Source organism: Pseudomonas sp. LB1P83 (genome assembly GCF_054897885.1).
In genome coordinates this window covers 3751489-3866831 of record NZ_CM142709.1, presented here as the reverse complement: position 1 = coordinate 3866831, position 115343 = coordinate 3751489, and the positions used below count along the sequence as shown (strand labels likewise).

93 protein-coding genes and 3 pseudogenes (2 of these 96 only partly in view) are annotated in these 115343 nt (G+C 59.3%); 36 read left to right on the top strand and 60 right to left on the bottom strand.

Translation table 11 applies throughout. The features are described 5' to 3' along the window. From ACYZTY_RS17830 to ACYZTY_RS17820, 3 genes are all read right to left on the bottom strand, one after another. Window positions 1-673, bottom strand: partial view of a gamma-carboxygeranoyl-CoA hydratase gene (locus tag ACYZTY_RS17830; protein WP_461954816.1) — the 5' portion only. 143 nt of this gene lie to the left of the window's left edge; the window shows 673 of its 816 coding nt (coding positions 1-673); it begins with the start codon at window positions 671-673; its stop codon lies off the left edge, out of view. A 13-nt stretch (window positions 674-686) separates the two neighbouring features. Further along, window positions 687-2291, bottom strand: coding sequence for a carboxyl transferase domain-containing protein (locus tag ACYZTY_RS17825; RefSeq protein WP_010458780.1), 1605 nt, complete (start codon window positions 2289-2291; stop codon window positions 687-689). Window positions 2292-2402: 111 nt separating this feature from the next. Next, on the bottom strand, window positions 2403-3566 hold the full coding sequence (locus tag ACYZTY_RS17820) for an isovaleryl-CoA dehydrogenase (protein WP_461954815.1): 1164 nt from the start codon (window positions 3564-3566) through the stop codon (window positions 2403-2405). 293 nt (window positions 3567-3859) lie between these two features. On the opposite strand from ACYZTY_RS17820, the gene ACYZTY_RS17815 reads away from it, so the two are divergent. After that, window positions 3860-5557, top strand: a complete 1698-nt coding sequence (locus ACYZTY_RS17815; RefSeq protein ID WP_461954814.1) for an AMP-binding protein — start codon at window positions 3860-3862, stop codon at window positions 5555-5557. Window positions 5558-6218: 661 nt separating this feature from the next. Here ACYZTY_RS17815 and ACYZTY_RS17810 read toward each other — a convergent pair. From ACYZTY_RS17810 to ACYZTY_RS17800, 3 genes are all read right to left on the bottom strand, one after another. Then, complete coding sequence (locus ACYZTY_RS17810) at window positions 6219-7118, bottom strand: hydroxymethylglutaryl-CoA lyase (RefSeq protein ID WP_461954813.1); 900 nt, start codon at window positions 7116-7118, stop codon at window positions 6219-6221. 214 nt (window positions 7119-7332) lie between these two features. Further along, on the bottom strand, window positions 7333-7734 hold the full coding sequence (locus ACYZTY_RS17805) for a MerR family transcriptional regulator (protein WP_461954812.1): 402 nt from the start codon (window positions 7732-7734) through the stop codon (window positions 7333-7335). A gap of 226 nt (window positions 7735-7960) precedes the next feature. After that, window positions 7961-8890 (bottom strand): LysR family transcriptional regulator, encoded by a 930-nt coding sequence (locus tag ACYZTY_RS17800; RefSeq protein ID WP_008148497.1) that lies wholly within the window; start codon window positions 8888-8890, stop codon window positions 7961-7963. 188 nt (window positions 8891-9078) lie between these two features. Here ACYZTY_RS17800 and ACYZTY_RS17795 point away from each other — a divergent pair, with 188 nt between their 5' ends. Beyond that, entirely contained in the window at window positions 9079-10308 is a 1230-nt protein-coding gene (locus ACYZTY_RS17795) for an acyl-CoA dehydrogenase (RefSeq protein ID WP_461954811.1), read from the top strand. A 128-nt stretch (window positions 10309-10436) separates the two neighbouring features. Here ACYZTY_RS17795 and ACYZTY_RS17790 read toward each other — a convergent pair whose 3' ends face one another. Together ACYZTY_RS17790 and xthA are read right to left on the bottom strand one after the other, a co-directional pair. Continuing rightward, on the bottom strand, window positions 10437-11777 hold the full coding sequence (locus tag ACYZTY_RS17790; protein WP_461954810.1) for a substrate-binding domain-containing protein: 1341 nt from the start codon (window positions 11775-11777) through the stop codon (window positions 10437-10439). 260 nt (window positions 11778-12037) lie between these two features. Continuing rightward, complete coding sequence (gene xthA, locus ACYZTY_RS17785; protein WP_461954809.1) at window positions 12038-12850, bottom strand: exodeoxyribonuclease III; 813 nt, start codon at window positions 12848-12850, stop codon at window positions 12038-12040. Between the two features lie 347 nt (window positions 12851-13197). Here xthA and ACYZTY_RS17780 point away from each other — a divergent pair, with 347 nt between their 5' ends. The 7 genes from ACYZTY_RS17780 to ACYZTY_RS17750 all read left to right on the top strand — a co-directional run bounded on the left by ACYZTY_RS17780 (window position 13198) and on the right by ACYZTY_RS17750 (window position 24475). After that, window positions 13198-13848: a GNAT family N-acetyltransferase gene (locus ACYZTY_RS17780; RefSeq protein ID WP_461954808.1), complete on the top strand. Its 651-nt coding sequence runs from the start codon at window positions 13198-13200 to the stop codon at window positions 13846-13848. A gap of 65 nt (window positions 13849-13913) precedes the next feature. Then, window positions 13914-15641 carry an autotransporter assembly complex protein TamA gene (locus ACYZTY_RS17775; RefSeq protein WP_461954807.1) on the top strand — a complete coding sequence of 576 codons (1728 nt, stop codon included), beginning with the start codon at window positions 13914-13916 and terminating at the stop codon, window positions 15639-15641. Then, the gene (locus tag ACYZTY_RS17770) at window positions 15638-19306 is read left to right on the top strand and encodes a translocation/assembly module TamB domain-containing protein (RefSeq protein WP_461954806.1); all 3669 of its coding nucleotides are present in this window, start codon (window positions 15638-15640) and stop codon (window positions 19304-19306) included. The genes ACYZTY_RS17775 and ACYZTY_RS17770 overlap by 4 nt, the downstream gene beginning before the upstream one ends. Window positions 19307-19558: 252 nt before the next feature. Continuing rightward, window positions 19559-20032: a MarR family winged helix-turn-helix transcriptional regulator gene (locus ACYZTY_RS17765; RefSeq protein WP_461954805.1), complete on the top strand. Its 474-nt coding sequence runs from the start codon at window positions 19559-19561 to the stop codon at window positions 20030-20032. Further along, entirely contained in the window at window positions 20029-21498 is a 1470-nt protein-coding gene (locus tag ACYZTY_RS17760; protein ID WP_461954804.1) for an efflux transporter outer membrane subunit, read from the top strand. Before ACYZTY_RS17765 ends, ACYZTY_RS17760 begins: the two co-directional genes overlap by 4 nt. Before the next feature lie 15 nt (window positions 21499-21513). Beyond that, window positions 21514-22719 carry an HlyD family secretion protein gene (locus tag ACYZTY_RS17755; protein ID WP_461954803.1) on the top strand — a complete coding sequence of 402 codons (1206 nt, stop codon included), beginning with the start codon at window positions 21514-21516 and terminating at the stop codon, window positions 22717-22719. A gap of 226 nt (window positions 22720-22945) precedes the next feature. Continuing rightward, entirely contained in the window at window positions 22946-24475 is a 1530-nt protein-coding gene (locus ACYZTY_RS17750) for a DHA2 family efflux MFS transporter permease subunit (RefSeq protein WP_461954802.1), read from the top strand. A gap of 122 nt (window positions 24476-24597) precedes the next feature. Here ACYZTY_RS17750 and lpxH read toward each other — a convergent pair whose 3' ends face one another. Further along, entirely contained in the window at window positions 24598-25350 is a 753-nt protein-coding gene (lpxH, locus tag ACYZTY_RS17745) for a UDP-2,3-diacylglucosamine diphosphatase (RefSeq protein ID WP_461954801.1), read from the bottom strand. Next, window positions 25347-25853: a peptidylprolyl isomerase gene (locus ACYZTY_RS17740; protein ID WP_461954800.1), complete on the bottom strand. Its 507-nt coding sequence runs from the start codon at window positions 25851-25853 to the stop codon at window positions 25347-25349. Before ACYZTY_RS17740 ends, lpxH begins: the two co-directional genes overlap by 4 nt. A gap of 276 nt (window positions 25854-26129) precedes the next feature. On the opposite strand from ACYZTY_RS17740, the gene ACYZTY_RS17735 reads away from it, so the two are divergent. Beyond that, window positions 26130-27830 carry a glutamine--tRNA ligase/YqeY domain fusion protein gene (locus ACYZTY_RS17735; protein WP_461954799.1) on the top strand — a complete coding sequence of 567 codons (1701 nt, stop codon included), beginning with the start codon at window positions 26130-26132 and terminating at the stop codon, window positions 27828-27830. 17 nt (window positions 27831-27847) lie between these two features. Further along, window positions 27848-29230, top strand: coding sequence for a cysteine--tRNA ligase (gene cysS, locus ACYZTY_RS17730; protein WP_461954798.1), 1383 nt, complete (start codon window positions 27848-27850; stop codon window positions 29228-29230). A 215-nt stretch (window positions 29231-29445) separates the two neighbouring features. Here the strand turns inward: cysS and ACYZTY_RS17725 are convergent, their stop codons facing one another. Continuing rightward, window positions 29446-31293, bottom strand: coding sequence for a sigma-54-dependent Fis family transcriptional regulator (locus ACYZTY_RS17725; protein ID WP_461954797.1), 1848 nt, complete (start codon window positions 31291-31293; stop codon window positions 29446-29448). Window positions 31294-31682: 389 nt separating this feature from the next. On the opposite strand from ACYZTY_RS17725, the gene ACYZTY_RS17720 reads away from it, so the two are divergent. The 6 genes from ACYZTY_RS17720 to ACYZTY_RS17695 are packed head-to-tail and all read left to right on the top strand — an operon-like array spanning window position 31683 to window position 37619. Beyond that, on the top strand, window positions 31683-32777 hold the full coding sequence (locus ACYZTY_RS17720; protein ID WP_084321340.1) for an ABC transporter ATP-binding protein: 1095 nt from the start codon (window positions 31683-31685) through the stop codon (window positions 32775-32777). Next, window positions 32777-33874: an ABC transporter ATP-binding protein gene (locus ACYZTY_RS17715; RefSeq protein WP_461954796.1), complete on the top strand. Its 1098-nt coding sequence runs from the start codon at window positions 32777-32779 to the stop codon at window positions 33872-33874. The genes ACYZTY_RS17720 and ACYZTY_RS17715 overlap by 1 nt, the downstream gene beginning before the upstream one ends. Continuing rightward, window positions 33871-34737: a carbohydrate ABC transporter permease gene (locus ACYZTY_RS17710; RefSeq protein WP_131062346.1), complete on the top strand. Its 867-nt coding sequence runs from the start codon at window positions 33871-33873 to the stop codon at window positions 34735-34737. Before ACYZTY_RS17715 ends, ACYZTY_RS17710 begins: the two co-directional genes overlap by 4 nt. Window positions 34738-34745: 8 nt before the next feature. Further along, complete coding sequence (locus ACYZTY_RS17705; RefSeq protein ID WP_131062347.1) at window positions 34746-35546, top strand: carbohydrate ABC transporter permease; 801 nt, start codon at window positions 34746-34748, stop codon at window positions 35544-35546. 10 nt (window positions 35547-35556) lie between these two features. Continuing rightward, window positions 35557-35829, top strand: a complete 273-nt coding sequence (locus ACYZTY_RS17700) for a DUF2160 domain-containing protein (RefSeq protein WP_109629387.1) — start codon at window positions 35557-35559, stop codon at window positions 35827-35829. 47 nt (window positions 35830-35876) lie between these two features. Next, window positions 35877-37619 (top strand): ABC transporter substrate-binding protein, encoded by a 1743-nt coding sequence (locus ACYZTY_RS17695; RefSeq protein WP_461954795.1) that lies wholly within the window; start codon window positions 35877-35879, stop codon window positions 37617-37619. Between the two features lie 151 nt (window positions 37620-37770). Here ACYZTY_RS17695 and ACYZTY_RS17690 read toward each other — a convergent pair whose 3' ends face one another. From ACYZTY_RS17690 to ACYZTY_RS17560, 27 genes and pseudogenes are all read right to left on the bottom strand, one after another. Next, the gene (locus tag ACYZTY_RS17690) at window positions 37771-38085 is read right to left on the bottom strand and encodes a helix-turn-helix domain-containing protein (protein ID WP_461954794.1); all 315 of its coding nucleotides are present in this window, start codon (window positions 38083-38085) and stop codon (window positions 37771-37773) included. Next, window positions 38075-38425, bottom strand: a complete 351-nt coding sequence (locus ACYZTY_RS17685) for a toxin (protein ID WP_461954793.1) — start codon at window positions 38423-38425, stop codon at window positions 38075-38077. Before ACYZTY_RS17685 ends, ACYZTY_RS17690 begins: the two co-directional genes overlap by 11 nt. A 999-nt stretch (window positions 38426-39424) precedes the next feature. After that, entirely contained in the window at window positions 39425-40750 is a 1326-nt protein-coding gene (locus tag ACYZTY_RS17680; RefSeq protein ID WP_461954792.1) for a hypothetical protein, read from the bottom strand. A 433-nt stretch (window positions 40751-41183) separates the two neighbouring features. After that, window positions 41184-41508: pseudogene (locus ACYZTY_RS17675) on the bottom strand (type II toxin-antitoxin system VapC family toxin). Beyond that, window positions 41505-41888 carry a type II toxin-antitoxin system Phd/YefM family antitoxin gene (locus tag ACYZTY_RS17670; protein ID WP_461954791.1) on the bottom strand — a complete coding sequence of 128 codons (384 nt, stop codon included), beginning with the start codon at window positions 41886-41888 and terminating at the stop codon, window positions 41505-41507. Before ACYZTY_RS17670 ends, ACYZTY_RS17675 begins: the two are co-directional and overlap by 4 nt. Before the next feature lie 174 nt (window positions 41889-42062). Further along, a complete protein-coding gene (gene nuoN, locus ACYZTY_RS17665; RefSeq protein ID WP_461954790.1) occupies window positions 42063-43526 on the bottom strand; it encodes an NADH-quinone oxidoreductase subunit NuoN in 1464 nt (487 codons plus the stop codon). A gap of 7 nt (window positions 43527-43533) precedes the next feature. After that, complete coding sequence (gene nuoM, locus ACYZTY_RS17660; RefSeq protein ID WP_461954789.1) at window positions 43534-45066, bottom strand: NADH-quinone oxidoreductase subunit M; 1533 nt, start codon at window positions 45064-45066, stop codon at window positions 43534-43536. Between the two features lie 40 nt (window positions 45067-45106). Further along, window positions 45107-46960, bottom strand: a complete 1854-nt coding sequence (gene nuoL / locus ACYZTY_RS17655) for an NADH-quinone oxidoreductase subunit L (protein ID WP_461954788.1) — start codon at window positions 46958-46960, stop codon at window positions 45107-45109. After that, window positions 46957-47265, bottom strand: coding sequence for an NADH-quinone oxidoreductase subunit NuoK (nuoK, locus tag ACYZTY_RS17650; protein WP_010458852.1), 309 nt, complete (start codon window positions 47263-47265; stop codon window positions 46957-46959). The genes nuoL and nuoK overlap by 4 nt, the downstream gene beginning before the upstream one ends. Before the next feature lie 2 nt (window positions 47266-47267). Next, on the bottom strand, window positions 47268-47771 hold the full coding sequence (gene nuoJ / locus ACYZTY_RS17645) for an NADH-quinone oxidoreductase subunit J (protein WP_027925107.1): 504 nt from the start codon (window positions 47769-47771) through the stop codon (window positions 47268-47270). Window positions 47772-47780: 9 nt separating this feature from the next. Next, the gene (gene nuoI / locus ACYZTY_RS17640) at window positions 47781-48326 is read right to left on the bottom strand and encodes an NADH-quinone oxidoreductase subunit NuoI (RefSeq protein WP_007905075.1); all 546 of its coding nucleotides are present in this window, start codon (window positions 48324-48326) and stop codon (window positions 47781-47783) included. Between the two features lie 12 nt (window positions 48327-48338). Further along, window positions 48339-49346: an NADH-quinone oxidoreductase subunit NuoH gene (nuoH, locus tag ACYZTY_RS17635; RefSeq protein ID WP_436274337.1), complete on the bottom strand. Its 1008-nt coding sequence runs from the start codon at window positions 49344-49346 to the stop codon at window positions 48339-48341. Further along, window positions 49343-52057: an NADH-quinone oxidoreductase subunit NuoG gene (nuoG, locus tag ACYZTY_RS17630; RefSeq protein ID WP_461954787.1), complete on the bottom strand. Its 2715-nt coding sequence runs from the start codon at window positions 52055-52057 to the stop codon at window positions 49343-49345. The genes nuoH and nuoG overlap by 4 nt, the downstream gene beginning before the upstream one ends. Before the next feature lie 138 nt (window positions 52058-52195). Beyond that, on the bottom strand, window positions 52196-53551 hold the full coding sequence (nuoF, locus tag ACYZTY_RS17625; protein WP_461954786.1) for an NADH-quinone oxidoreductase subunit NuoF: 1356 nt from the start codon (window positions 53549-53551) through the stop codon (window positions 52196-52198). After that, on the bottom strand, window positions 53548-54045 hold the full coding sequence (gene nuoE / locus ACYZTY_RS17620) for an NADH-quinone oxidoreductase subunit NuoE (protein ID WP_461954785.1): 498 nt from the start codon (window positions 54043-54045) through the stop codon (window positions 53548-53550). The genes nuoF and nuoE overlap by 4 nt, the downstream gene beginning before the upstream one ends. Before the next feature lie 2 nt (window positions 54046-54047). Next, a complete protein-coding gene (gene nuoC / locus ACYZTY_RS17615) occupies window positions 54048-55832 on the bottom strand; it encodes an NADH-quinone oxidoreductase subunit C/D (RefSeq protein WP_461954784.1) in 1785 nt (594 codons plus the stop codon). A gap of 72 nt (window positions 55833-55904) precedes the next feature. Beyond that, on the bottom strand, window positions 55905-56579 hold the full coding sequence (locus ACYZTY_RS17610; RefSeq protein WP_010458867.1) for a NuoB/complex I 20 kDa subunit family protein: 675 nt from the start codon (window positions 56577-56579) through the stop codon (window positions 55905-55907). Between the two features lie 10 nt (window positions 56580-56589). Continuing rightward, entirely contained in the window at window positions 56590-57003 is a 414-nt protein-coding gene (locus ACYZTY_RS17605; protein WP_003223812.1) for an NADH-quinone oxidoreductase subunit A, read from the bottom strand. A 633-nt stretch (window positions 57004-57636) separates the two neighbouring features. Next, complete coding sequence (aceA, locus tag ACYZTY_RS17600; protein WP_461954783.1) at window positions 57637-58962, bottom strand: isocitrate lyase; 1326 nt, start codon at window positions 58960-58962, stop codon at window positions 57637-57639. A gap of 513 nt (window positions 58963-59475) precedes the next feature. Then, on the bottom strand, window positions 59476-60237 hold the full coding sequence (locus ACYZTY_RS17595) for a secretin N-terminal domain-containing protein (protein WP_461954782.1): 762 nt from the start codon (window positions 60235-60237) through the stop codon (window positions 59476-59478). A 216-nt stretch (window positions 60238-60453) separates the two neighbouring features. After that, window positions 60454-60879 (bottom strand): GNAT family N-acetyltransferase, encoded by a 426-nt coding sequence (locus ACYZTY_RS17590; protein ID WP_461954781.1) that lies wholly within the window; start codon window positions 60877-60879, stop codon window positions 60454-60456. Then, window positions 60872-62041 carry a ribosomal protein uL16 3-hydroxylase gene (locus tag ACYZTY_RS17585; protein ID WP_461954780.1) on the bottom strand — a complete coding sequence of 390 codons (1170 nt, stop codon included), beginning with the start codon at window positions 62039-62041 and terminating at the stop codon, window positions 60872-60874. Before ACYZTY_RS17585 ends, ACYZTY_RS17590 begins: the two co-directional genes overlap by 8 nt. Window positions 62042-62127: 86 nt before the next feature. Next, a complete protein-coding gene (gene purB, locus ACYZTY_RS17580) occupies window positions 62128-63498 on the bottom strand; it encodes an adenylosuccinate lyase (RefSeq protein WP_109629430.1) in 1371 nt (456 codons plus the stop codon). 127 nt (window positions 63499-63625) lie between these two features. Further along, a complete protein-coding gene (hflD, locus tag ACYZTY_RS17575) occupies window positions 63626-64249 on the bottom strand; it encodes a high frequency lysogenization protein HflD (protein WP_347805483.1) in 624 nt (207 codons plus the stop codon). After that, window positions 64246-65370, bottom strand: a complete 1125-nt coding sequence (gene mnmA, locus ACYZTY_RS17570) for a tRNA 2-thiouridine(34) synthase MnmA (protein ID WP_461954779.1) — start codon at window positions 65368-65370, stop codon at window positions 64246-64248. Before mnmA ends, hflD begins: the two co-directional genes overlap by 4 nt. Before the next feature lie 59 nt (window positions 65371-65429). Continuing rightward, window positions 65430-65876 (bottom strand): NUDIX hydrolase, encoded by a 447-nt coding sequence (locus ACYZTY_RS17565; RefSeq protein ID WP_461954778.1) that lies wholly within the window; start codon window positions 65874-65876, stop codon window positions 65430-65432. 226 nt (window positions 65877-66102) lie between these two features. Further along, on the bottom strand, window positions 66103-68328 hold the full coding sequence (locus tag ACYZTY_RS17560) for an NADP-dependent isocitrate dehydrogenase (protein WP_461954777.1): 2226 nt from the start codon (window positions 68326-68328) through the stop codon (window positions 66103-66105). 507 nt (window positions 68329-68835) lie between these two features. Between ACYZTY_RS17560 and icd the strand changes: the two genes are divergently transcribed. Beyond that, the gene (icd, locus tag ACYZTY_RS17555) at window positions 68836-70092 is read left to right on the top strand and encodes an NADP-dependent isocitrate dehydrogenase (RefSeq protein WP_461954776.1); all 1257 of its coding nucleotides are present in this window, start codon (window positions 68836-68838) and stop codon (window positions 70090-70092) included. A 92-nt stretch (window positions 70093-70184) separates the two neighbouring features. Here the strand turns inward: icd and ACYZTY_RS17550 are convergent, their stop codons facing one another. Next, a complete protein-coding gene (locus ACYZTY_RS17550) occupies window positions 70185-70466 on the bottom strand; it encodes a cold shock domain-containing protein (protein WP_461954775.1) in 282 nt (93 codons plus the stop codon). A 224-nt stretch (window positions 70467-70690) separates the two neighbouring features. On the opposite strand from ACYZTY_RS17550, the gene clpS reads away from it, so the two are divergent. Both clpS and clpA read left to right on the top strand, forming a co-directional pair. Continuing rightward, window positions 70691-71074 (top strand): ATP-dependent Clp protease adapter ClpS, encoded by a 384-nt coding sequence (gene clpS, locus ACYZTY_RS17545; protein WP_461954774.1) that lies wholly within the window; start codon window positions 70691-70693, stop codon window positions 71072-71074. Between the two features lie 30 nt (window positions 71075-71104). After that, window positions 71105-73375, top strand: coding sequence for an ATP-dependent Clp protease ATP-binding subunit ClpA (gene clpA / locus ACYZTY_RS17540; protein ID WP_007946437.1), 2271 nt, complete (start codon window positions 71105-71107; stop codon window positions 73373-73375). Between the two features lie 246 nt (window positions 73376-73621). Here clpA and infA read toward each other — a convergent pair whose 3' ends face one another. The 4 genes from infA to trxB all read right to left on the bottom strand — a co-directional run bounded on the left by infA (window position 73622) and on the right by trxB (window position 76409). Then, window positions 73622-73840 carry a translation initiation factor IF-1 gene (gene infA / locus ACYZTY_RS17535; RefSeq protein WP_002553999.1) on the bottom strand — a complete coding sequence of 73 codons (219 nt, stop codon included), beginning with the start codon at window positions 73838-73840 and terminating at the stop codon, window positions 73622-73624. A gap of 100 nt (window positions 73841-73940) precedes the next feature. Beyond that, the gene (locus tag ACYZTY_RS17530; RefSeq protein ID WP_461954773.1) at window positions 73941-74648 is read right to left on the bottom strand and encodes an arginyltransferase; all 708 of its coding nucleotides are present in this window, start codon (window positions 74646-74648) and stop codon (window positions 73941-73943) included. A 56-nt stretch (window positions 74649-74704) separates the two neighbouring features. Beyond that, on the bottom strand, window positions 74705-75385 hold the full coding sequence (aat, locus tag ACYZTY_RS17525; protein WP_461954772.1) for a leucyl/phenylalanyl-tRNA--protein transferase: 681 nt from the start codon (window positions 75383-75385) through the stop codon (window positions 74705-74707). Window positions 75386-75449: 64 nt separating this feature from the next. Continuing rightward, window positions 75450-76409, bottom strand: a complete 960-nt coding sequence (gene trxB, locus ACYZTY_RS17520; protein ID WP_461954771.1) for a thioredoxin-disulfide reductase — start codon at window positions 76407-76409, stop codon at window positions 75450-75452. A gap of 307 nt (window positions 76410-76716) precedes the next feature. Between trxB and ACYZTY_RS17515 the strand changes: the two genes are divergently transcribed. The 6 genes from ACYZTY_RS17515 to cysG all read left to right on the top strand — a co-directional run bounded on the left by ACYZTY_RS17515 (window position 76717) and on the right by cysG (window position 84343). Then, entirely contained in the window at window positions 76717-79125 is a 2409-nt protein-coding gene (locus ACYZTY_RS17515) for a DNA translocase FtsK (RefSeq protein ID WP_461954770.1), read from the top strand. Window positions 79126-79192: 67 nt separating this feature from the next. Further along, window positions 79193-79816: an outer membrane lipoprotein chaperone LolA gene (gene lolA / locus ACYZTY_RS17510; protein WP_461954769.1), complete on the top strand. Its 624-nt coding sequence runs from the start codon at window positions 79193-79195 to the stop codon at window positions 79814-79816. A 139-nt stretch (window positions 79817-79955) separates the two neighbouring features. Continuing rightward, window positions 79956-81278 carry a replication-associated recombination protein A gene (locus ACYZTY_RS17505; RefSeq protein ID WP_461959345.1) on the top strand — a complete coding sequence of 441 codons (1323 nt, stop codon included), beginning with the start codon at window positions 79956-79958 and terminating at the stop codon, window positions 81276-81278. After that, window positions 81278-81652, top strand: coding sequence for a fluoride efflux transporter CrcB (gene crcB / locus ACYZTY_RS17500; protein WP_461954768.1), 375 nt, complete (start codon window positions 81278-81280; stop codon window positions 81650-81652). The genes ACYZTY_RS17505 and crcB overlap by 1 nt, the downstream gene beginning before the upstream one ends. 15 nt (window positions 81653-81667) lie before the next feature. Beyond that, entirely contained in the window at window positions 81668-82948 is a 1281-nt protein-coding gene (gene serS / locus ACYZTY_RS17495) for a serine--tRNA ligase (RefSeq protein WP_010458913.1), read from the top strand. Beyond that, window positions 82949-84343: a siroheme synthase CysG gene (gene cysG, locus ACYZTY_RS17490; protein ID WP_461954767.1), complete on the top strand. Its 1395-nt coding sequence runs from the start codon at window positions 82949-82951 to the stop codon at window positions 84341-84343. It abuts the gene before it with no gap. 71 nt (window positions 84344-84414) lie between these two features. Here cysG and ACYZTY_RS17485 read toward each other — a convergent pair whose 3' ends face one another. From ACYZTY_RS17485 to ACYZTY_RS17440, 10 genes are all read right to left on the bottom strand, one after another. Then, complete coding sequence (locus tag ACYZTY_RS17485; RefSeq protein WP_461954766.1) at window positions 84415-85410, bottom strand: IS110 family RNA-guided transposase; 996 nt, start codon at window positions 85408-85410, stop codon at window positions 84415-84417. Between the two features lie 318 nt (window positions 85411-85728). Continuing rightward, window positions 85729-86736: a glutathione S-transferase family protein gene (locus ACYZTY_RS17480; protein WP_461954765.1), complete on the bottom strand. Its 1008-nt coding sequence runs from the start codon at window positions 86734-86736 to the stop codon at window positions 85729-85731. A 90-nt stretch (window positions 86737-86826) separates the two neighbouring features. Further along, window positions 86827-87828: a glycosyl transferase family protein gene (locus ACYZTY_RS17475; protein WP_461954764.1), complete on the bottom strand. Its 1002-nt coding sequence runs from the start codon at window positions 87826-87828 to the stop codon at window positions 86827-86829. Continuing rightward, the gene (locus ACYZTY_RS17470) at window positions 87825-88160 is read right to left on the bottom strand and encodes a TusE/DsrC/DsvC family sulfur relay protein (RefSeq protein WP_461954763.1); all 336 of its coding nucleotides are present in this window, start codon (window positions 88158-88160) and stop codon (window positions 87825-87827) included. Before ACYZTY_RS17470 ends, ACYZTY_RS17475 begins: the two co-directional genes overlap by 4 nt. Next, on the bottom strand, window positions 88157-88450 hold the full coding sequence (tusB, locus tag ACYZTY_RS17465; protein ID WP_461954762.1) for a sulfurtransferase complex subunit TusB: 294 nt from the start codon (window positions 88448-88450) through the stop codon (window positions 88157-88159). The genes ACYZTY_RS17470 and tusB overlap by 4 nt, the downstream gene beginning before the upstream one ends. Continuing rightward, window positions 88450-88812 carry a sulfurtransferase complex subunit TusC gene (gene tusC / locus ACYZTY_RS17460; protein ID WP_461954761.1) on the bottom strand — a complete coding sequence of 121 codons (363 nt, stop codon included), beginning with the start codon at window positions 88810-88812 and terminating at the stop codon, window positions 88450-88452. The genes tusB and tusC overlap by 1 nt, the downstream gene beginning before the upstream one ends. A gap of 1 nt (window position 88813) precedes the next feature. Beyond that, complete coding sequence (gene tusD / locus ACYZTY_RS17455) at window positions 88814-89206, bottom strand: sulfurtransferase complex subunit TusD (RefSeq protein ID WP_461959344.1); 393 nt, start codon at window positions 89204-89206, stop codon at window positions 88814-88816. 205 nt (window positions 89207-89411) lie between these two features. Continuing rightward, window positions 89412-90116, bottom strand: coding sequence for a YoaK family protein (locus tag ACYZTY_RS17450; protein WP_461954760.1), 705 nt, complete (start codon window positions 90114-90116; stop codon window positions 89412-89414). A 35-nt stretch (window positions 90117-90151) separates the two neighbouring features. Further along, a complete protein-coding gene (locus tag ACYZTY_RS17445; protein WP_461954759.1) occupies window positions 90152-90481 on the bottom strand; it encodes a DUF6388 family protein in 330 nt (109 codons plus the stop codon). A 21-nt stretch (window positions 90482-90502) separates the two neighbouring features. Beyond that, window positions 90503-90748: a hypothetical protein gene (locus ACYZTY_RS17440; protein WP_054053620.1), complete on the bottom strand. Its 246-nt coding sequence runs from the start codon at window positions 90746-90748 to the stop codon at window positions 90503-90505. 162 nt (window positions 90749-90910) lie between these two features. Here ACYZTY_RS17440 and ACYZTY_RS17435 point away from each other — a divergent pair, with 162 nt between their 5' ends. After that, entirely contained in the window at window positions 90911-91261 is a 351-nt protein-coding gene (locus tag ACYZTY_RS17435) for a hypothetical protein (RefSeq protein WP_461954758.1), read from the top strand. Window positions 91262-91407: 146 nt separating this feature from the next. Here the strand turns inward: ACYZTY_RS17435 and ACYZTY_RS17430 are convergent, their stop codons facing one another. Beyond that, window positions 91408-91839 (bottom strand): GNAT family N-acetyltransferase, encoded by a 432-nt coding sequence (locus tag ACYZTY_RS17430; RefSeq protein WP_461954757.1) that lies wholly within the window; start codon window positions 91837-91839, stop codon window positions 91408-91410. 152 nt (window positions 91840-91991) lie between these two features. Between ACYZTY_RS17430 and ACYZTY_RS17425 the strand changes: the two genes are divergently transcribed. The 4 genes and pseudogenes from ACYZTY_RS17425 (at window position 91992) to ACYZTY_RS17410 (ending at window position 95059) form a co-directional block, all read left to right on the top strand. Next, window positions 91992-92429, top strand: coding sequence for a hemerythrin domain-containing protein (locus tag ACYZTY_RS17425; protein ID WP_461954756.1), 438 nt, complete (start codon window positions 91992-91994; stop codon window positions 92427-92429). A 222-nt stretch (window positions 92430-92651) separates the two neighbouring features. Beyond that, complete coding sequence (locus ACYZTY_RS17420; RefSeq protein WP_461954755.1) at window positions 92652-93287, top strand: lytic polysaccharide monooxygenase auxiliary activity family 9 protein; 636 nt, start codon at window positions 92652-92654, stop codon at window positions 93285-93287. Window positions 93288-93326: 39 nt separating this feature from the next. Then, a pseudogene (locus ACYZTY_RS17415) lies at window positions 93327-94328 on the top strand (chitinase); the annotation flags it as partial. A 143-nt stretch (window positions 94329-94471) separates the two neighbouring features. Continuing rightward, the gene (locus ACYZTY_RS17410; RefSeq protein ID WP_461954754.1) at window positions 94472-95059 is read left to right on the top strand and encodes an NUDIX domain-containing protein; all 588 of its coding nucleotides are present in this window, start codon (window positions 94472-94474) and stop codon (window positions 95057-95059) included. Between the two features lie 178 nt (window positions 95060-95237). Here the strand turns inward: ACYZTY_RS17410 and ACYZTY_RS17405 are convergent, their stop codons facing one another. Beyond that, the gene (locus ACYZTY_RS17405) at window positions 95238-95753 is read right to left on the bottom strand and encodes a methylated-DNA--[protein]-cysteine S-methyltransferase (protein WP_461954753.1); all 516 of its coding nucleotides are present in this window, start codon (window positions 95751-95753) and stop codon (window positions 95238-95240) included. Between the two features lie 136 nt (window positions 95754-95889). On the opposite strand from ACYZTY_RS17405, the gene ggt reads away from it, so the two are divergent. Both ggt and ACYZTY_RS17395 read left to right on the top strand, forming a co-directional pair. Further along, entirely contained in the window at window positions 95890-97617 is a 1728-nt protein-coding gene (gene ggt / locus ACYZTY_RS17400) for a gamma-glutamyltransferase (RefSeq protein ID WP_461954752.1), read from the top strand. 68 nt (window positions 97618-97685) lie between these two features. Further along, on the top strand, window positions 97686-98216 hold the full coding sequence (locus tag ACYZTY_RS17395; RefSeq protein ID WP_461954751.1) for a cysteine hydrolase family protein: 531 nt from the start codon (window positions 97686-97688) through the stop codon (window positions 98214-98216). Here the strand turns inward: ACYZTY_RS17395 and ACYZTY_RS17390 are convergent. Beyond that, window positions 98213-99108, bottom strand: a pseudogene (locus ACYZTY_RS17390) (LysR family transcriptional regulator). The gene ACYZTY_RS17395 and the pseudogene ACYZTY_RS17390 sit on opposite strands and share 4 nt — an antisense overlap. A gap of 148 nt (window positions 99109-99256) precedes the next feature. Between ACYZTY_RS17390 and ACYZTY_RS17385 the strand changes: the two are divergent. Further along, the gene (locus tag ACYZTY_RS17385; RefSeq protein ID WP_461954750.1) at window positions 99257-100756 is read left to right on the top strand and encodes a purine-cytosine permease family protein; all 1500 of its coding nucleotides are present in this window, start codon (window positions 99257-99259) and stop codon (window positions 100754-100756) included. Next, a complete protein-coding gene (locus ACYZTY_RS17380) occupies window positions 100753-101592 on the top strand; it encodes a nitrilase family protein (protein WP_461954749.1) in 840 nt (279 codons plus the stop codon). The genes ACYZTY_RS17385 and ACYZTY_RS17380 overlap by 4 nt, the downstream gene beginning before the upstream one ends. 888 nt (window positions 101593-102480) lie before the next feature. On the opposite strand, the gene ACYZTY_RS17375 is transcribed toward ACYZTY_RS17380, so the two are convergent. From ACYZTY_RS17375 to ACYZTY_RS17360, 4 genes are all read right to left on the bottom strand, one after another. Continuing rightward, the gene (locus ACYZTY_RS17375; protein ID WP_461954748.1) at window positions 102481-105504 is read right to left on the bottom strand and encodes an Ig-like domain-containing protein; all 3024 of its coding nucleotides are present in this window, start codon (window positions 105502-105504) and stop codon (window positions 102481-102483) included. A 486-nt stretch (window positions 105505-105990) separates the two neighbouring features. Then, window positions 105991-107319, bottom strand: coding sequence for a TolC family outer membrane protein (locus tag ACYZTY_RS17370; RefSeq protein WP_461954747.1), 1329 nt, complete (start codon window positions 107317-107319; stop codon window positions 105991-105993). 1 nt (window position 107320) lies between these two features. Then, the gene (locus ACYZTY_RS17365) at window positions 107321-108661 is read right to left on the bottom strand and encodes an HlyD family type I secretion periplasmic adaptor subunit (RefSeq protein WP_461954746.1); all 1341 of its coding nucleotides are present in this window, start codon (window positions 108659-108661) and stop codon (window positions 107321-107323) included. A gap of 6 nt (window positions 108662-108667) precedes the next feature. After that, window positions 108668-110404 (bottom strand): type I secretion system permease/ATPase, encoded by a 1737-nt coding sequence (locus ACYZTY_RS17360; RefSeq protein WP_461954745.1) that lies wholly within the window; start codon window positions 110402-110404, stop codon window positions 108668-108670. 692 nt (window positions 110405-111096) lie between these two features. Here ACYZTY_RS17360 and ACYZTY_RS17355 point away from each other — a divergent pair. After that, a protein-coding gene (locus tag ACYZTY_RS17355; RefSeq protein ID WP_461954744.1) for a peroxidase family protein crosses the window boundary here: on the top strand, window positions 111097-115343 show its start. 7636 nt of this gene lie beyond the right edge of the window; 4247 of the gene's 11883 nt are visible here — the first part of the coding sequence; it begins with the start codon at window positions 111097-111099; its stop codon lies beyond the right edge, outside the window.

The window sequence follows — 115343 nt, the reverse complement described above, 5'->3', positions numbered from 1 at the left end:
ACGCGCCGTTGCCGACTTCGCGCAGCAATTCCTTGCTGGAGCGCATGGCGGCCGGGCTGTTGAGCAGCAGGTTGTCGATCCACTGTTCGACTTTTTGCTCCAGCTCATTAATCGGATAGCTCTCCGACAACAGGCCGATTTCCCGCGCCCGTTGCCCGCCGAAACGTTCGGCCGTCAGCGCATAACGGCGTGCCGCGCGTTCGCCGATGGCTTGCACCACGAACGGGCTGATCACCGCCGGCGCCAGGCCGATGCGCACTTCCGACAGGCAGAACTGCGCGTCATCGGCGCCAATCGCCATGTCGCAGCAACTGATCAGGCCCAGCGCGCCGCCATAGGCCGCGCCTTGCACCACGGCCAGCGTCGGGATTTTCAGTTTGGCGAGGTTGTACATCAACTCCGCCAGTTCCCGGGCGTCGTCGAGGTTGGTGTGGTAATCGAGCTCGGCTGATTGCTGCATCCAGGCCAGGTCGGCACCGGCGCTGAAATGCTTGCCGCGGCCGCGCACCAGCAGAAACCGCAGGCTGGCATCGGTCGACACCTTGTCCAGCGCGAGAATTAGCTCGCGGATCATTTCGGCGTTGAACGCGTTGTTCTTTTCTTCACGGCTGAGCCACAGGGTCGCGAAACCTCGTGGGTCGGTCAGCAGTTCGAGGGTGTTGAAGTCGCTCATGATTTTCTCCCGATCACATCCGGAACACGCCGAAGCGGCTCGGTTCGATAGGCGCGTTCAGCGACGCGGACAAGGCCAGGGCCAGCACATCGCGGGTCTGCGCCGGGTCGATGACGCCGTCGTCCCACAGCCGTGCGCTGGAGTAGTAAGGGTGGCCCTGTTCTTCGTATTGATCGAGTATCGGCTGCTTGATCTCGGCTTCCTGCTCGGCGCTGAAACCCTGGCCGCTGCGCTCCGCCTGCTCTCGCTTGACTTGCACCAGCACGCCCGCAGCCTGCTCTGCGCCCATCACACCGATGCGCGCGTTCGGCCACATCCACAGGAAACGCGGGTCGTAAGCCCGCCCGCACATGCCGTAGTTGCCGGCACCAAAACTGCCGCCAATGATCACGGTAAATTTCGGCACCTTGGCACACGCCACGGCGGTCACCAGTTTCGCGCCGTGCTTGGCGATGCCGCCGGCCTCGTATTTCTGGCCGACCATGAAACCGGTGATGTTTTGCAGGAACAGCAACGGAATGCCACGCTGACAGGCCAGCTCAATAAAGTGCGCACCTTTCTGCGCGGCTTCGGCGAACAGGATGCCGTTGTTGGCGAGGATCGCGATCGGGTAACCGTGCAAATGGGCGAAGCCGCACACCAGGGTGGTTCCGAACAGCGCTTTGAATTCGTCGAACACCGACCCGTCGACCAGCCGCGAGATCACTTCGCGCACATCAAACGGCTGCTTGGCATCAGCCGACACCACGCCGTACAACTCGTCGCTGGCGTAGAGCGGGGCGATGGGCGTGCGCTGTTGCAGTTCGCCAAGTTTGCGCCAGTTGAGATTGGCGACGCTGCGCCGGGCGATGGCCAGGGCGTGTTCATCGCTCTCGGCGTAGTGGTCGGCGACACCGGAAATCTTGCAGTGGACGTCGGCCCCACCAAGGTCCTCGGCGCTGACCACTTCACCCGTCGCGGCTTTTACCAGCGGCGGGCCGGCGAGGAAAATGGTGGCCTGCTGGCGCACCATGATCGCCTCGTCGGCCATCGCTGGCACGTAGGCGCCGCCGGCAGTGCACGAGCCCATGACCACCGCGATCTGCGGAATGCCCATGGCGCTCATGTTGGCCTGGTTGAAGAAGATCCGCCCGAAGTGCTCGCGGTCCGGAAACACTTCATCCTGACGCGGCAGGTTGGCGCCGCCGGAGTCCACCAGATAGATGCACGGCAAGCGATTTTGCTGGGCGATGGTCTGGGCGCGCAGGTGTTTTTTTACGGTCAGCGGGTAATACGAACCGCCTTTCACGGTGGCGTCGTTGGCGACGATCATGCATTCGACGCCTTCCACGCGGCCGATCCCGGCGATCACGCCAGCGGCTGGAACGTCTTCGCCGTAGACCGCATAAGCCGCCAGTTGGCTGATCTCGAGAAACGGTGAGCCCGGATCGAGCAAGCGATTGATCCGCTCACGAGGCAACAACTTGCCCCGCGAGGTATGGCGTTCTTGCGCCTTCGGGCCGCCACCTTGCTGCACTTGGGCGAGCAGGGTGTGCAGGGCGTCGACCTGTTTGAGCATCGCCGCGCTGTTGGCCGCGAACTCCGCCGAACGGGGGTTGAGCTGGGTATGCAGGATCATGGGCTACTCCGTAGCAGCTTCAAGTTTCAAGCTACAAGCTACAAGCTACAAGTTGAAGCAAGCGCACAGTTCTCTTGCCGCTTGAAGCTTGCTGCTTGCCGCTGACGAAATTTATTTCGTTTCGTTGAACAGTTCGCGACCGATCAGCATGCGACGGATCTCACTGGTGCCGGCACCGATTTCGTACAGCTTGGCGTCACGCAGCAGACGACCGGCCGGGAATTCGTTGATGTAGCCGTTGCCGCCGAGAATCTGGATCGCGTCGAGGGCCATTTGTGTGGCGCGTTCGGCGCTGTAGAGGATCACGCCAGCGGCGTCCTTGCGGGTGGTTTCGCCGCGCTCGCACGCTTGGGCGACCGCGTACAGGTAAGCGCGGCTGGCGTTGAGTTGGGTGTACATGTCAGCGACTTTGCCCTGGATCAGCTGGAATTCGCCGATGCTTTGGCCGAACTGCTTGCGGTCGTGGATGTACGGAACGATCAGGTCCATGCAGGCCTGCATGATCCCGGTCGGGCCGCCGGACAGCACAACGCGTTCGTAGTCGAGGCCGCTCATCAGCACTTTCACGCCGCCGTTGAGGATGCCGAGGATGTTTTCTTCCGGCACTTCGACGTCATCGAAGAACAGCTCGCAGGTGTTGGAGCCGCGCATGCCGAGCTTGTCGAATTTGTTGCTGCGGCTGAAGCCTTTTGAATCACGTTCGACGATGAAGGCGGTGATGCCGTGCGGACCTTTTTCCAGGTCGGTCTTGGCATAGATCACGTAGGTGTTGGCGTCGGGACCGTTGGTGATCCAGGTTTTGCTGCCGTTGAGCACGTAGTGATCGCCACGTTTGTCGGCACGCAGCTTCATCGATACCACGTCGGAACCGGCATTCGGTTCGCTCATCGCCAGGGCGCCAATGTGTTCGCCGCTGATCAGCTTCGGCAGGTACTTGGTTTTCTGTTCGTGATTGCCGTTGCGGTTGATCTGGTTGACGCAGAGGTTGGAGTGAGCGCCGTAAGACAGTGCGACCGACGCTGAACCGCGGCTGATTTCTTCCATGATCACCACGTGCGCCAGGTAACCCAGCCCAGCGCCGCCATACTCTTCCGGCACGGTAACGCCCAGCAGGCCCATTTCGCCGAATTTGCGCCACAGGTCGGCCGGGAACAGGTTGTCGATGTCGATCTGAGCGGCGCGCGGGGCGATCTCTTTGGCGACGAAGGACTGAACCTGATCGCGCAGCATGTCGATGGTTTCACCGAGGGCAAAGTTCAGGGATGGGTAGCTCATGGGTCACCTTTTGGCTTTTTTATCGGTTGGTGAGACCGTCAATTGGCTCTCACCTTTACGTTAACGTAAGCCTGTGACGAATGGCTGTCAATCACCCTTTACGTTAACGTCAACTTGAGCGACAGTAGGGCCAGTTCAAGATCGAACAGCGGCAAAACCTGTGGGAGCGAAGCTTGCTCGCGAAAGCGTCAGATCAGTCGACATCAACGTTGAATGTACTGGCCTCTTCGCGAGCAAGCTTCGCTCCCACAGGTTGGGTCAGCAGCCCATTAATAAAGACAATAGGGGTCGTCATGGATCAACCCAGTGCAAGCCCACAGCGCAGCTATACCCGCGGTTCCCAGGATAAAGCGTTACTGGCGATGACCATCGGTCAGGCGTTCGATAACACGGTCGCGCAGTACCCGACCGGAGAGGCGTTGGTCGTGCGCCATCAACAGTTGCGCTACACTTGGCAGCAACTGGCCGACGCCGTCGACCTGCACGCCAGGGCCCTGTTGGCGCTGGGCTTGCAGGCCGGCGACCGCCTCGGTATCTGGGCACCGAATTGCGCGCAGTGGTGCATCAGCCAGTTCGCCAGCGCGAAAATCGGGGTGATCCTGGTCAACATCAACCCGGCGTATCGCAGCTCCGAACTCGAATACGTGTTGAAGCAATCCGGCTGCCAGTGGCTGGTCTGCGCTGGTGCGTTCAAGACCTCCGACTACCACGGCATGCTGCAAGGCCTGATGCCTGAACTGGCGGAGCAATCCATCGGAAAGCTACAGAGCGAGCGCCTGCCGCAATTGCGCGGCGTGATCAGCCTGGACGCGCAACCACCCTCGGGTTTCCTGCCGTGGTCACAACTGGGCGATCTCGCCGCCAGCGTCTCCGCCGAACAGTTGCGCGAACGCCAGGACAGTCTGCATTTCGATCAGGCGGTGAACATCCAGTACACCTCCGGCACCACCGGTTTCCCGAAAGGCGCGACCCTCAGTCACTACAACATTCTCAACAACGGTTACATGGTGGGCGAAAGCCTCGGGCTGACGGCCAATGATCGCCTGGTGATCCCGGTGCCGCTGTATCACTGCTTCGGCATGGTCATGGGCAACCTCGGTTGCATCACCCACGGCAGCACCATGATCTACCCCAATGATGCATTCGATCCGCTGTTGACCCTGACCACGGTGGCTGAAGAAAAAGCCACGGCACTCTACGGCGTGCCGACCATGTTCATCGCCATGCTCGATCAGCCCAAACGCGCCGAATTCGATCTGTCGAGCCTGCGCACCGGGATCATGGCCGGGGCGACCTGTCCGATCGAAGTGATGCGCCGGGTCATCAGTGACATGCACATGAACGAGGTGCAGATTGCCTACGGCATGACGGAAACAAGTCCTGTTTCATTGCAGACCGGTCCGTCAGACGACCTGGAACTGCGCGTCACCACCGTTGGACGGACCCAGCCGCAACTGGAAAGCAAGATCATCGACGAGGCCGGCAACCTGGTGCCGCGCGGCACTATCGGCGAACTCTGCACTCGCGGTTACAGCGTGATGCTCAGCTACTGGAACAACCCGCAAGGCACTGCAGAAGCCATCGATCAGGCGGGCTGGATGCACACCGGCGACTTGGCGAGCATGAATGACGAGGGTTATGTGTGCATTGCCGGACGCAACAAGGACATGATCATCCGTGGCGGTGAGAACATTTACCCGCGTGAGCTGGAAGAGTTCTTCTTCACCCACCCGGCGGTGGCGGACGTGCAGGTGATCGGGATTCCGTGCTCGCGCTATGGCGAAGAAATTGTCGCCTGGATCAAATTCCACCCGGGCCACAGTGCTACCGAACAGGAACTGCAAACCTGGTGCAAGGAACGCATTGCGCACTTCAAGACACCGCGCTACTTCAAGTTCGTGGAAGAGTTCCCGATGACCGTGACCGGCAAGATCCAGAAATTCCGGATGCGTGAGATCAGCATTGAGGAGCTGCGTATCGGTAAAGATTAACCGTAGGAGCGAGGCTTGCCCGCGAAGAACGATTACATGGTGTCCCTGTGAGACCGCAGTGATCCATTCGCGGGCAAGCCTCGCTCCTACACAGACACCGTTTTTGCTGAATCGCAGAAAGCACAAAGGGGAGCCGAAGCTCCCCTTTAATTTTGTCGTTGCGCGTGCTCTTTTTTTATTATTGAGGGGCGGTCTGTTGTTGTTTTTAGTGACCGTGACCCTTTACCGCTGTTTTTGTCGATCCCCATCCGGGATCAAGAGCAAACGTATTTTTTTGAGCGCTGACCTGCTTTTTCGCTGAGCGATCCAACCAGTTCGGGAGCTACCTGAAGGTAGTTTTATTGTTCTCTGCCCGGTTGCGGGTTACTCCGAAAAGCACCCTGAAAAGCACATCCTCTCCAAAAAAATCTGTTAGCTGCGTCTCTGCCGTGTTGTTTTTGTTATGTCAGAGTCGTTACGTCTTATTTTTATTAGGTTTGCCGCTTTTTTTGTTCTTGTTATGCAGTAGAGATAGCAGAAGCCGTGCCAACTTTTAAAAACCTTTATAAATCAATACTTTATGTTTTTATCGGATTTTTCCTTCAGGCAAAACCAGACAATTTGTTTCCGTGTTACTCGCTTGTGCCCCACGTTTCAGACACAGCGGTAACACCCCCACGCCTCACTGTGCGCTGCGAGCCTTGGCCACGCGCGAACCGGTCGGTCGCCCCAGCACGGTGCAAATCTGTTGACCGGCCAAAATCAAAGCGTCCAGATCAATGCCGGTCTCGATACCCAGGCCGTTGAGCAGGTAAACCACATCTTCGGTGGCGACGTTACCGCTGGCGCCCTTGGCATAGGGGCAGCCGCCGAGGCCGGCGATGGAGCTATCGAACACCGAGATGCCTTCCAGCAGGCTGGCGTAGATGTTGGCCATGGCCTGGCCGTAGGTGTCGTGGAAGTGCCCGGCGAGTTTTTCACGCGGCACATCGGCCGACACCACGTCGAACATCTTGCGGGTCGCGCCGGCGGTACCGGTGCCGATGGTGTCGCCCAGGGAGACTTCGTAGCAGCCCATGGCGTAGAGCTCGCGTGCGACCCGGGCGACTTGTTCAGGCGCGACGTTCCCTTCGTAAGGGCAGCCCAGCACGCAGGACACGTACCCGCGCACGCTGACGCCATGCTGCTTGGCGGCGTCCATGATCGGCACGAAGCGCTCCAGGCTTTCGCTGATCGAGCAATTGATGTTGCGTTGGGAAAACGCTTCGGAGGCCGCCGCGAACACCGCGACTTCCTTGACCCCGGCCGCGATCGCGTCCTCAAACCCGCGCAGGTTGGGGGCGAGTGCGCCATAGGTCACGCCCGGTTTGCGCTGGATCTGCGCGAAGACTTCGGCGGAACCGGCCATTTGCGGCACCCACTTGGGCGAAACGAAACTGCCGACTTCTATATAGCCAAGGCCCGCGGCAGTCAGCGCGTCGACCAGTTGCACCTTGTCCGCAACGCTGATGGGTTGGGCTTCGTTTTGCAGGCCGTCGCGAGGACCGACTTCGACCAGGCGTACGTGAGTGGGTAGGGACATGGGAATCGACCTGTGCTGACTGTCTGAATGTTCAGAGAACCCTGTAGGAGCGAACTGTGGCGAGGGGATTTATCCCCGTTCGGCTGCGAAGCAGTCGCTAAACCGGTGAATTCGGTTTATCTGAGACGCGTGGTCTCAGGTTTTAGGGGCCGCTTCGCGACCCAACGGGGATAAATCCCCTCGCCACAGTCGCTCCTACAGGTATCCGGGGTGTTTATTGAACGGGTTGTTGGCTCTTGATCGTCTGCTCCAGCGCCTGGGTGCAGCGCTCCTGCGCCGTGTCCAGTTCCAGCTTCATCTGCTCGATGTCGAGCATCTGCTGCTCCAGCTGTTCGCGGCGCTCGGCGATCTTGCTCAGCATGGTTTGCAACTGTTTCTGATTGCCGCCGGTGGGGTCGTAGAGTTCGATCAGCTCGCGGCATTCGGCCAGGGAGAAGCCAATGCGCTTGCCCCGCAGAATCAGCTTCAGGCTGACCTTGTCGCGGGGCGTATAAACGCGCTCCTGGCCACGACGCTCAGGACTGAGCAGGCCTTGCTCTTCATAAAAGCGAATGGCCCGCGTGGTGATGTCGAGCTCGCGGGCGAGGTCGGAAATGCTATAGGTCTGGCTGCTCATGGGCGCGCTCGAAAAAGGTCATGGCGCTAAGCTAATGGCAGGTTGACGTTTACGTCAAGGGGCTTGGATCTATGGTGTTGCCACTGGCCTCTTCGCGGGCAAGCCTCGCTCCTACAGGGGGGATCTCTGCAATGTACAAATTTTGTGTTCACAGAAAATCTGATGTAGGAGCGAGCGGTGCGGCGGTCCGACTTGCCCGCGAAGAACGATGACGCGGTCCAAAGCCCTACACCTTATCGAGCTTCTTCTCATGCGCCGTCACTTGCTGGCACAACTCGATCATCTGTTCGCGCATCCAGCGGTTGGCCGGGTCCTGGTCGGTGCTTTCGTGCCAGTAGAGGTGAGTTTCCACCGGCGGCACGTCGTTGACCGGCAGGTTCACCGAGTACAAGTCATGACGACGGGCAAAGCGTTCCGGCACGGTCATGACCATGTCGGTCTGCTGCAAAACCTGGGACGCCATCAAGTAATGCTGTGAGCGCAGGGCGATCTTGCGCTGGATGCCCATTTTCCCGAGGGCCAGGTCGACATGACCCAGGCCGCTGCGGCGGCTGGAGATATGGATGTGCGTCAGCGACAGATAATCGTCGAGGGTGAATTTCTCTTTGCCCGCCAGCGGATGGCCCTTGCGCATCGCACACACGTAACGGTCTTCCATCAGCTTGACGTGGCGCACCTGCGGGTCGGTGTTGAGCGGCGCATCGACCGCGAAGTCGAGACGCCCAGCCGCCAACTCCTTGGTGGTCTCGCGGCGCTTGGACAGAAAACTTTCGATGATCACCGTCGGTGCCAGGCGGCGCAGGCGCTGGAACAGCGGCGGCAGAATCACTGCTTCGGTCAGGTCGGTCATGCTGATGCGATACGTCTTGACCGCCTGCAACGGGTTGAAAATCCGGCTTTCCTGCACCGACACCCGCAGCAGGGAGAGGGCGTTACGCACCGGCCCGATGATGTTCTGCGCCATGGGTGTCGGCACCATGCCCTGCGCGGTGCGCACGAACAACGGGTCGTTGAAGGTCTCGCGCAGGCGGGCCAGAGCGTTCGAGACCGCTGGCTGAGTAATGCCGACAATCTGCCCGGCGCGGGTCAGGTTGGCTTCGGTGTAGATCGCGTCGAAGACGATGAAAAGGTTGAGGTCGACCTTGCTCAGATTCATTGCGCTGCACTCTTATTGTTTGGGGCGTTTTGTTGCGGCCGGAGGCCTTGGCAATCACCCGATCATATATCGGTGATGAATGTTAATACACGCCGAGAATAGGCTAGGTAAATTTTCGTAGCTGTTCTAGCATCGATTGCATGACCTGAACAACTCCTCTGAACCCAGTCAAAAAGGTAGAGCTGCCCATGGATTTCGCTTATTCGCCCAAGGTGCAAGAACTGCGTGAGCGCGTGACCGCGTTCATGGACACCTACGTTTACCCCGCCGAAGCGGTGTTCGAGCGCCAGGTCGCCGAGGGCGATCGCTGGCAGCCGACCGCAATCATGGAAGAGCTCAAACTCAAGGCCAAGGCTGAAGGGTTGTGGAATTTGTTTCTGCCTGAGTCCGAACTCGGCGCCGGCCTGACCAACCTCGAATACGCACCACTGGCGGAAATCATGGGCCGCTCGCTGCTCGGCCCCGAGCCCTTCAACTGCTCCGCACCGGACACCGGCAACATGGAAGTGCTGGTGCGTTACGCCAACGAAGAACAGAAGCAACGCTGGCTCGAACCGCTGCTGCGTGGCGAGATCCGCTCGGCGTTCGCCATGACCGAGCCGGACGTGGCTTCGTCCGACGCCACCAACATGGCCGCCCGCGCTGTGCGTGATGGCGACGAGTGGGTGATCAACGGCAAAAAATGGTGGACCTCTGGCGCCTGCGACCCGCGCTGCAAAATCCTGATCTTCATGGGGTTGAGCAATCCGGACGCGCCGCGCCACGCTCAGCACTCGATGATTCTGGTGCCGGTGGATGCGCCGGGCGTGAAGATCGTTCGTCCGCTGCCGGTGTTCGGCTACGACGACGCGCCTCACGGCCACGCCGAAGTGCTGTTTGAAAACGTCCGCGTGCCGTACGAAAACGTCCTGCTGGGCGAAGGACGCGGCTTCGAAATCGCCCAGGGTCGCCTTGGCCCGGGCCGGATTCACCACTGCATGCGTTCGATCGGCATGGCCGAACGTGCGCTGGAGTTGATGTGCAAACGTGCGGTGAGCCGCACCGCGTTCGGTAAACCGCTGGCACGTCTGGGCGGCAACATCGACAAGATCGCCGACTCGCGGATGGAAATCGACATGGCACGCCTGCTGACCTTGAAAGCGGCGTACATGATGGACACCGCCGGTAACAAGGTGGCGAAGAGCGAGATCGCACAGATCAAGGTCGTTGCACCGAACGTGGCCTTGCGGGTTATCGATCGGGCGATTCAGATCCATGGCGGGGCAGGAGTTTCCAACGATTTTCCGCTGGCCTACATGTATGCGATGCAGCGCACCCTGCGCCTGGCCGACGGCCCGGACGAAGTGCACCGCGCGGCGATCGGCAAGTTCGAGATTGGCAAGTACGTGCCGAAAGAGATGATGCGTAGCGGGAACTAACAGTTATGTGGCGAGGGAGCTTGCTCCCGCTGGACTGCGCAGCAGTCCCCTGCTTTTCAGGAGTAAGGAGGGCCGCTTCGCAGCCCAGCGGGAGCAAGCTCCCTCGCCACATTTGTCCTCATTTCAACTCAATACACCCAAACCTCAACCCGCCGATTCTTGATCCGCCCCACATCCGCACTGTTCGCCGCCACCGGCATCTCGGCGCCAAAGCCGCGAATCTCGCGAAACACCACGCCGCTTTTCACCAATTCCCGCCGCACCGCCATCGCCCGCAGCTTTGACAATAGGTCGGCACGCGCCGGATCGCTCTTGGCATCGCCGAACCCTACCAGTGTCACCTGTCGATTGGTTTTGTCGCGCTGCTTTATATAGTCGAGCACCCGCGACAAGTCTTGTCGGGCCTTGTTGTCCAGCGTCGCGCTGCCTTCCTCAAAACGGAAATTCACCGACAGCCGCAGCGCATGGCGGCTTAGCGCCTGATAACCCTCGGGCATCAAGGCGTTGGGCGTGACGCTCATGGCCTGTACGGTCTGCGCGACAAAGCCGTTGGCCGCGACAATCGCCTGGCCTTTGCTGCTTTGCGCGAACGCCACCAGCGCTTGCGCCCAAGGATTTTTCCCATTGGGCGGCAGGTAGAAGAACAGCCGCCGGGACAGCGGATAGTCCTCCGTTGCAATCAGGCTATTGAGCGGCAGCATGGCCTGGGACTGGCCGTCGGCAATCGCCACGGCTTTGGCCTGGCGCACGTAAGGCAAACCGATAAAACCGATGCCTTGCGGGTCCTGGCTGACAGCGTCGGACAATTGCTCGCTGGATTCGAAGCGTTTCGCGGCGCTGTTCAGGGTTTTCCCACGCCGACTGAGGACCAACTCCTTGAACGTGTCGTACGTGCCCGATTGATCATCCCGCGCATACAGGTGAATCGTCCCACCACTGCCGCCGAGTTCTTCCCAGGTTTTTGCCTCACCGCTGAAAATTTGCGCCAGTTGTTCGGTGTTGAGTTGATTCAGTGGGTTCTGTGGATGAAGGATGATTGCCAGTCCATCGATGGCGATGACTTGCTCGGCACCGGGGCTTTTAAAGTCGCCCAGGGTTTTGAGGTCTGCCCGTTCGCTGTCCTTTATCGGGCGCGAGGAGGCGGCGAGGTCGGCGGAGGCGGTTTTCAGGGCGCCGAACCCGGTGCTGGAACCATGGGCCGCGACTTCCACCACCACACGGCGTCCCTGAACGGTTTCGCCGACGATGCGTTGTTCGTTGGCTTTGTCCGGGACTTCACTGTGGACCTTGAGCAAGCCCTGTTCGCGCAACAGTCCTTCGACCAGCGCCGGCCCCAGTGCGGCGCCGATGGTGTTGGAGCCCTGAATGCGCAGGACCGGGCCGTTTTCGGGTGTCGGCAAATCGCCCGCCGACGCCGTCAATGGCAAACAGGCGCACAGCATCAACAGGAACAACACGCGCAGCGTCATGCCGGCACCTTATTTGGCCAAAGGAAGTGCCGGGAGAATAAGTCAGTAAAGTTTCTAACAGATGACAGTCACAAAATGTGGGAGTGAGCCGTGGCGAGGGGATTTATCCCCGTTCGGCTGCGCAGCAGTCGTAAAACCGGTGGATGCGGTTTGCCTGAGGGACCGTAATCATAGGTTCAGGGCCGCTCCGCGACCCAACGGGGATAAATCCCCTCGCCACAGGTCGCTCCCACAGTTGATGTGTGTCGATGTCGAGGGAATCAGCTCAACTCAAGCCAGATCGGCGCATGATCCGATGGTTTTTCCATCCCGCGCAGTTCGTAATCCACACCCGCATCCTTGACCCGTGGCAACAACCCATGGGACGCCATGATCAGGTCAATCCGCAGCCCGCGCTTGGGTTCGTCTTCAAAGCCGCGGCTGCGGTAGTCGAACCAGCTGAAACGGTCGGCCACGTCCGGGTTCAAGTGGCGGAAACTGTCCACCAGACCCCAGTTCTTCAAGCGTGCCATCCACTCGCGCTCTTCCGGCAGGAAGCTGCATTTACCGGTTTTCAGCCAGCGTTTCATGTTGTCCGGGCCGATGCCGATGTCGCAGTCTTCCGGGGAAATGTTCACGTCGCCCATCACCACCACCGGCTGTTCATTGCTGAACTGGCCTTCCAGCAATTGCTGCAGGTCGCCGTAGAAACGTTCCTTGGCCGGGAACTTGGTCGGGTGATCGCGGCTTTCGCCCTGTGGGAAATAGCCGTTCATGATGGTCACCGGCACGCCATTGGCGTCGGCAAACGTGCCCCAGATAAAACGCCGTTGAGCGTCTTCTTCATCGGTGGCGAAACCTTTATGCAGCGCAATCGGTTCCTGACGCGAGAGCAGGGCGACGCCGTAATGGCCTTTCTGCCCGTGGAAATACACGTGATAACCCAGTGCCTGCACCTCGGCCAGCGGAAACTGGTCGTCGTGAACCTTGGTTTCCTGGAGGCCGATCACGTCCGGCTGGTGCTTTTCGATCAGCGCCGCCAGCTGATGCGGGCGAGCGCGCAGCCCGTTGATGTTGAAGGAGACGATCTTCATGGTCGGCAGTCCTGGCAAAAGGGCGATGCTAGCTGACCTGTAGGAATCGGGCCAGTGTTGAGGCAGGGGAGTTACCTTGTTCTGTCAGATCTGTATTGGCAGTCAGGGCCTCTTCGCGGGCAAGCCTCGCTCCTACAGGTTTCTCGATTGAGCACAGAATTTATGTAAGCCACAGAACCTGTGGGAGCGAGCGGTGCGGCGATCCGACTTGCCCGCGAAGAGGCCTGTCCAGTCGATGAAGATCCAGCCTTGGTCTATACCTGTGGGGGGAACTGTATTACCACCCAAAGGCTCGTACCAATAAGAACGCCGCCATTTTGAGCGGCGCCCCGGGGAGATCTACCGTTATGCCCGAAACCTCGACCGCCATTGCCGATATCCACATGCTCGACAGCGGCTACGCCCACGAAGCGCGCTCCCTGCTGTACCACGCTTACCGTCACGAACCGACCTTCGGCTACCTGTTCGAGGCCGAACGTCCCGGCTATGAACATCGTGTGCGGGCAACGGTGCGCGAGCTGGTCAAACAACACTTTCTTCAGGATTTGCCGGCCATCGGCCTGCTGGTCAACGACCGCCTGATCGGCATCGCCCTTATCGCTCCGCCGCAACGTCGACTGGGCATCACTGAAAGTTGGGCCTGGCGTCTGCGCATGGTGCTCAGCACCGGTTTTCGTTGCACCCGCCGCTACCTCGATTACCACGCCGCCGTTGCCGCCTGCGTGCCGTCCGACTCGGTGCATGTCCTGCCGTTGCTGGGGATTCATCCGCAGTTCCAGGGCAAACACTTCGGCGAGCAACTGCTGCAAGCGGTGCATAACTGGTGCGCAGTCGATGAAACCTCCGAGGGCGTGATCCTTGATACCGGGAATCCTCGTTATCTTGAGTTTTATAAGCGTCAGGGCTATGAGGAAATTGGCGAGGTTGCCGTAGGACCCATTCGCGAACACGTGTTTTTCCACGCCAATCCCCAGGTGTTACAAACAGCAACGGCCTAAAGGTAGAACTTTCACCGCACGCCAGGCTCTATCACGCTCCCAAGCTCGTGATAGCATCCGCGCCTATGAAGTTTCCAGGAAGAATTACCAGTGGCGTGCTGATGCTGTTCACCAGCTGCGCGGCACTGGCGCAAAGTGAATTGGATGTGCGGATCAAACCGTCCAACGATGAACTGAAAGCCAATATAGAGGGCTATATCGGCAGCCTCGGCGATCGTGACGAAGAAGCCTTGCTCCGCTTCAGTCGTGGCGCCGAAGAACAGGCGCGCAAGGCCGCCCAGGCCTTGGGCTATTACCAGCCGCAGATCGACAGCGACGTGAAGGGCGGCAAGACGCCGCGCCTGATCCTCAACATCGATCCCGGCGAGCCGGTGCATTTGCGCAATGTCACGATTCGCATCGACGGCCCGGCGGCCTCCCTCAAAGCCTTTCGTGTACCCAAAAGCGCCGCGCTGAAAACCGGCGCGGTGCTGAACCATGGCCGTTATGAAGACGCCAAGAAACTGATCCAGAATCAGGCTTCGCGCTATGGTTTCTTCAGTGGTCACTTCACGCATCAGACATTGTCGGTAGACCCGCGCGCCGGCGTCGCCGACATCGACCTCGTCTATGACAGCGGCCCGCGTTATGCCCTGGGCAAAGTCAGTTTCGAGGGCGACACGCCGTTCGATGAAGACCTGCTGCGACGCATGGTGCCGTTCAAGGAAGGCGCGCCTTACGACTCGGAACTGATCGCCGAACTCAATCAGGCCATGCAATCGAGCGGCTATTTCGAAAGTGTGCGGGTGGATGCGGCACCGACGGCGTCAAAGAACGATGTGATCCCGGTGGACGTCAAACTGGAAACCCGCAAACCACGGACCATGGGCCTGGGGCTTGGCTATTCCACCGACGTCGGCCCCCGGATCAAGGCCAACTGGACCCGGCACTGGGTCAACCCGCAGGGGCACAGCTACGGCTGGGAGACTGAAATCTCGGCGCCACGGCAGAACGTCGGGGTGTTCTACGACATCCCCCTGGACCCGCCGCTGACCGACAAACTGCGCTTCGCCGGCGGCTATCAAAACGAAGAAATCGCCGACAAGGACTCCCTCAGCAAACTCCTGACCCTCGGTCCCGAGTGGCACAGCAAGTTGCCCAGCGGCTGGCAGCGCGTGGTGTCGCTCAAGTGGCAGCGCGAGGAATACCGGCTCGGCGACGACTCGGGACTCAGCACATTGCTGATGCCCGGCGTCAGTTATTCCTACCTGAAAAGCGACAACCGCATCGACCCGCACAACGGCTATCGCCTGGAGTTCGAGACCAAAGTGGCCAAGGAAGGCTTGGGGTCGGACAACAACCTGGTCTACGGCACCGCACTCGTCAAAGGCTTGACCACGGTCTTCGATAAACACCGTTTCCTCGGCCGGGTGCAGGTCGGCGGCAGCGCCACCAACGGCTACAAGTCTGTGCCGCCGTCATTGCGGTTTTTCGCCGGTGGCGATCAGAGCGTGCGCGGCTACGACTATCAAAGCCTTTCCCCGGAAAACTCCGAGGGCGACCGCATCGGTGGTCGCTACATGATCGCCGGCAGCGTCGAGTACCAGTACTCCGTCGCCGAAAAATGGCGAGTCGCTACCTTCGTTGACCAGGGCAACTCCTTTAATACACTCGAACTGCCGAACCTCAAGACCGGCGTCGGCATCGGCGTGCGCTGGGTGTCACCGGTGGGGCCGATTCGCCTCGACCTGGCCCATGCGATGGACGACGACGGTGGTATTCGACTGCACTTTTCCATGGGGCCCGAGCTGTGAATCGTGGTTTGAAAATAACGCTGCTGGCGATTCTGGCGTTGCTGATGCTGGTCGTCCTGGCCGTGACCACGGTGCTGGGCACGGCGACCGGCAGCCGTTGGGCGCTCGGCTTTGTGCCGGGTCTGACGGTGGAGAATTTCCAGGGCCGGTTGGGCGGGCAGTGGAGTGCTGATCATCTGCTGTGGCAGCAGGACACCAGCCGGGTTGAGCTGAGCAAACCGATATTCGCCTGGTCACCGCTGTGCCTGACGCGCATGACCTTGTGCATCGAGCAATTGAAGGCCGATCAGGTCAGCCTGCAATTCCCGCCGGGCACCGAAGAAGAAAGCAGCGGGCCGATCACGCTCCCGGATTTGAACCTGCCCCTGGCGATCGAACTGGGCGATGTGCAGGTCGGCAGCCTGCTGTTCAACGGCAGCGAAGAACTCAAAGGCTTGCAACTGGCCGCGCACTGGACGGCGCAAGGGTTGCAGATCGACTCGGTGAAGTTGCAGCGTGACGAGCTCAGCCTGAATCTGTCCGGCCTTTTGCAACCCAGCGGTAACTGGTCGCTCAAGGCCGAAGGCACGTTGACCCTGCCAGCGCCCGAGCCTTGGGCGTTGGCCCTGAAGGTGGACGGCGACCTGCTGAAAACCCTGAACCTGAAAGCCGACAGCAGCGGTTACTTGAACGGCCAACTGACCGGCGAATTGCAACCGCTGGTGGACAACCTTCCGGCCAAAGTACGGATCACCGCCGACGGCTTCAAACCCAGCGCCGATCTGCCGGACACGCTGCAACTCAATCAACTGGAACTCACCGGCGACGGCGACCTGAAAAACGGTTACCAGTTGCTCGGCAAAGCTACATTGCCCGCTGAAAAAGGCCCGGTCGCGCTGTTGCTGCAAGGCAAGGTCGACGCCAACGGCGCGCAGATTGCCGGCCTCGACCTGACCGCCAACGACAAGCAAAGCCTTAAACTCACCGGCAACCTCGACTGGAGCAAAGGCCTGAGCGCCGACGCGAAAATCGACTGGCTGGATTTCCCCTGGCACCGCCTCTATCCGCTGATCGACGAGCCAGAAGTGGCGTTGCGCAGCTTCAACGGTGAAGTCTCCTACACCGACGGCAAATACATCGGTCACTTCAAATCGGCCCTCGACGGCCCGGCGGGTGCGTTCAGCCTCGACAGCCCGTTCAGCGGCGATCTGACGAAAATCTATCTGCAACAAATTCAACTCGAAGCCGGGCAGGGCAAGGCCGTCGGGCATCTGAACCTGCAATTTGCCGATGGCATTGCCTGGGACACCGCGCTCGACCTGTCGGCGATCAACCCCGCGTATTGGGTCGCGGAGTTGCCGGGTACGCTGGCCGGGCCGTTGCGCAGCCAAGGCGAGATGAAGAATGAAAAGCTCAGCCTGAGCGCCGACCTCGACCTGAAAGGCAAACTGCGCGGTCAGCCGGCGGTGATCCAGGCCAAGGCCGATGGCGCTGGTGAGCAATGGAACCTCAACGCACTGCAAATCCGCCTCGGTGACAACAGCATCACCGGCAAGGGCAGCCTGCAACAGAAGCTCGCCGGCCAGATCGACATCAAGCTGCCACGCCTGGCCCAACTCTGGCCGCAACTGCGCGGTCAGCTCAACGGTCGCGTCGATGTCGCCGGTACGCTGAAGGCGCCGCAAGGCAAGCTCGGCTTGCAAGGCACGAAACTGGCCTTCGAAGACAATCGCCTGCAAAGCCTGAACCTGGACGCGACCCTCGACGGCGCGCAACGGGCGAAAATCGACCTCAAGGGCAGCGGCATTCAGGCCGGCGACACCTCGCTGGGCACGCTGACCGCCAGCGGTCAGGGCGATATCAAGAACCAGAAACTTGCCCTCGACCTGCAAGGGCCGAAGCTGAAACTGGCGCTCGGCCTTGACGGTTCGCTGGACAAGGGCAACTGGCGCGGACGCCTGGCCAGTGGTGATATCCAGGCCGGTGGTCAGGACTGGAAGCTGCAAGGCCCGGCGAAACTCGAACGGCTGGCGGACGGTAAAATCAACTTTGGCGCCCATTGCTGGATGTCCGGCCCGGCCAGCCTGTGTGGCGAAGACCAGCGTTTGATGCCGGAACCGAAGCTGCGTTATCACCTCAAGCAATTCCCGATTGAAAGCCTCGCGCAATGGCTGCCTAAAGATTTCGCCTGGAAGGGCAAGCTCAACGCCGACCTGCAACTGGACCTGCCGGCCAGCGGCCCGAACGGCCAGGTCAGCGTCGATGCCAGCGGTGGCACGTTGCGCATGAAGGAAAAGGATCAGTGGCTGGACTTCCCGTACCAGACCCTGAAACTCACCAGCAAGCTCACGCCCAAACGCATCGATACCGACCTCAATTTCGTCGGCGGCAAGCTCGGCGAGCTGATGGTGCAGGCGCAAATCAATCCGCTGCCGAAAAACAAACCGCTTACCGGGTCGTTCCGTCTGAGTGGCCTGGATCTGTCGGTGGCGCGGCCATTTGTGCCGATGGTCGAGAAACTCACTGGGCGTTTGAACGGCAGTGGCACGCTCTCTGGCGATCTGCTGACACCGCAGGTCAATGGCAACCTGCTGCTCAGCGACGGCGAAGTGTCTGGACCTGAATTGCCGATGGAGTTGCAGGGTTTGCAGCTTCAAGCGCTGATCGCCGGCGAAACCGTGCAATTGAACGGTGGCTGGAAAAGCGGCAAGAACGGGCAGGGCAGTCTCAACGGCAACATCGCCTGGGGTCAGGCGCTGGTGGTGGATCTGACGCTCAAGGGCTCACAGTTGCCCGTCACCGTCGAACCGTATGCCAAGCTCGAAGTGGCGCCGGACCTGAAGATCTCGATGAAGGACGATAAACTGGCGATCACCGGCAAAGTATTGGTGCCCAAGGGCGCGATCACTGTGCGCGAGTTGCCGCCGTCGACGGTCAAGGTTTCCGATGACACGGTGATCGTCGGCCAGCAGACCGAAGAGGGCAAGCCGCCGCTGGCCATGAAGATGGACATCGACGTGGTGGTGGGTGAGGACAAACTCAGTTTTGCCGGGTTTGGCCTGACCGCCAACCTGCAAGGGCACGTGCACATCGGCGACAACATGGACACCCGGGGCGAGCTCTGGCTCAACGATGGGCGTTATCGGGCGTACGGTCAGCGACTGACGGTCCGCCGTGCGCGGCTGTTGTTCGCTGGTCCGATTGACCAGCCGTATCTGGACATCGAAGCCATTCGCCAGACCGACGACGTGATCGCCGGGATTCGCCTCAGCGGCAGCGCCGAACAGCCGACTACGCAGATTTTCTCCGAGCCGGCGATGAGTCAGGAGCAGGCTTTGTCGTATCTGGTGCTGGGGCGTCCGCTGAGCACCAATGGTGAAGACAACAACATGCTGGCCCAGGCAGCACTCGGGTTGGGCTTGATGGGCAGTTCCGGGGTGACCGGCAAACTGGCCAACGATCTGGGGATTCAGGATTTTCAGCTCGACACCCAGGGCAGCGGCAATACCACCAGCGTCGTGGCCAGCGGCAATATCTCCGAGAAGCTCAGCCTGCGTTATGGCGTTGGTGTGTTCGAGCCGGCCAACACCATTGCCTTGCGCTACAAGCTGAGCAAAAAGGTCTACCTCGAAGCCGCCGGCGGCGTGGCCAGTTCGCTGGACATCTTCTACAAGCGGGATTTCTAAACCCCCGTTCCTTCCTAAACCGAGTCGCTGCTTTCGCGGGCAAGCCTAGCTCCTACAGGGGTTACACCGAACCTGTAGGAGCGAGCGGTGCGGCGATCCGACTTGCCCGCGAAAGCGTCTGTGTGCCCGCCACAAAATCCGCGCCATTTATCACCTAAATAGCAAGCAACCTAACTATTACGTTGACATTCGCTGCCTAGGCAGTAACATCTCGTCATACATTCTCTGCCTAGGCAGCTAATTGGTGGTCAGATGAAACATTTCACCCCAGACGCATTCCACACTTGCCATCTCGGCCTCCTGCTTGGGCGCGCTGCGCTGCTCAAGGACCGGATCATCGACACGCACATGGAACCCCACGGCATCACCGCCGCGCAGTTCAAAGTGTTGATCATCATGGCCCAGTTCGGCGTCGATACTCCGGCCGAGCTGTGCCGTCACCTGTCGCTGGACAGCGGGTCGATGACCCGCATGCTCGATCGTCTGGAACAGAAAGGTTTCCTTGCCCGCCAACGTTCCGAGGCGGATCGCCGTCAGGTTCAACTGGTGCTGACGGAACTAGGCCAGCAACTGGCTGCCCGCCTCCCGGAGATCGGCGCCGACGCCATGAATGAACTGGCCGGCGCGATCACCCCTGAGGAGTTGCAAACCCTCGAACAGATCCTGAAGAAAATTCTGGTGGCAGCCGGTGACTCGATCACGCTGCTGCGGGTAGGTGACAAATGAACAGTAAAACCCTGCGTGCGGGCCTGAGCCTGGTGCTGGCGGCCATGACCCTGGCCGGTTGCGCCAGTTACAGCGGCCTGACCACCGAAGGCGTCAGCCTCGATGCGAAAAACCTCAAGGCCGGGCAATCCCTCAGCGGCGTGACCCTGTCGCCCGCGGCCTGGCCGAAAAGCGATTGGTGGAAAAGCCTCGGTGACCCGCAACTCGACGGCTTGATCCGCGAAGCCCTGCACGACAGCCCCGACATGCAGATCGCCGACGCCCGCGCCCACCAGGCCAGCGCCGCCGCGTATGCCGCCGATGCCGCGCGCATGCCGACTCTCGATGCCAGCGCCGGTGTCAGCCGTTCGCGCCTGGCCCGCGATCAGGACCCGAGCGGGCAGGGTGGCACGTATTCCACCCTGCGTAACATCGGTGCCAGTTTCAATTACAACTTCGACCTCTGGGGCGGTCAGCGTGACGCCTGGGAAGCCGCGTTGGGCGAGGCCCGTGCTGCCGAAGTCGATCAGCAGGCCGCGCAACTGACCTTGTCCGCCGACGTCGCCCGCGCCTACAGCGACTTGGGTCAGGCGCACATCGTCTATGACCTGGCCAATGAAGACCTCAAGCGCACCAGGCAGATGCTCGACCTGAGCCAGCGTCGCCTGAGTTCGGGGATCGACAGCCAGTACCAGTTCCAGCAAACCGAAAGCCTGGAAGCCAGCTCCGAAGCGAGCTTGATCGACGCCGAAAAACGCCTGCAAAGCGCGAAAATCGCGTTGGCCGTGCTGCTCGGCAAAGGCCCGGATCGCGGCAATGAAATCGCCCGGCCGAAGATCCTGCAAGCCAGCGCCGTGGCTTTGCCATCGGTACTGCCGGCCGAGTTGCTCGGTCGTCGTCCAGACCTGGTGGCTGCACGCTGGCGGGTCGAGGCCGCGAGCAAAAACATCGCCGCCGGCAAAACCCAGTTCTACCCCAACCTCAACCTGAGCGCCGCGGCCGGTGCCGAGTCGTTGCTGGGTGATGCGATGTTTGGTTCGGCCAGCCGTTTCTTCAACGTAGCGCCGACGATCTCTGTGCCGATTTTCGACGGTGGCCGCCTGCGCGCCGACCTCGATTCCCGCGATGCCGATTACGACCTCGCGGTGGCGCAGTACAACAAAAGTCTGGTGAAAGCCCTGGGTGATGTCAGCGACACCATCAACCAGTTGCGCGATATCGGCCGGCAGATCGGGGCGCAGCAACACGCCACCGACATTGCCCAGGATTCTTACAACACCGTGGTCCAGCGGTACGGTTCCGGCATCGGTAACTACCTGGACGTGCTCAGCATCGAGCAGCAATTGCTCCAGGCCCAGCGTCAGTTGGCCAACCTGAATGCCGAGCAGATCGACTTGTCGATCCAACTGATGCAGGCGCTGGGCGGCGGCTTTCAGGGCGAAACCCTGACCGCAGCCAACGCACTCCCAGCCACGCAGCACAACTAATTCAAGGTATTTGTCATGGCCACTGCCGAAACGACAACACAAACCCCTGACAGCACTCCGGACACCAGCAATCCGCGCAAACGCAAAATCATGCTGGTGGTGCTGGCGATCGTGGTGATCCTCGCCGGTGTCGGCGTCTGGGGGTATCACGAATTCTACGGGCGCTGGAATGAAAGCACCGACGATGCCTATGTGAACGGCAACGTGGTGGAAATCACCCCGCTGGTCACCGGCACCGTCGTGAGCATCGGCGCTGACGACGGCGACCTGGTGCATGAAGGCCAGGTGCTGATCAACTTCGACCCGAATGATGCCCAAGTCGGTCTGCAAAGTGCCCAGGCCAACCTGGCCCGCACCGTGCGTCAGGTTCGCGGCTTGTACAGCAACGTCGACGGCATGAAAGCCCAGGTCAACGCCCAGCAGGCCGAAGTACAGAAGGCCCAGGACAACTTCAATCGCCGGAAAAACCTCGCTGCTGGCGGGGCGATTTCCCAGGAAGAACTGTCCCACGCCCGCGACGACCTGACCTCGGCGCAAAACGCCCTGGCCAACGCCAAACAGCAACTGAAAACCACCAGCGCACTGGTGGATGACACCGTGGTTTCGTCGCATCCGGACGTGATGGCGGCTGCCGCGCAATTGCGTCAGGCCTACTTGAACAACTCCCGCAGCACCTTGATCGCGCCGGTCACCGGCTATGTCGCCAAACGTTCCGTGCAATTGGGCCAGCGTGTCCAGCCGGGCACGGCGCTGATGGCGGTGATTCCGCTGGATCAGCTGTGGATCGACGCCAACTTCAAGGAAACCCAGCTGCGTGACATGCGCATCGGTCAGCCGGTGGACATCGAGGCCGACCTTTACGGCAGCGACGTGAAATTCAGCGGCACCATCGACAGCCTCGGCGCCGGCACCGGCAGCGCGTTTGCCCTGCTGCCGGCGCAGAACGCCACCGGTAACTGGATCAAAATCGTACAGCGGGTGCCGGTACGGATTCACATCAACGCCGAAGAGCTCGCCAAGCACCCGTTGCGGGTGGGCCTGTCGACCCAGGTCGATGTGAACCTGCATGACCAGAGCGGCCCGGTGCTGGCGCAACAGCCGCCGCAAAGGGCTTCGTTCAGCACCAACGTCTACGACCGTCAATTGGCCGAGGCTGACGCGATGATCACTCAGTTGATCCATGACAACAGCGCTGCGATCAGCAAAACCGTGCAGCGCTGACACGCACCCTGTAGGAGCGAGCCTTTGTGGCGAGGGGATTTATCCCCGTTGGAGAGCGAAGCACTCCCAAAAATCTTGATAGCTGTCGAGATTTTGGGGCTGCTACGCAACCCAACGGGGATAAATCCCCTCGCCACAAAAGCGTCCTCACCACAAAGGCTCGCTCCTACAAGGTCAGCTGCGTCTGTAACAGGCGCAGCGCCCATCAGGTTTCAAAGGATTTGCGATGAGCAATAACGCGTCTTTCACGCCGCCCAGCCTGCTGCTCGCCACCATCGGCCTGTCGCTGGCGACCTTTATGCAAGTGCTCGACACCACCATCGCCAACGTGGCGCTGCCGACGATTTCCGGCAACCTGGGCGTGAGTTCGGAGCAGGGCACCTGGGTGATCACTTCGTTTGCGGTGAGCAATGCGATTGCGCTGCCGCTGACCGGTTGGCTCAGCCGGCGCTTTGGTGAAGTGAAGCTGTTCCTCTGGGCGACTGTTCTGTTTGTACTGGCCTCGTTTCTCTGCGGTATCTCGACCTCGATGCCCGAGCTGATTGGCTTCCGGGTGCTGCAAGGTCTGGTGGCGGGTCCGTTGTACCCGATGACCCAGACGCTGCTGATCGCGGTTTATCCCCCAGCGAGGCGCGGCATGGCCCTGGCGTTACTGGCGATGGTCACGGTGGTCGCGCCGATTGCCGGCCCGATCCTCGGCGGCTGGATTACCGACAGTTACAGCTGGCCGTGGATCTTCTTTATCAACGTGCCAATCGGTGTCTTCGCGGTGATGGTGGTGCGCCAGCAACTCAAGGCGCGTCCGGTGGAAACCAGCCGTCAGCCGATGGATTACGTGGGTCTGATCACGCTGATTATCGGCGTCGGCGCGTTGCAGGTGATCCTCGACAAGGGCAACGACCTCGATTGGTTCGAATCGAACTTCATCCTCATCGGCGCGGCCATTTCAGTGATCGCGCTGGCGGTGTTTGTGATCTGGGAAATGACTGACAAACATCCGGTGGTCAACCTGCGACTGTTTGCCTACCGTAACTTCCGTATCGGCACCATTGTGCTGGTGTTGGGTTACGCCGGGTTCTTCGGTATCAACCTGATCCTGCCGCAATGGCTGCAAACCCAGATGGGTTACACGGCGACGTGGGCGGGGCTGGCGGTGGCGCCGATCGGGATTTTGCCGGTGCTGATGTCGCCGTTTGTCGGCAAGTACGCGCACAAGTTCGACCTGCGACTGCTGGCCGGGCTGGCGTTCCTGGCGATTGGCCTGAGCTGCTTCATGCGCGCCGGGTTCACCAACGAAGTGGACTTCCAGCACATCGCCCTGGTGCAACTGTTCATGGGCATTGGCGTGGCGCTGTTCTTCATGCCGACCTTGAGCATCCTGATGTCGGACCTGCCACCGAGCCAGATCGCCGACGGCGCCGGCCTGGCGACGTTCCTGCGGACGTTGGGCGGTAGCTTTGCGGCGTCGTTGACCACGTGGATCTGGATCCGCCGGGCGGATCAGCATCACGCCTATATGAGCGAAAGCATCAGCACCTATGAGCCTGCGACTCGTGAGGCGCTGAATGCGCTGGGCGGTGCGAGCAACCCGGCGTATGCGCAGCTGGATCATGTGCTGACCAGCCAGGCGTACATGCTCTCCACCGTGGATTACTTCACGCTGCTGGGGTGGGCGTTCATGGGCTTGATCGTGATTGTGTGGCTGGCGAAACCACCGTTTGCCGCAAAAGCAGGCCCTGCGTCCTCCGGCCACTAAGCTCGCCGCAGCCCCCTGTAGGAGCGAGGCTTGCCCGCGAAGGCGGTGTGTCAGTCAAAATCAATGTTGACTGACACGCCGCCTTCGCGGGCTAGCCTCGCTCCTACAGGAGGAAGTGTCAGTTAGATCGTGGGGGCAGCCAGTTGTGGCGGCGGGGCGAAGTCGAAGGGAGCCAGCGCAAACCCTTGCTCATCCACCTGCAACGCCCACCCTTGACGATCCCAATCCCCCAACACAATGCGTTTGGCAGCCTGCTCGCCAATCTGCAACTTGTGAATGGCCGGGCGATGGGTGTGCCCATGGATCAAGGTCTTCACGCCATAGGCCTGCATGATCCGCGGCACTTCTTCCGGCGTGACATCGATAATGTCATTGGTCTTCATCCGCGTCTGCGCACGGCTTTCACTGCGCAGCTTGCGCGCCAGTTTATGGCGAGTCCGCAAAGGCAAGTGGCGCAGGATGAACAAGGTGATCGGATTACGCAGATAGCGACGCAGCTTCATATAAGCCTCGTCGCGGGTGCAGAGGCTGTCGCCGTGCATCAATAGCACCGGCTCGCCGTTGAACTGCACGACACTCGGGTCCTTCAACAACGTGCAGCCGGCCTGTTTGCAAAAGGCCTGGCCCAGCATGAAGTCGCGATTGCCGTGCATCAGAAAAATCGCCGTGCCGCTGTCGCTAAGAGTGCGCAGGGCCTGGCAGATGGAACGCTGGAACGGCGTCATGGCATCGTCGCCAATCCACGCCTCGAAAAAGTCGCCCAGAATGTACAGCGCACTCGCCGAGCGGGCACGTCCGGCGAGCAAATCCAGAAACGCCCGGGTAATGTCCGGGCGCTCCTCTTCCAGATGCAAGTCTGAAATCAGCAGTATCACGCTTCGATGATCTCGGCTTTCTCGATGATCACGTCTTCTGCTGGCACGTCCTGGTGGCCGGATTTCATGGTGGTGGAAACACCTTTGATCTTGTCGACAACGTCGGTGCCTTCAACGACTTTGGCGAACACGGCGTAGCCCCAGCCCTGAGTGGTCTTGGCGCTGTGGTTCAGGAAGCTGTTGTCAGCGACGTTGATGAAGAACTGGGCGGAAGCCGAATGCGGCTCCATGGTGCGCGCCATGGCCACGGTGTACTTCTCGTTCGGCAGGCCGTTGTCGGCTTCGTTCTGGATGCTTGGGCGCTTGTCTTTCTTTTCTTTCATGCCTGGCTCGAAACCGCCGCCCTGGATCATGAAGTTACCGATGACGCGGTGGAAAACAGTGTTTTCGTAGTGACCGGCGTTAACGTACTCGATGAAGTTGGCAACGGTCAGCGGTGCCTTTTCAGCGTTCAGTTCCAGGACGATGTCGCCATGGTTGGTGGTGAGTTTGACTTGGGTCATGATCGTGGACTCTTTTAGGAGATGCGTTTTATATGAATTCGTGGGTTTCGGGGCGTTACAGCCCCCAACCGGTCTGGCCAGCAACAGCCAAGGTGCGCAGTTTAGCGTGCCGGGCGCGAATTTCGAGGCTGTTTTTCATTTGCATCCGATTAAATGCAGCCGTTTTCGGGCCTGTACTGTCAGCGACTTGACGGCATCGGCTATGATAAGCCCCTTTGTTTTAACAGCCGCTTTGATTTGGCCAACTGGCCGCGCACTTGTACGTTCAAGGATCCTATGAGCAAGCCCACTGTCGACCCTACCTCGAATTCCAAGACCGGCCCTGCCGTGCCGGTCAATTTCCTGCGCCCGATCATCCAGGCGGACCTGGACTCGGGTAAGCACACGCAGATCGTCACCCGTTTCCCGCCTGAGCCCAACGGCTACCTGCACATCGGTCACGCCAAGTCGATCTGCGTGAACTTCGGCCTGGCCCAGGAATTTGGCGGCGTCACGCACCTGCGTTTCGACGACACCAACCCGGCCAAGGAAGACCAGGAATACATCGACGCGATCGAAAGCGACGTCAAATGGCTGGGCTTCGAATGGTCCGGTGAAGTGCGCTATGCCTCGCAGTATTTCGACCAGTTGCACGACTGGGCCGTCGAGCTGATCAAGGCCGGCAAGGCCTACGTCGACGACCTGAGCCCTGAACAGGCCAAGGAATACCGTGGCAGCCTGACCGAGCCGGGCAAGAACAGCCCGTTCCGCGACCGCTCCGTGGAAGAAAACCTCGATTGGTTCGCCCGTATGAAGGCCGGCGAGTTCAAGGACGGCGCACGCGTGTTGCGGGCCAAGATCGACATGGCCTCGCCGAACATGAACCTGCGCGACCCGATCATGTATCGCATCCGTCATGCTCACCACCACCAGACCGGCGACAAGTGGTGCATCTACCCGAACTATGACTTCACCCACGGTCAGTCGGACGCCATCGAAGGCATCACCCACTCGATCTGCACCCTGGAGTTCGAAAGCCACCGTCCGCTGTACGAGTGGTTTCTCGAGAACCTGCCGGTTCCGGCGAACCCGCGTCAGTACGAGTTCAGCCGCCTGAACCTGAACTACACGATCACCAGCAAGCGCAAGCTCAAGCAACTGGTCGATGAAAAGCACGTTTTCGGCTGGGACGATCCGCGCATGTCCACGCTGTCGGGCTTCCGCCGCCGTGGTTACACCCCGGCGTCAATCCGCAATTTCTGCGACATGGTCGGCACCAACCGTTCCGACGGCGTGGTTGACTTCGGCATGCTTGAGTTCAGCATCCGTCAGGACCTCGACGCGAACGCCCCGCGCGCCATGTGCGTGCTGCGTCCGTTGAAAGTCGTGATCACCAACTACCCGGAAGACAAGGTCGATCACCTCGAACTGCCTCGCCACCCGCAGAAAGAAGAACTCGGCGTGCGCAAGCTGCCGTTCGCCCGTGAAATCTACATCGACCGCGATGACTTCATGGAAGAGCCACCAAAAGGCTACAAGCGCCTGGAGCCGAACGGCGAAGTGCGTCTGCGCGGCAGCTACGTGATTCGTGCTGACGAAGCGATCAAGGACGCTGATGGCAACATCGTCGAACTGCGTTGCTCCTACGATCCGGAAACCCTGGGCAAGAACCCTGAAGGCCGCAAGGTCAAAGGCGTGGTGCACTGGGTGCCGGCTGCGGCCAGCATCGAGTGCGAAGTGCGACTGTACGATCGCCTGTTCCGCTCGCCGAACCCTGAGAAGGCCGAAGACAGCGCCAGTTTCCTGGACAACATCAACCCTGACTCGCTGCAAGTACTCACTGGTTGTCGTGCCGAGCCTTCGCTGGCCAATGCACAGCCGGAAGACCGTTTCCAGTTCGAGCGCGAGGGTTACTTCTGCGCGGATATCAAGGACTCGAAACCAGGTCATCCGGTATTCAACCGTACCGTGACCTTGCGTGATTCGTGGGGCCAGTGATTCAAGGAACCTCAAAAGTGCTTTCGATCTACAACACGCTCACCAAGAGCAAAGAAGTCTTCAAGCCGCTGGATGGCAACAAGGTGCGCATGTACGTCTGCGGAATGACCGTGTACGACTACTGCCACCTGGGCCACGGCCGCAGCATGGTCGCGTTCGACCTGGTGACCCGCTGGTTGCGGTTCAGCGGCTACGACCTGACTTATGTGCGCAACATCACCGACATTGACGACAAGATCATCAATCGGGCCAAGGAGAACGGCGAGTCGTTCGAAGCGTTGACCGAGCGCATGATCGCGGCGATGCACGAAGATGAAGCGCGCCTGAACATCCAGAAGCCGGACATGGAACCGCGCGCCACCGGGCATATTCCCGGTATGCACGCGATGATCCAGACCCTGATCGACAAGGGTTACGCCTACGCGCCGGGCAATGGCGACGTGTACTACCGCGTCGCCAAATTCATGGGCTACGGCAAGCTGTCGCGCAAGAAGATCGAAGACCTGCGTATCGGCGCGCGGATCGAAGTCGACGAGTCGAAACAGGACCCGCTGGACTTCGTGCTGTGGAAGGGTGCCAAGCCGGGCGAACCGAGCTGGCCATCGCCGTGGGGCGACGGTCGTCCGGGCTGGCACATCGAGTGCTCGGTGATGTCGACCTGCTGCCTGGGTGAGACCTTCGATATTCATGGCGGCGGCAGCGACCTCGAGTTCCCGCACCATGAAAACGAAATCGCCCAGAGCGAAGCGGCCACCGGCAAGACCTACGCCAACGCGTGGATGCATTGCGGCATGATTCGCATCAATGGCGAGAAGATGTCCAAGTCCTTGAACAACTTCTTCACCATTCGCGACGTGCTGGAAAAGTACCACCCGGAAGTCGTGCGCTACCTGCTGGTGTCGAGCCACTACCGCAGCGCGATCAACTACTCGGAAGACAACCTTAAGGACGCCAAGGGCGCACTCGAGCGTTTCTACCATGCGTTGAAAGGCCTGCCGAACGCGGCACCGGCTGGCGGCGAAGCCTTTGTCGAGCGTTTCACTCAGGTGATGAACGACGACTTCGGTACGCCGGAAGCCTGTGCGGTGCTGTTTGAGATGGTTCGCGAGATCAACCGTTTGCGTGAGAGCGATCTCGATGCGGCAGCGGGTCTGGCGGCGCGCTTGAAGGAACTGGCCAGCGTGCTGGGCGTGTTGCAGCTTGAGGCGGATGACTTCCTGCAGGCCGGTGCTGAAGGGCGGGTTGATGCGGCTGAAGTTGATGCGCTGATTGCTGCGCGACTGGCGGCTCGTGCCGGTAAAGACTGGGCTGAGTCCGACCGTATCCGCGACCAGTTGACTGCGATGGGCGTGGTGCTGGAAGACGGGAAGGGTGGTACGACCTGGCGTTTGGCTGACTGATTGCTGTGTTTGCTGCAAAACAAAACCCGCCTTGTGCGGGTTTTTGTTTGTGGGGAGGACTTAAATGCAGCGGTGCCTCGGCTGACGCTTTCGCGGGCAAGCCTCGCTCCTACAAGGTCGCATCTTACACAATTTAGGCGAACGACGCGCCCCTGTAGGAGCGAGGCTTGCCCGCGAATGGTCTACAGCCGACCCCAGCCACTACTGTTCACTCGTCACTCAGCCTGGCGCAACCGCTTGTAGAGGGTATTGCGGCTCACACCCAGCCTGCGGGCCAGGTGCGAGATATTCCCCCCAGCCGCCTGCAACTGCCGATTCAAATCCTCCACATCATTCAAATCCACCGTCAGCGGCTCCGGCGAATCCACCGGTTCCATTTCCAGATCGACAAAAAAATCATCCGGCAAGTGCTCCGGCCGCACCGGTTGTTCCTCGGCCATGGCCAGCGCCACCTGCATCACGCTGCTGACTTGCCGTAAATTCCCCGGCCACGGATGTCGGCTGAATAATTCCATCACTTCACGGCTTAACCCGGCCCACTGCGACGGTTCACGATGTTGCTCCCACAACCGTTTGAACAACGCCTGCTTATCGCTGCGTTCTCTCAATGGCGGCAATTCGAGGGTCAAACCGCCGATCCGGTAATAAAGATCTTCCCGAAACCGGCCCAACTGAACCTGCTCGCGCAGCGAGCGGTTGGTCGCCGAAATAATCCGGATATCCACCGGGAACAACTCGCTGCTGCCCACCGGTTGCACGCAACGTTCCTGCAACACCCTTAACAGTCGCGCCTGGGTCGGCAACGGCATGTCACCGATTTCATCAAGGAACAGCGTGCCTCTATCAGCCTTGCGGATCAGCCCGATGCTGCCTTTCTGATTGGCGCCGGTGAACGCGCCTTTCTCGTAGCCAAACAGCTCGGATTCCACCAGTTCGGCGGGGATCGCAGCACAGTTGACGGCGATGAATGACTGTTTGCTCCGGGAGCTGGCTTGGTGCAAGGCTTTGACGAAGACTTCCTTGCCGACCCCGGTTTCCCCGTGGATCAACAGCGGAATGTCTTTTTCCAGCAACCGTTCGGCCTGGCGCACGGCTTTTTCCACGCGACTGTCGCCGAAATGCAGGGTGTTGAGGCTGATCGCAGTTGGCGCGATAACCGCAGGTTCCGCGCTCTTTGGTTCAGAAAACAGTCGTGCTTGAATCGGCACCTGTTTCGGCCGTTTCAACAGGCACTGGAAGCGGTTGCGACCAGAGGCTTGCAGCGCAAAGGGCAAGCCTTCCGGCTGATTCAGCAGTTCCAGCAGCGACACCTTGAACAAGCTCTCGACACTGACCCGAGACAGGCTGATGCCCAACAAATTATCGGCCCGGCGGTTGGCGGACAGCACCTGACCGGTTTCATCGAAGATCAGCAAACCGGCCCATTGGCTGTCGAGGTTGTTCAGTCCGGTGTTGAAGGTCAGTTGGAAATGCTGTCCGTGAAAGAGGTTGAGGATCAGCCGGTTTTCCACCGTTTGACTCATCATCTTGACCATGCCGAGGGTGTGAGACGGCGGCAGGTAGCTGTCGCTGGACACGTCCAGCACCGCGATCACCTTGCGCTCGGCATCGAAAATCGGCGCGGCGGAACCGGTCATGAAGCGGTTGGCCTTGAGGAAGTGTTCATCGTGCTCAATGTGCACGGCCTGCTCGCAGGCCAGCGCAGTGCCGATCGCGTTGGTGCCGCTGCAACGCTCCATCCAGCTCGCGCCGGCGCTGAAACCGCGGGTCAGGCTCGGCTCGATAAAACGCTGGGTACCCCAGGACGTCAGCACCTGGCCCTGATTGTCGGCGAGCATGATCAGGCAGTTGGAATTGCTCAGGATGTTTTCGTAATACGGCAGGACTTCCTGATGCGTGGTCTGCACCAGGGAATGCTGGCTCTCCAGCAACTGGGCAATGCCCTCGGCCGGCAGCTGGTCGAACGCCGGTGCGCTTTGATGATTGAGGCCAAACGCACGGCAACGGGACCAGGAGTCCTGGATGATGGCGTCGTGGGACAAAACGGGGGCAGGTGCGGCCATGACAGTCAGCCTCTGAATAACGCTTTTATTGTTGTTATAGGTATTTCCCTGTGGGAGTGAGCCTGCTCGCGATGGCGGTGGGTCAGTCGACATCAATATTGACTGACTCACCGCCATCGCGAGCAGGCTCACTCCCACAGGTTCTGCAATTCTGGCCTTGCTTGTGGGAAGGCAAAAAGTATCCGTAGAGTGTTGTTCACTATTGTTCATTGTCAACGGCTGGATTGTTCAATTGTTCAGTCGCGGTTGTTCATTTCTGTTCAGCAACGAAAGTAGTTTTGACACCTTTTCAAAGATTTTCAAACCAGATCAACAGCTTGCAATTTCTGGCATGAAACTCGCTCTACTGCTCCGGTCGCTTGACTCCAAATAATAAAAAAGGCCGAGCCATGTCATTAACCCTGGAGCACGTCAGCCGCACCGTCGAAGGCCAGACCTGGATCGACGATGCGTGCCTTAGTTTTGAACCCGGATCCTTCAACGTTTTGCTCGGCCGTACGCTGTCCGGCAAAACCAGCCTCATGCGCCTGATGGCCGGTCTGGACAAGCCGGACAGCGGCCGCATCCTGATGAACGGTGTCGACGTCACGCAGCGCCCGGTGCGTCTGCGTAACGTGTCGATGGTCTATCAGCAGTTCATCAACTACCCGACCATGACCGTATTCGAGAACATCGCCTCGCCCTTGCGCCAGGGCGGTGTTTCCAATGAGCTGATCCAGAGCAAGGTGCTGGAAACTGCCAAGATGCTGCGCATCGAGAAATTCCTCCAGCGCTATCCGCTGGAACTCTCCGGCGGCCAGCAACAGCGCACCGCGATGGCCCGGGCGTTGGTCAAGGATGCCGAGCTGATCCTGTTCGACGAGCCGCTGGTCAACCTCGACTACAAGTTGCGCGAAGAACTGCGTCAGGAAATGCGCGAGCTGTTCAAGGCCCGGCACACCATCGCCATCTACGCCACCACCGAACCCAACGAAGCGCTGGCCCTGGGCGGCACCACGACCATTCTTCACGAGGGCCGGGTGATCCAGAGCGGCAAATCCTCCGAGGTCTATCACCAGCCACAATCCGTGCTGGCGGCGGAGCTGTTCTCCGAGCCGCCGATCAACCTGATGCCGGGTCGCATCGCCGGCAACGAAGTGAGCTTCGCCAATTTTGTGCACTTTCCGTTGAACGTGGACCTGCGGCCAGTGGGCGAAGGCGAGTTCCGCTTCGGCGTGCGCCCGAGCCATATCTCGCTGGTGCCGAGCAACGACGATGACCTCGAACTCGCGGTGACTGTCGAGGTGGCCGAGATCAGTGGTTCGGAAACCTTCCTCCACGTGCGCAACGAACATTTCCTGTTGGTGCTGCACTTGCCCGGCGTCCACGAATACGACGTCGATGCGCCGATCCGGATCTATATCCCGACCCATAAACTATTTGTGTTCGATGCGCAGGGGCGGCTGGTCCAGGCGCCCGGTCGCCGCATCGCGAGGGTTGCCTGATGGCCGAAATCCGTTTGCAGAACCTCGCCCACAGTTACACCCGCACGCCGACCGGCCCCGAGGATTATGCGATCCGCGAGATGGACCACGTCTGGGAGCAGGGCGGTGCTTATGCCTTGCTCGGGCCTTCGGGCTGCGGCAAGTCGACGTTGCTCAACATCATTTCCGGGTTACTCAGCCCGTCCCAGGGTCATGTCCTGTTCGACGGCAAAGCGGTCAATGACCTGACCCCCGAGAAGCGCAACATCGCTCAGGTTTTCCAGTTTCCGGTGGTCTACGACACCATGACGGTGTTCGACAACCTGGCCTTCCCGCTGCGCAATCAGGGCATGGCTGAAGCGAAAATTCACAGCAAGGTGCAGGAAATCGCCGAAGTACTCGACCTTCAGGCGCTGCTGAGCAAAAAGGCGCGCAACCTCACCGCCGATGAAAAACAGAAAGTCTCCATGGGCCGAGGGCTGGTGCGCGACGACGTCTCGGCGATCCTGTTTGATGAACCGCTGACGGTGATCGACCCGCATCTGAAGTGGAAGCTGCGACGCAAGCTCAAACAGATCCACGAGCAGTTCAACATCACCATGGTCTACGTCACCCATGATCAACTCGAAGCCTCAACCTTCGCCGACAAGATCGCGGTGATGTACGGCGGACAGATCGTGCAATTCGGCACTCCGCGCGAGTTGTTCGAGCGGCCGAGCCACACGTTTGTCGGCTATTTCATTGGCAGTCCGGGGATGAACCTGATCGAGGTGCAACCGCAACCGGGTGGTGTCGGGTTTGCGTCAACTCATTTGCCTTTGTCCGACGCCCAACTGAAACGCATCGCCGAGTCGGAATGGAAAACCCTGAAGGTCGGCATCCGTCCCGAGTTCGTGCATGTGTGGGACGAACCGTTCGATGACGCGATGCAGGCAAAGGTCATACACGTCGAAGACCTCGGCACCTACAAGATCATGACCCTGAACCTCGACGGCGCCCCGTTGAAAGTGCGCTTGGCCGAAGACAAGCCAGTGCCTGAGGGAACCGCCTGGATCAATTTCCCGGCACAGTGGTTGATGGTCTATGCCGACGATTACCTGCTGGAGACGCAGCCATGAACAAGGTGCAGAACAACAAGGCCTGGTGGCTGGTCCTGCCGGTGTTTTTGCTGGTGGCGTTCAGTGCGGTGATCCCGATGATGACCGTGGTCAACTATTCGGTGCAGGACATCTTCGACCAGTCCAGCCGCTACTTCGTCGGCGCCGACTGGTACAAGCAGGTGCTGCTTGATCCACGTCTGCACGACTCGCTGCTGCGCCAATTCATCTATTCCGCCTGTGTATTGCTGATCGAAATCCCGCTGGGCATCGGCATCGCCCTGACCATGCCGACCAAGGGCCGCTGGTCGTCGCTGGTGCTGATTATCCTGGCGATTCCGCTGCTGATCCCGTGGAACGTGGTCGGGACCATTTGGCAGATCTTCGGTCGGGCCGACATCGGCCTGCTGGGTTCGAGCCTCAACGCGATGGGCATCAGCTATAACTATGCGGCGAACACCATGGACGCCTGGGTCACGGTGTTGGTGATGGACGTCTGGCACTGGACATCGTTGGTGGCGCTGTTGTGCTTCTCGGGGTTGCGGGCGATTCCGGACGTGTACTACCAGGCGGCGCGGATTGATCGGGCATCGGCCTGGGCGGTTTTCCGACACATCCAACTGCCCAAGCTCAAGAGCGTGCTGTTGATTGCGGTGATGCTGCGGTTCATGGACAGTTTCATGATCTACACCGAGCCGTTCGTGCTCACGGGCGGTGGTCCGGGGAATGCCACGACGTTCCTCAGCCAGACCCTGACGCAAATGGCCATCGGGCAGTTCGACCTCGGCCCGGCGGCTGCTTTCTCGCTGGTGTACTTCCTGATCATCCTGTTGGTGTCCTGGCTGTTCTACACCGCCATGACTCACTCTGACGCCAACCGCTGAGGTCTGCCATGAGTAAAAGAAAGCTTATTCCGTTGCTGATCTACATCCTGTTCCTGCTGGTGCCGATCTACTGGCTGCTGAACATGTCCTTCAAGAGCAACACCGAAATCCTCAGCGGCCTGACGTTGTTTCCGCAGGATTTCACCTTCGCCAATTACAAAGTGATCTTCACCGATCCGGCCTGGTACACCGGTTACCTCAACTCGCTGTACTACGTGAGCCTGAACACGATCATTTCCCTGAGCGTGGCGTTGCCGGCGGCTTACGCCTTCTCGCGCTACCGCTTTCTCGGAGACAAGCACCTGTTTTTCTGGCTGCTGACCAACCGCATGGCGCCGCCGGCGGTGTTCCTGCTGCCGTTCTTCCAGCTGTATTCCTCCATCGGTTTGTTCGACACGCACATCGCCGTGGCGTTGGCCCACTGTCTGTTTAACGTGCCATTGGCGGTGTGGATTCTTGAAGGGTTCATGTCTGGCGTTCCGAAGGAAATCGACGAAACTGCCTACATTGACGGCTACAGTTTCCCCAAGTTCTTCGTGAAGATTTTCGTGCCGCTGATTGGCTCCGGGATCGGTGTCACGGCGTTCTTCTGCTTCATGTTTTCCTGGGTCGAACTGCTGCTGGCGCGAACGTTGACATCGGTGAACGCCAAACCGATTGCGGCGGTGATGACCCGAACCGTCTCGGCGTCCGGCATTGACTGGGGCGTGCTGGCGGCGGCAGGGGTGTTGACCATCCTGCCGGGCATGCTGGTGATCTGGTTTGTTCGCAACCATGTGGCCAAGGGCTTTGCCCTCGGCCGGGTCTGAGGAGCTGATGATGGAATGGATGAGCTGGACTGTCCCCACGGCGGCGTTCTTCATCGCCATTGGCCTGATTCTAGCGGGCATGACGACGTGGGAATTACGTTCGCCGAGTGTCCCTCGGCGTGGTTTTCTGCCGATTGCCACCACCCGTGGCGATCGGCTGTTTATCGGTCTTCTCGGCAGCGCCTACCTGCATTTGCTGGTAATCGGCGTCACCGACTGGAGCATCTGGGTTGCGTTCGCGTTGTCCCTGGTGTGGCTGTTGGCTGTGATGCGTTGGGGCTAGTCGAATCGCTCGGCAATGTTGCTCCGAAACTCAATAAGGAGGTCTCTATGTTCGACAAAAACAATAAGCTGCGACATAGCATTTCATTGGCAGCCATGCTGGCACTCAGCGGTCTGAGCGCTTCGGCCTGGGCCGATGCCTACGAAGACGCCGCCAAGAAATGGATCGGCAGCGAATTCAAACCGTCCACCCTCACGCCAGAGCAGCAGCTCGAAGAGCTGAAGTGGTTCATCAAGGCCGCCGAGCCGTTTCGCGGGATGAGCATCAAGGTGGTTTCGGAAACCATCGCGACCCACGAATATGAATCCAAAACGCTGGCCAAGGCCTTTACCGAAATCACCGGGATCAAGCTGACCCACGACTTGCTGCAGGAAGGCGACGTGGTGGAAAAGCTGCAAACCCAGATGCAATCGGACAAGAACATCTATGACGGCTGGGTCAACGACTCGGACCTGATCGGTACGCACTTTCGCTACGGCAAGACCGAATCGATCACCGACCTGATGGCCAACGAAGGCAAGAACTTCACCTCGCCAACCCTGGACCTCAAAGACTTCATCGGCATCTCGTTCACCACTGCGCCGGACGGCAAGATCTATCAGCTGCCTGACCAGCAGTTCGCCAACCTGTACTGGTTCCGCGCCGACTGGTTTGAACGGCCTGAGCTCAAAGCCAAGTTCAAGGAAAAGTACGGCTACGAATTGGGCGTGCCGGTGAACTGGTCGGCCTATGAAGACATCGCCAAGTTCTTCAGCGAAGACGTCAAGGAGATCGACGGCAAGCGTGTCTACGGGCACATGGACTACGGCAAGAAAGACCCGTCCCTGGGCTGGCGCTTTACCGATGCCTGGTTCTCCATGGCCGGTGCTGGCGACAAGGGCATCCCCAATGGTTTGCCGGTTGACGAGTGGGGCATCCGCGTCGAGGATTGCCACCCGGTCGGTTCCAGCGTGACCCGTGGCGGCGATACCAACGGCCCGGCGGCGGTGTTTGCCACCACCAAATACGTCGACTGGCTTAAAGCCTATGCGCCACCGGAAGCAGCGGGCATGACCTTCTCCGAATCCGGTCCGGTGCCGTCCCAAGGCAACATCGCCCAGCAGATCTTCTGGTACACCGCGTTCACCGCCGACATGACCAAACCGGGCCTGCCGGTAATGAATGCCGACGGCACCCCGAAATGGCGCATGGCGCCGTCACCACGCGGACCGTACTGGGAAGAGGGCATGAAGCTGGGTTATCAGGACGTGGGTTCCTGGACGTTCATGAAGTCCACGCCTGAGAAACAAAAACTTGCAGCGTGGCTCTATGCGCAATTCGTGACGTCGAAAACCGTCTCGCTGAAGAAAACCATCGTCGGCCTGACCCCGATCCGCGAGTCGGACATCAACTCGCAAGCCATGACCGACCTCGCACCGAAACTCGGTGGTCTGGTTGAGTTCTATCGCAGCCCGGCCCGCGTGCAATGGACCCCGACCGGGACCAACGTGCCGGACTATCCACGTTTGGCACAACTGTGGTGGAGCCACATCGCCGAAGCCGCGAGCGGCGAGAAGACTCCGCAACAGGCGCTGGATGGCCTGGCCAAGGATCAGGACGCGATCATGACGCGTCTGGAACGCTCGAAGGCGCAAGCCACCTGCGCACCGAAAATGAACCCGGAACGGGATGCTCAATACTGGTTCGATCAGCCGGGTGCACCGAAGCCGAAACTGGCGAACGAGAAGCCCAAGGGTGAAACCGTGAACTACAACGAACTGCTGAAATCGTGGGCGGACGCACGTAAGTAAGCTTCTGTACTGAGCAAGGCGAACGGCACCGAGAGGTGCCGTTTTTGTTTGTGCCTGATAGTCCGTCGTCGCGGGTAAGTCGGATCGCGATGGGGGCATTCCAGGTATCAAATTTATCCGGCCGAACCAGCATCGTTGGAACCTCGACGGTTCAGGTCAAGGCTGCGAGTTGTTCGATCGTCTGCGGAAAGCGTTCGACCAGACGGATCAGTGTCGTGGCTTGGGCATTGGGTATTGCCCGTCCCTGTTCCCAGTTCTCCAGGGTTCGGGTGTTGGTGCGCAGATACATGGCGAACACAGACCGGGAGAGGTTGAGCTGTTGGCGGACGGCTACCACTTCCTCGGCAGTGATGGGTACCAGTTTTGGCAACTGAACCTTGTGGGTTCGCAAAGTGATTTTGCCTTGGCGTTCATCCGCCAGGGCTTCGAGGCCATCCATCAGTTCGGAAAAAATGTCACGTTTCATAGTGGGATCTCGTGTTGATTTCTCTTTCTAGCGCCTGTCTGAAAATTTTTTTCTGGGACGGCGACAGGTCGTCTTGCTCGTTTTTGTTGTACAGGGTGAACAGCCAGAATTGATCGAAGCCTGACCACCAGTAATAAATCACCCGTAATCCGCTGCGCTTGCCCTTGCCTCGTCGTTGATCGCAGAAGCGGATTTTGCGCAGCCCACCGGTGTCCTCAATGAGATCGCCCGCTTCTGGATTTCTCAGCAACTCCAGCTGAAAGCTACGAAACAGATCGTCATCGAGGTAATCGTCTCGATGTTTCTGAAAAATAGGTAATTCGATAAAAAGAGCATCCATGTTCTGTACGCTACCTACGTATAGTGTTGTCTCGATAATCGAATTGGTCAAGGCATCGAAGCCGTCCTTTTCGTTCCCGTTTTCAACGGTAGACCCCGGCTGTCAAAACACCTGTAGGACAAGTCGACCCGTGCGGTGAGAGCATTCGACAGAGGAGAGATGAGAGCGATTTACCAATTGCCTTGCGGAATTCAACTCGGCTGCGCTGGTGGGCGAGCTGGCGGTGAAAGGCGTTGGATAACGTCGACCCCGCTGGCAGATCAAGGGGACTGAGCAGACACAAAAAACGCGGCACCAGAAGGGCCGCGTTTTTATTGAATGGCAGACTAACTATTCGCTGGTGTCAGGCAAGTACCCCGAAGAATTTTCCGCTGAGATGGGGCACGCTTTCCTATTAATTCCCACAAGATGAGATGCAATGAAGTGGCCTTCCATCTGATCAAGCCGGCAATAGGCGGCAAATAACACGATTGCCTCGCTGAGGAAAAAAGTAGCAGTACAACCCCCCATGCGAGGAGATAAATGAGGTCAAGTTGAGGGCTAAATTCCATTTCAATTCCCATTGCTATAGCTGTCTTCAATCATATGGTTGCGTGGAAACCTCAATGTTCGCTATTCAACTGAGTAGACCACTGTATTTTCCGTACAACCAAAGAGTGGTTGATGTACCCGTCACGAAATACGCTATATGAAATGGATATGTCGCCCAAAATTGCAGTTCCTTCGGAAGACGTTGCACAGCTTCCTTTAAAGAGGGTTCCTTGCTGTGATTTTTTTTGGATGAAATCAAAAAGCTGATAGCGGCAAGGTGAAAGATTTTTCCGTGAAACCCCCCACTTATGACACTGTGGTCTACGGATATGGAACGCCACGGCTTAAAGTAGTTTTCCAGAGACTCGAGCTTTGTGTGAACGGCGTAGAAGATCATGGCGGTATCGATCACACTCAGTAAGATCAGAGCCCCCCAAGTCCAGGCGAATGCAGTGCGTGTCACTTCCATTATTCGGAATACTCGTGGACTTCTTGACCCACGATCTCGCCGCCGTCAGTCAGCACTGTTCCAGTTAACGTGGATCCTGTAGCGCCGATCACCAGCACACATACAAGTTTTCCGACCCCCTTCAGTTTTGTACACACTGTCGTACCTATTTTCCCCCCAGCGACTCCGCCGGCAATAGCGCCAACAGTACCTCCTAACATTTTCCCACCCTCTACAAACCTTACTTGCTTACATTCCTGCTCGCGACCGGAGGAGCAAACCTCATGAATTTTTGAACTGGACGCGCCTAGCTGTAACCCAATACCGAGATATCCACCTCCTTTCATGTACTTCGCCGCTCTCGCAACGCCTGTGATGTTGGTTGCATATCCTGGTAATTGTGTCGGCGAACCAGCTTTGTCCCAGCGGTGAATAATCCTGCGACTCGACAATCCTAGTGCCCGTTTAAGTTTTGGATGATCCGCTATGCCTGTGCCTTTGCGTATGAGCGGCCCCAGGCTGGCATCCAGCTTTGCCATCAGTCGTTTGCGTTTGGCAAAGAACTCCGGCGAATGCAAGTGACGATACTGGCGATATTGCTGTTGATGCAGCCCCTCTAGTTCTTTGAGGGTATTTTTTAATCCTTCCAGATGCTGGCCGATCATGAATGACGCAACGCCTAGTGTGCCCGCCGACACCTCTAAAAACGGTTCTATCACCTCATGATGCTCAACCATGAACGATGCCTCTTCATCCGTCAGATCTTTCAGCGCTTCATTCACTTTTTCCGCAGCTGCCATCATCTGTGCCTCTTCGCGTCGGCACATGTAGTTGCGCGAGTCGCTGAAGATGACCATTTGCCCCGGTTTTACGTGTTCACCGAGGTGGCGATTGAGCGAGCGGAACTCGCGGCGCAGCACATCGCTGGGTGTGATTTCGTACAGCGAGCGTTCCAGCGCTGCGAGGGTCATGGGTGTCTGGACGATGTGGAAGCCGGACTCTGCCGGTTTGGGCAGGGTGAAGGCATGTTCTTCTACCAGATACTGTGCGGGTGCTGGCTCGGGTTTGGGTTTGAAGGCGTTCCAGGAGGCACCGCCGTTATCCGCAGTAACGCGCGGCTTCACCAATGCCCAGTCACCGTTACTGACGGCATCAATGAGTTTTCGTTGGTTGACACCTTGCAGGTAGTTGGAGCGATGAAGGCCCATCGCGTTTAGCAGATCGTCGAAGCCAGGCAGATCGTCGGGGCGATTCAGAGCCTGTCGGAACTCTTCCATGGCTTGGTAAGGGTCGAGTAGTTGACTACGTTGGCCATGGAGTTCGCTTTTGGGGATGAGTCTAGTCACGTTCGTGTCCCGATTCGTAAATCGGGGGACTTTGGCGAGCAGCCTCAATTTTAAATGCCGGGTGATTCCGTTTTAGGTGTAGGGGAAATCCGATTTATCCGCGCGCCACAGGTTGGGCAATAAAAGGGCACCCACGAAGGACGCCAAGAGATTTAGCATTTTCATGGGAACCGACAATCCCGCGAGAGCTTTCGGGAATTGCAGAAGGAGGGGGAGGGCAGCAGTAACAAATCCCACAAACACAAAAACGGCACCCGAAGGTGCCCTGCGTATATTTCTTTCACAAGAATCGAATAGGTCAAGGCTGCTGTGCCTGCCAATTCGGTCAAGTCATAACGTTAAAGTCAAAGGCAGGATCGGGATGTAGGACGCAGGTGATTCATCCGCAAGGGAATTCTGGAGGTCGGGCAGCAGTGGGGGGAGTGCGGTCCGGTTAGACCAAAATTGCTAAATCTGTGTACCTGGCAACCAATGGATCGGCGGTGAGTAGCTTCATGGGTTCCGTCATGGCGGTTGCAATAATCAGCCGGTCGAATGGGTCACGGTGGTGATGTTCGAGGTCTTTCACTGCTATGGCGTGTTCTGAGGTTACTGGCAGTTCGATGAAGCCGCTTTCGAGGCTGTACTGCCGGATTTCCTCCAGGTCAACGTTTAGCTTTCCCAGTCCAACCTTGATTGCCATTTCCCAGAATGTCGCTGCACTTGGGGTCATCGCCGAGCGTCCAAAGCAGAATGTGAGTATCGAGCAGAACCCTCATTCTTGAGTTCCTTCGAAGGCATCCAGCATTTCGTCCGACAGCGGTGCGTCAAAGTCTTCAGGCAGGATCAGCTTACCTTTCATTGCGCCGATACGGCGTGCTGAGGATTTTCCCACTGGAACCAGTCGGGCAAGGGCTCGACCATGTTTAGCAATGGTGATGATCTGACCGGCTGCTGCGTCATCGACGAGCTTGGACAAATTGTTTTTCGCTTCGGCTAACGGAACGATGATCATAATTTCTCCCGCATATTCTGGACAAATATAGCCAGAATATTTGGAGGCGGCAAAGGCGAGAGGACGACAGGTGAAATTGTTATGTGGTGAGTGAGTGGCCAATTCGAAACCATTATCCGATTTCGAAAGAATTTCTAGCTTCATTTGATGCTCCCGATTAGCTCATAACCTACCTTAGCGCTCAGTAGCAGTTGCCGGATGTCAGCCCATGCCGATGCCTTTGCAGTCCCTTTCCGAGAACGGGGTGAGCAACCTCACAAACGCAAAAACGGCACCCGAAGGTGCCGTTTTTGTTTGTAGCCAGATATCGCCGAGCGATCAGCCCGTCAGACCTGCCTGCTGAACCAGCGTCAGCAGCGGTTGTGGGTAGACGCCAAGGAAGAATGCCACCAGCGCGATCGCCAGCAGCATCACGCCGCCTGCACGTTGTTCCCAGTGCAGTTGCGCATCGTGGCGACGCAGGTTCGGCTCGATCAGGTACAGGGTGACCATCACGCGCAGGTAGTAGAAGACGCCGATGGCGCTGCCCAGTACCAGGGAACCGACCAGCCACCATTGGTGCGACTCGACACCGGTAGCGATGATGTAGAACTTGCCGATGAAGCCCGCGGTCAGCGGAATGCCGGCCAGGGACAGCATCATCACGGTCAGAACGGCGGTCAGGTACGGACGGCGCCAGAACAGGCCGCGGTACTCGTACAGGGCGTCGGCGTCACGGCCGTTGTACGGAGAGGACATCAGCGTGATCACGCCGAAGGCGCCGAGGCTGGTGATCACGTAGGTGACCAGGTACACGCCGATGGCTTCCACGGCCAGACCCTTGCTCGCCACCAGGGCGATCAGCAGGTAACCGAAGTGAGCGATGGACGAGTAACCCAGCAGACGCTTGAGGTTGCTCTGGGTCAGGGCCAGAAGGTTACCGAACAGGATCGACGCGATGGCGATGATGGTCAGCACGTCGCTGAGTACACCGCTGCTCGCCGCTGGAGAGATCTGGAACAGACGCACCATCACCGCGAACACAGCCACTTTCGAAGCGGTGGCGAGGAACGCGGCCACCGGTGCCGGAGCACCTTCGTAAACGTCCGGAGTCCAGAGGTGGAACGGCACCAGCGACAGCTTGAACGCCAGACCGATCAGCATCATGCCCAGGCCCAGTTGCGCCAGGGAGCTTGGCAGGCCGGTAGCCGCGAGGGCCTGGCCGATGCCGACGAAGCTCAGGCTGCCGGAGTCGGCATACAGCAGGGCCATACCGAACAACAGGAACGCGGAACCAGCGGCCGACAGCACCATGTACTTGATACCGGCTTCCAGCGAGCGCTTGTTGAAGAAGGCGTAAGCCACCAGACCGTAGACCGGTACCGAGAGCAGTTCCAGACCGATGAACAAACCGGCCAGGTGCTGCGCGCTGACCAGCACCAGGCCACCGGCGGCGGCCATCAGGATCAGCAGGTAAAGTTCTTCACGGTTGCCCGGGTAACCCGAACCGCCATCGCCAAGGTAGGCGTGGGCGAGGGTCACACAAGCGAGGGTGGCGACCAGGATCAGCGCCATGTACAGGCAAGCGAAGGTGTCGATCTGCAGCAATGGGGTCACGGCCAGAGGCGCGACCTTCAAGGCTGGCAGGATCGACAGCAACGCCAGGTTCAGACCCGCCACGGAAATCAGGAAGGTCTGCGAGTGGTTGCGGCGCCAGGCAATCGCCAGCATCACCACGATGATCGTGACGCTGGTGATCAACAACGGCGCAAGCGCGATAAAGTGTTGAGTCGTGAATTCCATAGCGCTCTTACCGGGCCGAAGCGAGTTGAGTGAAGGCGGTGCCGAGCCACTGCTGCACGCCATGCATCGTCGCGGCAGAGGTGTCGAGGAACGGTTGCGGGTACACGCCGATGTAAATCAGCAGTGCCGCCAGACCGACCACCATGATCAGTTCACGACCGTCCATGCCATGCAGTACCGCATCCGATTTGGCCGGGCCGAAGTAGGCACGGTGGATCATGATCAGCGAGTAGACCGAACCGAACACCAGACCGGACGTTGCGATGATGGTGATCCATGGGGCGCTCGGGAACGTGCCGATCAGGATCAGGAACTCACCGACGAAGTTACCGGTACCTGGCAAGCCCAGGGACGCGGCTGCGAAGAACAGGCTGATGGCCGGCAGGTAAGCGATCTTCGACCACAGGCCGCCCATTTCACGCATGTCGCGGGTGTGGGTGCGCTCGTACAGCTGACCGCTGAGGATAAAGAGTGCCGCGGCCGACAGACCGTGCGCCAGCATCTGCATCACCGCACCCTGCAGCGCCAGTTGGCTGCCGGAGTAGATGCCGATCAACACGAAGCCCATGTGGGAAACGGAGGAGTAGGCGATCAGACGTTTGATGTCGGTTTGTGCGAAAGCCAGGAACGCACCGTAGAAGATCCCGATCAGACCCAGGGTCATGGCGAACGGCGCGAACTCGGCCGACGCATTCGGGAACAGCGGCAGGGCGAAACGCAGCAGACCGTAAGCCGCCGTTTTCAACAAGATACCGGCCAGGTCGACCGAACCTGCTGTTGGCGCCTGGGCGTGAGCGTCAGGCAACCAGGAGTGGAACGGCACGACCGGCAGTTTCACCGCGAAAGCGATGAAGAAGCCGAGCATCAGGATGTACTCGGTAGTGAGCGACATCTTGGTTTTCAACAGGTCGGCGTAGTTGAAGGTAATCACGCCGGTGTCGTTGAAGTTGACCAGGACCAGGCCTAGGATCGCCACCAACATGATCAGGCCGGACGCCTGAGTGAAGATGAAGAACTTGGTCGCCGCGTAGATCCGGGTTTTCTTGCCGTCCGAAGAACTGTGACCCCAGAGCGCGATGAGGAAGTACATCGGCACCAGCATCATTTCCCAGAAGAAGAAGAACATGAACAGGTCGAGGGCGAGGAACACGCCGACGACACCGCCCAGGATCCACATCAGGTTCAAGTGGAAGAAGCCAACGTGACGCTGGATCTCTTTCCACGAGCAGAGTACCGAGAGGATACCCAGCAGACCGGTCAGCAGGATCATCAGCAGCGACAGGCCGTCGAGGGCCAGGTGCACACTGATGCCGAAACGCTCGATCCAGATGTGCTTGAACTCAAGCGCCCAGGTCGGATCGGCGCCAGGCGCCGGAGCAAATGAATAGTCACCGTGGGCCCACAGCCAGAGGCCGAGCGCGAGTTCCAGGGTCATGGTCAACAGCGCAATCCAGCGGGGGAGGGTAGCGCCGAAGCGCTCACCCATCCAGCACAGCAGGCCGCCGATGAAGGGGATCAGGATTAGCCAAGGCAGAATCATGACGGGCTCAATTCCTTTCGCAAGTTCGCAAGGTTCATATTCAGACCGCTACCAGCACGATGGCGCCGATGACCAGCACGGAGCCGGCTGCCATCGATGCCGCGTACCAACGCAGTTGACCGGTTTCGGTACGGCTCAGGGCGGTGTGGCCGCCTTTGGCCATACGCGGGATCAGACCGATGGTCTGGTCGAGCGGGTCTTGGCGCAGTACGTGGCAGATCGCAAGGTATGGCTTGACGAACAGTTTGTCGTAGATCCAGTCGAAGCCCCAGGCAGCGAACCACCAGGCCGAAAGGAAGCGGCCGATGCCGCTGTTGGCGATTGCAGTGACGAAACGACGCTTGCCGAGGAACAGCAGCGCGGCCAGCAGGATACCGGCCAGGGCGATGGCGCCCGAAGCGATTTCCAGACTGTGCTTGGCTTCGCCGCCGGCATGGCCGACGCTTTGTGGCAGCACACCGTGCAGTGGCGGAACGATCATCGCGCCGACGAAGGTCGACAGGACGATCAGCACCGACAGTGGCAGCCAGTGAGCGATGCCGTGACCGGCGTGTGCTTCGGTCTTCGCTTCACCGTGGAACGCGATGAAGATCAGGCGGAAGGTGTACAGCGAAGTCATGAACGCGCCGACCAGACCTGCGTAGAGCAGACCGTGGTTGCCGCTGGCAAACGCTTCCCAGAGGATTTCGTCCTTGGAGTAGAAGCCTGCGGTCACCAGAGGCAGGGCAGACAATGCCGCGCCGCCGACGATGAAGCTGGCGTAGGCCAGTGGCAGTTTCTTCCACAGGCCGCCCATCTTGAAGATGTTCTGCTCGTGGTGGCAGGCAACGATCACCGCACCGGACGCAAGGAACAGCAGCGCCTTGAAGAAGGCGTGGGTCATCAGGTGAAAGATCGCGCCATCCCATGCACCCACGCCCAGCGCCAGAAACATATAGCCGATCTGGCTCATGGTCGAGTAGGCGAGGATACGTTTGATGTCGGTCTGCACCAGGGCGGCAAAACCGGCCAGTACCAGAGTCACGCCACCAACAACGCCAACGAGGTGCAGGATGTCCGGCGCCAACGCAAACAGGCCGTGAGTACGGGCGATCAGGTAGACACCGGCGGTTACCATGGTCGCGGCGTGGATCAGTGCCGAAACCGGAGTAGGACCGGCCATCGCATCCGCCAGCCAGGTTTGCAGCGGCAGTTGCGCGGATTTACCGACGGCGCCGCCCAGCAGCATCAGGGTGGCCATGACCATCCAGAAGTCGCCGGCCTGGAATTTCTGCGGTGCCAGCACCAGCAGTTCCTGGATATTCAGCGTGCCCAGTTGTGCGAACAGGATGAACAGGCCGATGGCCATGAACACGTCGCCAATACGGGTGACGATGAAGGCTTTAAGTGCGGCGTTACCGTTGTTGCGGTTGCTGTAGTAGAAACCGATCAACAGGTACGAGCACAGACCCACGCCTTCCCAGCCGAAGTACAGGAACAACAGGTTATCGCCCAGGACCAGGAACAGCATGCTGGCGATAAACAGGTTGGTGTAGGCGAAGAAGCGCGAGTAACCGGCTTCACCGCGCATGTACCAGGACGCGAACAGGTGGATCAGGAAGCCGACGCCGACGACCACACCGAGCATGGTCAGGGACAGACCATCCAGGTACAGCGCAAAGTTCGGCGTGAAGCCTTCCACCGCCATCCACTGCCACAACACCATGGTGTAGTGACCGCCTTCAGGTGGCGCGACATTGAATTGCCAGATCACGTAAGCCGTGACGATGGCAGACAGACCGATGGAACCGACGCCAATCAGCGCCGACAGGTTTTCCGAAAGGCGGCCGCGTGAGAACGACAGCAGCAGGAAACCTATGAGAGGGAATACGAAAGTCAGATAGAGAAGATTCATCCGCGCATCTCGCTGGCAGCGTCGATATCGAGAGTGTGGAAGCGGCGATACAGCTGCAACAGAATCGCCAGGCCAATACTGGCCTCGGCGGCTGCCAGGCTGATCACCAGGATGAACATGATCTGTCCATCCGGCTGACCCCAGCGGCTACCGGCGACGATGAAGGCCAAAGCGGAGGCATTCATCATGATCTCCAGGCTCATCAGCACGAAGAGAATGTTGCGGCGGACCATCAGGCCGACCAGACCGAGGCAGAACAGGATGCCGGCAACCGCCAGACCATGCTCCAGAGGGATAGCAGGCATCGTCATTGCTCCTTGGCTTCGTTGCGGCCCAGGTGGAACGCCGTGACGGCTGCGGCAAGCAGCAGCATCGAGGCGAGTTCGACCACCAGCAGATAAGGACCGAACAGGCTGATGCCCACGGCCTTGGCGTCTACAGTGGTGTGGCCGATGGCCTGACCGCTGGAGTGGCTGAACAGCACGTACAGCAGTTCAACCAGCAACAGGGTGCCGAGGGCGACCGGGCCGAGCCAGATGCCGGGCTTGAGCCAGACGCGCTCTTGCTGAACCGAAGCGGGCCCCAGGTTCAGCATCATCACCACGAACACGAACAGCACCATGATGGCGCCAGCGTAGGCGATCACTTCCAGAACACCGGCAAACGGTGCGCCGAGGGCGAAGAACGTCATGGCCACGGCGATCAGAGAAATGATCAGGTAGAGCAGGGCGTGCACAGGGTTGGTGTTGGTGATCACGCGAAGCGTGGACACCACAGCGATACCCGATGCGAAATAGAAAGCGAATTCCATCTTTCTTCCTTAAGGCAGCAAGCTCTTCACGTTGATCGGCTGGGCTTCATTCTGCGCGGAGCCTTTCGGCTTCCCGGCAATCGCCATACCTGCAACACGATAGAAGTTGTAATCAGGGTTTTTGCCGGGGCCGGAGATCAGCAGATCTTCTTTCTCGTACACCAGGTCCTGACGTTTGAACTCGGCCATCTCGAAATCCGGTGTCAGCTGGATCGCGGTGGTCGGGCAGGCTTCCTCGCAGAGGCCGCAGAAAATGCAGCGCGAGAAGTTGATGCGGAAGAAGTCCGGGTACCAGCGACCGTCTTCGGTTTCAGCTTTCTGCAGCGAGATGCAGCCGACCGGGCACGCCACGGCGCACAGGTTGCAGGCTACACAACGCTCTTCGCCATCAGGGTCGCGGGTCAGGACGATACGCCCACGAAAGCGCGGCGGCAGGTACACGGCTTCTTCCGGGTACTGCAACGTGTCGCGCTTGCGGAAGGCATGGCCGAAGATCATCACCAGGCTGCGAAGCTGGGTGAAGAAGCCATGCACGATGTCAAAAATGTACTTCATGATTCTCTATCCTCACTGAGCCGCGACGGCGGGCGTGTTGAGCAACACGATCGCAGCGGTCACCAGCATGTTGATGAGGGTCAGCGGCAGGCAGAACTTCCAGCTGAAATCCATCACTTGGTCATACCGTGGGCGCGGGATCGAGGCGCGCAGCAGGATGAAGAACATGATGAAGAACGCGGTTTTCAGTGCAAACCAGATGAACGGGATCTGCGGCAGAATGCCGAACGGACCGTGCCAGCCACCGAAGAACAAAGTCACCAGCAGCGCCGAAATCAACACGATGCCGATGTACTCGCCGACGAAGAACATGCCCCATTTCATGCCGGCGTATTCAATGTGGTAACCGTCGGCCAGTTCCTGCTCCGCTTCCGGCTGGTCGAACGGGTGACGGTGAGTCACGGCGACGCCGGCAATGAAGAAGGTCAGGAAACCGAAGATCTGCGGAATCACGAACCACAGGTTCTGCGCCTGGTATTCAACGATGTCGCGCATGTTGAACGAGCCGACCTGGATCACGATGCCCATCAGCGACAGGCCCATGAACACTTCGTACGACACGGTTTGTGCCGAGGCCCGCAAGCTGCCCAACAGGGCGAACTTGTTGTTACTCGACCAGCCGGCGAACAGCACCGCGTAGACCGACAGACCGGCCATGGCAAAGAAGAACAGGATGCCGATGTTGATGTCCGCCACACCCCAGGTCGGGGTGATCGGGATGATCGCGAAGGCAATCAGCAAGGCGCTCATGGCCACGACCGGTGCCAAAGTGAAGATCACTTTATCGGCGAACGGTGGGGTCCAGTCTTCCTTGAAGAACATCTTGATCATGTCGGCCGCGATCTGGAACGCGCCGAACGGGCCGACGCGGTTCGGACCGTAACGGTCCTGCCAGAGGGCGAGCAGACGACGCTCGACCCAGCTGAGCAGCGCGCCGCACACCACCACGGCGAGCAGAATCACGATGGCCTTGAGGACCGCGATGATCACGTCAATCACTTCAGGCGTGAACCAGGTCATTGAGCTGCCTCCTGCAGACCGTCAACGGATTTGCCAAAGATCGCCGGTGGAATGCCAGCAATACCGGCCGGCAATGCGACCAGGCCGGCACCCAGCTCTTCGTTGATGCGCAGCGGCAGACGCAAGGTCTGGCCAGCCACGTTCAAGCTGAGCATGGCGCCATCATTGACACCCAGGCGGTCGGCTTCGGATTTGGCCAAAGCGACGTAAGCGGCCGGGATGCGTTCCTGAACCGGCGCGGCTTTGGAAGAGTTCTCTTCGCTGCCGAACAGGTGGAAGAACGGCACAACCTGCCAGGTGCCTTGAGCCGGGTTGAACGCGCGCGGAACACTGGCGAACCAGTTCAGCGAGTCACCGGTGCTTTCGATCAGGCGGGTGCCCGGGTCGCCAGCGCGGATGTGACCACCGACTTCGTCCTGGAACTTGTTCCAGGCTTGCGGCGAGTTCCAGCCCGGAGACCAGGCGAATGGCACTTGCTGACGCGGTTCGACCGAGCCCGAGTAACCTTCCATGGAGAACGAGAACGCGGTGTCGTTATCCTGGGAGGTACGCGGTTCGTGCACGCTGATGTCGGCACGCATGGCGGTACGACCGGAGTAACGCAGCGGTTCGCGCGCCAGTTTCAGGCCTTTGATGCGGAACGCGGCGGACGGCGCAGCGTCGACAATACGCGCCAGTTGCGGCGTGCTTGCGGCGCAGGCAGCGGTGACGTGGTCCAGTTGGGTCCAGTCGATCGGCTGGTTCAACAGGGTTGCGCGCAGGGCATGCAGCCAGCGCCAGCCTTCGTGAACCAGGATGCTTGCGTCGAGGTAAGTCGGATCGAACACCTGGAAGAAACGCTGGGCGCGGCCTTCTTGGCTGACCAACGTACCGTCGCCTTCAGCGAAGCTGGCGGCTGGCAGAACCAGGTGCGCGCGATCGCTGGTGGCAGTCTTCTGATGGTCCGCCACGATCACCACTTTCGCGGCGTTCAGGGCAGCATCGACACGGGCTTTGTCGGTACGGGTGTACAGATCGTTTTCCAGCACGACGATAGCGTCGGCTTTGCCGTCGATCACCGCTTGCAGCGCGGCGTCGACCGAGTCACCACCGAGCATGGCCAGGCCAAGGCTGTTGGCCTCTGGCACGATCAGGCTGATGGAACCGTTCTTCTCGCGCAGCTTCAAGGCTTTCGCAATGTTTGCAGCAGCTTCGATCAGCGCCTTGGAACCCAACGAGGTGCCGGCAATGATCAGCGGACGCTTGGCGGCGAGCAGGGCGTCGGCAATGCGCTTGGCCAGTTCAAGAGCTTCAGCGTCCAGACCTTCAACGGCAGGCGCGCTGGCGTCTAGGGCGTGAGCCACGGCGAAACCGATGCGCGCCAGATCGTCTGGAGCGGCGTGAACGCATTCTTCAGCGATGTCGTCGAGCTTGGTTTCAGCCAGGCTGGCGATGAACAGCGGGTTCAGCGCGTGCTGGCCGATGTTCTTCACGGCGGCGTCGAGCCAAGGCTGAACGCGCATGGCATCGGCCATGTCTTCGGCCTTGCCCTTGACCGATTGACGCAGGGACAGGGCCACACGGGCAGCGGTCTGGGTCAGGTCTTCACCAAGGACGAAAATTGCATCGTGGTCTTCGATGTCGCGCATGTTCGGGATCGGCAGCGGGCTGTCTTTCAGCACTTGCATGACCAGACGAATGCGTTCCAGTTCGGCGGCTTCGATACCGGAGTAGAAGTGCTCGGCGCCGACCAGTTCGCGCAACGCGTAGTTGCTTTCGAGGCTGGCACGGGGCGAACCGATACCGACGATGTTGCGACCGCGCAGCAGGTCAGCGGCTTTATCCAGCGCTTCGTCGAGGCTCAGCTTGGCGCCGTTGGCCAGCTTTGGCTGACGCGGGCGATCTTCGCGGTTGACGTAGCCGTAGCCGAAACGGCCACGGTCGCACAGGAAGTACTGGTTTACCGAACCGTTGAAACGGTTTTCGATACGACGCAGTTCACCGTAGCGCTCGCCCGGGGAGATGTTGCAACCGCTGGAGCAGCCATGGCAGATGCTCGGCGAGAACTGCATGTCCCACTTGCGGTTGTAGCGCTCGGAGTGAGTCTTGTCGGTGAACACACCGGTAGGGCAGACCTCGGTGAGGTTGCCGGAGAACTCGCTTTCCAGGGTGCCATCTTCAACGCGACCGAAGTACACGTTGTCGTGGGCGCCGAATACACCGAGGTCGGTGCCGCCGGCGTAGTCCTTATAGAAACGCACGCAGCGGTAGCAAGCGATGCAGCGGTTCATTTCGTGGGAAATGAACGGGCCCAGTTGCTGGTTCTGGTGAGTGCGCTTGGTGAAGCGATAACGGCGCTCGTTGTGGCCGGTCATCACGGTCATGTCTTGCAGGTGGCAGTGACCGCCTTCTTCACAGACCGGGCAGTCGTGAGGGTGGTTGGTCATCAGCCATTCGACGACGCTTGCGCGAAACACTTTCGCTTCTTCGTCGTCGATGGAGATCCAGCTGCCGTCGGTGGCGGGGGTCATGCAGGACATGACGATCCGACCACGCTTGTCGTTTTCGTCGGTGTACTGCTTGACCGCGCACTGGCGGCAAGCGCCAACGCTGCCTAGGGCGGGGTGCCAGCAGAAATAAGGGATATCGAGGCCTAGCGACAGACATGCCTGTAACAGGTTGTCTGCCCCATCGACTTCGAGCTCTTTGCCGTCTACGTGGATAGTGGCCATGGTTCAAAGTTCTTCGTTGGCCCGGTGTCAGCGGGCGTGGCTAATGGAATCTTGTTATTCGTCCGAATCCAAACAGCCCATAAAAGGCGTCATCGAACGAGAAGGCGAAGGGCACGGACCCTTCGCCTTTTTAAGCGTTTACGCGCCGACTACGATCGGCCTTGCCAGAGGCGGGACGACGGCGCTGGTAGGCGCGATGCCGGCTTCGAACTCATGGCGGAAGTATTTGATTGCGCTGCCCAACGGCTCCACGGCGCCCGGTGCGTGAGCACAGAAGGTCTTGCCCGGGCCGAGGAAACCGACCAGACCCAGCAGGGTCTCGATATCGCCGGCTTGCCCTTCACCGTTCTCAATCGCACGCAGCAGCTTGACGCTCCACGGCAAACCGTCACGGCACGGGGTGCAGAAACCGCACGACTCACGGGAGAAGAACTCTTCCATGTTGCGCAGCAGGGAAACCATGTTGACGCTGTCGTCCACCGCCATGGCCAGGCCGGTACCCATACGGGTGCCCACTTTGGCGATGCCGCCGGCGTACATTTGTGCGTCCAGGTGTTCCGGCAACAGGAAACCGGTACCGGCGCCGCCTGGCTGCCAGCACTTTAGCTTGAAGCCGTCGCGCATGCCGCCGGCGTAGTCTTCGAACAACTCGCGACCGGTGACGCCGAACGGCAGTTCCCACAGGCCCGGGTTCTTGACCTTGCCGGAGAAGCCCATGAGCTTGGTGCCCATGTCTTCACTGCCTTCGCGCGCCAACGATTTGTACCAGTCCACGCCGTCGGCAATGATCGCCGGCACGTTGCACAGGGTTTCGACGTTGTTCACGCACGTCGGCTTGCCCCACACACCAACGGCGGCAGGGAAGGGCGGCTTGGAGCGCGGGTTGGCGCGGCGGCCTTCGAGGGAGTTGATCAGTGCGGTTTCTTCACCGCAGATGTAACGCCCGGCGCCGGTGTGGACGAACAGCTCGAAATCGAAGCCGCTGCCCAGGATGTTCTTGCCCAGCAAGCCGGCTGCCTTGGCTTCTTCCACGGCACGGTTGAGGTGCTTGGCGGCGGTGGTGTATTCGCCACGCAGGAAGATGTAGCCACGGTAGGTTTTCAGCGCGCGAGCACTGATCAGCATGCCTTCGATCAGCAGATGGGGCAGTTGCTCCATCAGCATGCGGTCTTTCCAGGTGTTCGGTTCCATCTCGTCCGCGTTGCACAGCAAGTAGCGGATGTTGATGGATTCGTCTTTGGGCATCAGGCCCCACTTCACGCCCGTGGGGAAGCCTGCACCGCCGCGACCTTTAAGACCGGAATCCTTCACGGTCTGGACGATGTCGTCCTGAGCCATGTCGGCGAAGGCTTTGCGCGCAGCCGCGTAGCCGTTCTTGGCCTGGTACTCGTCGAGCCACACGGCTTCGCCGTCGTCACGCAGACGCCAGGTCAACGGGTGAGTCTCGGCCGACCGCTTGATGCGGTTGGCAGGACCGAAGGAAGTCAGGGTCATACGTAGCCCTCGAGCAATTTGGCAACGCCGGCAGGCTGCACATCACCGAAAGTGTCGTCGTCGATCATCAACGCCGGCGCCTTGTCGCAGTTGCCGAGGCAGCAGACCGGCAGCAGGGTGAAACGACCGTCGGCGGTGGTCTGACCCAGGCCGATGCCCAGATTGCTCTGGATTTCGCTGACAACGGATTCATGGCCGCCGATGTAGCAAACCATGCTGTCGCAGACGCGAATGATGTGACGACCGACGGGCTGACGGAAGATCTGGCTATAGAAAGTGGCCACACCTTCAACGTCGCTCGCCGGGATGCCGAGCATCTCGCCGATGGCGTAGAGCGCGCCGTCAGGCACCCAGCCACGTTCCTTCTGGACGATTTTCAGGGCTTCGATCGACGCCGCGCGCGGGTCTTCGTAGTGATGCAGCTCGTGCTCGATGGCCGAGCGCTCGGTTTCACTCAATGTGAAACGGTCTGTCTGGATAAGCGTGCTGTTCATGCTTAGCGGTCCACGTCGGCCATAACGAAATCGATACTACCCAGGTACGCGATCAAGTCCGCGACCATGCTGCCTTTGATCACCGAAGGGATCTGCTGCAGGTGCGGGAAGCTTGGGGTGCGAATCCGGGTGCGGTAGCTCATGGTGCCGCCATCGCTCGTCAGGTAATAACTGTTGATGCCCTTGGTCGCTTCGATCATCTGGAAGGATTCGTTGGCCGGCATGACCGGGCCCCACGAAACTTGCAGGAAGTGCGTGATCAGGGTCTCGATGTGCTGCAGGGTGCGCTCTTTCGGCGGCGGCGTGGTCAGCGGGTGATCCGCCTTGTACGGGCCTTCCGGCATGTTGCGCATGCACTGCTCGATGATCTTCAGGCTCTGGCGCATTTCTTCGACACGCACGATGCAGCGGTCATAGGCATCGCCATTGGCCGCCAGCGGAACTTCGAATTCGAAGTTCTCGTAGCCGGAGTACGGACGAGCCTTGCGCAGGTCGAAATCGCAACCGGTCGAACGCAGGCCGGAACCGGTGACGCCCCATTCCAGGGCTTCCTTGGTGTTGTACGCCGCGACGCCGATGGTCCGGCCACGCAGGATGCTGTTGTCCAGAGCGGCTTTCTGGTATTCGTCCAGACGCTTTGGCATCCACTCGACGAAGTCTTTCACCAGTTTTTCCCAGCCGCGCGGCAGGTCGTGAGCGACGCCACCGATACGGTACCAGGCCGGGTGCAGACGGAAACCGGTGATGGCTTCGATCACCGTGTACGCCTTCTGACGGTCGGTGAACGTGAAGAACACCGGAGTCATGGCGCCGACGTCCTGGATGTAAGTCCCCAGGAACAGCAGGTGGCTGGTGATCCGGAAGAACTCGGCCATCATGATGCGGATGACGTCGACCTTCTCGGGCACCTTGATGCCGGCCAGCTTCTCGACCGAGAGTACGTACGGCAGGTTGTTCATCACGCCGCCGAGGTAGTCGATACGGTCGGTGTACGGAATGAAGCTGTGCCAGGACTGACGCTCGGCCATCTTCTCGGCACCACGGTGGTGGTAACCGACGTCCGGTACGCAATCGACAATCTCTTCACCGTCCAGCTGCAGAATGATGCGGAACGCACCGTGTGCGGAAGGGTGGTTAGGGCCGAGGTTGAGGAACATGTAGTCCTCGTTCGCACCGGAACGCTTCATGCCCCAGTCTTCAGGCTTGAAGCGCGCGGCTTCTTCCTCAAGCTGTTGCTTGGCCAGGGTCAGGCTGAACGGGTCGAACTCGGTGGCGCGGGCCGGGAAGTCCTTGCGCAGCGGGTGACCTTCCCAGGTCGGCGGCATCATGATGCGGGTCAGGTGCGGGTGGCCGGCAAAGTTGATGCCGTACATGTCCCACACTTCACGCTCGTACCAGTTGGCGTTCGGCCAGATACCGGTCACGGTCGGCACGCTCAGGTCGCTCTCGGACAAGGCGACCTTGATCATTACGTCACTATTACGTTCGATCGACATCAAGTGATAGAACACTGTGAAGTCGACGCCGCTTGGCAGCCCTTGACGCTTGGTGCGCAGACGCTCGTCCACGCCGTGCAGGTCATAGAGCATGACGTACGGCTTGGGCAAGTTGCGCAGGAAGGTCAGGACTTCGACGAGTTTGGCACGGGCAACCCAAAGCACCGGCATGCCGGTGCGGGTAGGCTGGGCGGTGAACGCCTCGGGGCCAAAACGGTTATTCAGTTCGACGACCACATCCTGGTCGTCTGCCTTATAAGGCGGGATGTACAGAGCACTGCCTGTAGTCATGGTTATTTATCGCTTTCGGTCAACGTAAAGAATGAAGCCAGTGTCTCGTTCTATTAAAGAAGCAGATCTGGATCAGACTTCGTCGGGGCTGCGCAGGTTGGTGACTGCGATTCGCTGTTCGCGGCGCTGTTCCTTTTGCGAAGGCATCTCGGCGCGGTACACGCCTTGATCGCCGACGACCCAGGAAAGCGGACGACGCTCCTGTCCAATCGACTCTTGCAAGAGCATCAAGCCTTGCAGAAAAGCTTCAGGGCGGGGCGGGCAGCCAGGCACGTAGACGTCCACGGGCAGGAACTTGTCCACCCCTTGAACGACAGAGTAGATGTCGTACATGCCACCGGAGTTGGCGCACGAACCCATGGAGATAACCCATTTAGGTTCGAGCATTTGCTCGTAGAGACGCTGAATGATCGGCGCCATCTTGATGAAGCAGGTACCGGCGATAACCATGAAATCCGCCTGGCGCGGCGATGCCCGGATAACCTCGGCGCCAAAGCGCGCGATGTCGTGGGGCGCCGTGAAGGCGGTGGTCATTTCCACGTAGCAGCACGAAAGACCGAAGTTATACGGCCACAGGGAATTCTTGCGCCCCCAGTTGACCGTGCCGTTAAGCACGTCTTCGAGCTTGCCCATGAAAATGTTTTTGTGAACTTGATCTTCTAACGGATCGGAAACGGTTTCCCGCTCGCCAATCGGATACTGCTCGTTAGGAGCATCGGGGTCGATCCTGGTGAGATTGTATTGCATTGCCAAAGCCTCATTGTTTCAGCTTCGCCTGCCGCTTGCGACGAGCTTCCGGAGCCCAGTCAAGGGCGCCCACTCGGAACAGGTAGACAAGACCTGCCAACAGAATTGCTATGAAAACGAGAGCTTCGACGAATCCGGTCCAGCCGCTTTCGCGGACGGACACAGACCAGGCAAAGAGAAAGAGGGCTTCGATATCGAAGATCACGAAGAGCATCGCGACCAGATAGAATTTGGCTGAGAGCCGCAAGCGGGCGCCACCTGTAGGTAGCATGCCGGACTCGAACGGTTCGTTTTTGCTGCGGCCCCAGGCTTTTGACCCGAGGAGGCTTGAGACACCAAGCATGAAGGCGCAAAGGCCGACGACGCCCAGAAGGAAAATGGCAAAGCCCCAGTTGTGGGCCATGAGTCCTGTCGCTTCGGGCATGCTGGTAATCCTTAACAGAGAGCAAAGGTCTCTGAGCTTGAAAAAGAAACAACGCAGTGACGATATGTCGCAGCAATCAATCCCGCTGATTTTATGGCACAACACGGTGCAAGTAAAATTCAGATAGCGAAATTATTTAATGGAATAAGGACATAGCGTGCCTCCAAAGCCCCGCGGCCCATGCGTTGCGGGCATTAGCCGGGTTTTCATCAATATTGTTTTGTAGGGAATGTAACGAACATAGTTGCGGCTAAATGATAATCAATATTATTTGAGGTGGTTTTTAAACTGTTTAACGGGCGGGTGAGTGGGAAGTTGTCTTATATAGCTGTTATTGCAAGTAGCGGGCGCGGTCGTTTTACCCTGTTTTCCAGATCAAAAAACTGCTCTGGATCAATGATTTTGAAAGCGCACGTCCACCTGTAGGAGCGAGGCTTGCCCGCGAAGAATGCACTGCGGTATATCAGGTAGACCGCGGCGCATTCTTCGCGGGCAAGCCTCGCTCCTACAGGGGCGTGTTGTGTTTAAAAACAGGCAAAAAAAACGCCCCGAACCAGTCGGGGCGTCAGATGTGCGGCGTTGCGGTTAGCTTTCTATCCGGTCCGCAACGGCCGTTTGCTCAGGCGAAGCAGATCAGTGGAACTGTTCTTCTTCGGTCGAACCGGTCAGCGCGGTCACCGAAGACGAGCCACCTTGAATCACGGTGGTCATGTCGTCGAAGTAGCCGGTGCCCACTTCCTGCTGGTGAGCCACGAAGGTGTAACCCTTGGAAGCGTCAGCGAATTCCTGCTCTTGCAGCTTCACGTAGGCAGTCATGTCGTTGCGGGCGTAGTCGTGCGCCAGGTTGAACATGCTGTGCCACATGTTGTGAATGCCGGCCAGGGTGATGAACTGGTGCTTGTAGCCCATGGCGGACAGTTCGCGCTGGAACTTGGCGATGGTCGCGTCGTCCAGGTTTTTCTTCCAGTTGAAGGAAGGCGAGCAGTTGTACGACAGCAGTTGGTCCGGGTATTCCTTTTTGATCGCTTCGGCGAAGCGACGAGCCTCGTCCAGATCCGGCTTGGCGGTTTCGCACCAGATCAGGTCGGCGTATGGCGCGTAGGCCAGGCCGCGGGAGATGGCCTGGTCGAGACCAGCGCGCACTTTGTAGAAGCCTTCCTGGGTACGTTCGCCAGTCACGAACTCTTTGTCGTACGGGTCGCAATCGGAAGTCAGCAGGTCGGCTGCGTTAGCATCGGTACGCGCCAGGATGATGGTCGGAGTACCAGCCACGTCAGCTGCCAGACGAGCAGCGGTCAGCTTCTGTACAGCTTCCTGGGTAGGAACCAGTACCTTGCCGCCCATGTGGCCGCATTTTTTCACGGAAGCCAGTTGGTCTTCGAAGTGAACGCCGGCGGCGCCTGCTTCGATCATGCTCTTCATCAGCTCGTAAGCGTTCAGAACGCCGCCGAAACCGGCTTCAGCGTCAGCCACGATTGGCGCGAAGTAGTCGATGTAGCCTTCGTCGCCTGGGCCTTTGCCGGCTTTCCACTGGATCTGGTCAGCACGACGGAACGAGTTGTTGATGCGCTTGACCACGGTTGGAACCGAGTCCACCGGGTACAGCGACTGGTCCGGGTACATCGATTCGGCGGAGTTGTTGTCCGCAGCAACCTGCCAGCCCGACAGGTAGATCGCCTGGATACCGGCTTTGACTTGTTGCACAGCCTGGCCGCCGGTCAGGGCGCCCATGCAGTTGACGAAATCTTTATCAGGACGGAAGGATGGCTTGGCACCTTGGGTGACCAGGTTCCACAGCTTCTCGGCGCCCAGTTTTGCAAAGGTGTGCTCAGGTTGAACCGAGCCGCGCAGGCGGACGACGTCAGCAGCGGAGTAAGCGCGTGTCACGCCTTTCCAGCGTGGGTTTTCAGCCCAATCTTTTTCGAGGGCTGCAATTTGCTGTTCGCGTGTCAGTGCCATGGAGATAAACCTCGTCGCGTTTTGTATCGATAGTGGTTCTGGGGTGGAAAATTCCTGCTCAAGCCAAATACGCAAATTAAAGAGGCGTAAAAGGCTGCTCGCTGACCAGAAGCTTAGGTGGTCAAGTCGGATTCGGCGGGGTTGGCGACGGGATGAACGATGGGCTCGAGGGGGAGTGAGCAGGTAAGGGCGAACTGGCGAGCGCATTCGGGCGTCGTGGGCCTTGGTACGAACATCAGTGTGGAGCCGGGTTACCTAATTACGCTTCCGTCCCTCGGGACAACTTCGTTCCAGTCGGCAACCTCGTCAAACACACCTTGTGGGCGGTACAGACACGAAACGGCTCGCGGGGTAGATGCGAGCAGCGCTTCGAAGGCCCTTGCCAGGGCCCCTGATTAGCGGGAGCGAGGCCATCATGCCTTTGCTTTTTTCGATCGTCAAACGTTTTGTAGTGCTTTTTTTCAGGCACTACATCTTTGGTCTAATACGACTAATCAGTCAGTTTTCGGTGGTTTAGTCCAAAGTGTCGACTTTCACCCGCAGGGTCATGTCATCCCGGCCCTGAGTCGCGTAGCTGCGGGTTACACCCTGTTTGTCGGCCTGAGTCTGGCGGTTCACGCCGGCCAGAGTGATCCACTCACCCAGCCGCCCCGTGACAGTTGTGTCGGTACTTTGCACATTCACTACATCGGGACGTTCCTGGCTGATGCGGTCACGGTTGGTACTGATCGACAGGTGAACGATGTCGCCGGTGACGCTGGCAGTGACGTAGAAGCCCTGGGTGACGTTGCGGTATTCAGTCTGGCTGCGCAGATCGCCGTAGGAGTCGGTCTGAGCGCTGGTGAGCGGCACGCTCTGGCCGACCTGAATCAGTGCCGGTGCGCCCTCGCTGGCCTGAATCTGCTGGATGCCGCCATCACGGCTGTCGGTGCTGCGATTGATGATGCGCGTCTGGCTCGGTTTGGCGCCGTTGACCGAATAACCCTGATCGCCTTGGAAGTTGTTTTCGTTGGTGTCGACGGTGATCAACAGGCGCTTGGCGGCAACATCGAGTTGCGTAACAAGAGCCTTAAGTTCGTCGATCTTGCGCTGATCGGCATTGACGATCAGCTGATTGCCGTAGGCGCTGACCTGGCCGTCCTTGCCGATGAAATCCTGTGCCATCGGCAGCATATCGGCGCTGGTGCGGTAGTTCAGGGGCACAATCTCGGTGGCTGCCATGGCTGAAAAACTGCAGGTCAGCAGCAGCGTGGTGAGCAGGGTGCGTAGGGACATATCCGTTATCTCCGACATCTTGAAGTGTTGATATTGCCAGTTTGTCGGCCCGGCGTGGGGCAAGTTGAATCGCAGACGGCAAAACGCCCCGGCATCGGAGGATGGCGGGGCGTTTTGTGGTGTTCTTCATGGCCTCTTCGCGGGCAAGCCTCGCTCCTACAGGGATCACACTGAACGTGTAGGAGCGAGGCTTGCCCGCGAAGGGTGCGACTTGAATCAAGCCGAGTGACGCACCATGTCCACATGCGGAATCCCGGCTTCCAGGAATTCCTCACTGACCATGCTAAAGCCCAGGCGCTCATAGAACGCCGTGGCCTGAACCTGTGCGCTCAGCATCTGCTGCTTCAGCCCGCGCGTCTCGGCTTCACCGATCGCCGCGTGCATCAGCGCATCACCAACCTTCAAGCCGCGCCAGTCTTTGAGCACCGATACCCGACCGATGTGACCATCGGGCAACAGGCGGGCGGTGCCAATCGGAAAGTCGCCTTCGAAGGCCAGGAAATGCACCGCCGTTGCGTCATCGGCATCCCATTCCAGCTCGGGTGGAACGCATTGCTCGGCAATGAACACCGTCTCACGAATGCGCCGGATCTCGGCGATGTCCTTCTGCCAGTCTGCGACACGTACGTGAATTTTATTCATCGGCAAACCCCATGCTGCCTTGCTTGATCAGTTCGCACAGCAGGCCGCGACCGTCTTCATCGCTCAACCAGTCGCCCAGGTTGTCGGTGTGCAGCGAGTCGGCAGCACAGATCAGTTTCAGCAGCTCACGCAGCTTGCCCGGCAGGTAACGGCTCTGGCCGCTGGCGAACAGCAGCAGGTCGTCATCGACTTCGGACCAGGCCAGGCGCGCGCTCGGGTTGCGGATCAGTATCGCGCCTTGTTCCAGGCTGGCGAGCAAGTCGTCTTCTTCGATCTCTTCCGGGCCCACCACCAGTTCCGGGTAGCGAGGTTCCGTCATGTACTGGCCGAACCAGGTCAGCAGCAGGCGTTCGTCGCTCATGTGCTCGGCCAGCAGGCTTTTCAAGCGATCGAGGGCGTCGTGCTGGATCTGATGTGGATCAACCGCCGGCAGGGCGTCGGCGTCGGTGTAGCGCTCTTCGTCCGTCAGGAACTGGCTGAGGAAGTCGGTGAAGTGGGTCAGCACTTCAGCGGCGCTCGGTGCGCGGAAACCGACCGAGTACGTCAGGCAGTCATCGACGGCCACGCCGCAGTGGGCCAGGCGCGGCGGCAGGTAAAGCATGTCGCCCGGTTCCAGCACCCACTCATCGGTGGCTTCGAAATCAGCCAGGATACGCAGGTCGGCATGTGGCAGCAGCGCGCTCTCGGAGTCGCACATCTGGCCGATTTTCCAGTTGCGCTTGCCGTGCCCTTGCAGCAGGAACACGTCGTAGTTGTCGAAGTGCGGACCGACGCTGCCACCCGGCGCGGCGTAGCTGATCATCACGTCATCGACGCGCCAGCTCGGCAGGAAGCGGAAGTTTTCCAGCAGTTCAGCGACTTCCGGTACGAACTGGTCAACGGCTTGAACCAGCAGGGTCCAGTCGCGTTCCGGCAGTTTGCTGAATTCGTCTTCGGCAAACGGACCGCGGCGCAATTCCCAAGGACGCTCGCCGTTCTCGATCACCAGGCGCGACTCGACTTCTTCTTCCAGCGCCAGGCCGGCCAGTTCGTCGGCGTCGATCGGGCTTTCGAATTCAGGAATCGCCTGACGGATCAGCAGGGGTTTTTTCTGCCAGTAGTCGCGCAGGAACTCGCGCGCCGTGATGCCGCCCAGAAGTTGAAGAGGAATGTCAGGATTCATGTGTAACCTATTGAAAAAATGCACTTTTCAGACGGGAATAAAAACGCCCGGCGCTGCCGGGCGTCTCAAACGGGTAAAGCGGTCGATCAGATGCGTTTGGCTTGTGCCACGGCATTGCCGATGTAGTTCGCCGGGGTGAGCAATTTCAGCTCGGCCTTGGCGGCGGCTGGCATGTCCAGGCCGTCGATGAAAGTTTGCAGCGCTTCAGGGCTGATGCCCTTGCCGCGGGTCAACTCTTTCAGCTTTTCGTACGGGTTTTCGATGTTGTAGCGGCGCATCACGGTCTGGATCGGCTCGGCCAATACTTCCCAGCACGCGTCCAGGTCGGCAGCGATCTTCTGAGCATTGAGCTCCAGTTTGCTGATGCCTTTGAGGCTCGCTTCGTACGCGATAACGCTGTGGGCGAAGCCGACACCGAGGTTACGCAACACGGTGGAGTCGGTCAGGTCGCGCTGCCAGCGGGAGATCGGCAGTTTGCTCGCCAAATGCTGGAACAGTGCGTTGGCGATACCCAGGTTGCCTTCGGAGTTTTCGAAGTCGATCGGGTTGACCTTGTGCGGCATGGTCGACGACCCGATTTCGCCAGCGATGGTGCGCTGCTTGAAATAACCCAGGGAGATGTAGCCCCAGATGTCGCGGTCGAAGTCGATCAGGATGGTGTTGAAACGTGCGATCGCGTCGAACAACTCGGCAATGTAGTCGTGCGGTTCGATCTGCGTGGTGTACGGGTTGAAGCCCAGGCCCAGTTCGTCTTCGATGAAGGCGCGGGCGTTTTCTTCCCAGTCGATTTCAGGGTAGGCCGACAGGTGAGCGTTGTAGTTGCCGACAGCGCCGTTGATCTTGCCCAGCAGCGGAACGGCTGCGACCTGAGCGATTTGACGCTCCAGACGGTAAACCACGTTCGCCAGCTCTTTGCCCAGGGTGGTCGGCGAGGCCGGTTGACCGTGGGTGCGCGACAGCATCGGCACGTCAGCGAAACGGATGGCCAGTTCGCGGATGGCGTCGCAGGTCTGGCGCATCAGTGGCAGCATCACGTCATCACGGCCTTCGCGCAGCATCAGGGCGTGGGACAGGTTGTTGATGTCCTCGCTGGTGCAGGCAAAGTGGATGAATTCGCTGACCTTGGCCAGTTCCGGCAGCTTGGCTGCTTGCTCTTTGAGCAGGTATTCGATGGCTTTGACGTCGTGGTTGGTGGTGCGCTCGATCTCTTTGACACGCTCGGCGTGCTCCAGAGCGAAGTTGTCCGCCAGGGTGTTCAGCACAGCGTTGGCTTCGGCGGAGAACGCCGGCACTTCGCTGATGCCAGGGTGAGCGGCCAGACGCTGGAGCCAGCGCACTTCAACCAGAACACGAGCACGGATCAGGCCGTACTCGCTGAAAATTGGGCGCAGGGCCTGGGTTTTGCCGGCGTAGCGGCCGTCAACAGGGGAAACCGCAGTGAGCGAAGAAAGCTGCATGGGGTGTTCTCGGACAGTCGGGCAACGAAATGGGGCGCGTATCATACATGAAAAAATCCGCCGGTCCGTTGCCAACTGACCAGCGTCTTACGCGTTACTGACTACAAAGCGGTGTGGCGGGCGCGGTTCAGCTGCTGCGCATCAGCGGGTAAAGCTCTTTTAATAACTTGCGACGGCTGATCACCAACTGCCAGCGATGACCGCCCAACTGCCGCCACAGGCGCGCAGAACGAATCCCGGCCAGCAACAGGGCACGGATTTTCGACGCGTTGCTCGGTTGTTGCAGGTTGCGCATGTCGCCGTGGACCTGAATCCGTTGGCGCAAAGTGCTCAGGGTGTCCTGGTACAACGCACCGCAGGCCGCGATCACGTTTTCGTGCGCCGGGCCGAAGTGTTCGACCTGGGATTGAATCTGCGGCAAACGCTTCCCGATCTCGTCGAGCATGTCGTTGCGTTTGGCCAGCTGACGTTCCAGGCCGAGCATGGCCAAGGCATAACGAAGCGGTTCGCGCTGCAGGGTGCTCGGGTCGCGTTCCAGGGCGCCGATCAATGCGCGATAGCCTTCGCGCAGATTGATGTCGTCGCCCCCGTACACTTCCAGGGTGTCCTTGGGGTCGCGGATCAGCAGGCTGCCGAGCATGCAGGTCAGGCCGGCTTCGGTGGTCTGGCCGGTCTTGGCAATCTTGTCGACGAGGACGGCGGCGAGAAACACGCCGCCCAGCGCCGTCAGTTGCTCCTGAGTGGGGCTCATGCCTTGCTGCTCCATGGCTCTGCGACTTCAATCACGCCGCCGCCCAGGCAGATTTCACCGTCATAGAACACCACGGACTGGCCCGGGGTGACCGCGCGCTGCGGGTCATCGAAGGTGGCGCGGTAGCCGGTGGCGGTTTTTTCCAGCGTGCACGGCTGATCGCTTTGGCGATAACGGACTTTGGCGGTCAGCCTGCGTGGCTCGGTCAGGTCGATCGGGTTGACCCAATAAATGTCCGAGGCGAGCAGGGCGCGGGAGAACAGGTAAGGGTGGTCATTGCCCTGGCCGACGATCAGCTCGTTGTGCTGCAGGTCCTTGATCAGCACGTACCACGGCTCGTCACTGGCGTCTTTCAAGCCGCCGATGCCCAGGCCCTGACGCTGACCGATGGTGTGATACATCAAGCCATGGTGGCGGCCGATGACTTCACCTTCGGTGGTCTTGATCTCGCCCGGCTGGGCCGGCAGGTACTGCTTGAGGAAGTCGCTGAAGCGGCGTTCGCCGATAAAGCAGATCCCCGTCGAGTCCTTTTTCTTCGCGGTGGCCAGATCGTGTTTCTCGGCAATCGCGCGCACTTCTGGCTTTTCCAGCTCGCCGACCGGGAACAGGGTCTTGGCGATCTGTTCACCGCCGACCGCGTGCAGGAAGTAGCTCTGATCCTTGTTCGGGTCCAGGCCCTTGAGCAGTTCGGTGCGGCCATCGATATCGCGGCGACGCACGTAGTGACCGGTAGCGATCAGGTCGGCGCCGAGCACCATGGCGTAGTCGAGGAACGCCTTGAACTTGATCTCTCGGTTGCACAGGATGTCCGGGTTCGGCGTGCGACCGGCCTTGTATTCGGCCAGGAAATGCTCGAATACGTTGTCCCAGTACTCGGCGGCGAAGTTGGCGGTGTGCAGCTTGATGCCAATCTTGTCGCACACAGCCTGAGCATCCGCCAGGTCGTCCATGGCGGTGCAGTATTCCGTTCCATCGTCCTCTTCCCAGTTCTTCATGAACAGGCCTTCCACCTCGTAACCCTGCTCAATCAGCAGGAGAGCGGAAACGGAAGAGTCCACGCCGCCGGACATGCCGACAATGACGCGCTTCTTTTGTGTGTCAGAAGGGGCTGGATCACGCATAGGGATTCAATGAGTGTCTTGAAAAAGGACGCGATTCTAGCAGGCCCAAGCCCGCAAGGCTAAAGAGAAGGGCGGATCAGTTCGAGTCCGAAGTGTTTACCGTCCAGATAATCATCGATACAGCGGATGATCAGCTCACTGCGCCAGTTTGCGCGCTGTGCCAGCAGTTCGTCACGGGTTAGCCATTTGGCGCCGACAATGCCGTCGTCCAGTTCATAGTCGGGGTGATGTTTCAGAGGTTTTGCGGTGAAGCAGACCCGCTGATAAGTCACACCGTTGCTCGGGGCGGTGTAGAGGTAAATACCCACCACGCCGGTCGCCTCGACGTCCCAGCCTGTTTCTTCCAGTGTTTCGCGCACGGCTGCTTCGATCAGGGTTTCGTCCGGGTCGAGGTGGCCGGCGGGCTGGTTGAGCACCGTTCGTCCGTGTTTGGTTTCTTCGACCATCAGGAAACGGCCGTTGTCTTCGACGATGGTGGCGACGGTGATGTGGGGTTTCCAGTCCATAAATCTTCCTCGATTCATTGTGGGGTGTAGCAGCTGTCGAGCCTGCGAGGCTGCGTTCGGCTGCGCAGCAGTCGCCGCGGTTTATCTGTAAGACCGAAGCGTCTGGTTTTACGACTGCTTCGCAGCCGAACGCAGCCTCGCAGGCTCGGCAGCTGCTACACAGGTTGCGTGTGCCACAAGCAGAAACCCCGGCACTGGGCCGGGGCTTCTTTGCATCCTTACAACCTTAAACCAGCGCAGCGATCGCGGCGTTGAAGGTGTTGCTCGGGCGCATGGCCTTGCTGATCAGATCGGCATTGGCGTGGTAGTAACCGCCGATGTCCACTGGCTTGCCCTGAACGGCGTTGAGCTCGGCAACGATGGTTGCTTCGTTCTCGGTCAGGGTTTTGGCCAACTGGCCGAACTGCGCTTGCAGTGCGGTGTCTTCGGTCTGGGCAGCCAGGGCCTGAGCCCAGTACAGCGCCAGGTAGAAGTGGCTGCCGCGGTTGTCGATGTTGCCGACTTTACGCGATGGCGACTTGTTGTTGTCCAGGAACTGGCCGGTGGCCTGGTCCAGGGTCTTGGCCAACACCAAGGCTTTAGGGTTGTTGTACGTCACACCCAGATGCTCGAGGGAAGCGGCCAGGGCCAGGAACTCACCCAGGGAATCCCAGCGCAGGAAGTTTTCTTCCAGCAGCTGCTGAACGTGCTTCGGTGCCGAACCGCCAGCGCCGGTTTCGAACAGACCGCCGCCATTCATCAGCGGAACGATCGACAGCATCTTGGCGCTGGTGCCCAGTTCCATGATCGGGAACAGGTCGGTCAGGTAGTCGCGCAGTACGTTGCCGGTCACCGAGATGGTGTCCTTGCCTTCGCGGGTGCGGCCCAGGGTGAAGGCCATCGCGTCGACTGGCGACATGATGCGGATGTCCAGGCCGGAAGTGTCGTGATCCTTCAGGTAAGCCTGAACTTTCTCGATCACAACGCCGTCGTGGGCGCGCATCGGGTCCAGCCAGAAAATCGCTGGCGTGGCGCTAGCGCGAGCACGGTTGACGGCCAGTTTGACCCAGTCCTGGATCGGCGCGTCTTTGGTCTGGCACATGCGGAAGATGTCGCCGGCTTCAACCGATTGCTCCAGCAGCAGGCTGCCTTTGCTGTCGGTCACGCGGACAACGCCGTTGGCCTTGATCTGGAAAGTCTTGTCGTGCGAGCCGTACTCTTCGGCTTTCTTCGCCATCAGGCCAACGTTTGGCACGCTGCCCATGGTGGTCGGATCGAAAGCCCCGTTAGCCTTGCAGTCTTCGATCACCGCCTGGTAGATGGTGGCGTAGCAGCGATCCGGGATCACAGCCTTGGTGTCGTGCAACTGACCGTCAGTGCCCCACATTTTGCCGGAGTCACGGATCATGGCCGGCATCGAGGCGTCGACGATAACGTCGCTCGGCACGTGCAGGTTGGTGATGCCTTTGTCGGAGTTGACCATGGCCAACGACGGACGAACGGCGTAGACCGCCTGGATGTCCGCTTCGATCTGCGCTTGTTGCTCGGCAGGCAAAGCCTTGATGCGAGCGTACAGGTCGCCGATGCCGTTGTTCAGGTTGAAGCCGATCTGTGCCAGCACGTCAGCGTGCTTGGCCAGTGCGTCTTTATAGAACTCGGCAACGATCTGGCCGAACATGATCGGGTCGGAGACCTTCATCATGGTGGCTTTGAGGTGAACCGACAGCAGTACGCCTTTTTGCTTGGCGTCTTCGATCTCGGCAGCGATGAAGCTGCGCAGAGCGTTTTTGCTCATGACCGCGCAATCGAGGATCTCACCGGCTTGCACGGTGGTCTTTTCTTTCAGGACGGTGGTGGTGCCGTCTTGAGCGATCAGTTCGATTTTAACGGCATCAGCGGCGTCGATCAGGGCAGCTTTTTCGCTGCCGTAAAAATCGCCGGTGCTCATGTGCGCGACGTGGGACTTGGAGTCCGCAGCCCAGGCGCCCATTTTGTGCGGGTGCTTGCGTGCATAGTTCTTGACCGACAGCGGCGCACGACGATCGGAGTTGCCTTCGCGCAGAACCGGGTTCACGGCGCTGCCCTTGATCTTGTCGTAACGCGACTTGGCGAGCTTGTCGGCGTCGGTGGTCACGGTTTCCGGGTAGTCCGGCAGTGCGAAGCCCTGGGCTTGCAGCTCTTTGATCGCGGCTTGCAGTTGCGGAACCGAGGCGCTGATGTTCGGCAGCTTGATGATGTTGGCTTCAGGCGTAACGGCCAGGTCGCCCAGTTCGGCGAGGTGGTCGGCTACGGCTTTGTCACCCAATTGCTCGGGGAAGCTGGCCAGGATGCGCCCTGCAAGAGAGATATCGCGGGTTTCCACGGCGATATCAGCGGAGGCGGTGAAAGCCTCTACGATAGGCAACAGTGAATAGGTGGCGAGGGCGGGAGCTTCGTCGGTGAAGGTATAGATGATCTTCGAGCGGGTGGGCATATTCGGATTAACTCTCTCTTCTTTGCTAAAGCGTGCGCAGAAACTCGAGGGGCGCCGTGTAAGCGCGTTCGTTCAAAGTCGTCCATGAGCCGAATGTCGAGGTTTCTTTGCGGTGATGTTGGGTGCATCGGTCGAGCGTCAAGCGGGTGGGTTGCGGTACAACCCTGCTTTTTCAGGCACCAGACCTCGGCTACTTATTCAGTTGCAGGAGAGGTCGGCCGTCGTGACTCTGTGGTCAGCGGGCGGCATTATACATAGGTAGCTGGCAATCTGCCGATGGTTCATATGCAACGATTCTCGTCCATTGGTCTAAAGGTCGCAGGGGCAGGTGGGGCGTAGAGTCTTGCACCGTGCTTGAGTTTGGCGCTTTTCCCTTTGCTTTCAGGCTTGTACGTCGCGAACTGTGCAGCTTTGCGGCAGATGGATGGAACATAGGGTTTGCGTGCCGATTTAACTGGGGTACGCTCGAACGAAGCCAGATGTTCAATCCAAACAATGGAGTTCAGCATGGGATACAAGAAGATTCAGGTTCCAGCAGTCGGCGACAAAATCACCGTCAACGCGGACCATTCTCTCAATGTTCCTAACAACCCGATCATCCCCTTCATCGAAGGTGATGGTATTGGCGTTGATATCAGCCCGGTCATGATCAAGGTTGTCGATGCTGCTGTTAAGAAGGCTTACGGCGGCGAGCGCAAAATTTCCTGGATGGAAGTCTACGCCGGGGAGAAAGCGACTCAGGTTTACGATCAGGATACCTGGCTGCCTCAGGAAACCCTGGACGCGGTCAAGGATTACGTGGTTTCCATCAAGGGCCCTCTGACCACCCCGGTCGGTGGTGGCATCCGTTCCCTGAACGTGGCCCTGCGTCAGCAACTCGACCTTTATGTGTGCCTGCGCCCGGTGCGCTGGTTCGAAGGCGTACCTAGCCCGGTCAAGAAGCCAGGCGACGTCGACATGACGATCTTCCGCGAGAACTCGGAAGACATCTACGCCGGTATCGAATGGAAAGCCGGTTCGCCGGAAGCGACCAAGGTCATCAAGTTCCTCAAAGAAGAAATGGGTGTTACCAAGATCCGTTTCGACGAAAACTGCGGTATCGGCGTCAAGCCGGTTTCGTTGCAGGGTACCAAGCGTTTGGCGCGCAAGGCGTTGCAGTACGTGGTCGACAACGACCGCGACTCGCTGACCATCGTGCACAAAGGCAACATCATGAAGTTCACCGAAGGTGCCTTCAAGGAATGGGCCTACGAAGTGGCCGCTGAAGAATTCGGCGCGACCCTGCTCGACGGTGGTCCGTGGATGCAGTTCAAGAACCCGAAAACCGGCAAGAACGTCATCGTCAAAGACGCCATCGCCGACGCCATGCTCCAGCAGATCCTGCTGCGCCCGGCCGAATACGATGTGATCGCGACCTTGAACCTGAACGGCGACTATCTCTCCGACGCCCTGGCGGCGGAAGTGGGCGGTATCGGTATCGCGCCAGGTGCCAACCTGTCCGACACCATCGCCATGTTCGAAGCGACCCACGGCACTGCGCCGAAGTACGCCGGCAAGGACCAGGTCAACCCGGGTTCGCTGATCCTGTCCGCAGAGATGATGCTGCGCCACATGGGCTGGACCGAAGCGGCGGATCTGATCATCAAGGGCACCAATGGTGCGATTTCGGCCAAGACCGTGACCTATGACTTCCACCGTTTGATGGAAGGCGCGAAACTGCTGTCGTCTTCTGCGTTCGGTGATGCGCTCATCTCGCATATGTAAGCCGCACATGTAAACGAGCTCACGCACGACAAAAACCGCCCGATTCAGTGATTGAGTCGGGCGGTTTTTTTATGACTGGATGATCGGTGGAGTCAGTTCGACACTGTTTCCTGTTTGGTAGCGGGCGCAGTCTGTTCGCTGACGGAAGGGGCAAAGCCGATCTTCACTGCGTGCAACCCTTTGGGACCCTGAACGATTTCGAAACTTACGGCTTGCCCGGCCTTGAGGGTCTTGTACCCCTCCATTTCTATGGCTGAATAGTGGGCAAAGAAATCAATAAGATGACCGTCTTCGTCGTGACCTTCCCTGGCGTCGGTGTTAATGAAGCCGAATCCTTTGGCATTGTTGAACCATTTCACCTTACCGACTGACATACCCATATCCCTCTGCAACAGACTCCATCACTGGAGTATCATCCAGTACATCCGCAGTCAGATCTTTAAATAAGATTGACTCCGCGGACCTTTTTTACCCACTGTGGGCTCTATTGGTTGTAACACCGTTTTCCCGATAGTCAAGGTGACCGGGCGGTCGGAGTTGAAATCGTCCCTAGCCGCCCCCACCACTGTATTTGCACAACTGACGAACCTTTCTTTCCATGCATGCAATCAGCCAGATTCGACTAACATTCAATCAGGATCGCCCGGTTCTCCAGAAAGATCACCCGGGGACTCAAGACGACGATTCCGCAGGCGTTGCTGTTCAGGAGGCAAAGCCTGCATTACAGGCGCCACCGATGTACAAGGTGGTTTTGTTCAATGATGACTACACACCGATGGATTTCGTCGTCGAAGTGCTCGAGGTGTTTTTTAACCTGAATCGGGAGCTGGCGACCAAGGTCATGTTGGCCGTCCATACAGAAGGACGGGCAGTATGTGGAGTGTTTACCCGCGACATCGCCGAGACTAAGGCCATGCAGGTCAACCAGTACGCCAGGGAAAGCCAGCATCCGCTACTCTGTGAAATCGAGAAGGACGGTTAATCGCCGACCACTTGGGTATGAGGTGAAGCTATGTTAAACCGCGAGCTCGAAGTCACCCTCAATCTTGCCTTCAAGGAGGCTCGTTCGAAGCGTCATGAATTCATGACTGTCGAACACCTCCTGCTGGCCCTATTGGACAATGAGGCTGCCGCCACCGTTTTGCGTGCCTGCGGCGCAAACCTCGACAAACTCAAGCATGATTTGCAGGAGTTCATCGACTCCACCACGCCATTGATCCCCGTTCATGACGAGGATCGCGAAACCCAGCCAACCCTGGGCTTCCAGCGTGTACTGCAACGTGCCGTGTTCCACGTACAGAGCTCGGGCAAACGCGAAGTGACTGGCGCCAACGTGCTGGTCGCCATCTTCAGTGAGCAAGAGAGTCAGGCAGTGTTCCTGCTGAAACAGCAGAGCGTTGCGCGCATTGATGTCGTCAACTACATCGCCCATGGCATTTCCAAAGTGCCGGGGCATGGCGATCACTCTGAAGGTGAGCAAGATATGCAGGACGACGAGGGCGGTGAGTCTTCTTCTTCAGGCAATCCTCTGGATGCTTATGCCAGCAACCTCAACGAACTCGCGCGCCAGGGTCGTATCGATCCGCTGGTAGGCCGTGAGCTGGAAGTCGAGCGTGTCGCGCAGATCCTGGCGCGTCGCCGCAAAAACAATCCGCTGCTGGTGGGCGAGGCGGGCGTGGGTAAAACCGCGATTGCCGAAGGCCTGGCCAAACGTATTGTCGACAACCAGGTGCCGGACTTGCTGGCCAACAGCGTGGTGTATTCCCTCGATCTGGGTGCCTTGCTGGCCGGGACCAAATACCGTGGCGATTTCGAGAAGCGCTTCAAGGCGCTGCTCAATGAGCTGAAAAAACGTCCGCAGGCGATTCTGTTCATCGACGAGATCCACACCATCATCGGTGCGGGCGCCGCGTCCGGTGGTGTCATGGATGCCTCGAACCTGCTCAAGCCGCTGCTGTCGTCGGGCGATATCCGTTGCATCGGTTCGACCACGTTCCAGGAATTCCGCGGGATCTTCGAGAAGGACCGTGCCTTGGCCCGGCGCTTCCAGAAAGTCGATGTGTCGGAGCCTTCGGTGGAAGACACCATCGGTATCCTGCGCGGCCTGAAAGGGCGTTTCGAAGCGCACCACAACATCGAATACAGCGATGAAGCGTTGCGTGCGGCCGCCGAACTGGCTTCACGCTATATCAATGACCGGCACATGCCGGACAAAGCCATCGACGTCATCGACGAGGCGGGCGCCTATCAGCGTCTGCAACCGATCGAGAAACGCGTGAAACGCATCGAAGTGCCTCAGGTCGAGGACATCGTTGCGAAAATCGCGCGGATTCCGCCTAAGCACGTCACCAGCTCCGACAAAGAGCTGCTGCGTAACCTTGAGCGTGACCTGAAGCTGACAGTATTTGGTCAGGATGCCGCCATCGACTCGCTGTCGACCGCGATCAAACTGTCCCGTGCCGGCCTCAAGTCGCCTGACAAGCCTGTCGGTTCGTTCCTGTTCGCAGGGCCGACCGGTGTCGGTAAAACCGAAGCGGCGCGTCAGCTGGCCAAGGCGTTGGGCATCGAGCTGGTTCGTTTCGACATGTCCGAGTACATGGAGCGCCACACCGTATCGCGTCTGATCGGTGCGCCTCCTGGCTATGTCGGGTTCGATCAGGGCGGTCTGCTGACCGAAGCCATCACCAAGCAGCCTCACTGCGTGCTGTTGCTCGATGAGATCGAGAAGGCGCATCCGGAAGTCTTCAACCTGCTGCTGCAGGTCATGGACCACGGTACGCTGACCGATAACAACGGGCGCAAGGCGGACTTCCGTAATGTGATCGTCATTATGACGACCAACGCCGGTGCAGAAACCGCAGCACGTGCTTCGATCGGTTTCACCCATCAGGACCACTCGTCCGATGCGATGGAAGTGATCAAGAAGAGCTTCACGCCGGAGTTCCGCAACCGTCTGGACACCATTATCCAGTTTGGTCGCCTCAGTCATGAGGTCATCAAAAGCGTGGTGGACAAGTTCCTTACCGAGCTTCAAGCGCAGCTGGAAGACAAGCGCGTGCAGCTGGAAGTGACCGACGCGGCGCGCAGCTGGCTGGCGGCGGGTGGCTACGACTCGGCGATGGGCGCTCGACCAATGGCGCGTTTGATCCAGGACAAGATCAAGCGTCCACTGGCGGAAGAGATCCTCTTCGGCGAACTGGCCGACCATGGTGGCGTGGTGCACATCGACCTGAAGGACGGCGAGCTGACCTTCGAGTTCGAAACCACGGCCGAAATGGCCTGACGTTAATCGCGACAAAGCAAAAGGCGCCGAAAGGCGCCTTTTTGCTGTCTGCTGAATTTTGAGAGATTGGCACATCCCCCTGTGGGAGCGAGCCTGCTCGCGATGGCGGCGGGTCAGCTTGCATCGATGTTGAATGAAATGCCGCTATCGCGAGCAGGCTCGCTCCCACAGGGGATAGTGTTGATCCATCAAATCGCAGGCAAACAAAAACGCCCGGCATAAGCCGGGCGTCTTGTATTGACTTGATTAGCGAGCGCGGTAAGTGATGCGCCCTTTGCTCAAGTCATAGGGCGTCAGCTCGACGCGCACTTTGTCACCGGTAAGAATACGGATGTAGTTCTTGCGCATCTTGCCGGAGATATGCGCGGTTACGACGTGCCCATTTTCCAACTCCACACGAAACATGGTGTTGGGCAGGGTGTCGACGACAGTGCCTTCCATTTCGAAGCTGTCTTCTTTCGACATGCAGTAAAGCCCTCGGTGTCCAATGAATGGCCCGGTGCAACTGCGCCAGGCAAAAGCGGCGTGCATTGTGCCCGAAAAATGGGGTTTAAGCCAAGGGGTTCTAGTTCAGGATGACCCAGCGCTGATTAATCAGCAGTTCGATAGGGCGATATTGCGTCTTGTAGCTCATCTTTTTGCAGTTTTTGATCCAATAGCCGAGGTAGACCGCTTCCAGCCCAAGACGCCGGGCTTCGCCGATTTGCCAGAGGATCGCGAAGCGACCCAGGCTGCGGCGCTCTTCATCGGGTTCGTAGAAGGTGTAAACCGCCGACAGACCGTTCGGCAGCAAATCGGTCACAGCGACCGCCAGCAGTCGGCCTTCGAGACGAAATTCGTAAAAACGCGAAAACGGCAAGTCACGCACCAGGAACGTCGAAAACTGGTCGCGACTCGGCGGGTACATGTCGCCATCGGCGTGACGCTGTTCGATGTAGCGCTGATAGAGATCGAAATACTCTTCGCTGAATTGCGGTCTGGCCGGGCGCACTTGCAGGTCGGCGTTGCGTTTGAAGATGCGTTTCTGCTGACGGTTGGGGGTAAATTGCGCCACGGGGATGCGTGCCGGGACGCACGCATTGCAATTCTGGCAATGCGGCCGGTAGAGATGATCGCCGCTGCGACGAAAACCCATTTCAGACAGGTCTGCGTAGACATGCACATCCATGAGCTGACTAGGGTCGAGGAACAGCGTCGTGGCCTGCTCCTCGGGCAGATAACTGCAAGAGTGGGGCTGAGTGGCATAAAACTTCAAACGCGCCAACTCGGTCATGATCAACCCTCGGGATAAGCTTTGAATTAAGTGTAAGCCACGCGCGCAAAAGTCGCTCAGCAAACCCAGGTTGCGCGGCTGGGTTGATCCAGATGTTGCGCAAGGAAGTGGGCGAAGTCGCGGCGAGGAATCGCTCGGGCGCCGAGGCTGTGCAGATGGTCGGTCGGCATCTGGCAGTCGATCAGCACAAAACCCGAGTCTTTCAGATGTCGCACCAGGGTGGCAAAGCCATATTTCGAAGCGTTGTCAGCACGGCTGAACATGGATTCGCCGAAAAACAGCTGACCCATCGCCAGGCCGTACAGCCCGCCCACCAGCACGCCATCGTCCCAGACCTCGACGGAATGCGCGTAGCCACGCTTGTGCAGTTCGAGGTAAGCGGTCTGCATCGCGTCAGTGATCCAGGTCCCGTCGGCATACTCGCGGGGTGCGGCGCAGGCGCTGATGACCGAGGCGAAATCCTGATCGAAGGTCACTTGATAGCGTTGTTGGCGCAACAATTTACTCAGGCTGCGAGAGACATGCAGTTCGTCGGGAAATAAGACGGTGCGTGGATCCGGCGACCACCAAAGGATCGGCTGGCCCTCCGAGAACCATGGAAAGCAGCCGTGGCGATACGCCTGAATCAGACGATCGGCAGACAGATCGCCGCCCGCGGCCAACAGTCCGTTGGGGTCGCGCATGGCTTTTTCCAGCGGCGGGAAGGTCAGGGTGTTGCGTTGTAACCAAGTCAGCATGGCATCCGGGCTTGCAGAAGGGGAGGGCGGTGGCGGGCTGGTGGGCCCGTCGTAAAGTGTGCCGTCAAACGGTGGGAATGTCGTCGAGGTATTTCTCGGCGTCCAGCGCGGCCATGCAGCCAGCCCCGGCGGAGGTCACGGCCTGTCGGTAAACGTGATCGGCCACGTCGCCGGCGGCGAACACGCCCGGGATCTCGGTGGCCGTGGCGTCGCCTTCGCTGCCGCCCCTGACCAGCAGGTAGCCGTCACGCATTTTCAGCTGACCCTCGAACAGGTCGGTATTGGGTTTATGGCCGATGGCGATGAACACGCCGGCCAGCGCCAATTCACTGGTTTGGCCGGTGTTGCTGTCTCGCAGGCGGGCGCCGGTCACGCCGCTGGCATCGCCCAGCACTTCATCGAGATTCTGATTCCAGTGCAGGCGGATATTGCCGTTAGCAGCTTTTTCGAAGAGTTTGTCCTGAAGAATCTTCTCCGAGCGCAGCTTGTCGCGCCGGTGAATCAGGTGGACTTCCTTGGCGATGTTCGACAGGTACAGGGCTTCTTCAACCGCGGTGTTGCCGCCGCCGACGACGGCGACCACTTGATTGCGATAGAAGAATCCGTCGCAGGTGGCGCAGGCCGAAACCCCGCGGCCGGCAAAGGCTTCTTCCGAAGGCAGTCCCAGGTACTGCGCTGAAGCGCCGGTGGCGATAATCAGTGCGTCGCAGGTGTAAGTGGCGCCATCGCCGATCAACTCGAACGGCCGCTGTTGCAACTTGGCGGTGTGGATATGGTCGTAAACAATCTCTGTGGCAAAGCGCTCGGCGTGTTTTTGCATGCGTTCCATCAGCACCGGGCCGGTGAGGCCCTCGACGTCGCCGGGCCAGTTATCGACTTCGACGGTGGTGGTCAGCTGGCCACCTGCCTGTATGCCGGTGATGACAACGGGTTTGAGGTTGGCGCGTGCGGCATAAACGGCTGCGCTGTATCCGGCAGGGCCGGAACCCAGAATGATCAGGCGGGAATGCTTCGGTTCGCTCATAAAAACACCTCATAAGCCTTTGTCACAAAAGAGAATGCATGCTCAAATTGAACCGCGCGTAATGTGCGTTTGGCTATGCTACACCGAAGGACTTGAAGCATGGCATCGGGCGAACAAACCCGTACAATGCCGCCTGTAACAGTGGTTGTAACAAAATAAGCTTTGCATCCCGTGTTTATAAAAACCGGGGTGCAGTGTTAAAAGTAGTCCCAGTTGCGCGTGTTAACTTTTTTACCTGCCTGGATTGGGCAGTTTTTTATAGTCATTCAACAGATGGACGCGCCCAGGGCGCAGGAAAAGAAGCGTTTTGAAGAAATCCACCGCAGCACCCAAAACAGTCGTCGTTCCACTCTGGCGCCAACACTTGCACTACCGGCTCAAGGAAGGTGCATTGATCGCCATCGGCGGCCTGTGCCTGTTCCTGATGATGGCCTTGTTGACCTATGCCAAGGACGATCCGGGCTGGAGCCATAACAGCAAGATCGACGATGTGCAGAACTTCGGCGGACCGGTCGGCTCCTACAGCGCCGACATCCTGTTCATGGTGCTGGGTTACTTCGCCTACATCTTCCCGTTGTTGCTGGCGATCAAGGCGTATCAGATCTTCCGTCAGCGCCACGAGCAGTGGCAGTGGAGCGGCTGGCTGTTCTCCTGGCGCCTGATCGGCCTGGTATTCCTGGTGCTGTCGGGCGCGGCCCTGGCGCATATCCATTTCCATGCGGCGACCGGCCTGCCGGCCGGTGCTGGCGGCGCGCTGGGCGAAAGCCTTGGCGACCTGGCCAAGAACGCGCTGAACATCCAGGGCAGCACACTGCTGTTCATCGCGCTGTTCCTGTTCGGCCTGACGGTGTTCACCGACCTGTCGTGGTTCAAGGTGATGGACGTCACCGGCAAGATCACCCTCGACCTGTTCGAACTGTTCCAGGGCGCGGCCAATCGCTGGTGGGCCGCCCGTGTCGAGCGCAAACAACTGGTTGCGCAATTGCGTGAGGTCGACGATCGCGTGCATGACGTGGTCGCCCCGACGGTGACGGACAAGCGCGAGCAGGCCAAGGTCAAGGAACGCCTGATCGAGCGCGAGCAGGCCCTGAGCAAGCACATGTCGGACCGCGAGAAGCAGGTGCCGCCCGTCATCGCGCCAGCACCGCCCAAGCCGGCAGCGCCGAGCAAGCGCGTGGAGAAAGAGAAACAGGCGCCGTTGTTCGTCGACAGCGCCGTCGAAGGCACCTTGCCGCCGATCTCGATTCTCGACCCGGCCGAAAAGAAACAACTCAATTATTCCCCGGAGTCGCTGGCAGCCGTTGGCCACTTGCTGGAAATCAAGCTCAAGGAATTCGGCGTCGAAGTCTCGGTGGATTCGATCCACCCGGGCCCGGTCATTACCCGTTACGAAATCCAGCCAGCCGCCGGCGTAAAGGTCAGTCGCATCTCCAACCTGGCGAAAGACCTGGCGCGTTCCCTGGCCGTGACCAGCGTTCGTGTGGTGGAAGTGATTCCGGGCAAGACCACCGTCGGTATCGAGATTCCCAACGAGGACCGCCAGATCGTACGGTTCTCCGAAGTGCTGTCGACGCCTGAGTACGACAACTTCAAGTCACCGGTCACCCTGGCCCTGGGCCACGACATCGGCGGCAAGCCGGTCATCACTGACCTGGCGAAAATGCCTCACTTGCTGGTGGCCGGTACGACCGGTTCCGGTAAGTCGGTGGGTGTGAACGCGATGATCCTGTCGATCCTGTTCAAGTCCGGCCCGGAAGACGCCAAGCTGATCATGATCGACCCGAAAATGCTCGAGCTGTCGATCTACGAAGGCATCCCGCACCTGCTGTGCCCGGTCGTGACCGACATGAAGGACGCGGCCAACGCCCTGCGCTGGAGCGTGGCGGAGATGGAGCGTCGCTACAAACTGATGGCGAAGATGGGCGTGCGAAACCTGTCGGGCTTCAACGCCAAGGTCAAGGAAGCCCAGGACGCCGGTACGCCGCTGACCGACCCGTTATACAAGCGCGAAAGCATTCACGACGAAGCACCGCTGTTGACCAAGCTGCCGACCATCGTCGTGGTCGTCGACGAATTCGCCGACATGATGATGATCGTCGGCAAGAAGGTTGAAGAGCTGATCGCGCGTATCGCCCAGAAGGCCCGTGCGGCCGGTATCCACTTGATCCTCGCGACCCAGCGTCCGTCAGTTGACGTGATCACCGGTCTGATCAAGGCGAACATCCCGACGCGTATGGCGTTCCAGGTGTCGAGCAAGATCGACTCCCGGACGATCATCGACCAGGGCGGCGCCGAGCAACTGCTGGGCCACGGTGACATGCTCTACATGCCGCCGGGCACCAGTCTGCCGATCCGTGTCCATGGTGCGTTCGTGTCCGATGACGAGGTTCACCGGGTGGTTGAAGCCTGGAAACTGCGCGGTGCGCCGGAATACAACGATGAGATCCTGGCTGGTGTCGAAGAGGCTGGTAGCGGTTTCGACGGCGGCAGTGGCGGTGGCGACGAAGACAGCGAATCCGATGCGCTCTACGACGAAGCGGTGCAGTTCGTCCTGGAAAGCCGTCGGGCGTCCATCTCTGCGGTTCAGCGCAAGCTGAAAATCGGCTACAACCGCGCCGCCCGCATGATCGAAGCCATGGAAATGGCCGGGGTCGTGACGTCCATGAATACCAACGGTTCGCGTGAAGTCCTGGCACCTGGCCCGGTACGCGACTGATTTGATTTTTGAAAGGGCTGCGCAGTCATGCGCAGCCCGAACTCCCACGAATGTTATGAGGACTCCCATGCGTCTTATCCGCATGCTGTTGCTGCCGGTACTGGCTTTGACCACGCTCTCGGCCCACGCCGATGACAAGGACGTGGCGCGTCTGACCCAACTGCTGGAAAAATCGCAGACCCTGACTGCACGCTTCTCTCAGCTGACGCTGGATGGCAGCGGCACTCAATTGCAGGAAACCGCCGGGCAAATGTCCCTGCAGCGCCCTGGCCTGTTTTACTGGCACACCGATGCGCCGAACGAGCAAGTCGTGGTTTCCGACGGTAAAAAAGTGACGCTGTGGGACCCGGACCTGGAACAGGCCACCATCAAGACCCTCGACCTGCGTCTGAGCCAGACCCCGGCGTTGCTGCTGTCCGGTGATGTGTCGAAGATCAGCGAGAGCTTCGCCATCAGCGCCAAGGAAGCCGGCGGCGTGATCGACTTCACCTTGAAACCGAAAACCAAGGACACCCTGTTCGACAGCCTGCGTCTGTCGTTCCGCAATGGCCTGGTCAATGACATGCAACTGATCGACAGCGTCGGCCAGCGCACCAACATCCTGTTCACCGGCGTGAAGGCCAACGAGCCGATCCCGGCGTCCAAGTTCAAGTTCGACATCCCCAAGGGTGCCGACGTGATCCAGGAATAAACCGCAAGTCCCTGTAGGAGCGAAGCTTGCTCGCGAAAGCGGTTTTCCAGACGACATTCACGGCGACTGACACACCGCTTTCGCGAGCAAGCTTCGCTCCTACAAGGGATAAAGAATCAGTGAGGTTTCATAAGCAGTGATGGACCTGTTTCGCAGTGCCCCGATAGCTCAGCCTCTGGCCGCACGCCTGCGTGCAGTCAATCTGGACGAGTACGTCGGTCAGGAACACCTGCTCGCTCGCGGCAAGCCTTTGCGTGAAGCCCTGGAGCAGGGTGCCCTGCACTCGATGATCTTCTGGGGCCCGCCGGGCGTGGGCAAAACCACCCTGGCGCGGTTGCTGGCGGAAGTCTCGGATGCGCACTTCGAAACGGTCTCGGCAGTCCTGGCCGGCGTGAAGGAAATCCGTCAGGCGGTGGAAATCGCCAAGCAGCAGGCTGGCCAATACGGCAAGCGCACCATCCTGTTCGTCGATGAAGTGCATCGCTTCAACAAGTCGCAGCAGGATGCATTCCTGCCCTACGTTGAAGACGGCACGCTGATTTTCATCGGCGCGACCACGGAAAACCCCTCGTTCGAACTCAACAACGCCTTGCTCTCCCGGGCACGCGTCTACGTACTCAAAAGCCTCGACGAAGCGGCCCTGCGCAAACTGGTGCATCGGGCGCTGACCGAAGAGCGTGGCCTGGGCAAGCGGCAACTGACCCTCAGCGATGAAGGCTTCCAGATGCTGTTGTCCGCCGCCGATGGCGATGGCCGCCGTCTGCTCAACCTGTTGGAAAACGCCTCGGACCTGGCTGAAGACAACAGCGAGATCGGCGTCGATTTGCTGCAAAGCCTGCTGGGTGATACCCGTCGGCGTTTCGACAAGGGCGGTGAAGCGTTCTACGACCAGATTTCCGCGCTGCATAAATCGGTGCGCGGCTCCAATCCCGACGGCGCGCTGTACTGGTTCGCGCGGATGATCGATGGCGGTTGCGACCCGCTGTACCTGGCCCGGCGCGTGGTGCGCATGGCCAGCGAAGACATCGGCAACGCCGACCCGCGCGCCCTGAGCCTGTGCCTCGCGGCATGGGAGGTGCAGGAGCGCCTCGGCAGTCCCGAAGGCGAATTGGCGGTGGCCCAAGCCATCACCTATTTGGCTTGCGCGCCGAAAAGCAACGCGGTGTACATGGGTTTCAAAGCCGCCATGCGCAGCGCCACCGAACATGGTTCGCTGGAAGTGCCGCTGCACCTGCGCAACGCACCGACCAAGCTGATGAAGCAATTGGGTTACGGCGATGAATACCGTTACGCCCACGATGAGCCGGACGCTTACGCCGCTGGCGAAGACTACTTCCCGGAAGAACTTGAACCACAACCGTTCTATCAACCGGTGCCTCGCGGCCTGGAGCTGAAGATCGGCGAAAAGCTCAATCACCTCGCGCAACTTGATCGTCTAAGCCCCCGGCAGCGGAGAACATAGTGATTCCTTTGGTCATTGCGGTCTCCGTCGGCGGTGTTGCCGGGACACTGTTGCGCTTTGCCACCGGTAATTGGGTCAACGCTAATTGGCCGCGGCACTTCTATACCGCGACGCTGGCCGTTAATATCGTCGGCTGTTTGCTGATCGGCGTTCTATACGGTCTGTTTTTGATCCGCCCGGAGGTGCCGATTGAGGTGCGCGCCGGGTTGATGGTCGGCTTCCTCGGGGGGCTGACGACTTTTTCATCCTTTTCACTGGATACGGTGCGCCTGCTTGAAACCGGGCAAATGCCGCTGGCCCTGGGCTATGCTGCCATCAGCGTATTCGGAGGGCTGCTCGCTACCTGGGCTGGCCTGTCCTTGACCAAACTTTGATAACGAGAGACCGACATGCTCGATTCCAAACTGTTACGTAGCAACCTTCAGGACGTAGCGGACCGCCTGGCATCCCGCGGCTACACGCTGGATGTTGCGCGCATCGAAGCGCTGGAAGAACAGCGCAAGACCGTCCAGACCCGCACCGAAGCACTGCAGGCTGAACGTAATGCGCGCTCCAAATCCATCGGTCAGGCCAAGCAGCGCGGCGAAGACATCGCGCCGCTGATGGCCGACGTCGAGCGCATGGCGAACGAGTTGAGCGCTGGTAAAGTCGAGCTGGACGGGATCCAGACCGATCTGGACTCGATCCTGCTCGGCATCCCGAACCTGCCGCACGAATCCGTACCCATCGGTGATGACGAAGACGGCAACGTCGAAGTGCGTCGCTGGGGCACCCCGACCGCCTTCGATTTCCCGGTTCAGGACCACGTAGCCCTGGGCGAGAAATTCGGCTGGCTGGACTTCGAAACCGCTGCCAAGCTGTCCGGCGCCCGTTTCGCCCTGTTGCGCGGCCCGATCGCCCGCATGCACCGCGCCCTGGCGCAGTTCATGATCAACCTGCACACCAGCGAACACGGTTACGAAGAGGCTTACACGCCTTATCTGGTCCAGGCGCCTGCGCTGCAAGGCACCGGTCAGCTGCCGAAGTTCGAAGAAGACCTGTTCAAGATCAGCCGCGAAGGCGAAGCCGATCTGTACCTGATCCCGACCGCTGAAGTGTCGCTGACCAACATCGTGGCCGGTGAGATCGTCGATTCGAAACTGCTGCCGATCAAGTTTGTCGCCCACACCCCGTGCTTCCGCAGTGAAGCCGGTGCATCGGGCCGTGATACTCGCGGCATGATCCGTCAGCACCAGTTCGACAAGGTCGAAATGGTGCAGATCGTTGAGCCGTCGACCTCGATGGACGCGCTGGAAGGCCTGACCGCCAACGCCGAGAAAGTCCTGCAACTGCTCGAACTGCCTTATCGCACCATTGCGCTGTGCACCGGCGACATGGGTTTCAGCGCGGTCAAGACGTACGACCTGGAAGTGTGGATTCCGAGCCAGGACAAGTACCGCGAGATCTCGTCGTGCTCCAACTGCGGCGACTTCCAGGCCCGTCGCATGCAAGCGCGTTTCCGCAACCCGGAAACCGGCAAGCCAGAACTGGTTCACACCTTGAACGGTTCCGGCCTGGCGGTCGGTCGTACGCTGGTGGCGGTGCTGGAAAACTACCAGCAGGCCGACGGTTCGATCCGTGTGCCTGAAGTGCTGAAACCGTACATGGGTGGCCTCGAGGTCATCGGCTAAATGGACTATCTGCCGCTGTTTCATAACCTTCGCGGCAGTCGTGTGTTGGTCGTCGGCGGGGGGGAGATTGCCTTGCGCAAATCCCGCCTGCTGGCCGAAGCCGGTGCGCTGCTGCGGGTGGTCGCACCTGAAATCGAACCGCAACTGCGCGAATTGGTTGCCGGTAGCGGTGGCGAGTGCCTGTTACGGGGCTACGCGGAAGCGGACCTGGACGGTTGCGGGCTGATCATTGCCGCCACCGACGACGAACCGCTGAACGCGCAAGTCTCTGCCGATGCCCATCGGCGTTGCGTGCCGGTTAACGTGGTGGATGCGCCAGCCTTGTGCAGCGTGATCTTCCCGGCAATCGTCGACCGCTCTCCCTTGATTATTGCGGTGTCCAGCGGCGGCGATGCGCCGGTACTGGCGCGGTTGATCCGCGCCAAGCTGGAAACCTGGATTCCTTCCACCTACGGTCAACTGGCCGGTCTGGCGGCGCGTTTTCGCAGTCAGGTCAAAGGCCTGTTCCCGGATGTGCAGCAGCGTCGGGCATTCTGGGAAGATGTATTCCAGGGCCCGATTGCCGACCGGCAACTGGCCGGGCAGGGCGCTGAAGCCGAACGCTTGATGCTGGCGAAGATCAATGGTGAAGCGCCGGTCGCCACCGGTGAAGTGTATTTGGTGGGTGCAGGTCCAGGTGATCCAGACTTGCTGACCTTCCGTGCCTTGCGCCTGATGCAGCAAGCCGATGTGGTGCTGTATGACCGTTTGGTCGCCCCGGCGATTCTCGATTTGTGTCGTCGCGATGCCGAGCGGGTCTACGTCGGCAAGCGTCGCGCCGATCACGCCGTGCCTCAGGATCAGATCAACCAGCAATTGGTGGACCTGGCCAAGCAAGGCAAGCGGGTCGTTCGCTTGAAGGGCGGTGATCCGTTCATCTTCGGTCGCGGCGGTGAAGAGATCGAAGAGCTGGCGGCCCATGGCATCCCGTTTCAGGTGGTGCCGGGTATCACGGCCGCCAGCGGTTGCGCGGCGTACGCCGGAATTCCGCTGACTCACCGCGACTACGCGCAGTCGGTACGATTTGTCACCGGGCACTTGAAGGACGGCTCCACCGATTTGCCGTGGGCCGACCTGGTCGCGCCGGCGCAAACCCTGGTGTTTTACATGGGGCTGGTGGGCTTGCCGATCATCTGCGAACAGTTGATCAAGCATGGTCGCGGGGCGGATACCCCGGCGGCGCTGATTCAGCAGGGCACCACGGTCAATCAGCGGGTGTTTACCGGCACGCTGGCCGATTTGCCACGGCTGGTAGCGGAGCATGAAGTGCATGCGCCGACACTGGTGATCGTTGGGGAAGTGGTGCAATTGCGCGAGAAACTGGCGTGGTTTGAAGGGGCTCAGGCGCAGGTCTAGAGACCGAGTCGCTCCATTCGCGGGCAAGCCTCGCTCCTACCTCCATCGACCTGTAGATACTCTGTTCACGGTCAAGCTTTCGCGAGATGTTTTTCGCTAAAAAGCTTGGCCGTATTAAATTCTTCTCCAGAACGCATGCATGCCCATAACCCGGTCAGGTATTTGCGCATCACTGCTCCGATGGCCTGCATTTTCTTCTTGCCGCGGGCTACCAGCGCCTCGTAAAAGGCTTTCACATTCTCATCACAGCGAATTGCCGTCATTGCCGGCATGAACATCGCTGCACGTAAATACGCGTTGCCGCATTTGGACATTCGGCCTGGCCGGTTCACGCTGGTGCCTGACTGGGTCAACCTTACATCGAGTCCTGCATAACGGCTTACCTGCGCCGATTTAAGCGTCACAGGAAGTGTCGTCAACTCAGCCAGTGCTGCGATGGCCGAGGCCTCTCCCACGCCGGGTGCAGCCATCATGCAGCGAAACTGCAAGCTCAGATCTGGGCATTTGGCGATGGCCTCGCGAGCGGCCTTCTTCAAACGATCAATCCGTGTGTCTAGCGCTGCAATCGCATCTTTTTCATCCTCGATCAGCAGCTCAACACTCGTTTCCGTCGCTTGTAGTGCGTGCAACTCATTCTTGGCTCGGGTCCGATGGCCAATCAGCCGGTTGATATGGCGACCAATAGCACGCAGCATCAGTTGATCTGCAGTAGGTGGCACCCACAGTCTAGGCGCCATACGTTCGCCATACTCGGCCAGCAACTGAGCATCAATCTGGTCAGTTTTGCTGTTTTGCAGCATCAGCTTGGCAAAGTTATGGAAGCTTTTGGGGTTGATCACCGAGACCGGTAAGCCGGCGGCATGCAACTCTATCGCCAGGTCCAGGTAGTAAATGCCGGTGGCCTCCATGACCACGCTCAGCGGTTTGAGGCCCAACATCTTGGTCACGGCAGCCTTACGCCCCTTGGGTGTGTGCTGAATGTCCCACTGGCCTGATGTTTTACCGTTCTGCCGCCATCCCATAGCAGATGTGCGGGCACCAATGTCTATGCCGACATGAGTATTCATGCTTTTCACTTCCCTGACTTTCGGTAAGATTGCTCCTGGTTCCCCCGACCTCGAACTTCATGCCACTGCAACCTTGTAATGCGAAGTCCGACTTGTCGGCTTCTCGATACTCTTCGTGGTGGGCAATGAGGCGGGGGGGCCTCTCTACAGACAAGGTCAGGAGTAAATCCTGCCTTTAGGAGCGATCGACCTCCCCCAGAAACACACTTGATGTTGTATGAGTCCTTGAGCGTAACCTCTCTCGTTGGAATCAGGGTCAACATACAAGGAGCGAGGCTTGCCCGCGAAGAGGCCCTCAAAATCGATATACGGCTCAAATCAGGCGTTGTTCTTGCGCCAAACCCCTTTCCCGTTCAACCGCGCCCGATTATGCGGTGCTGTGAAATCCTGCGCTGGCCCTTTCGGCACAACCCCAGTCGGATTGATGGTCTTGTGACTGCCGTAGTAGTGATTCTTGATGTGCTCGAAATCCACCGTCTCGGCAATCCCCGGCCACTGGTAAATCTCCCGCAGCCAGTTCGACAGATTCGGATAATCGGCGATCCGGCGCAGGTTGCACTTGAAGTGACCGTGGTACACCGCATCAAAGCGAATCAGCGTGGTGAACAGGCGGATATCAGCTTCAGTCAGGTACTCACCGACCAGGTAACGATTGGCGCCGAGTAAAGACTCCAGCCGATCCAGCTCGGCAAACACATCATCAAACGCCTCTTCATAAGCCGTCTGCGAAGTCGCGAACCCGGCGCGATAAACGCCGTTGTTCACCGCCGGATAAATCCGCTCGTTCAACGCATCGATCTCACCGCGCAACGGCGCCGGATAGAAATCCAGGTCATTGCCGGTCAGGTCATCGAAAGCGCCATTGAACATGCGGATGATCTCCGCCGATTCATTGTTGACGATGCGATTCTGCTGTTTGTCCCAGAGCACCGGCACGGTGACGCGGCCGGTGTAGTCGGCGGTGTCGGCGGTGTAGCGCTGGTGCATGAAGTCGAAGTGATCGAGTTTGTCACCGGTCGAGCCCAGGTTCTGGTCGAAGGTCCAGCCGTGTTCCAGCATCAGCCAACTGACCACCGAGACGTCGATCAGATTTTCCAGGCCTTTGAGTTTGCGCAGGATCAGCGTGCGATGCGCCCACGGACAGGCGAGGGAAACGTAGAGATGATAACGGCCGGCCTCGGCTGCAAAACCACCGACACCCGTCGGGCCGGGTTTGCCGTCGGCGGTCAGCCAGTTACGACGTTGCGCTTGTTCACGCTGGAACGTACCGTCCTTGGCGCTTTCGTACCACTGGTCATGCCAGCGGCCTTCAACTAACAAACCCATGTTCAAGACTCCTCAACCGATAAGCGTTGGAGAGGAGTCTATTCGCATAGGTTCGATAAAAAAGCGCAAAGGTTTGAGGGTTATGATCGGTTAAATCGATCTGTCCCGAGCGTCCCAATACTGCTGGGCGGTTTCGAAAGCTTGCTCGCGCGTCTGACCGAGGCCGCGCAACGCGAGGGCCATGGTCGAGATCAGCGCCATTTGCGGGTAGCTGTCGACCACATCACCGCGCCAGACGGCTTTCAAATGCTCAGGATCGAGCGAGGCGGGTTTGACGTGGCGTTGGGTCGACAATTGCGGCCATTCCTCGTCCCAGCTTTCGCCGCCGGCGGTGCCGTACAGGTGGCTGTCGGCGTCCGGGTTGATCTCGATTTCGCCACCATCACCCTTGATCACAATCGCGGTGTCGCCGAGCAAGCCGCTGGCATCGCGATGCACCGCCTGGTAACCGGGGTGGAAGATGCTTTGCAGGCCGCAGCGAGCACCCAACGGATTGAGAATCCGCGTCAGCGAATGGATCGGCGACCGCAGGCCCAAGGTATTGCGCAGGTCGATCATGCGCTGAAGTTGCGGCGCCCAATCCACCAGCGGCATGAACGCCAGGCCAGCGTTATCGAGTGCCGATCCGACCTGCTGCCAGTCGCGGCACAGCGGAATGTTCAGCGCATCCAGCAATTGCTCGCTGTACAGCCGGCCGGCCGTGTGGGCGCCCGCGCCGTGCATGAAAATGCGCACACCGTTCTGCGCCAGGCATTTGGCCGCCAGCAGGTACCACGGCAGATGACGCTTTTTGCCGGCATACGTCGGCCAGTCCAGATCCACCGCCAGCGCTGGCGGGTTCAACCGTTCACGCAGGGCTTCGGTGAACCCGGCCATTTCCTCGGCGCTTTCTTCCTTGTGCCGCAACAGCATCAGGAACGCGCCGAGCTGGGTGTCCTCGACCTGGTCATCGAGCACCATGCCCATGGCTTCTCGGGCTTCGACGCGAGTCAGGTCGCGGGCGCCACGCTTGCCTTTGCCGAGGATCCGTACGAACTGGGCGAACGGGTGTTCGGCGGGCGTTTCGAGGGTCAGCGCTGGATAATCGGTCATAAGCAATTCGTCGGTTTGGGCAGGCCCGCCAGTTTCGCGGCGAGTTTGGCAGGGGTGCCTTTGAACAGTCGGTTCAGGTGCAGGCTGTTGCCTTTTTCCGGGCCGAGCTTCAGCGCGGTGTACTTGATCAGCGGGCGGGTGGCCGGGGACAGCTGGAATTCGCTGTAGAAACTGCGCAGCAATTCAAGGACTTCCCAATGCTCCGGGCTTAACTCGATGTCTTCTGCAGCGGCGAGGGCGGTGGCCACTTCATTGGACCAATCGCTGAGTTCGACCAGGAACCCGTCCTTGTCCAACTCGATGGCGCGTGCGCCGACGGTCAGGGAATTCATAGCCAACTGTTGACCTTGTCGTAGTGGATCGACAGCTCGACGAAGGCCGGGTAATCAATGGCCTTGGCCGCATCAGGAACCTCCAGCGCGCGAGCCTCGGCATCTTCGGCCAGTACGAACAATTTCAAATGGCGAGCATTCAGCGCGTTGAACGGCGCGGTGCCTGGCTGCAACGCATACACCGCGTCACCGGTCAGCAACAGCGCGTCGTTGGCGCCGATTAAACGCAGGCAACTGGTCAGGCGGTCATCGCCGAACGGGGAATGAGACAACACATGCAAAGTCGACATCAGAGGGTGATCACCTGGTCGTAACGGTCAATAAGTGCAGTGATTTCCTGGGCGGCCAGCACCTGGGCTTCTTCAAGCGACCGACCGTCGAGGTCCAGACCCCGTTCGGCAGCGCTGTCGCCACAGACGAACAGGTCTTCAACACCAAACATCGGCAACGCTTGCAGGTTGGCGCTCAGGTCTTTCTGCTGCAGGGCCTTGGCGTTCTGTTTCGCGGCGAGCTGGAACACCCCGTCATCGAGAAACAGCAAGCCGATCGGCAGGTCGAATGCGCCGCCGGCCAGCACGATGTCCAGCGCTTCCCGCGCGTTCGGTCCCGACCACGGCGCCTGACGGCTGATGATCAACAAGGATTTAGCCATCTCACGCACCTCCGAAACAGATCAGGCGGTCAGCGTCTTGCACCGCATCATGCAACTGGCCGAGGCCGGACAATTCCCACGGCGCGCTCACGGAAGCGGCGTCTCGCTGATAGCGCCCGGCTTCCTCTTCGTTCAACACGCCACGGCGCAGGGCGGCGGCGATACACACCACGCCGTCCAATTGATGCTCGCTAACAAAGGCGCGCCATTGCTTGGGCAAGTCCAGCTCATCCTGGGGCGTGACCACGCTGCCGGAGGCGTTGTAGACGCCGTCCTGATAGAAAAACAGCCGGACAATCTCATGCCCGCCGGCCAGCGCAGCCTGGGCAAACAGCAAGGCACGGCGCGAGGAGGGCGCATGGGCGGCGGAAAACAGCGCGATGGCGAACTTCATGACGGACTCGATCAGCAAAACTGTGGGCATGATAAAGCTTTATCGTCGGGGCGGCTAAATCGATGTTGTCTGTGCGGGCCCCATCGCCGGCAAGCCGGTCTCACTCCTACAAGGGATTTTTGTCGTACACAACATTGAAATCCACCACAAAACCCCTGTAGGAGTGAGACCGGCTTGTCGGCGATGGCTGCCTGACAGGCACCGATCAGCGCGGCATGTAACCCAACTGCCACCGCCGCGGAATCTTCAGCGACAGCAACCCGATCACCCCCGCCAGCAACCCGCTGACAAACAACGCCTTGAGCCCAAGATGATGTTCCAGCACGGCACCGAGCACCGCACCGGCAAACATTCCCGTCCAGGGGATCAACTGAACCCGCCAGCCATTGCGCCGCTCACCGAGCATCCATCGCCCCAGGCCGCGGCCGAAGCGCGACAGGGCGCCGGTAACGTAAGTGAGGCCGACCGGCAGGCCGTTCACTTCTTCTACCGCGGCATTGAGCATGCCCATGGCGATGATGGCAGCCAGCAGCGCCGGTAATTGTTCGTCATAAGGCCAGGCCGCGGCGCCGCAGAGCAACATCGCGATGCACAGCAGCAAGGGCAGCGCCCGGCGGCCACCGAGGCGGCTGACGACAATGCCCAGGGCGTTGCCGACGATGAAGGTCGCCACGAGAATCAACAGACGCAAGGTCAGGCCGAGATCGCCGTCGCTGATGGCCACGGCGAGACGGGTGGTGTTGCCGCTCATGAAGGAGACAAAATCGCCACTGGCCATGAAGCCAATGGCATCGGTCATGCCGGCGAGTACCGAGAGCGCGGCCACCAGTGCCATGCCGATGCGCCCGCGCCATTTCTGGATATGCAGATGTCCCGGACTGGCGCGAGAAGTTGAGAGGGATGGCAGCATCGGCGGAAGTCGTCCTCAGGCAGCGACCGTCGTGGTCACTTGCTCAATCCATATAACTCGCAATACTCCAGCCAGTCCATACCGGCCATCTCGGCCACTTCCTTGTGCACTTCCAGGCGCTGAGTATCGTAGTCTTCAGGCGTCGCGGCGGTCAGTTGCAATGTCAGCTCCCAGGCAAACAAACCCAGGCGCTCGGCTTCGGCTTCGAAGGCCTCATGCAAACGCTCGTCGCGATATTGCGCCGGGGTCTCACCCTTGGCCTGAGCCAACAGCGGGTTGAGGTTGTCGAGTTCGACGCGCAGTTCTGGGCGCTCATCGAGAAACGTCTTCAGCGCCTGCTCGTGTTGCTGTTCGGTTGCCGCCATGGTCGCTCCTTGAGGCTGGGGTTACGAAGATTGCTTCTTGGCCTTGGCCGCAGCCGCCAGGCATTCGAGCGCAAACTGCTCGGGGTAGGTCATCTGGATCGGCGTGGTTTCACCTTTGACGGTGCGTTCGCCGTCGAGGATGTAACGGATTCGTTTGTCGGTGACGCCAATTCGCTTGGCGATCCAGGACGGCGTCTGGCCGATCTGGCTGATCAGCTTGTCAGCGTATTCGGCAGTCGGTTTGTAAAACTCGGCGTTGGGGGTCATGACCTTTCCAGAAAAATGGGCCCGGTAAAATGGGCGATGCGACGTTAATGGCGCGACAGGGTGCGCGAATCGTCACTCGGTGTCGCGGTATAAATGAAGTAAAGCAGAACGATACGCCGTGCCACGGTGATACAGTCCGCTTTTTCTTGATGAGCGAACACAATGCGAATTCTGATGGTGGCGCTGGCCGTGACGTTGCTGGCGGGATGCGCCGGCTCGGTGATGAACGATGCCCGCACCAAAGCCCCTTACAAAACCCTGAAATCGGACAAGCCGGAAAAAGTCGTCGCCCAGTGCGTGCAATTTTCCTGGCAGGATGAGGCGGTATTCGGTGTCGATGCCGGCGCGTATCTGCAGCCCGGTGAGAAGAGTGGGTCCACCGTCTACACGCGTTCGGCGGAATCCTTCGTGGACGTAACCACCGATGCGTCAGGCACCGTGTTGAGTTACTACGCGCAGCAGGACGACTTTGTGGCCAAGCGCCGCCTCGCGGCGTTGGCGACCTGCCTCTGAACTGAGACGCTGCCCCACACCGTCCAACTGTAGGCGCTAGCCTGCTGGCGATAGCGTTGGGTCAGTCGACATCTCTGTTGAATGACGAACCGCTATCGCCAGCAGGCTAGCGCCTACAGTTGGAGGGTGTGGATCATATGAGCGGGTTATACGTCGTTGATCAGGCGCTTCTGGAAAAAGAAGCGCTTGTGCCCCGGCGGATAGTCGACGATCTGGCCCAACTCGCTGTAGCCCAGCTTCTTGTAGAACTCCGGCGCCTGGAAGTCGAAAGTGTCGAGCCATATCCCGACGCATTCCTTCTCCCGTGCCAGGTCTTCGGCCATTCGCATCAGCTTGGTGCCCAAGCCTTGCCCTCGGGCCTGTTCCGGCACCGACAGCAACTCGATATACAACCATTGATAAAAGACTCGCCCATGCAGGCCGCCGAGAATCTCGTCGTGCTCGTCGCGGACCAGCAAGGCAATGGGCTCCTGCTTCGAGACGCCGGCCTTTGAGGCGTTATAGGCACGCAACGGCAGCAGGATCGCCTGCTCTTCGGCTTCGGTGGGGTTTTGCGATTGTTCGATTCGCAGTTCCATCAGCTAAATCCTTATGGCCATGAGGGGACAACACCCGCAAGCCTACCGCGTGCCCCGGCGGTTGTCCCAGCGTCTTGAGTGGAACCCTCGCTCGCGCCCGGATGTCTAGCCTAAACAGCGTCATTCCAGAACGCGGCCAATGAGGATCACCCGTGAATATTTTTGAAGCCCTGCGTGAAAGTCACGACCGCCAACGCAGCTATGCCAAAGCGCTCATCGAGACCAGCGGTGACACCCCGGAGCGGGTCGAGGCTTACAAACAGCTCAGGTCCGAACTCCAGGCCCACGAAACCGCCGAAGAGCGCCATTTCTACATCCCGCTGATGGAGTTCGACAACGGCGTCGACCTCAGCCGCCATGCCATCTCCGAGCACCACGAGATGGATGAAATGATGGAAGAGCTGGATAAGACGGAGATGTCCAGCCCGGCCTGGCTGGCGACTGCGAAGAAGTTGTCCGAGAAGGTCCATCACCACTTGGAAGAGGAAGAGCAGAAGTTCTTCCAGATGGCCGGCAAACTGCTCGACGACAAGCAGAAAGAGGCTCTGGCCGGCCAGTACGAGAAGGAATACAAGGCGCAGCTTTCATAGGCTGCATGAAGTCCCCAATTGCTGCCTTGCGCTGTAATCCATTTGCTACACGGGACGTAGGACTTGGATTGGAGTACTGGTTTTATATCCAGTGTTTTCGGATGGTCTGCCACGGCGGACTCATCCGGGCAAAAAATGGGTCGATGGACAAAAAAAACAGCTCCGTTAGGTTGAAGGCCTCTCCTCAGGAAGGAGAGTTATTAAATCAACGGAGTGATAAAAATGAACCAACCACAGACTCAACCTCAACTTCGACACGGTCGTGTCACATCCCCCTCCAGCCGCGGTGCGGTGGCCGTAGAGCTGGGGCTGCTGGGCAACTGGCAAGTCAACGAAATGGAAGGTGGCAAGAACTTCCCGTCGCTGACGGCCGGACCATTTCCGGCGCCGTATCAAACCGACAGCGACAGTGTCACCCCACCCGCTGATGGCTACATCCTCAGTGGTGGCAAGTCTGATGCCCGTGACTGCATCAACTTCACCAACGAGGAATTGAGCCTCAAGCTCGGTCGCCCATTCACCTGGCCTTTGTTGAATGTCGATCCGGGCCAGACTTTCAAGGTCACCTGGGAATACACCGCCCCTCACGTCACCCGTGGCTACAGCTGGTTCATCACCAAGGATGGCTGGAACCCGAAACAGCGCATCAGCCGTGCGCAACTGGAGCCGAAATCGTTCTTCGACGACTTCTACACCCAGGTCCCGTACTACAGCCATTCCGCCGAGATGAAGGCCAAGGTCAACCACGAAGTGAAATTGCCGGGCAACAAAAAAGGCCATCACGTGATTGTGCTGATGTGGATCGTGGCCAACACCGGCAACGCCTTTTACCAGGCGTTCGACGTGGACTTCAAATAGGCCAGCGGTATCAAACTCCACACGTTCAAGGAATAGAACATGTCAACTTTCGACTTTACGTTGCTGAAATCGCCACTCGCCGACGCGGCGTCGTTGATGCCGAGCATTGCCGGCAAAAAGATCCTCATGGGCTTCTGGCACAACTGGCCCGCCGGGCCGAGCGACGGTTACCAGCGCGGCCAGTTCGGCAACATTGCGCTGCAGGATGTGCCCAAGGATTACAACGTGGTGGCCGTGGCCTTCATGAAGGGCAACGGCATCCCGACCTTCAAACCGTACAACCTGTCCGACGCCGAGTTCCGTCGCCAGGTCGGCGTGCTGAATAGCCAGGGCAGGGCGGTGCTGATTTCCCTCGGTGGCGCCGACGCGCACATCGAGTTGCACAAAGGCAACGAACTGCCACTGGCCAATGAAATCATCCGTCTGGTGGAAACCTACGGCTTCGATGGGCTGGACATCGATCTTGAACAGAGTGCGATTGATTTCGCCGACAACAAGACCGTCCTGCCTGCCGCACTGAAACGGGTCAAAGACCATTACGCCGGTGAAGGCAAACACTTCATCATCAGCATGGCGCCGGAGTTTCCGTACCTGACCACTGGCGGCAGATACGTCGGCTACCTCCAGGCTCTGGAAGGTTATTACGACTTCATCGCGCCGCAGTATTACAACCAGGGCGGCGACGGAATCTGGGTGCAGGAAACCAATAACGGCAACGGCGCGTGGATTGCCCAGAACAACGACGCGCTGAAAGAGGACTTCCTGTTCTACCTGACCGAAAGTCTGGTGAGCGGTACTCGGGGGTTCACGAAGATCCCGGCGGACAAGTTCGTGATCGGCCTGCCCGCCAACGTCGACGCGGCGGCCACCGGTTACGTGATCAACCCGGCGGCAGTGGTGAATGCCTTCAAGCGTCTCGACGCCAAGGGGCTTTCGATCAAGGGCCTGATGACTTGGTCGGTGAACTGGGACAATGGTGTTAACAAAGACCATGTGCCTTACAACTGGGAGTTCAGTCGTCGTTACGGGCCGTTGATCAATGGCAAGCAGCTCTCTTTCCACGAAGAAAGCAGCGTGATGCCTGACGTCGCCAGCCAGCAGTAAAAAGAAGCCCGGCAGAGATGCCGGGCTTTTTCGTTTTCGCCTACCATGGGGATCTTCTGACGAAAAAAGGATGCGTTGTGATGGCGAACACAGCCGAACGGGTCAACATCATTGAGTCTCAGGTGTTGTCCCACAACTGGTACCTGCTGAAGAAAATCACCTTCGACTATCAGCGTAATAACGGCGACTGGCAGCGCCAGACCCGCGAGGTGTACGACCGTGGCAATGGCGTGGCGATTCTGCTGTTCAACCGCGAGAAAAGAACCGTGGTGCTGACACGCCAGTTTCGGCTGCCGGTGTTCGTCAACGGCCACGATGGTTTGCTGATCGAAGTGGCGGCGGGGCTGCTCGAAGGTGCGGCACCTGAAGAACGCATTCGCGCCGAAGCGGAAGAAGAAACTGGTTATCGCGTTCACCACGTGCAAAAGGTGTTCGAGGCCTACATGAGCCCGGGCTCGGTCACCGAAAAACTGCATTTCTTCATCGCCGAATATGACGCCGCGTCGAAAGTCAGCGAGGGCGGTGGGCTGGAAGAAGAGACCGAAGAACTGGAAGTGCTGGAGTGGACATTCGACGAGGCGCTGGAGGCGTTTTATCGCGGAGAGATCTGCGATGCGAAGACCATCATGTTGCTTCAGTATGCGGCGATGAAAAACATCTTCGCCTGAACCACGCGTACCCCTTGTAGCAGCTGTCGAGCACCGCGAGGCAGCGTTCGGCGGCGGAGCCGTCGTAAAACCTGAGCATAAGGTTTTCCTGAAACACCGCGTTGCCGGATCTCACGACGGCTTCGCCGCCGAACGCTGCCTCGCGGTGCTCGACAGCTGCTACAGGTATTCTGGTCCGTCAGAACAGATCGCCTGTTCGGCTGGCCCCCGACCACTCGCAACCCTCCAGCGTCAACAACCGTTCCTTCGCCTCAAGCCCGCCGGCAAACCCGGTGAGTTTCCCGGACGCCCCAATCACCCGATGACACGGCGCAACAATCGAGATCGGGTTCTTGCCATTCGCCGCACCCACCGCCCGGACCGCGCTCGGATTGCCAATCTGCTCGGCGATCTCGCTGTAGCTGCGCGTCTCGCCAAACGGAATGGTCAGCAGCGCCTGCCACACCTTCTTCTGAAAGTCCGTTCCGGCAAAATCCAGTTCCAGCTCGAAGTGATTTCGCGTGCCGGCAAAGTATTCCTGCAGCTGCTGAGCGGCGCGTATGAGGATCGGGTTATCCGGTGCTTCGTTCATCGGGCCAAGCCGAACCCGGTTCGGTTTGTCCTTTTCCCAGAGGATGGCTGCCAGTCTTGAATCTTTCGCGACCAGCTTCAGCTCGCCGACCGGAGACGCCATGGTGGTGAAGGTGTAAGTCATGCCGGCGAACTCCGCAGAAGGGCTGAACAGAGGCCAAGCATACTGCCTCGACAGGGAGGCGCAATACGCAATCCCAGCCATACTGGCTACTGCTCTTGACGCGTTTCCTACTTTAAAAACAAGAAGAGACCGACTCATGAAGTTCGAACCTTTTGCCAAATCGCTGATTGCGACCTCCTTGGCGCTCAGCTGCCTCAGTGCACACGCGGCCTCCGTGGCCCCGGTCGCGGCCGAAAACGGCATGGTCGTCACGGCCCAGCATCTGGCCTCCCATGTGGGCGTCGATGTGCTCAAGAACGGCGGTAACGCCGTCGATGCCGCCGTCGCGGTGGGTTATGCGCTGGCGGTGGTCTATCCCGCCGCGGGTAACCTGGGTGGCGGTGGTTTCATGACCGTTCAGCTGGCGGACGGGCGCAAGACCTTCCTCGATTTCCGCGAAAAAGCCCCCCTGGCTGCCACTGCAAACATGTACCTCGATAAAGAGGGCAATGTCGTTCCGGACCTGAGTACCCGAGGCCACCTGGCCGTTGGCGTGCCAGGCACCGTGTCCGGCATGGAACTGGCGCTGAAGAAATACGGGACCAAATCCCGTAAGGAAGTTATCGCCCCGGCCATCAAACTCGCCGAAGACGGTTTTGTGCTGGAGCAGGGCGATGTTGAATTGCTGGAATACGCCACCGACGTGTTCAAGAAGGACATCAAGGATTCCGGCGCGATCTTCCTGAGCAACGGCGAGCCGATGCAGGTCGGGCAAAAACTGGTACAGAAGGATCTGGCGAAAACCCTGCGGGAAATTTCCGAGAAGGGCGAAGACGGTTTCTACAAAGGCTGGGTGGCCGACGCCATCGTCACCTCCAGCCAAGCCAACAAGGGCATCATCACCCAGGCCGACCTCGACAAATACAAGACCCGTGAACTGGCGCCGATCGAGTGCGACTACCGGGGTTATCACGTGGTGTCGGCACCGCCGCCAAGCTCCGGTGGCGTGGTGATCTGCGAGATCATGAACATCCTCGACGGCTACCCGATGAAAGACCTGGGCTACCGCTCGGCCCAAGGCATGCATTACCAGATCGAAGCGATGCGCCACGCGTATGTGGACCGCAACAGCTACCTCGGCGACCCGGACTTTGTGAAAAACCCGATCGCCCACCTGCTGGACAAAAACTACGCGACTAAAATCCGCGCCGCGATTGATCCGAAAAAGGCCGCCGTATCCAGCGAACTCAAACCCGGCGTAGCGCCCCATGAAGGCAGCAACACCACGCATTACTCCATCGTCGACAAATGGGGCAACGCGGTATCGGTGACCTACACCCTCAACGACTGGTTCGGCGCCGGGGTCATGGCCAGCAAAACCGGGGTCATCCTCAACGACGAAATGGACGATTTCACCTCGAAAATCGGCGTGCCCAACATGTACGGCCTGGTGCAAGGCGAAGCCAACGCCATCGCTCCCGGCAAGGCACCGCTGTCGTCCATGAGCCCGACCATCGTCACCAAAGACGGCAAAGTGGTCATGGTGGTCGGCACCCCCGGCGGCAGTCGTATCATCACCGCCACCTTGCTGACCATCCTCAACGTGATCGACTACGGCATGAACATCCAGGAAGCGGTCGATGCACCGCGTTTCCACCAGCAATGGCTGCCGGAAGAGACCAACCTGGAGACCTTCACGACCAGTCCGGACACGGTGAAGATGCTCGAAAGCTGGGGGCACAAGTTTGCCGGGCCGCAGGATGCCAACCATGTGGCGGCGATTCTGGTGGGCGCGCCTTCGCTGGAAGGCAAACCGGTGGGCAAGAACCGCTTCTATGGGGCCAATGACCCGCGCAGGAATACCGGGTTGTCGCTCGGTTATTAGGGGTTGTTTTTCAAAGGGGACAGATCTATTTTCTGTCCCCTGATCTACCGACCTCTCAAGGAAGGACTATGACTACTGCACTGCTGATCATCGACGTCCAGCACGCCCTGTGCACTGGCGAGTACGAATGCTTTGAGATCAAACGCGTCATCGAGAACATCAACGCTCTCAGTGCCAAGGCTCGCGATGCTGAAATTCCAGTCATCTTCATCCAACACGAGGAGGGTGACCTGCTGAAACACGGGTCCGAAGGCTGGCAACTGGCGGACGGGCTGGAGACATCACTCCAGGACCTGCGCGTACGCAAAACCACACCGGACTCTTTCTATCAGACCGATCTGCGCCAACTGCTGCAAAAGCGCGACGTTGATCGCCTGATCATATGCGGTCTACAAACCGACTATTGCGTTAACGCTACTGTTCGCCAGGCACACTCGTTGGGTTACGACGTAGTGCTCGCTGCCGACGCCCATTCAACTGTCGACAACGGCAACATGCGTGCCGATGACATCATCGCAGAACACAATAAGGACTTGGAGCGCCTGTCCGGTTCGGTGGCCCGGATCGACGTCATCCGGACCAGCGAAATACGCGTCTAAGTACTGAAAATATCGATCAGTTCATTCAGGAACGCGCTCACCAAATCACGCTGACGCGCCGAATGCCGAACCGCCGCATGAAACCCCACCTCATAACGCAGCAGCTCGGGATTCAGCGGATGCAATTGCCCCAGTTGTTCATGCTTCGCCGCATAGTGCTGCGGCAGAAAGCCCAGGTGCTGGCCAGACAGAATGAGCAGCGCCGCGCCGTCCATGCTGTCAGTGAGCACGGTCAGGCGTTCGATCGAGGTGGGCGTGGGCATTTCCGGTAAGGGGTGGCTGGGCCAGACCCAATCGAAATCGCTGACGTCCTCCCGGGTCAGCTGGCCCACTTGCTCAAACAGCGGATGAGCAGGGGCGCAGTAGGCGATCTGGGTTTCCTGGAACAAGGGGAAGTAATCTATGTTGGGCAAGCGGTGCCAGAAGTAACCGATCGCCAGATCAATATGGCTATTGATGATTTTCTCTTCCAACAATGACGACGACAGTTCCGTGAAGTGGAAATACAGGCCTTCGTGGCGCGATCGCAAACGTGCGATGGCCAGGGCGATTTTCTTGCAACGGGATCGATCTGACCGAGCAGACCGATGTTGATATTGCCGGACACCTTGCGATTGATGTGCTGGACTTCAACCCGGAAGCCTTCTGCCGCCGCCAGCAATCGGCGCGCCGCCTCGACAAACTGGTCGCCCTTGGGCGTCATCGAGAATCCACCGCGCCCTCGCTCGCACAGGCGAAATCCCACCCGCGCTTCCAACGTCGCCAGTTGCGCACTGATGGTGGGCTGCGTGGTGTTGAGCGCAGTTTGCGCGGCCGAGATGCCGCCTGCCTCAACGACGGTCAGAAATACCCGGATCAAGCGCAGATCCAGCTTCGATACAATGCCCAGCATGGGTGTCCCTCAATGTTCACTCACATAGACGCAGCTCTATGTGAACAGTGTGCCTGCGATATTTTACAGCCCTGATCCAGGCCCTACATTGCAATGAAACCGGCGCTTTGCCCATAAAAACAACAATCAACTGCATAGGAACAATCGTATGTCAGGGTCTCCTCATTCTGCGCACGCCATCGAGGCGAGTGGCGGGTTGGCCATCGAAGGCCACTCAATCGATTACATCCCGGAAAACGAACGTCACGCCAAGCTCAGCAGTCAGGGCCCATTCTGGTTTTTGGGCAACTTCCACTTCTTCACCATCTCCATCGGATTTGTCGGCCCAAGCCTCGGATTGTCGGCGCTGTGGACCATGGTCGCCGGTGCGCTCGGAATCATGTTCGGCACGATCTTCATGGCCTTCCACGGCTCGCAAGGTCCCGAAATGGGCCTTCCGCAAATGATCCAGTCCCGTGCCCAGTTCGGGTATCGCGGCGTGATCCTGGCCTTGATGGCGACGATGTTCGTGTTCGTCGGCTTCAATGTGGTGAACATCTCGCTGATCATGAACGGCCTGGAACATGTCTTCGGCGTCGACCCGACCATCGTCGCCATTGCTGTGGTACTGATTGGCGCGTTGCTGTCGATCTACGGCCACGACCTGATGCACAAAGCCTTCAAGTGGGCGTTGCTGGCGACTCTGCCGCTGTATGCGCTGGTCACCATCGCGCTGATGTTCGGTGCCGGCCAGGAAGGCGTCACACCGGCGACCGATCTGGGTTTCAGCTGGGTGGCGTTCGCCACGCTGTTTGCCATCGGCGCGAGCTACAACATTTCTTATGCGCCGTATGTCTCCGACTATTCCCGATACCTGCCGAAAAACACCAGCCGGCCGAAACTGATCGCCGCCGTGTTCATCGGCGCATCGTTGTCAGGCAGCTGGATGATCGGCCTCGGCGCCTGGCTCGCGCAGCAGTTGAAAGCGGCGGATGCGCTGGTGGCGCTGAACCAGGTCGGATCGTCGATGATTCCAGGCCTGGGCAATGTGTTGGTCATCGTCTCGGTGGCGGGTTTCCTGCCGATCATCGCGCTCAACACCTACAGCGCCATGCTGACGTTGTTGACCGGCGTCGACTCGATCAAAAAGATCACGCCGACACCCCGCGCCCGGGTGATGTCCATCTCCGCGATCAGCCTCATCCTGTTGACCTGTGTGCTGTCGATCAAAGGCGATGGCATCGCCCTGTTGAACACCTTTCTCGTGCTGCTGTTGTACTTCCTCGTGCCCTGGACCGCGGTCAATCTGGTCGACTACTTTTTCGTGCGCAAAGGCCGCTACGCCATCCCGCATTTCTTCACGCCGAAGGGCATTTATGGCGCCTGGCAATTTCGCGGGATCGTCTCGTACCTCATCGGCTTTGCGGCGATGGTGCCGTTCTTCTACATCTTCGATGCCGCCGCCGGTAAAGAGGTGTTCGTCGGGCCGCTGGCTCGCATGCTCGAAGGCGTGGACATCGCCTGGCTAGTGGGCCTGGTGGTTTCCGGCCTGACGTATTACCTGCTCAGCCGCTCGATCGACCTTGAATACGAACGCCGGATCATCGACTCGATCACCGAGAGCGACATTGTTGCCATGGCTCATCAGCCTGTGGAGGAGGGGCGTTGAATAGCGTGAAAAATACTGTAGTCGCCTGCTGCCAGGTGGCACCGAAAATAGGCGATCTTGCTTACAACCGGACGCTGACTGAACGAGCGATTCGCTCGGCGGCGTTGCAGGGGGCTCACGTGGTGGTGCTGCCTGAACTGGTGCAAAGCGGCTATGTATTCAACGACCGCAGCGAAGCATTGTCCTTGTCCGAAACGGTCGAAGGACTGACCTTGAACCTGTGGTCGGCACTCGCCCGCGAGCTGAACCTCGTCGTGGTCGGCGGGTTTTGCGAACGGCTGGAGGGCGATGAATTGGCTAACAGCGCGGCAATGATCGATGCCCAAGGCCTGCGTGCTGTGTACCGCAAAGCTCACCTCTGGGATGCCGAAAGCGAAATCTTCAGCGCCGGTAACGCCGCGCCGCCGGTGGTCGAAACGGCTCATGGACGGATCGGCGTGTTGATTTGCTACGACCTGGAGTTTCCGGAGTGGGTGCGACTGCCTGCGCTGGCCGGCGCTGATCTTCTTTGTGCGCCGGTCAACTGGCCCGACGGACCGCGACCACCGACTGAACGTCCGGCGGAAGTGGTGCGGGTTCAGGCCAATGCATCGGTCAACCGGATGTTCATTGCCGCGTGTGACCGGCATGGGCATGAACGCGGGGTTGGCTGGGTGCAAGGTTCGGTGATCGTCGATGCTGACGGTTACCCGTTGGCTGGGCCGGCGGAGCAGGGGGGTGAGCAGATTTTGCTGGCGACACTTAACCTCGCTGACGCACGGAACAAGCGCATCAGTGCGCGTAATGATTTGCATCGGGATCGGCGGCAGGGGTTGTATGGATGCGTCGAGGAGTGACGCGGTAGCCCGCTCTTTCGCGATGGGCAGCAAGCGGCCATAGAGGACATCAATGCAGTAAGAAGATTGTGGTATTTACCGTTTATTCTTAATCGAATAACAAGCCGATAAGATTCCAGCCTACCCCTATAGTAAAAATTAGAAGAATGAGTATAGACGTAAGCGTTATCGACTCATGGGGCATGACGGTAGCTCCATAAAATAGCAAAGTACTATGAGCGGCGAACTTAGGGGGGCATTTTATTATCTATTGAATGCATATGCCTTGGGAGTGCCGCTGACCCGGTTGAAGCAGCTTTACTCTTTCGATTAATGTGCTAGTTAACGTTCAGCAAGCTCTATGCCAAACTTTAAGAGCCTATAAGTTCAGCCGGTGTAACCAATTTTTTGGCCTCTTTCAATATAGGCTGTGGGTAAAAAAGCCCGTTTATGGGGGTGCTTCCTCTGAAATGGGGAGGCATTTTTAAGTTGGTATGGGAAGCGCCCTTCGGGGTGTTGTTCGCGTAGGCGTTTTTACAGGCTTTGGGCCGATAACAGCCGGTTTAGCGAAGTCCTCTAGCAACTGGCTGAGTGGACAGGCGCGTGGGTGCAGGCTTTAGGCGCCATAGGCGGCAGCCGCCACAAAATCCGAGTGACAGTACGAGACTCACGACTCGGACCGAAATTGCACAGGAGCAATTTTAGTCCCGGTCATGAACGTAGAAACCTGTACTAACCGTTTTAGAAACTCTGGACCGAATGCTACCGGTCGCGAATGACTGGAATCGATAGCTGCCGCATCTAAGGCAGCTATCGACCCATTGAGATTTCCGCCCAGGAACGCAACCTGCGAAGCTGCGAGCAGCCCTTCAAGCAATTCCTGAGCAGGCCTGCGGCGTTGCGGTCACGTCAGCGAGGTGCCGAGACCGCCACGGTCACCGTCGCCGGTGTCGACACCGCGCCCTTGGTGTCGCTGGCTTGATAGGTAAAGCTGGCGACGAACGACGCGGCGATTGTGGACGGTGGTGTGTAGATCACACGTACGCCGTCGGTGCTGACCGTGACCGTGCCCTTGCCAGCGCTCGGTTGCGTCAGACCCACCACTTTAAGTGGCACATTACCGTCAGGGTCGGTGTCGTTGGCCAGGACATTGATGGTCAGCGGTTTGCCGTCTCTGCTGGTGGCGCTGTCGGGTTTGGCGACCGGTTTTTTGTTTTCGCCTTCGCCTGTGCGGAAGGTCGGCAGCGCCGCAGAGTTCACATAGGTGACGCCGTCCCAGCCGGGCAGGGGCGTTGGCATCAACTGGAACTGGCCGGGCCTCTCGATGTCCCAGCGCAGCAGCATCGAAGTGTCCTCATGCTGGGTGTTGTGGCAGTGCTCCATGTAGGTCCCGGCGAACTCGCGGAAGCGGATGGCTATTTCCACGTCCACCGAACTGTCGATGCCTTCGCCAATGCGATAAACGTCCTTGCGTGCCCATTTTTCCCATTCCGGCGGCGCCTTGCCGTCGCGGTTGAGGACGATGCCTTCTTCGAAATGCACATGTATCGGGTGGGTCCAGCCGTTGCCGCCGTTCTTGATTTTCCAGACTTCGAGGGTGCCGTCTCCGGAGAACCCGGCATCCGTCGGACCGTTGGCCAGTTGCGGCGCAGCGCTGATTCGCCGTGAGTCCATCTGGAGGCCAAAACCACCGTCGGTCTTGATGGTCCAGGGTTCTTCGTCGGTGCCATCGGAGCGACCGAAGATGAACTCGCGATGCCGCGCCAGTTTGAGTTTGGCCTGCACCGTCGGATCGTCGCGGTTGAGGGTCAGCGGAATCATGATTTTACCCGCCGCCTTGCCCGGTTTGGCCGGCTCGTACTCGGCAGGGTTCATGCTCACATCCGTGCCGCTGTAAGGCTGAACCACCAATTGCATGAATTTGCCCACCACCGGGTCGCCGCCGTCCCATTCCAGCCCTTTGCTACCCAGCTTGAGCACCGCCTTGTACTTCCCGGACAGTACATCGGCCAGGCTCACCGGTTCTATCTCCGGACCCCTGCCGCCCTGGTGCACCATCAGGTTGACGAAGTACAGCTTGTCGCCGGTCTTGATCCCGTTCTTCGCGAAGTTGACGATGATGTCGTAACGCTCGGCGATGCCCTGGGTCGGCAGGATAGCGTTGTGGTCCTGCAAGTCGCCATCGCCATCCATGTCCATGCTGCCGTCGAACGGCACGGCGTGTTCCATGAGGTTGCCGTCGTTGCCGATCAGGTGGAATGGCACGCGGGCATACGACACGCCGGAACCCGCCGGTCCCGGGAATTCGCCACCGCTGCCGGCGATTTCACGCACCAGCGCGATTCTGAAGTAGCGCGACACCGAGCCGTTGAGTATGCGGAAACGATAGCTGCGCGCGCGCACGTTCAGGCGCGGCTGGTACTGCCAGTTGACCAGGATCTGGTCGCCGAGGAAACCGTCGGTGTTGAACGGGTTGAACCACAGCTGGCCGTTCTTATCCCAGGCCTTGTCGGCCATCATGAGGTTGACGTCATAGTCGCGGTTGCCCCAAGGCAGCGCCGAACCGCTGGGCAGGCGCAGGTTGACGCCGTCCTCGACCGCCTCGTTGCCACGATCCAGGGCGCTGTAGTAGTTCATCATCACCGCGTTGCCCTTGTAGACGTTCTGCGCGGTGAAATCGAGCATGTGGTCGTGGAACCAGTGAGTGCTCATGGTTTCGCGCCAGTCGCCGCGGATCTTGATGGTGCCGTTGTTGCAGGTCTTCAGGCCCGGGGTGGCGTCGTTGACGAACAGGGTTTCGCCCGGGGCGCAGGGGAACGCCGCGCGAGGATCTTCAGCCTTGGTGTTGATGGTGTCGTAGCCGGCCAGTTGCATTGGCCAGCGATAGTCGTAGTACTGCCCCGGAAAGAAAAACGCATTGGTATAGCCGTCGCTTTCGGCCGGGTTGTGGCCGTTGTGTTCGTGGGTGCTGAGGGTGTGCAGGCCGAAACCCATGTTTGCGGCAGGGTCGATCGGCAGGGCATTGTAGTGACGCATCAGCACCGGTTGGCCGTAGCGCACCATCAGCAGTTTTGTAGGAAAGGTGCCGTCGAAGGTCCATAACGCTTTGTGGTTCTGAATCGGCATTTTAGGGTGAAAGCGAGTGTCGATGCCTTTGGTGGTGCCCGTGGTGGTCGGGATGTCCGAGGTCTGGTAGTAGAGTCCGCCAGGCCCGAACTCACCAGCGGCGTAGTTGTGCATTTGTCGGCGGTCGCGCATGCCGCCGTTGAGTTTGGCGCCGGCTTGCACGGTTTTGAAGGCGACCTGCGGGTAGAACTCGTTCCAGCGTTGATGGGACCAGCCTTTTCCTGGCGGACGACCTTCGGCCGGCGAACCCACCGGATGGCGGTTGAGGAAGGCTTCAATCTGCGATTTCCAGGGGTTGCGATCCAGCACGTTGGAGTATTGCGACGGAAACGGATAAAGCCCGGGCTGGCGCATGAAGGCTTCCAGTGCCGAACTCGACGGGCCGCTGCGAGCGATGCTGTCCGGGTCCTGCTGTGGCGCCGGGCCGGCAAGGGGCACAGGGAATGTCAGTGTCGGTGCGGGCAGGGTCGGGTCGAGTTTTTCCGTGCCGAATTCCTCCAACAGCAGCAGTTGCTGGGTGTAGGGTTGCGCCCCGAACAACGGGCTGGGTTTGCCGTTGGTGGGGATTTTGAACGAGGTTTGCAGGTTCGGCGGCAGCGCGTTTTCAGCGCGCGGGGTGTTGCGGTCACCGTACGCGCCGTTGGGCAGGGCAATCGCGCCCTGGTTGGTCGACGGCATTGTTTTCAAGGCTTCCAGCGCTGCCGCAGGATCGGCGGGCGGATTGGTATACGCCGAGGGGTCCGTCGGTGGCGGCTGGCTGACATCGTCGAGCGGCACGGCATTGGCGGTGTTGAGGGTAAGGAGCATCGCGCAGGGCAGGCTTGATCTGCGCAAAAAGTAGATGGAATTGCACGGTGGTTTTGCGCGTTTCATTTTTTCAGCCCTCGCGTGATGCCCCGCCGTCTCCATGCTCGGGACGACAGCTAATGCGGGTACACGGAGTGGAGCAACAATTGAGCCACTACAGCAGCGTGAAGAAAAAGTTCAGTTTTATTAACTGGCGGCTTTGTGTGTGACAAGTGATCGAAAAACAGGGTGGGGGAGATTCCTCAAATACGGTGGAAACTCCCCATTTATGGTGGGTGTAATGCCCCGTTTGTGGGAGTGGTAGTTGCCCGTTTTCGACAGTGAAAAATCAGGCAGTCCACAACTGAGAATGCGATTTCATCAGCGCCAGAGCGTTGAGATGGGTTCGGGGGGCGGTGATGAGCGGCGGGTTTTGATTAATCAAAGTTACCCAGAAGTGCGGCGCCGGTCGGCCCTCATTTAGCTCAACCGGCCGACAGGCGAACGTCAGTTGGTGACCAGTAGTTCCGGGCCAAGGTAGTTGTTGATCTGGTCGATATCATCGTCGCCCAGACTGCCCACCGAAGAGGCCAGGCGCAGACGCGACATCAAATAGCGCAACTTGGCCTCGAACAGATCGTGGCGCGCAACGAAGAGCAGCTCTTGGGCATTGAGGACGTCCGAATTGGTGCTGGTGCCGCCTTCCTTGAAACCCTTGCGTGTCGAAGTCAGTGAACGTTCGTTGGACTCCACGGCTCGCTCCAGCGCATGAATACGTTTGGCGCCGCTGTGTATGCCGGCATATTCGCGGGTAGTTCCGGAGATGACTTCTTGTCGCGTGGCGTCGAGTTCGTCCAGGGCCTTGTAACTATTGGCGCTGGCTTGGCGTGTCAGTGCGCTGGTGCCGCCACCGTTGTACAGCGGGAAATTGACTTCCAGCCCGATCGAGCCGTAGCGGTTGCGTTGATTGAGCTCGGAGATTGATTGGCTATCGCCCGCAGTGTAGCCAGCAACGAAATCCAGGGTCGGCCAGTGGCCCGCCCTGGCGCGCTTCACTTCTTCTTCAGCGAGGTTACTGCTATGACGGCGCGCATGGATCAGCGGACTATCGGTCTGAGCCTTGACCAACCAGTCCTGCAGGTTGCTCGGTAGCAGCGGTGGCGTATCGAAGCTTGGACGCAAGGTGGTCAGCGATTCGGGGGTTTCTCCGATGTATTCCTCAAGCTTGCGGCGCGCATTGATCAAGTTGTCCTGCGCCTCGATCAGCTCGGCTTCGGCGAGGTCGCGGCGAGCGACCGATTCGTCGATGTCGGTGACAGTGCCGGCCCCCAGCTCCATGCGCCGTTTCGCCGAGGCGAGTTGCTCATCGAAGGCGCTCAGCTTGGACTTGGCGAGGACGATGGTTTCGCTGGCCAACAGCACGTCGAAATAGCTTTCGGCCAGGCGCACCGCGGCGTCCTGACTCTTGGCATCGAACACCGCGACGCTGTAGTCGGCACGCTGTTTACCTTGGCGGTACTCGGCCATTTTCTGTTTGTTGAACAGCGGTTGGCGCAGTCGCACGTTGGCGCCCTTGGAGTCGTAGTCCAGATCCCTTTCGATACCGCTCTGGCGCTGGGTGCCACTGACTTTGTTGTCGTAGGCCGAGGCACTGATCTGCGGTAGCAGGCCGGCCTGGCCGATGGCGCGGTTTTCCAGCCCAGCCTCTTTTTCATGCACAGCGGCGCGGTAGACGGGGCCTTGGTATTGCAGCAGATCCCAGGCTTGTTTGAGGTCCATGGCACTGGCCGGGAGGGATAACCCCAGCAGGCAGAAGATCAGGCAATGACGGTCCATTTCATTGCTCCTTGAACGAGCTGTCGACACGCTCGAGCATTGGTTTGAGAAGGTAGCTCATCAAGTTGCGCTCGCCAGTCTTGATGGTGACGCTGGCGGGCATGCCCGGACGAATGTGATTGCTGCCAAGCAGGCTCATGCCATCGGGCGTGACTTCTACCTGAGCCAGATAGAACGGTTGCTTGCTTTCCTCGTCGAGCAGGCGGTCGGCGGATATCGTCTTCACGCGGCCTGGGATGTTGGGCGTCTGGGCATGGTTGAAGGCCGGGAAGGCAATGTCCACGGCCAGGCCGGGGACCATCTTGTCGATGGCCTGTACGGGAATCATCGCGTCGACTTGCAGCGGTTCGTTGTCCGGAACGATTTCCATGATCTTGAAGCCGGGTTGAATGATCCCGCCGATGGTCGCGATGCTCAGTGACTGGACCATGCCGTCGATGGGCGAGCGAATCACCGTGTGGGTCACTTCATAGTCCAGCGCACGCAAGCGGTCGGCCAGGGTGGTGTTCTCCTTGGCGGTGTCGGTGAGCTGCGATTCGACTTCCTTCTGGTAATCGTGCTGGCGCTGCAGGATGCGCAGCTTGATTTCGGTGGTCTGGCTCCGTATGCGAGCGATGTTATTGAGGTTTTCGGCCTGGCCTGCGGAGAGGTCGGCATTACTGCGTTCCAGCTCAAGCAGCCGGTTGCGCGGCACATAGCCTTCGGCTGCCAGCACGCGGGTGCCTTGTAGTTCCTGATTGAGGAAGCTGATCTGCGAGGCGCGGGCGCCATAGACCTGCTGCAGACCCTTGAGCTGCACCGCCGACGCTGCGAGGTTTTCCTGCAGGATGCTGATTTCGCCAGCGAGGCCGGCGCGCCGGGTATCGAGCAAACGTTGTTGCAGATCCATGGCGGCCACCAGGCGGTGGTCGTTCCCGAAGCGCTTGAGCAATTCGGGGTCGTAGTTCACTACATCGCGGCCGTCACGTTCCGCTTCCAGGCGGTTTTCCACGGTCTTGCTGACGATGTACTGGGCGCTGACCGCACCCTGTTCGGCAACGGCGCGCAGCGAGTCGAGGCGGACCACCTCCTGGCCTTTTTTCACTGCATCGCCTTCGCGTACAAGAATGGCCTCCACGGTGCCGCCGCTCAGGTGCTGCACGGCTTTGCGATTGCTGGTGACTTTTACCGTGCCTGTCGCTACGACGCCCGCATCCAGCGGCGCCAGCCAGGACCACAGGAGGAAGCCGCCGAAGCCGGCGAGCACCAGCCACAGGCCCCTGCGCATGGGTTTGCCGACGTCCAGATCCACCACGTTTCTGGGATCGGTACGAATCATCTCGATGTGTTGGTTCATTTGCATGATCGGTCACTCCCGTGCTTTGACGGAGGCCAGTGGAGTCGACGCGCCTGCAGGCATCACATTGGTCTTGCGCAGCGCTGCGAATACTTCGTCCCGTGTGCCAAGCATCTGCACGCCGCCGTCACGCAGCATCAGCACCTTATCGACGGCGCAGAGCACGTTGGGACGGTGGGAAATCAGAATGACGGTAGCGCCACGGCCCTTGAGTTGGGCCAACGCATCGACCAAGGCCTTTTCACCGACGTCGTCGAGGTTGGCGTTCGGCTCATCCAGCACAATCAGGTTGGGTTCTCCATACAGCGCGCGGGCCAAGGCGATGCGTTGCTTCTGGCCACCGGAAAGCGGGCTGCCATCGGTGCCCAGACGGGTCTCGTAACCCTGCGCAAAACGCAGGATCATCTCGTGCACTCCAGTCGTTCTGGCGGCGCGGATGACCGCGTCGCTGTCCACTTCGCCAAAGCGCGCAATGTTGTCGGCGATGGTGCCCTCGAACAGCTCCACATCCTGTGGCAGGTAACCGAGCCAAGGGCCAAGTTCGCCCTTGTTCCAGGTGAATATGTCCGCGCCGTCCAGGCGCACCTTGCCGGCCTGCGCCGGCCAGACGCCGACCAGCAGGCGGGCGAGGGTGGATTTGCCCGAGGCGGATGGACCGATGATGCCAAGGCTTTCGCCGGGCGAGAGGTTGAAGCTCACCCCACGCAGAATCGTGTTGCTGGTGCCGGGGGCACCGGCATACACATTCTCCACCGCCAGCATGCCTAGCGGCCGCTGCAGCGACATGCTGGGTGGCCGGCGCGGATAGTCTTCAAACATCTCGTTGAGCCGGCCCCAGGCCGAACGGCAACCGAGCAGTTGCTTCCACGACGCGATGACTTGTTCTACCGGGGCCAGCGCTCGGCCGGTGAGGATCGAGCAAGCAATCATCATCCCGGGGGTGATCTTGCCTTCGATCGCCAGCAGTGCGCCGGCGCCGAGTATCAGCGACTGCAAAGTGATACGCACGAAGCGCCCGGTGCTGCTGATCAGGGCGGCACGGTCGGAGGCCAGGGTCTGCATTTCCAGGATGCGCAAATGGCTTTGGTACCAGCGCTTGCCAATCGACGGCAGCATGCCCATGGCCTCGATGACCTCGGCGTTGCGCAGGTTGTTGTTGGCGTAGCAGGCGGAGGAGAGGGCGGCCTGATTGGCTTCGGCCAGCGGCTTCTGCGTCGCCTTTTCGGTGAGATAAGCCAGGAACACCAGAATCAGCGAACCGATCAGGGTGATCAGTCCGAGCAGCGGGTGGATCAGATAGGCGACCAGCAGGTACATCGGCGTCCAGGGCGCATCGAAAAAAGCGAACAGGGCATTGCCGGTGAGGAACTGACGAACTTGCGCGAGATCTTGCAGGGCCTGGGCCGGATTGCCTCCGGCGCGGCTCAGGTTGCGCTCGAACGCAGCAGTGAAGACGCGTCGGTTGAGGTCCATGTCGAGGCAGTTGCCGACCCGGATCAGCACGCGGGTGCGGACCAATTCCAGTGTGGACATCAGCAAGAACAGTCCGATCACCAGCAAGGTCAGCATCGTCAACGTCGTGACGTTGCGACTGACCAAGGCCCGGTCATAGACCTGCAACATGTATATGGCTGGCGTCAACATCATGACGTTGATGATGCCACTGAACCCGGCCAGCGAATAAAAACTGCGGCGCAGGCGAAAAATCGCGTCGGCCAGTTCGGAGCGGGTGTTCGACTGCTTGTGCATGTTGATAGTCCCTCTCCGAAATCCAGTTTCCCTTTGAGGCAAAACAACTGCAGCAAATGTCGTGCCGGACCCTAGATGTGGTTGCGCAGACAGCTCGTCGACACAAGCTCTAGCGCTCTCAAAAAAGTTCAAAAAATATTTGCGTTCAAGGCAGCAGCGTAGGTGGCGTTTGTCTCTCTAGCGATACAGTTTGAAATAACATTTCGCTCTAGCAGTTGTTATAAATCTCTATATATCCTTAAGGAACAGTAAGTTGGCATCTCAAATGCCAATCGTCGTTTTTTGCGTCGTAATATTGACAGCGCATCGCTATGGAACTTTAGTCATGTGCAAGGGCGCCCGTCTGAAGCCTGCCATCGCTTCGAAAGTGCAAGGCACGGTGTTCCTGAAGGAGCAAGACATGTCGATCATTTCGTTCTGTAGCACCGTGACGGAGTTATTCAGGAAGTTCGCTTCGACTTCCCGATTCCATGGCCCACCAGCGGCCCGGAATCGCTCTGCCTGATCGCTCAGCGAGCCATTCATCCAGCGAATTCCAGGCGCGCATTCACCGGCGCAGAGGACGGCTTTGCCTGTCCCACGCCTGCTCTCGCCAAACACTGAACCAACGAACTGCGCAAGCCAGCACGTGACTTGGCGCGGGAGGATTTATTCGTCCCGAGCCTTTCCCATATAGATCGAGGGCAATCGAAATGGCCAATTTCAACAAGTCGGACCTGGAATTCATCCTCAAGCAAATCTTCATCTCAGAAGCGCATGCCAACGGCGCCAGCCTCAGTGATTTGCTACCCAACAGCCAGGTGCCATTCGGTCTGCGAACCGTCGATGGCAGCTACAACAACCTGGTCGCCGGGCAAACTGAATTTGGCGCCGCGGACAATTCCTTCCTGCGTCTGCTGGACGCCTCTTATAGAGCGGCCTATGCCGGGACCGGGACGGTGGTTGACCCGCAGCCACGGATTATCAGTAACCTGATCAACGACCAGACCGCTAACAACCCGGCCGCGGTTGCGGCGAACGGCGGCACCGACCCGGTGATCAGCCCCGGCCTGGACGGCGTGTTCGGCACGGACGACGACAAGGAAGTGTTCTTTATCCCCAACCAGTCGCCGGACGTCGGCCTGACCGCCGGCTTCAACTCGTGGATGACGTTCTTCGGCCAGTTTTTCGACCATGGCCTGGACCTGGTCACGAAGAGCAGTACCGACATCGTTTTTATTCCGCTGCAACCGGATGATCCGTTGTTCGTCCCGGGCAGCCCGACCAATTTCATGGTGCTGTCGCGCGCGGTGCGTACCGCCGGCGCGGACGGCATCGTCGGCACGGCCGATGATGGCCAGCCCAATACCACCTCGCCATTCGTGGACCAGAGCCAGACCTACAGCTCGCACCCGTCGCATCAGGTATTCCTGCGTGAATACACGCTCAACGCGGCAGGCGACCCGATTGCCACGGGGCGCTTGATTACCAACCGCGATCTCGGCGCCGATGGCAAGTTCGGCACGGCCGATGATGGCAACGGCGAGAGTGGCGGCATGGCGACCTGGGCAGTGGTGAAAGCCCAGGCCCGTGACATTCTCGGCATCAACCTCACCGACGCCGATGTGCACAACGTACCGCTGCTGGCAACCGATGCGTATGGCAATTTCATTCGGGGGGCGAGCGGCATGCCGCAGGTGGTGATGCGCGTCAGCAACGGTGCCGACGGTATTGCCGGGACGGCTGATGACGTCACTCAACTGGTCGAAGGCAACCGGGATGCGCCGATCAGTCTGGCCAGCGCCGTGAGCACCGGGCATGGCTTCCTCGACGACATCGCCCACAATGCCGCGCCGGTCGTGGTCGGTGGGGTTCTGCAGGCGGATACCGACACCGATGTCGGCAATGCGCAGCCCACTGGCGCGGGCGGCAACAACCTGACCTATGACAACGAACTGCTCGATGCTCACTACATTGCCGGCGATGGCCGGGTGAACGAGAACATCGGCCTGACCGCCGTGCACCATGTGTTCCATTCCGAGCACAACCGCCTGGTTCAGCAATCCAAGCAGACCATATTGGCCGCGGGCGATCTGGCGTTCCTCAATGAGTGGTTGGTGGACGATGTCGCCGCGATGCCGGCGACGCTCGCCGAAATCGCAGCATTGGTGTGGGACGGCGAACGGCTGTTCCAGGCCGCCAAGTTTGGCACCGAGATGCAGTACCAGCACCTGGTGTTCGAGGAGTTCGCGCGGACCGTTCAGCCGCAGGTCGACGCATTCCTTGCCCCCAACGGCTATGACACCTCGATCAACCCGGCCATCCTCGCCGAGTTTGCCCACGTGGTGTACCGCTTCGGTCACTCGATGTTGACCGAGACGGTCGATCGCTTCGACCCCGAGTTCAATCCGCTGCTCACTGACCCGAACAACCCGGACTCGCAAATGGGGCTGATCGCGGCCTTCCTTAACCCGCTCGCGTTCGCCGGCAGCGGAGCGACTGCGGACGAAGCGGCAGGGGCGATCATTCGCGGTGTGACCCGTCAGTTGGGCAACGAGATCGACGAGTTCGTCACCGAAGCGTTGCGCAACAACCTGCTGGGGCTGCCGCTCGATTTGCCGGCCCTGAACCTGGCGCGTGGTCGCGACACGGGCATCCCCACCTTGAACGAGGCGCGGCGTGAGTTCTACCAGACGACGGGTGACAGCCAGCTCAAGCCGTACATCAGTTGGGCCGACCTGGCCGACAACCTCAAGCATCCCGAATCGCTGGTCAACTTCATTGCGGCCTTCGGTACCCATGGGGCATTGACTGCAGCCGATGTGAATACGCTGGTCGAGATGCGTGCAATCGCCGCGGCCCTGGTGTTTGGTGGCAGCGCGGTGATCAACGCCGGCACTATCAATGAGCGTACCTTTACCGCCACTACAGCGGATCGCCTGGACTTTCTGAACAGTTCGGGTATCTACGCCATGGTCAACGGTGTGACCACCACCGGTGTGGACGACATCGACTTCTGGGTCGGGGGCCTCGCCGAGCAGAAAATGCCGTTTGGCGGGATGCTCGGCTCAACCTTCAACTTTGTGTTTGAAACTCAAATGGAGGCGTTGCAGAACGGCGACCGCTTCTACTATCTGTCGCGCGTCGCAGGCCTGAACTTCGGCACCGAGTTGGAAAACAACTCCTTTGCCAAGCTGATCATGCTCAACAGCGATGTCACCCACCTGTCGAACACCGTGTTCCTGACGCCGACGTTCACCCTCGAAGTGAATCAGGCCAATCAGTTCACTGGCCTGGGCTCGGATGGCAAAGCCGACCCGACGGGCGGCCTCATGATCAACGGCGTGGAAATCGTGAAGCTGGTGATCCGCGACAACCCCGACACCCCGGGTGCAGACAACAATTATCTGCAGTACAACGGTGAAGACCATGTGGTCCTGGGCGGCACCGCTGGTAACGACATCATCATTTCCGGTGACGGCGATGACACCCTTTACGGCGACGGCGGCAACGATCGCCTCGAAGGCGGTGCCGGCAACGATGCGGTACTGGGTGGCGCGGGCGATGACATCATTACCGACTCGTTTGGCGACAACCGTCTGGAAGGCAACGCCGGCAACGATGTGATCGTGGCCGGTAGCATGCTTGCTGGGGGCAATCTGATCCTGGGTGGCGATGGTCAGGACTTCATCATCACCACCGAAGACGTCAGCACCACCTTCGGCGGCCAGGGTGACGATTTCATCCTTGGTGCCAAGACCAACCTGCCAGCCACCGGCAACGAAGGCGATGACTGGATCGAGAAGGGCACGCAGGACGGTGCGCCTGGTGATAACGCCTCGCCGTTGCTCAATGACGATACGATCGGCAACGACATCTTTATAGGGGGTGGTGGCTTCGACGAAATGATCGGCGAGGGTGGCGATGACATCTTTGTCGGCAGCGATGCCCAGGACAATATGGACGGCATGTCCGGTTTCGACTGGGTGACCCACAAAAATGACAGGGTCGGCGTGACCGTTGACCTGACCATGGCCGCGCTGGCGCAGCCACACGGCAACGCGCCAAACCAGAATAACGGGCCGTTCAATCCGGTCGGCGCATCGCCGGCCTCGATCCTCGACCGGTTTGCCGAGGTCGAAGGTTTGTCCGGTTCGAAATTCGGCGATGTGCTCAAAGGCGATAATGTCGATGCGGCCACTATCCTCGACCACGGTGGTGCTACCGGCAGTGCACTGACCAATGTCGCGTTGATCCGCGGACTGGCGCAGTTCCTGGCCGATGCCGGTCTGCCGACCACAGGCTTTGCCACTGGCAACATCATCCTGGGTGGCGACGGCAGTGACCTGATCGAAGGTCGCGGGGGCGATGACCTGATCGACGGCGACAAATGGCTCAACGTCAGGATTGCGGTTTATAACCCAGGTGACGTCAACCATACCGGTCCCGAGATTGCCAGCTTCGACAGCATGGTCGATATGATTCCGTTCATGCTCGATGGCACCTATAACCCGGGTCAGCTCAAGGCCGTGCGGGAAATCCTGTCCGGTACCTCGACGGGCGGGGCGGCTTTCGACACCGCGATTTTCTCCGGGCTTGAGTCCGAGTACACGGTGACTCAAGACAATCGCGGCACGGTCAATGTGGCGGACGATGTCTGGACGGTGACGGATACCGTGGTGGGTCGCGACGGCACCGATACGCTGATGCATATCGAACGCCTGCAGTTCGCCGACAACCAGCGAGAGCTGGTGACGGGGCTCAATGCTCAACCGGTTGGCAGCCCGACCATCGCCGATGGAAACGGCGGGGCGATTACGGTGGGCGACATGCTGACCGTCAGCGTGGCCGGGGTGACCGATGGCAACAACGTCGGGGGTACTCTGAACAACTCCTCGGTGTCCTACTACTGGCAGTTCGAGGCCGATCCAGGCACTGGCGTGTTCGAGGACATCATCCT

Coding starts and splice junctions, on each gene's coding strand:
- ACYZTY_RS17825 (WP_010458780.1), bottom strand. CDS start 2,291: ATGATCCTGCATACCCAGCTCAACCCCCGTTCGGCGGAGTTCGCGGCC.
- ACYZTY_RS17820 (WP_461954815.1), bottom strand. CDS start 3,566: ATGAGCTACCCATCCCTGAACTTTGCCCTCGGTGAAACCATCGACATG.
- ACYZTY_RS17815 (WP_461954814.1), top strand. CDS start 3,860: ATGGATCAACCCAGTGCAAGCCCACAGCGCAGCTATACCCGCGGTTCC.
- ACYZTY_RS17810 (WP_461954813.1), bottom strand. CDS start 7,118: ATGTCCCTACCCACTCACGTACGCCTGGTCGAAGTCGGTCCTCGCGAC.
- ACYZTY_RS17805 (WP_461954812.1), bottom strand. CDS start 7,734: ATGAGCAGCCAGACCTATAGCATTTCCGACCTCGCCCGCGAGCTCGAC.
- ACYZTY_RS17800 (WP_008148497.1), bottom strand. CDS start 8,890: ATGAATCTGAGCAAGGTCGACCTCAACCTTTTCATCGTCTTCGACGCG.
- ACYZTY_RS17795 (WP_461954811.1), top strand. CDS start 9,079: ATGGATTTCGCTTATTCGCCCAAGGTGCAAGAACTGCGTGAGCGCGTG.
- ACYZTY_RS17790 (WP_461954810.1), bottom strand. CDS start 11,777: ATGACGCTGCGCGTGTTGTTCCTGTTGATGCTGTGCGCCTGTTTGCCA.
- xthA (WP_461954809.1), bottom strand. CDS start 12,850: ATGAAGATCGTCTCCTTCAACATCAACGGGCTGCGCGCTCGCCCGCAT.
- ACYZTY_RS17780 (WP_461954808.1), top strand. CDS start 13,198: ATGCCCGAAACCTCGACCGCCATTGCCGATATCCACATGCTCGACAGC.
- ACYZTY_RS17775 (WP_461954807.1), top strand. CDS start 13,914: ATGAAGTTTCCAGGAAGAATTACCAGTGGCGTGCTGATGCTGTTCACC.
- ACYZTY_RS17765 (WP_461954805.1), top strand. CDS start 19,559: ATGAAACATTTCACCCCAGACGCATTCCACACTTGCCATCTCGGCCTC.
- ACYZTY_RS17760 (WP_461954804.1), top strand. CDS start 20,029: ATGAACAGTAAAACCCTGCGTGCGGGCCTGAGCCTGGTGCTGGCGGCC.
- ACYZTY_RS17755 (WP_461954803.1), top strand. CDS start 21,514: ATGGCCACTGCCGAAACGACAACACAAACCCCTGACAGCACTCCGGAC.
- ACYZTY_RS17750 (WP_461954802.1), top strand. CDS start 22,946: ATGAGCAATAACGCGTCTTTCACGCCGCCCAGCCTGCTGCTCGCCACC.
- ACYZTY_RS17740 (WP_461954800.1), bottom strand. CDS start 25,853: ATGACCCAAGTCAAACTCACCACCAACCATGGCGACATCGTCCTGGAA.
- ACYZTY_RS17735 (WP_461954799.1), top strand. CDS start 26,130: ATGAGCAAGCCCACTGTCGACCCTACCTCGAATTCCAAGACCGGCCCT.
- ACYZTY_RS17725 (WP_461954797.1), bottom strand. CDS start 31,293: ATGGCCGCACCTGCCCCCGTTTTGTCCCACGACGCCATCATCCAGGAC.
- ACYZTY_RS17720 (WP_084321340.1), top strand. CDS start 31,683: ATGTCATTAACCCTGGAGCACGTCAGCCGCACCGTCGAAGGCCAGACC.
- ACYZTY_RS17715 (WP_461954796.1), top strand. CDS start 32,777: ATGGCCGAAATCCGTTTGCAGAACCTCGCCCACAGTTACACCCGCACG.
- ACYZTY_RS17710 (WP_131062346.1), top strand. CDS start 33,871: ATGAACAAGGTGCAGAACAACAAGGCCTGGTGGCTGGTCCTGCCGGTG.
- ACYZTY_RS17705 (WP_131062347.1), top strand. CDS start 34,746: ATGAGTAAAAGAAAGCTTATTCCGTTGCTGATCTACATCCTGTTCCTG.
- ACYZTY_RS17700 (WP_109629387.1), top strand. CDS start 35,557: ATGGAATGGATGAGCTGGACTGTCCCCACGGCGGCGTTCTTCATCGCC.
- ACYZTY_RS17695 (WP_461954795.1), top strand. CDS start 35,877: ATGTTCGACAAAAACAATAAGCTGCGACATAGCATTTCATTGGCAGCC.
- ACYZTY_RS17690 (WP_461954794.1), bottom strand. CDS start 38,085: ATGAAACGTGACATTTTTTCCGAACTGATGGATGGCCTCGAAGCCCTG.
- ACYZTY_RS17685 (WP_461954793.1), bottom strand. CDS start 38,425: ATGGATGCTCTTTTTATCGAATTACCTATTTTTCAGAAACATCGAGAC.
- ACYZTY_RS17670 (WP_461954791.1), bottom strand. CDS start 41,888: ATGAAGCTAGAAATTCTTTCGAAATCGGATAATGGTTTCGAATTGGCC.
- nuoN (WP_461954790.1), bottom strand. CDS start 43,526: ATGGAATTCACGACTCAACACTTTATCGCGCTTGCGCCGTTGTTGATC.
- nuoM (WP_461954789.1), bottom strand. CDS start 45,066: ATGATTCTGCCTTGGCTAATCCTGATCCCCTTCATCGGCGGCCTGCTG.
- nuoL (WP_461954788.1), bottom strand. CDS start 46,960: ATGAATCTTCTCTATCTGACTTTCGTATTCCCTCTCATAGGTTTCCTG.
- nuoK (WP_010458852.1), bottom strand. CDS start 47,265: ATGCCTGCTATCCCTCTGGAGCATGGTCTGGCGGTTGCCGGCATCCTG.
- nuoJ (WP_027925107.1), bottom strand. CDS start 47,771: ATGGAATTCGCTTTCTATTTCGCATCGGGTATCGCTGTGGTGTCCACG.
- nuoI (WP_007905075.1), bottom strand. CDS start 48,326: ATGAAGTACATTTTTGACATCGTGCATGGCTTCTTCACCCAGCTTCGC.
- nuoH (WP_436274337.1), bottom strand. CDS start 49,346: ATGACCTGGTTCACGCCTGAAGTGATTGACGTGATCATCGCGGTCCTC.
- nuoG (WP_461954787.1), bottom strand. CDS start 52,057: ATGGCCACTATCCACGTAGACGGCAAAGAGCTCGAAGTCGATGGGGCA.
- nuoF (WP_461954786.1), bottom strand. CDS start 53,551: ATGACCCTGACTTCCTTCGGTCCTGCCAACCGCATCAAGCGGTCGGCC.
- nuoE (WP_461954785.1), bottom strand. CDS start 54,045: ATGAACAGCACGCTTATCCAGACAGACCGTTTCACATTGAGTGAAACC.
- nuoC (WP_461954784.1), bottom strand. CDS start 55,832: ATGACTACAGGCAGTGCTCTGTACATCCCGCCTTATAAGGCAGACGAC.
- ACYZTY_RS17610 (WP_010458867.1), bottom strand. CDS start 56,579: ATGCAATACAATCTCACCAGGATCGACCCCGATGCTCCTAACGAGCAG.
- ACYZTY_RS17605 (WP_003223812.1), bottom strand. CDS start 57,003: ATGCCCGAAGCGACAGGACTCATGGCCCACAACTGGGGCTTTGCCATT.
- aceA (WP_461954783.1), bottom strand. CDS start 58,962: ATGGCACTGACACGCGAACAGCAAATTGCAGCCCTCGAAAAAGATTGG.
- ACYZTY_RS17595 (WP_461954782.1), bottom strand. CDS start 60,237: ATGTCCCTACGCACCCTGCTCACCACGCTGCTGCTGACCTGCAGTTTT.
- ACYZTY_RS17590 (WP_461954781.1), bottom strand. CDS start 60,879: ATGAATAAAATTCACGTACGTGTCGCAGACTGGCAGAAGGACATCGCC.
- ACYZTY_RS17585 (WP_461954780.1), bottom strand. CDS start 62,041: ATGAATCCTGACATTCCTCTTCAACTTCTGGGCGGCATCACGGCGCGC.
- purB (WP_109629430.1), bottom strand. CDS start 63,498: ATGCAGCTTTCTTCGCTCACTGCGGTTTCCCCTGTTGACGGCCGCTAC.
- hflD (WP_347805483.1), bottom strand. CDS start 64,249: ATGAGCCCCACTCAGGAGCAACTGACGGCGCTGGGCGGCGTGTTTCTC.
- mnmA (WP_461954779.1), bottom strand. CDS start 65,370: ATGCGTGATCCAGCCCCTTCTGACACACAAAAGAAGCGCGTCATTGTC.
- ACYZTY_RS17565 (WP_461954778.1), bottom strand. CDS start 65,876: ATGGACTGGAAACCCCACATCACCGTCGCCACCATCGTCGAAGACAAC.
- ACYZTY_RS17560 (WP_461954777.1), bottom strand. CDS start 68,328: ATGCCCACCCGCTCGAAGATCATCTATACCTTCACCGACGAAGCTCCC.
- icd (WP_461954776.1), top strand. CDS start 68,836: ATGGGATACAAGAAGATTCAGGTTCCAGCAGTCGGCGACAAAATCACC.
- ACYZTY_RS17550 (WP_461954775.1), bottom strand. CDS start 70,466: ATGTCAGTCGGTAAGGTGAAATGGTTCAACAATGCCAAAGGATTCGGC.
- clpS (WP_461954774.1), top strand. CDS start 70,691: ATGCATGCAATCAGCCAGATTCGACTAACATTCAATCAGGATCGCCCG.
- clpA (WP_007946437.1), top strand. CDS start 71,105: ATGTTAAACCGCGAGCTCGAAGTCACCCTCAATCTTGCCTTCAAGGAG.
- infA (WP_002553999.1), bottom strand. CDS start 73,840: ATGTCGAAAGAAGACAGCTTCGAAATGGAAGGCACTGTCGTCGACACC.
- ACYZTY_RS17530 (WP_461954773.1), bottom strand. CDS start 74,648: ATGACCGAGTTGGCGCGTTTGAAGTTTTATGCCACTCAGCCCCACTCT.
- aat (WP_461954772.1), bottom strand. CDS start 75,385: ATGCTGACTTGGTTACAACGCAACACCCTGACCTTCCCGCCGCTGGAA.
- trxB (WP_461954771.1), bottom strand. CDS start 76,409: ATGAGCGAACCGAAGCATTCCCGCCTGATCATTCTGGGTTCCGGCCCT.
- lolA (WP_461954769.1), top strand. CDS start 79,193: ATGCGTCTTATCCGCATGCTGTTGCTGCCGGTACTGGCTTTGACCACG.
- ACYZTY_RS17505 (WP_461959345.1), top strand. CDS start 79,956: ATGGACCTGTTTCGCAGTGCCCCGATAGCTCAGCCTCTGGCCGCACGC.
- serS (WP_010458913.1), top strand. CDS start 81,668: ATGCTCGATTCCAAACTGTTACGTAGCAACCTTCAGGACGTAGCGGAC.
- cysG (WP_461954767.1), top strand. CDS start 82,949: ATGGACTATCTGCCGCTGTTTCATAACCTTCGCGGCAGTCGTGTGTTG.
- ACYZTY_RS17485 (WP_461954766.1), bottom strand. CDS start 85,410: ATGAATACTCATGTCGGCATAGACATTGGTGCCCGCACATCTGCTATG.
- ACYZTY_RS17480 (WP_461954765.1), bottom strand. CDS start 86,736: ATGGGTTTGTTAGTTGAAGGCCGCTGGCATGACCAGTGGTACGAAAGC.
- ACYZTY_RS17475 (WP_461954764.1), bottom strand. CDS start 87,828: ATGACCGATTATCCAGCGCTGACCCTCGAAACGCCCGCCGAACACCCG.
- ACYZTY_RS17470 (WP_461954763.1), bottom strand. CDS start 88,160: ATGAATTCCCTGACCGTCGGCGCACGCGCCATCGAGTTGGACAAGGAC.
- tusB (WP_461954762.1), bottom strand. CDS start 88,450: ATGTCGACTTTGCATGTGTTGTCTCATTCCCCGTTCGGCGATGACCGC.
- tusC (WP_461954761.1), bottom strand. CDS start 88,812: ATGGCTAAATCCTTGTTGATCATCAGCCGTCAGGCGCCGTGGTCGGGA.
- tusD (WP_461959344.1), bottom strand. CDS start 89,206: ATGAAGTTCGCCATCGCGCTGTTTTCCGCCGCCCATGCGCCCTCCTCG.
- ACYZTY_RS17450 (WP_461954760.1), bottom strand. CDS start 90,116: ATGCTGCCATCCCTCTCAACTTCTCGCGCCAGTCCGGGACATCTGCAT.
- ACYZTY_RS17445 (WP_461954759.1), bottom strand. CDS start 90,481: ATGGCGGCAACCGAACAGCAACACGAGCAGGCGCTGAAGACGTTTCTC.
- ACYZTY_RS17440 (WP_054053620.1), bottom strand. CDS start 90,748: ATGACCCCCAACGCCGAGTTTTACAAACCGACTGCCGAATACGCTGAC.
- ACYZTY_RS17435 (WP_461954758.1), top strand. CDS start 90,911: ATGCGAATTCTGATGGTGGCGCTGGCCGTGACGTTGCTGGCGGGATGC.
- ACYZTY_RS17430 (WP_461954757.1), bottom strand. CDS start 91,839: ATGGAACTGCGAATCGAACAATCGCAAAACCCCACCGAAGCCGAAGAG.
- ACYZTY_RS17420 (WP_461954755.1), top strand. CDS start 92,652: ATGAACCAACCACAGACTCAACCTCAACTTCGACACGGTCGTGTCACA.
- ACYZTY_RS17410 (WP_461954754.1), top strand. CDS start 94,472: ATGGCGAACACAGCCGAACGGGTCAACATCATTGAGTCTCAGGTGTTG.
- ACYZTY_RS17405 (WP_461954753.1), bottom strand. CDS start 95,753: ATGACTTACACCTTCACCACCATGGCGTCTCCGGTCGGCGAGCTGAAG.
- ggt (WP_461954752.1), top strand. CDS start 95,890: ATGAAGTTCGAACCTTTTGCCAAATCGCTGATTGCGACCTCCTTGGCG.
- ACYZTY_RS17395 (WP_461954751.1), top strand. CDS start 97,686: ATGACTACTGCACTGCTGATCATCGACGTCCAGCACGCCCTGTGCACT.
- ACYZTY_RS17385 (WP_461954750.1), top strand. CDS start 99,257: ATGTCAGGGTCTCCTCATTCTGCGCACGCCATCGAGGCGAGTGGCGGG.
- ACYZTY_RS17375 (WP_461954748.1), bottom strand. CDS start 105,504: ATGCTCCTTACCCTCAACACCGCCAATGCCGTGCCGCTCGACGATGTC.
- ACYZTY_RS17370 (WP_461954747.1), bottom strand. CDS start 107,319: ATGGACCGTCATTGCCTGATCTTCTGCCTGCTGGGGTTATCCCTCCCG.
- ACYZTY_RS17365 (WP_461954746.1), bottom strand. CDS start 108,661: ATGCAAATGAACCAACACATCGAGATGATTCGTACCGATCCCAGAAAC.
- ACYZTY_RS17360 (WP_461954745.1), bottom strand. CDS start 110,404: ATGCACAAGCAGTCGAACACCCGCTCCGAACTGGCCGACGCGATTTTT.